Annotated in this window: 110 protein-coding genes and 1 tRNA gene (2 of these 111 running past the window's edge); 75 read left to right on the forward strand and 36 right to left on the reverse strand. The window is 67.2% G+C overall.

Annotated elements, in window-relative coordinates; all coding sequences use genetic code 11:
* The 5 genes in view from folK to T9R20_RS01435 are tightly spaced (each overlapping or abutting the next) and all read left to right on the forward strand, a layout consistent with a single transcriptional unit that may run on beyond the window.
* A protein-coding gene (folK, locus tag T9R20_RS01415) for a 2-amino-4-hydroxy-6-hydroxymethyldihydropteridine diphosphokinase (RefSeq protein WP_322410782.1) crosses the window boundary here: on the forward strand, window positions 1-59 show its final stretch. It extends 475 nt beyond the left edge of the window; the window shows 59 of its 534 coding nt (coding positions 476-534); the start codon falls outside the window, past its left edge; its stop codon occupies window positions 57-59.
* Window positions 56-544, forward strand: coding sequence for a DUF3180 domain-containing protein (locus T9R20_RS01420; RefSeq protein WP_322410783.1), 489 nt, complete (start codon window positions 56-58; stop codon window positions 542-544). The genes folK and T9R20_RS01420 overlap by 4 nt, the downstream gene beginning before the upstream one ends.
* Complete coding sequence (locus tag T9R20_RS01425; protein WP_416182925.1) at window positions 492-1,151, forward strand: PH domain-containing protein; 660 nt, start codon at window positions 492-494, stop codon at window positions 1,149-1,151. Before T9R20_RS01420 ends, T9R20_RS01425 begins: the two co-directional genes overlap by 53 nt.
* A complete protein-coding gene (locus T9R20_RS01430; RefSeq protein ID WP_322410784.1) occupies window positions 1,148-2,806 on the forward strand; it encodes a PH domain-containing protein in 1,659 nt (552 codons plus the stop codon). The genes T9R20_RS01425 and T9R20_RS01430 overlap by 4 nt, the downstream gene beginning before the upstream one ends.
* Window positions 2,803-3,504 carry a Rossmann-like and DUF2520 domain-containing protein gene (locus T9R20_RS01435; protein WP_322410785.1) on the forward strand — a complete coding sequence of 234 codons (702 nt, stop codon included), beginning with the start codon at window positions 2,803-2,805 and terminating at the stop codon, window positions 3,502-3,504. Before T9R20_RS01430 ends, T9R20_RS01435 begins: the two co-directional genes overlap by 4 nt.
* A gap of 59 nt (window positions 3,505-3,563) precedes the next feature.
* On the opposite strand, the gene T9R20_RS01440 is transcribed toward T9R20_RS01435, so the two are convergent.
* The 3 genes from T9R20_RS01440 to T9R20_RS01450 form a co-directional block, all read right to left on the reverse strand.
* Window positions 3,564-4,433 (reverse strand): aldo/keto reductase, encoded by an 870-nt coding sequence (locus tag T9R20_RS01440; protein ID WP_322410786.1) that lies wholly within the window; start codon window positions 4,431-4,433, stop codon window positions 3,564-3,566.
* Window positions 4,434-4,487: 54 nt separating this feature from the next.
* Window positions 4,488-4,844 carry a YciI family protein gene (locus T9R20_RS01445; protein WP_322410787.1) on the reverse strand — a complete coding sequence of 119 codons (357 nt, stop codon included), beginning with the start codon at window positions 4,842-4,844 and terminating at the stop codon, window positions 4,488-4,490.
* An 89-nt stretch (window positions 4,845-4,933) separates the two neighbouring features.
* Window positions 4,934-6,196 carry an RNA polymerase sigma factor gene (locus tag T9R20_RS01450; protein ID WP_322410788.1) on the reverse strand — a complete coding sequence of 421 codons (1,263 nt, stop codon included), beginning with the start codon at window positions 6,194-6,196 and terminating at the stop codon, window positions 4,934-4,936.
* A gap of 123 nt (window positions 6,197-6,319) precedes the next feature.
* On the opposite strand from T9R20_RS01450, the gene panC reads away from it, so the two are divergent.
* Entirely contained in the window at window positions 6,320-7,165 is an 846-nt protein-coding gene (gene panC, locus T9R20_RS01455) for a pantoate--beta-alanine ligase (protein ID WP_322410789.1), read from the forward strand.
* Window positions 7,166-7,268: 103 nt separating this feature from the next.
* Window positions 7,269-8,813: a lysine--tRNA ligase gene (gene lysS, locus T9R20_RS01460; protein WP_322410790.1), complete on the forward strand. Its 1,545-nt coding sequence runs from the start codon at window positions 7,269-7,271 to the stop codon at window positions 8,811-8,813.
* On the opposite strand, the gene T9R20_RS01465 is transcribed toward lysS, so the two are convergent.
* Window positions 8,806-9,960 (reverse strand): DUF4192 family protein, encoded by a 1,155-nt coding sequence (locus tag T9R20_RS01465; protein WP_322410791.1) that lies wholly within the window; start codon window positions 9,958-9,960, stop codon window positions 8,806-8,808. The two genes, lysS and T9R20_RS01465, sit on opposite strands and share 8 nt — an antisense overlap.
* Window positions 9,961-10,115: 155 nt before the next feature.
* Here T9R20_RS01465 and T9R20_RS01470 point away from each other — a divergent pair, with 155 nt between their 5' ends.
* The 9 genes from T9R20_RS01470 (at window position 10,116) to T9R20_RS01510 (ending at window position 19,567) form a co-directional block, all read left to right on the forward strand.
* Window positions 10,116-10,334 (forward strand): hypothetical protein, encoded by a 219-nt coding sequence (locus T9R20_RS01470; RefSeq protein ID WP_322410792.1) that lies wholly within the window; start codon window positions 10,116-10,118, stop codon window positions 10,332-10,334.
* A 51-nt stretch (window positions 10,335-10,385) separates the two neighbouring features.
* Window positions 10,386-11,852, forward strand: coding sequence for a cardiolipin synthase (cls, locus tag T9R20_RS01475; RefSeq protein WP_322410793.1), 1,467 nt, complete (start codon window positions 10,386-10,388; stop codon window positions 11,850-11,852).
* Between the two features lie 52 nt (window positions 11,853-11,904).
* Complete coding sequence (locus T9R20_RS01480) at window positions 11,905-12,654, forward strand: hypothetical protein (protein WP_322410794.1); 750 nt, start codon at window positions 11,905-11,907, stop codon at window positions 12,652-12,654.
* A gap of 404 nt (window positions 12,655-13,058) precedes the next feature.
* Entirely contained in the window at window positions 13,059-14,000 is a 942-nt protein-coding gene (locus T9R20_RS01485; RefSeq protein WP_322410795.1) for a hypothetical protein, read from the forward strand.
* A 126-nt stretch (window positions 14,001-14,126) separates the two neighbouring features.
* Window positions 14,127-16,652, forward strand: a complete 2,526-nt coding sequence (locus tag T9R20_RS01490) for an ATP-dependent Clp protease ATP-binding subunit (protein WP_124292217.1) — start codon at window positions 14,127-14,129, stop codon at window positions 16,650-16,652.
* An 88-nt stretch (window positions 16,653-16,740) separates the two neighbouring features.
* Window positions 16,741-17,244 (forward strand): amino-acid N-acetyltransferase, encoded by a 504-nt coding sequence (locus tag T9R20_RS01495; RefSeq protein ID WP_322410796.1) that lies wholly within the window; start codon window positions 16,741-16,743, stop codon window positions 17,242-17,244.
* Window positions 17,245-17,370: 126 nt separating this feature from the next.
* Entirely contained in the window at window positions 17,371-17,649 is a 279-nt protein-coding gene (locus tag T9R20_RS01500; RefSeq protein WP_179561403.1) for a GlsB/YeaQ/YmgE family stress response membrane protein, read from the forward strand.
* Between the two features lie 118 nt (window positions 17,650-17,767).
* Window positions 17,768-18,493: a hypothetical protein gene (locus T9R20_RS01505; protein ID WP_322410797.1), complete on the forward strand. Its 726-nt coding sequence runs from the start codon at window positions 17,768-17,770 to the stop codon at window positions 18,491-18,493.
* Window positions 18,494-19,159: 666 nt separating this feature from the next.
* Entirely contained in the window at window positions 19,160-19,567 is a 408-nt protein-coding gene (locus tag T9R20_RS01510) for a dehydrogenase (RefSeq protein WP_322410798.1), read from the forward strand.
* Between the two features lie 24 nt (window positions 19,568-19,591).
* On the opposite strand, the gene radA is transcribed toward T9R20_RS01510, so the two are convergent.
* Complete coding sequence (radA, locus tag T9R20_RS01515) at window positions 19,592-20,953, reverse strand: DNA repair protein RadA (protein ID WP_322410799.1); 1,362 nt, start codon at window positions 20,951-20,953, stop codon at window positions 19,592-19,594.
* Between the two features lie 96 nt (window positions 20,954-21,049).
* Window positions 21,050-22,594 carry an amino acid permease gene (locus tag T9R20_RS01520; RefSeq protein ID WP_322410800.1) on the reverse strand — a complete coding sequence of 515 codons (1,545 nt, stop codon included), beginning with the start codon at window positions 22,592-22,594 and terminating at the stop codon, window positions 21,050-21,052.
* A 244-nt stretch (window positions 22,595-22,838) separates the two neighbouring features.
* Here T9R20_RS01520 and T9R20_RS01525 point away from each other — a divergent pair, with 244 nt between their 5' ends.
* The 5 genes from T9R20_RS01525 to T9R20_RS01545 are packed head-to-tail and all read left to right on the forward strand — an operon-like array spanning window position 22,839 to window position 27,874.
* Window positions 22,839-24,194: a glutamine synthetase family protein gene (locus tag T9R20_RS01525; RefSeq protein ID WP_322410801.1), complete on the forward strand. Its 1,356-nt coding sequence runs from the start codon at window positions 22,839-22,841 to the stop codon at window positions 24,192-24,194.
* Window positions 24,175-24,978, forward strand: a complete 804-nt coding sequence (locus T9R20_RS01530; RefSeq protein WP_322410802.1) for a gamma-glutamyl-gamma-aminobutyrate hydrolase family protein — start codon at window positions 24,175-24,177, stop codon at window positions 24,976-24,978. Before T9R20_RS01525 ends, T9R20_RS01530 begins: the two co-directional genes overlap by 20 nt.
* Entirely contained in the window at window positions 24,975-26,333 is a 1,359-nt protein-coding gene (locus T9R20_RS01535; RefSeq protein ID WP_322410803.1) for an aldehyde dehydrogenase family protein, read from the forward strand. Before T9R20_RS01530 ends, T9R20_RS01535 begins: the two co-directional genes overlap by 4 nt.
* Before the next feature lie 27 nt (window positions 26,334-26,360).
* Window positions 26,361-27,134 (forward strand): 3-oxoacyl-ACP reductase, encoded by a 774-nt coding sequence (locus T9R20_RS01540; protein ID WP_322410804.1) that lies wholly within the window; start codon window positions 26,361-26,363, stop codon window positions 27,132-27,134.
* Between the two features lie 23 nt (window positions 27,135-27,157).
* Window positions 27,158-27,874 (forward strand): FadR/GntR family transcriptional regulator, encoded by a 717-nt coding sequence (locus T9R20_RS01545; protein WP_322410805.1) that lies wholly within the window; start codon window positions 27,158-27,160, stop codon window positions 27,872-27,874.
* 12 nt (window positions 27,875-27,886) lie between these two features.
* On the opposite strand, the gene T9R20_RS01550 is transcribed toward T9R20_RS01545, so the two are convergent.
* Window positions 27,887-28,837: an L-lactate dehydrogenase gene (locus T9R20_RS01550; RefSeq protein WP_322410806.1), complete on the reverse strand. Its 951-nt coding sequence runs from the start codon at window positions 28,835-28,837 to the stop codon at window positions 27,887-27,889.
* Between the two features lie 312 nt (window positions 28,838-29,149).
* On the opposite strand from T9R20_RS01550, the gene T9R20_RS01555 reads away from it, so the two are divergent.
* Window positions 29,150-29,240 (forward strand) — tRNA-Ser (locus T9R20_RS01555).
* 497 nt (window positions 29,241-29,737) lie between these two features.
* Window positions 29,738-30,352 carry a hypothetical protein gene (locus tag T9R20_RS01560; protein ID WP_322410807.1) on the forward strand — a complete coding sequence of 205 codons (615 nt, stop codon included), beginning with the start codon at window positions 29,738-29,740 and terminating at the stop codon, window positions 30,350-30,352.
* 168 nt (window positions 30,353-30,520) lie between these two features.
* Here the strand turns inward: T9R20_RS01560 and T9R20_RS01565 are convergent, their stop codons facing one another.
* Both T9R20_RS01565 and T9R20_RS01570 read right to left on the reverse strand, forming a co-directional pair.
* On the reverse strand, window positions 30,521-31,726 hold the full coding sequence (locus T9R20_RS01565) for a glycoside hydrolase 5 family protein (protein WP_322410808.1): 1,206 nt from the start codon (window positions 31,724-31,726) through the stop codon (window positions 30,521-30,523).
* Between the two features lie 19 nt (window positions 31,727-31,745).
* A complete protein-coding gene (locus T9R20_RS01570) occupies window positions 31,746-32,579 on the reverse strand; it encodes an SMP-30/gluconolactonase/LRE family protein (RefSeq protein ID WP_322410809.1) in 834 nt (277 codons plus the stop codon).
* Window positions 32,580-32,637: 58 nt separating this feature from the next.
* On the opposite strand from T9R20_RS01570, the gene T9R20_RS01575 reads away from it, so the two are divergent.
* From T9R20_RS01575 to T9R20_RS01670, 20 genes are all read left to right on the forward strand, one after another.
* Window positions 32,638-33,414, forward strand: a complete 777-nt coding sequence (locus T9R20_RS01575) for a FadR/GntR family transcriptional regulator (protein WP_322410810.1) — start codon at window positions 32,638-32,640, stop codon at window positions 33,412-33,414.
* Window positions 33,415-33,452: 38 nt separating this feature from the next.
* Window positions 33,453-34,490, forward strand: a complete 1,038-nt coding sequence (locus tag T9R20_RS01580; RefSeq protein WP_322412223.1) for a zinc-dependent alcohol dehydrogenase — start codon at window positions 33,453-33,455, stop codon at window positions 34,488-34,490.
* A gap of 108 nt (window positions 34,491-34,598) precedes the next feature.
* A complete protein-coding gene (locus T9R20_RS01585; protein WP_322410811.1) occupies window positions 34,599-35,711 on the forward strand; it encodes a cellulase-like family protein in 1,113 nt (370 codons plus the stop codon).
* Window positions 35,712-35,757: 46 nt separating this feature from the next.
* Entirely contained in the window at window positions 35,758-37,062 is a 1,305-nt protein-coding gene (locus T9R20_RS01590; RefSeq protein WP_322410812.1) for an ABC transporter substrate-binding protein, read from the forward strand.
* A 74-nt stretch (window positions 37,063-37,136) separates the two neighbouring features.
* Complete coding sequence (locus tag T9R20_RS01595; RefSeq protein WP_322410813.1) at window positions 37,137-38,015, forward strand: sugar ABC transporter permease; 879 nt, start codon at window positions 37,137-37,139, stop codon at window positions 38,013-38,015.
* A complete protein-coding gene (locus T9R20_RS01600) occupies window positions 38,012-38,908 on the forward strand; it encodes a carbohydrate ABC transporter permease (protein ID WP_322410814.1) in 897 nt (298 codons plus the stop codon). Before T9R20_RS01595 ends, T9R20_RS01600 begins: the two co-directional genes overlap by 4 nt.
* A gap of 77 nt (window positions 38,909-38,985) precedes the next feature.
* A complete protein-coding gene (locus T9R20_RS01605; RefSeq protein ID WP_322410815.1) occupies window positions 38,986-40,158 on the forward strand; it encodes a mandelate racemase/muconate lactonizing enzyme family protein in 1,173 nt (390 codons plus the stop codon).
* Window positions 40,159-40,375: 217 nt separating this feature from the next.
* Window positions 40,376-40,999, forward strand: a complete 624-nt coding sequence (locus T9R20_RS01610; protein WP_322410816.1) for a fumarylacetoacetate hydrolase family protein — start codon at window positions 40,376-40,378, stop codon at window positions 40,997-40,999.
* 17 nt (window positions 41,000-41,016) lie between these two features.
* A complete protein-coding gene (locus tag T9R20_RS01615) occupies window positions 41,017-42,546 on the forward strand; it encodes an aldehyde dehydrogenase (NADP(+)) (RefSeq protein ID WP_322410817.1) in 1,530 nt (509 codons plus the stop codon).
* 203 nt (window positions 42,547-42,749) lie between these two features.
* On the forward strand, window positions 42,750-44,609 hold the full coding sequence (locus T9R20_RS01620; protein WP_416182926.1) for a glycoside hydrolase 5 family protein: 1,860 nt from the start codon (window positions 42,750-42,752) through the stop codon (window positions 44,607-44,609).
* 1 nt (window position 44,610) lies between these two features.
* Window positions 44,611-45,633 carry an ROK family protein gene (locus tag T9R20_RS01625; RefSeq protein ID WP_322410819.1) on the forward strand — a complete coding sequence of 341 codons (1,023 nt, stop codon included), beginning with the start codon at window positions 44,611-44,613 and terminating at the stop codon, window positions 45,631-45,633.
* A gap of 104 nt (window positions 45,634-45,737) precedes the next feature.
* Window positions 45,738-46,664 (forward strand): sugar phosphate isomerase/epimerase, encoded by a 927-nt coding sequence (locus T9R20_RS01630; RefSeq protein WP_322410820.1) that lies wholly within the window; start codon window positions 45,738-45,740, stop codon window positions 46,662-46,664.
* On the forward strand, window positions 46,661-47,647 hold the full coding sequence (locus T9R20_RS01635) for a 3-hydroxyacyl-CoA dehydrogenase family protein (protein WP_416182927.1): 987 nt from the start codon (window positions 46,661-46,663) through the stop codon (window positions 47,645-47,647). The genes T9R20_RS01630 and T9R20_RS01635 overlap by 4 nt, the downstream gene beginning before the upstream one ends.
* Window positions 47,648-47,652: 5 nt before the next feature.
* On the forward strand, window positions 47,653-49,395 hold the full coding sequence (locus T9R20_RS01640; protein WP_322410822.1) for a dihydroxyacetone kinase family protein: 1,743 nt from the start codon (window positions 47,653-47,655) through the stop codon (window positions 49,393-49,395).
* A complete protein-coding gene (locus tag T9R20_RS01645; protein WP_322410823.1) occupies window positions 49,388-49,858 on the forward strand; it encodes a ribose-5-phosphate isomerase in 471 nt (156 codons plus the stop codon). The genes T9R20_RS01640 and T9R20_RS01645 overlap by 8 nt, the downstream gene beginning before the upstream one ends.
* Entirely contained in the window at window positions 49,858-50,664 is an 807-nt protein-coding gene (locus T9R20_RS01650) for a triose-phosphate isomerase family protein (RefSeq protein ID WP_322410824.1), read from the forward strand. The genes T9R20_RS01645 and T9R20_RS01650 overlap by 1 nt, the downstream gene beginning before the upstream one ends.
* Entirely contained in the window at window positions 50,664-51,383 is a 720-nt protein-coding gene (locus T9R20_RS01655) for an L-ribulose-5-phosphate 4-epimerase (protein ID WP_322410825.1), read from the forward strand. The genes T9R20_RS01650 and T9R20_RS01655 overlap by 1 nt, the downstream gene beginning before the upstream one ends.
* Window positions 51,380-53,005: a xylulokinase gene (locus T9R20_RS01660; RefSeq protein WP_322410826.1), complete on the forward strand. Its 1,626-nt coding sequence runs from the start codon at window positions 51,380-51,382 to the stop codon at window positions 53,003-53,005. The genes T9R20_RS01655 and T9R20_RS01660 overlap by 4 nt, the downstream gene beginning before the upstream one ends.
* On the forward strand, window positions 53,005-54,516 hold the full coding sequence (araA, locus tag T9R20_RS01665) for an L-arabinose isomerase (protein WP_322410827.1): 1,512 nt from the start codon (window positions 53,005-53,007) through the stop codon (window positions 54,514-54,516). The genes T9R20_RS01660 and araA overlap by 1 nt, the downstream gene beginning before the upstream one ends.
* A 30-nt stretch (window positions 54,517-54,546) precedes the next feature.
* Entirely contained in the window at window positions 54,547-54,765 is a 219-nt protein-coding gene (locus T9R20_RS01670; RefSeq protein WP_322410828.1) for a LacI family DNA-binding transcriptional regulator, read from the forward strand.
* A gap of 74 nt (window positions 54,766-54,839) precedes the next feature.
* Here T9R20_RS01670 and T9R20_RS01675 read toward each other — a convergent pair whose 3' ends face one another.
* The 4 genes from T9R20_RS01675 to T9R20_RS01690 all read right to left on the reverse strand — a co-directional run bounded on the left by T9R20_RS01675 (window position 54,840) and on the right by T9R20_RS01690 (window position 59,108).
* Complete coding sequence (locus T9R20_RS01675) at window positions 54,840-55,883, reverse strand: hydroxyacid dehydrogenase (RefSeq protein WP_322410829.1); 1,044 nt, start codon at window positions 55,881-55,883, stop codon at window positions 54,840-54,842.
* A gap of 3 nt (window positions 55,884-55,886) precedes the next feature.
* A complete protein-coding gene (locus tag T9R20_RS01680; RefSeq protein WP_322410830.1) occupies window positions 55,887-56,678 on the reverse strand; it encodes a carbohydrate ABC transporter permease in 792 nt (263 codons plus the stop codon).
* Window positions 56,679-56,796: 118 nt separating this feature from the next.
* Window positions 56,797-57,759, reverse strand: a complete 963-nt coding sequence (locus T9R20_RS01685) for a sugar ABC transporter permease (RefSeq protein ID WP_322410831.1) — start codon at window positions 57,757-57,759, stop codon at window positions 56,797-56,799.
* 35 nt (window positions 57,760-57,794) lie between these two features.
* The gene (locus T9R20_RS01690; RefSeq protein ID WP_322410832.1) at window positions 57,795-59,108 is read right to left on the reverse strand and encodes an ABC transporter substrate-binding protein; all 1,314 of its coding nucleotides are present in this window, start codon (window positions 59,106-59,108) and stop codon (window positions 57,795-57,797) included.
* A gap of 155 nt (window positions 59,109-59,263) precedes the next feature.
* Here T9R20_RS01690 and T9R20_RS01695 point away from each other — a divergent pair, with 155 nt between their 5' ends.
* Together T9R20_RS01695 and T9R20_RS01700 are read left to right on the forward strand one after the other, a co-directional pair.
* A complete protein-coding gene (locus tag T9R20_RS01695) occupies window positions 59,264-59,899 on the forward strand; it encodes a hypothetical protein (protein WP_322410833.1) in 636 nt (211 codons plus the stop codon).
* Window positions 59,889-60,926, forward strand: a complete 1,038-nt coding sequence (locus T9R20_RS01700; RefSeq protein ID WP_322410834.1) for a LacI family DNA-binding transcriptional regulator — start codon at window positions 59,889-59,891, stop codon at window positions 60,924-60,926. Before T9R20_RS01695 ends, T9R20_RS01700 begins: the two co-directional genes overlap by 11 nt.
* 48 nt (window positions 60,927-60,974) lie before the next feature.
* Here the strand turns inward: T9R20_RS01700 and T9R20_RS01705 are convergent, their stop codons facing one another.
* Window positions 60,975-62,027 carry a substrate-binding domain-containing protein gene (locus T9R20_RS01705; protein WP_322410835.1) on the reverse strand — a complete coding sequence of 351 codons (1,053 nt, stop codon included), beginning with the start codon at window positions 62,025-62,027 and terminating at the stop codon, window positions 60,975-60,977.
* 237 nt (window positions 62,028-62,264) lie between these two features.
* Between T9R20_RS01705 and T9R20_RS01710 the strand changes: the two genes are divergently transcribed.
* The 3 genes from T9R20_RS01710 (at window position 62,265) to T9R20_RS01720 (ending at window position 66,533) form a co-directional block, all read left to right on the forward strand.
* Window positions 62,265-65,546 (forward strand): DNRLRE domain-containing protein, encoded by a 3,282-nt coding sequence (locus tag T9R20_RS01710; protein ID WP_322410836.1) that lies wholly within the window; start codon window positions 62,265-62,267, stop codon window positions 65,544-65,546.
* A gap of 31 nt (window positions 65,547-65,577) precedes the next feature.
* Window positions 65,578-65,775 (forward strand): twin-arginine translocase TatA/TatE family subunit, encoded by a 198-nt coding sequence (tatA, locus tag T9R20_RS01715; RefSeq protein WP_322410837.1) that lies wholly within the window; start codon window positions 65,578-65,580, stop codon window positions 65,773-65,775.
* 98 nt (window positions 65,776-65,873) lie between these two features.
* The gene (locus T9R20_RS01720; RefSeq protein WP_322410838.1) at window positions 65,874-66,533 is read left to right on the forward strand and encodes a ThuA domain-containing protein; all 660 of its coding nucleotides are present in this window, start codon (window positions 65,874-65,876) and stop codon (window positions 66,531-66,533) included.
* 52 nt (window positions 66,534-66,585) lie between these two features.
* Here T9R20_RS01720 and T9R20_RS01725 read toward each other — a convergent pair whose 3' ends face one another.
* The gene (locus T9R20_RS01725; RefSeq protein WP_322410839.1) at window positions 66,586-67,470 is read right to left on the reverse strand and encodes an IclR family transcriptional regulator; all 885 of its coding nucleotides are present in this window, start codon (window positions 67,468-67,470) and stop codon (window positions 66,586-66,588) included.
* Window positions 67,471-67,529: 59 nt separating this feature from the next.
* Here T9R20_RS01725 and T9R20_RS01730 point away from each other — a divergent pair, with 59 nt between their 5' ends.
* The 4 genes from T9R20_RS01730 to T9R20_RS01745 all read left to right on the forward strand — a co-directional run bounded on the left by T9R20_RS01730 (window position 67,530) and on the right by T9R20_RS01745 (window position 72,140).
* On the forward strand, window positions 67,530-68,720 hold the full coding sequence (locus T9R20_RS01730; RefSeq protein WP_322410840.1) for a Gfo/Idh/MocA family oxidoreductase: 1,191 nt from the start codon (window positions 67,530-67,532) through the stop codon (window positions 68,718-68,720).
* 5 nt (window positions 68,721-68,725) lie between these two features.
* Window positions 68,726-69,940, forward strand: coding sequence for a dihydrodipicolinate synthase family protein (locus T9R20_RS01735; RefSeq protein ID WP_322410841.1), 1,215 nt, complete (start codon window positions 68,726-68,728; stop codon window positions 69,938-69,940).
* Between the two features lie 90 nt (window positions 69,941-70,030).
* Window positions 70,031-70,918 carry a sugar phosphate isomerase/epimerase family protein gene (locus T9R20_RS01740; RefSeq protein WP_322410842.1) on the forward strand — a complete coding sequence of 296 codons (888 nt, stop codon included), beginning with the start codon at window positions 70,031-70,033 and terminating at the stop codon, window positions 70,916-70,918.
* An 82-nt stretch (window positions 70,919-71,000) separates the two neighbouring features.
* A complete protein-coding gene (locus T9R20_RS01745; protein ID WP_322410843.1) occupies window positions 71,001-72,140 on the forward strand; it encodes a glycerate kinase in 1,140 nt (379 codons plus the stop codon).
* 152 nt (window positions 72,141-72,292) lie between these two features.
* Here T9R20_RS01745 and T9R20_RS01750 read toward each other — a convergent pair whose 3' ends face one another.
* Both T9R20_RS01750 and T9R20_RS01755 read right to left on the reverse strand, forming a co-directional pair.
* Window positions 72,293-73,099: a carbohydrate ABC transporter permease gene (locus T9R20_RS01750; RefSeq protein WP_322410844.1), complete on the reverse strand. Its 807-nt coding sequence runs from the start codon at window positions 73,097-73,099 to the stop codon at window positions 72,293-72,295.
* Window positions 73,099-73,641, reverse strand: a complete 543-nt coding sequence (locus T9R20_RS01755) for a sugar ABC transporter permease (RefSeq protein WP_322410845.1) — start codon at window positions 73,639-73,641, stop codon at window positions 73,099-73,101. Before T9R20_RS01755 ends, T9R20_RS01750 begins: the two co-directional genes overlap by 1 nt.
* Between T9R20_RS01755 and T9R20_RS01760 the strand changes: the two genes are divergently transcribed.
* Entirely contained in the window at window positions 73,549-73,878 is a 330-nt protein-coding gene (locus T9R20_RS01760) for a PfkB family carbohydrate kinase (protein WP_322412224.1), read from the forward strand. The two genes, T9R20_RS01755 and T9R20_RS01760, sit on opposite strands and share 93 nt — an antisense overlap.
* Window positions 73,879-74,374: 496 nt before the next feature.
* Here T9R20_RS01760 and T9R20_RS01765 read toward each other — a convergent pair whose 3' ends face one another.
* The 4 genes from T9R20_RS01765 to T9R20_RS01780 all read right to left on the reverse strand — a co-directional run bounded on the left by T9R20_RS01765 (window position 74,375) and on the right by T9R20_RS01780 (window position 79,589).
* Window positions 74,375-74,788 (reverse strand): tyrosine-type recombinase/integrase, encoded by a 414-nt coding sequence (locus tag T9R20_RS01765; RefSeq protein WP_416182928.1) that lies wholly within the window; start codon window positions 74,786-74,788, stop codon window positions 74,375-74,377.
* Window positions 74,789-74,987: 199 nt separating this feature from the next.
* Window positions 74,988-76,142, reverse strand: a complete 1,155-nt coding sequence (gene manA / locus T9R20_RS01770; RefSeq protein WP_322410846.1) for a mannose-6-phosphate isomerase, class I — start codon at window positions 76,140-76,142, stop codon at window positions 74,988-74,990.
* Between the two features lie 292 nt (window positions 76,143-76,434).
* Window positions 76,435-78,576 (reverse strand): alpha-galactosidase, encoded by a 2,142-nt coding sequence (locus T9R20_RS01775; RefSeq protein WP_322410847.1) that lies wholly within the window; start codon window positions 78,574-78,576, stop codon window positions 76,435-76,437.
* Complete coding sequence (locus T9R20_RS01780; RefSeq protein WP_322410848.1) at window positions 78,573-79,589, reverse strand: LacI family DNA-binding transcriptional regulator; 1,017 nt, start codon at window positions 79,587-79,589, stop codon at window positions 78,573-78,575. Before T9R20_RS01780 ends, T9R20_RS01775 begins: the two co-directional genes overlap by 4 nt.
* A 60-nt stretch (window positions 79,590-79,649) precedes the next feature.
* On the opposite strand from T9R20_RS01780, the gene T9R20_RS01785 reads away from it, so the two are divergent.
* From T9R20_RS01785 to T9R20_RS01820, 8 genes are all read left to right on the forward strand, one after another.
* A complete protein-coding gene (locus T9R20_RS01785) occupies window positions 79,650-81,200 on the forward strand; it encodes an ABC transporter substrate-binding protein (RefSeq protein ID WP_322410849.1) in 1,551 nt (516 codons plus the stop codon).
* A gap of 163 nt (window positions 81,201-81,363) precedes the next feature.
* A complete protein-coding gene (locus tag T9R20_RS01790) occupies window positions 81,364-82,287 on the forward strand; it encodes a sugar ABC transporter permease (protein WP_322412225.1) in 924 nt (307 codons plus the stop codon).
* Window positions 82,284-83,102, forward strand: a complete 819-nt coding sequence (locus T9R20_RS01795; protein WP_322410850.1) for a carbohydrate ABC transporter permease — start codon at window positions 82,284-82,286, stop codon at window positions 83,100-83,102. Before T9R20_RS01790 ends, T9R20_RS01795 begins: the two co-directional genes overlap by 4 nt.
* Entirely contained in the window at window positions 83,099-85,573 is a 2,475-nt protein-coding gene (locus T9R20_RS01800) for a glycoside hydrolase family 2 protein (RefSeq protein ID WP_322410851.1), read from the forward strand. Before T9R20_RS01795 ends, T9R20_RS01800 begins: the two co-directional genes overlap by 4 nt.
* Entirely contained in the window at window positions 85,570-86,532 is a 963-nt protein-coding gene (locus T9R20_RS01805) for a glycoside hydrolase family 113 (RefSeq protein ID WP_322410852.1), read from the forward strand. Before T9R20_RS01800 ends, T9R20_RS01805 begins: the two co-directional genes overlap by 4 nt.
* Window positions 86,508-87,482 carry an N-acetylglucosamine kinase gene (locus T9R20_RS01810; protein ID WP_322410853.1) on the forward strand — a complete coding sequence of 325 codons (975 nt, stop codon included), beginning with the start codon at window positions 86,508-86,510 and terminating at the stop codon, window positions 87,480-87,482. The genes T9R20_RS01805 and T9R20_RS01810 overlap by 25 nt, the downstream gene beginning before the upstream one ends.
* Before the next feature lie 77 nt (window positions 87,483-87,559).
* Window positions 87,560-89,611 (forward strand): cellulase family glycosylhydrolase, encoded by a 2,052-nt coding sequence (locus T9R20_RS01815; protein ID WP_322410854.1) that lies wholly within the window; start codon window positions 87,560-87,562, stop codon window positions 89,609-89,611.
* 120 nt (window positions 89,612-89,731) lie between these two features.
* Window positions 89,732-90,763, forward strand: coding sequence for a LacI family DNA-binding transcriptional regulator (locus tag T9R20_RS01820; protein WP_322410855.1), 1,032 nt, complete (start codon window positions 89,732-89,734; stop codon window positions 90,761-90,763).
* Window positions 90,764-90,863: 100 nt separating this feature from the next.
* Here T9R20_RS01820 and T9R20_RS01825 read toward each other — a convergent pair whose 3' ends face one another.
* The 3 genes from T9R20_RS01825 to T9R20_RS01835 all read right to left on the reverse strand — a co-directional run bounded on the left by T9R20_RS01825 (window position 90,864) and on the right by T9R20_RS01835 (window position 93,821).
* Window positions 90,864-92,654 (reverse strand): ABC transporter ATP-binding protein, encoded by a 1,791-nt coding sequence (locus T9R20_RS01825; protein WP_322410856.1) that lies wholly within the window; start codon window positions 92,652-92,654, stop codon window positions 90,864-90,866.
* Window positions 92,655-93,027: 373 nt separating this feature from the next.
* Complete coding sequence (locus tag T9R20_RS01830; RefSeq protein ID WP_322410857.1) at window positions 93,028-93,195, reverse strand: hypothetical protein; 168 nt, start codon at window positions 93,193-93,195, stop codon at window positions 93,028-93,030.
* 41 nt (window positions 93,196-93,236) lie between these two features.
* On the reverse strand, window positions 93,237-93,821 hold the full coding sequence (locus tag T9R20_RS01835) for a TetR/AcrR family transcriptional regulator (protein WP_322410858.1): 585 nt from the start codon (window positions 93,819-93,821) through the stop codon (window positions 93,237-93,239).
* Between the two features lie 268 nt (window positions 93,822-94,089).
* Here T9R20_RS01835 and T9R20_RS01840 point away from each other — a divergent pair, with 268 nt between their 5' ends.
* Together T9R20_RS01840 and T9R20_RS01845 are read left to right on the forward strand one after the other, a co-directional pair.
* Window positions 94,090-94,746, forward strand: a complete 657-nt coding sequence (locus T9R20_RS01840) for a GNAT family N-acetyltransferase (RefSeq protein WP_322410859.1) — start codon at window positions 94,090-94,092, stop codon at window positions 94,744-94,746.
* On the forward strand, window positions 94,743-95,498 hold the full coding sequence (locus tag T9R20_RS01845; RefSeq protein ID WP_322410860.1) for a DedA family protein: 756 nt from the start codon (window positions 94,743-94,745) through the stop codon (window positions 95,496-95,498). The genes T9R20_RS01840 and T9R20_RS01845 overlap by 4 nt, the downstream gene beginning before the upstream one ends.
* 530 nt (window positions 95,499-96,028) lie before the next feature.
* Here T9R20_RS01845 and T9R20_RS01850 read toward each other — a convergent pair.
* From T9R20_RS01850 to T9R20_RS01860, 3 genes are all read right to left on the reverse strand, one after another.
* Window positions 96,029-97,351: an LLM class flavin-dependent oxidoreductase gene (locus T9R20_RS01850; protein ID WP_322410861.1), complete on the reverse strand. Its 1,323-nt coding sequence runs from the start codon at window positions 97,349-97,351 to the stop codon at window positions 96,029-96,031.
* The gene (locus tag T9R20_RS01855) at window positions 97,348-98,670 is read right to left on the reverse strand and encodes an O-acetylhomoserine aminocarboxypropyltransferase/cysteine synthase family protein (RefSeq protein WP_322410862.1); all 1,323 of its coding nucleotides are present in this window, start codon (window positions 98,668-98,670) and stop codon (window positions 97,348-97,350) included. Before T9R20_RS01855 ends, T9R20_RS01850 begins: the two co-directional genes overlap by 4 nt.
* Window positions 98,671-98,872: 202 nt before the next feature.
* Window positions 98,873-99,373, reverse strand: coding sequence for an NAD(P)H-dependent oxidoreductase (locus tag T9R20_RS01860; protein WP_322410863.1), 501 nt, complete (start codon window positions 99,371-99,373; stop codon window positions 98,873-98,875).
* A 192-nt stretch (window positions 99,374-99,565) separates the two neighbouring features.
* On the opposite strand from T9R20_RS01860, the gene T9R20_RS01865 reads away from it, so the two are divergent.
* From T9R20_RS01865 to T9R20_RS01895, 7 genes are all read left to right on the forward strand, one after another.
* A complete protein-coding gene (locus T9R20_RS01865; protein ID WP_322410864.1) occupies window positions 99,566-100,420 on the forward strand; it encodes a sulfurtransferase in 855 nt (284 codons plus the stop codon).
* A 125-nt stretch (window positions 100,421-100,545) separates the two neighbouring features.
* Window positions 100,546-101,637 (forward strand): putative oxygenase MesX, encoded by a 1,092-nt coding sequence (locus tag T9R20_RS01870; RefSeq protein ID WP_322410865.1) that lies wholly within the window; start codon window positions 100,546-100,548, stop codon window positions 101,635-101,637.
* The gene (locus T9R20_RS01875) at window positions 101,634-102,725 is read left to right on the forward strand and encodes a methionine synthase (RefSeq protein ID WP_322410866.1); all 1,092 of its coding nucleotides are present in this window, start codon (window positions 101,634-101,636) and stop codon (window positions 102,723-102,725) included. The genes T9R20_RS01870 and T9R20_RS01875 overlap by 4 nt, the downstream gene beginning before the upstream one ends.
* A complete protein-coding gene (locus tag T9R20_RS01880; RefSeq protein ID WP_322410867.1) occupies window positions 102,722-103,912 on the forward strand; it encodes a MalY/PatB family protein in 1,191 nt (396 codons plus the stop codon). Before T9R20_RS01875 ends, T9R20_RS01880 begins: the two co-directional genes overlap by 4 nt.
* A gap of 180 nt (window positions 103,913-104,092) precedes the next feature.
* The gene (locus T9R20_RS01885; protein ID WP_322410868.1) at window positions 104,093-104,617 is read left to right on the forward strand and encodes a helix-turn-helix domain-containing protein; all 525 of its coding nucleotides are present in this window, start codon (window positions 104,093-104,095) and stop codon (window positions 104,615-104,617) included.
* Window positions 104,614-105,279, forward strand: a complete 666-nt coding sequence (locus tag T9R20_RS01890) for a GAP family protein (RefSeq protein WP_322410869.1) — start codon at window positions 104,614-104,616, stop codon at window positions 105,277-105,279. The genes T9R20_RS01885 and T9R20_RS01890 overlap by 4 nt, the downstream gene beginning before the upstream one ends.
* 133 nt (window positions 105,280-105,412) lie before the next feature.
* Window positions 105,413-105,811, forward strand: coding sequence for a DUF6855 family protein (locus T9R20_RS01895; RefSeq protein ID WP_322410870.1), 399 nt, complete (start codon window positions 105,413-105,415; stop codon window positions 105,809-105,811).
* Window positions 105,812-105,894: 83 nt separating this feature from the next.
* Here T9R20_RS01895 and T9R20_RS01900 read toward each other — a convergent pair whose 3' ends face one another.
* Entirely contained in the window at window positions 105,895-106,743 is an 849-nt protein-coding gene (locus T9R20_RS01900) for a helix-turn-helix transcriptional regulator (RefSeq protein ID WP_322410871.1), read from the reverse strand.
* Window positions 106,744-106,890: 147 nt separating this feature from the next.
* On the opposite strand from T9R20_RS01900, the gene T9R20_RS01905 reads away from it, so the two are divergent.
* The 3 genes from T9R20_RS01905 to T9R20_RS01915 all read left to right on the forward strand — a co-directional run bounded on the left by T9R20_RS01905 (window position 106,891) and on the right by T9R20_RS01915 (window position 107,900).
* Complete coding sequence (locus tag T9R20_RS01905) at window positions 106,891-107,247, forward strand: VOC family protein (protein WP_322410872.1); 357 nt, start codon at window positions 106,891-106,893, stop codon at window positions 107,245-107,247.
* Window positions 107,248-107,273: 26 nt separating this feature from the next.
* On the forward strand, window positions 107,274-107,465 hold the full coding sequence (locus tag T9R20_RS17060) for an NAD(P)-binding domain-containing protein (protein ID WP_416182984.1): 192 nt from the start codon (window positions 107,274-107,276) through the stop codon (window positions 107,463-107,465).
* 114 nt (window positions 107,466-107,579) lie between these two features.
* Window positions 107,580-107,900 (forward strand): hypothetical protein, encoded by a 321-nt coding sequence (locus T9R20_RS01915; protein WP_322410874.1) that lies wholly within the window; start codon window positions 107,580-107,582, stop codon window positions 107,898-107,900.
* A 31-nt stretch (window positions 107,901-107,931) separates the two neighbouring features.
* Here the strand turns inward: T9R20_RS01915 and T9R20_RS01920 are convergent, their stop codons facing one another.
* Window positions 107,932-108,645, reverse strand: a complete 714-nt coding sequence (locus T9R20_RS01920; RefSeq protein WP_322410875.1) for a TetR/AcrR family transcriptional regulator — start codon at window positions 108,643-108,645, stop codon at window positions 107,932-107,934.
* 95 nt (window positions 108,646-108,740) lie between these two features.
* Between T9R20_RS01920 and T9R20_RS01925 the strand changes: the two genes are divergently transcribed.
* Window positions 108,741-109,658 carry an NAD(P)H-binding protein gene (locus T9R20_RS01925; RefSeq protein WP_322410876.1) on the forward strand — a complete coding sequence of 306 codons (918 nt, stop codon included), beginning with the start codon at window positions 108,741-108,743 and terminating at the stop codon, window positions 109,656-109,658.
* Between the two features lie 11 nt (window positions 109,659-109,669).
* Here T9R20_RS01925 and pdxH read toward each other — a convergent pair whose 3' ends face one another.
* The 7 genes from pdxH to T9R20_RS01960 all read right to left on the reverse strand — a co-directional run bounded on the left by pdxH (window position 109,670) and on the right by T9R20_RS01960 (window position 113,162).
* Complete coding sequence (pdxH, locus tag T9R20_RS01930) at window positions 109,670-110,317, reverse strand: pyridoxamine 5'-phosphate oxidase (RefSeq protein ID WP_322410877.1); 648 nt, start codon at window positions 110,315-110,317, stop codon at window positions 109,670-109,672.
* Window positions 110,318-110,367: 50 nt separating this feature from the next.
* Entirely contained in the window at window positions 110,368-110,619 is a 252-nt protein-coding gene (locus tag T9R20_RS01935; protein WP_322410878.1) for a hypothetical protein, read from the reverse strand.
* Complete coding sequence (locus T9R20_RS01940; protein WP_248241655.1) at window positions 110,619-110,951, reverse strand: ATP-dependent DNA ligase; 333 nt, start codon at window positions 110,949-110,951, stop codon at window positions 110,619-110,621. The genes T9R20_RS01935 and T9R20_RS01940 overlap by 1 nt, the downstream gene beginning before the upstream one ends.
* 124 nt (window positions 110,952-111,075) lie before the next feature.
* On the reverse strand, window positions 111,076-111,411 hold the full coding sequence (locus tag T9R20_RS01945; protein ID WP_322410879.1) for a hypothetical protein: 336 nt from the start codon (window positions 111,409-111,411) through the stop codon (window positions 111,076-111,078).
* A gap of 71 nt (window positions 111,412-111,482) precedes the next feature.
* The gene (locus T9R20_RS01950; protein ID WP_322410880.1) at window positions 111,483-112,043 is read right to left on the reverse strand and encodes a DUF3618 domain-containing protein; all 561 of its coding nucleotides are present in this window, start codon (window positions 112,041-112,043) and stop codon (window positions 111,483-111,485) included.
* A complete protein-coding gene (locus T9R20_RS01955) occupies window positions 112,040-112,453 on the reverse strand; it encodes a phage holin family protein (protein WP_322410881.1) in 414 nt (137 codons plus the stop codon). Before T9R20_RS01955 ends, T9R20_RS01950 begins: the two co-directional genes overlap by 4 nt.
* Complete coding sequence (locus tag T9R20_RS01960; protein ID WP_322410882.1) at window positions 112,431-113,162, reverse strand: hypothetical protein; 732 nt, start codon at window positions 113,160-113,162, stop codon at window positions 112,431-112,433. The genes T9R20_RS01955 and T9R20_RS01960 overlap by 23 nt, the downstream gene beginning before the upstream one ends.
* 198 nt (window positions 113,163-113,360) lie before the next feature.
* Here T9R20_RS01960 and T9R20_RS01965 point away from each other — a divergent pair, with 198 nt between their 5' ends.
* Window positions 113,361-113,804, forward strand: the 5' portion of a protein-coding gene (locus T9R20_RS01965; RefSeq protein WP_322410883.1) for a hypothetical protein. Its footprint extends 216 nt past the window's final position; 444 of the gene's 660 nt are visible here — the first part of the coding sequence; the start codon lies at window positions 113,361-113,363; its stop codon lies beyond the right edge, outside the window.

Raw genomic sequence — 113,804 nt, forward strand, 5'->3', positions numbered from 1 at the left:
TCCTCCCGGGGGTCGGCCGCGTCGCCGACATCCTCTCCCGACTGCGGGAGCCCTCGTGAGGCGGACGCGCCCGCTCGTCCTCGTCGTCGTCGCGGTCCTCGGCGTGGCGATCGGTTTCGTGATCGACCAGGCGCTCACCTCGGCGGGGCGCGCGACCTTCACTCCCGCCGTCTCGCTCCCGATCCTCCTGGTGCTGCTGGCGGTGGTGATCGTGGCCCTCGCCGTGCCGATCCGCCGCGCGACGCGGGGAGCGGCCGCCCCGGTGGATCCGTTCCGGGCGCTGCGCATCGCGGTTCTGGCGAAGGCGTCGAGCCTCGTCGGAGCCATCGTCACGGGAATCGCCGGAGGGCTCGCCCTCTTCCTCCTCACCCGGCCGGTGCCGCCCTCGCTAGGCTCGTTGGGGGCCGTCATCGCGACGGCCCTGTGCGCAGTGCTGCTGGTGGTCGCGGGCCTGGTCGCCGAGCAGTTCTGCACGATCCGGAAGGATGACGATGACGAACAGCCCGGAGGCTCCGACCCCGGACTCCAGCCCGGCGCCCACTGAGCAGGCGTCGGCGGCGCCTGCCGCGCCTGCCGCTCCGCTGGACGCGGACGAGGTCCGGCACGCCGATCACGACCCGGCCGTCTTCACCGCCGGCGCGTTCGATCGCATCGTCGAGCCGCGCTCCGAGGCGCGGCTCCCGCTCGGCGACGGCACCTGGTACCAGCTGGCCAAGGCCTATGTGCGCGTACAGCTGATCACGACCGGCCTGTTCTTGCTGCTGGTGCTCGTCGGGGGTCTCGTGGCGGTCTTCGCGTTCGACTTCCGGTGGCTGGTGATCCCGGCCGCCATCCTGCTCGTCATCCTCGCCGCGGTCCTCGCGGTCACCCCGCGCCAGGCCCGCTCGTACGGCTATCAGCTCCGCCGCGACGACCTGGTGTTCCGCCGCGGCATCCTCTGGCAGCGCATCGTGGCCGTCCCCTACGGGCGCATGCAACTGGTCGACATCACCCATGGCCCCCTCGACCGCGGCTTCGGGATCGCGCAGCTGAAGATCGTCACCGCGGCCGCCGTGACCGGCGTCACCCTGCCGGGCCTCACCCAGCAGGCGGCGGAGCAGCTGCGCGACACCCTCATCGAGGTCGCCGAGACCCGTCGGACGGGACTGTGACCACGACGGCCGCGCCGACCCGATCGCCGCTCAGCGACGGCGAGTGGCACCGCCTGCATCCGCTCACCCCGCTCCTGCGGGGCGGGCTGACCCTTGTCATCATCGCCGGCATCCTCATCGCCAACTTCCGCGACCGGCTCATCCAGGGGGTCGTGCCGATCTTCGTGCCCGAGGTCGATCCCGGCGACTTCGAGACCGGTGATCCGCTCGACTTCATCTTCGAACGCGGGCTCCTCCTCGTCGCCCTCGGCGCGGTGATCGTCGTCGTCATCGTTCTCGTCGGCGTCTTCTACCTGTCGTGGCGGTTCCACACCCTCCGGATCACCGGCGACGACGTCGAGGTGCGCAGCGGCGTGCTGTTCCGCACCCAGCGCCGCGCCCCGCTCGACCGGGTGCAGGGAGTCAACCTCACCCGGCCGATGATCGCCCGGCTCATGGGGATGGCGAAGCTCGAGGTCGTCGGAGCCGGAACCGACGGCAACGTCAAGCTCGAGTACCTCTCCACGGCCAACGCCGAGGCGGTGCGCGCCGACATCCTGCGCCTGGCGTCGGGCCGGCGCCTCGCCGAGGCCCGTCAGGCGGCGGCGACGTCGGGCCGCGGTGTGTCGGCGGCCGCGTCGACCCTCGCCGCCGGACTCACCGAGATGATCGAGGGGGCCGAAGACCCCGCCGACGAGCCGGACTCGGTCGTGAACATCCCCGTCGGCCGCCTCATCGCCTCGCACCTCCTCGACGGCTCGCTGCTGTTCTTCGTGGTGCTCGTCGCGGCCATCATCGTCGCCTCGGTGCTCGGCACGCCCTGGCTGCTCCTGACCGCCATCCCCGCGCTTCTCGGTTTCGGCGCCTACTGGGTCCGCACGATCACCCGATCCCTCCGCTACTCGATCGCCCCCACCTCCAGCGGGGTGCGCATCACCTTCGGACTGTTCACCACCGTCACCGAGACGCTTCCGCCCGGTCGCATCCACGCCCTCGAGATCAGCCAGCCCATCCTGTGGCGCCCCGCGGGGTGGTGGGCCATCACGGTCAACCGACTGTCGGGGCGCGGCCTCGAGGCCGCCGGGTCGGATCAGTTCGCCACAGTCCTGCCGGTGGGCACCCGCGCCGACGTGGAGCGGGTGCTGGGACTGCTGCTGCCCCATCTTCCCCGCGAGGAGTGGCCGCTGGTCTTCCAGCACGGCGTGCTCGGGCCGGAGGCCGGCGACCCGTACGTGACGACCCCGCGCCGCGCGGCGTGGCTCCGGCCCACCAGTTGGCGGCGGAACGGCGCCTTCGCCACACGCGATGCGCTGTTCCTGCGCCGTGGATTCGTCTGGCGGAAGCTCGCGATCTTCCCGCTCGCGCGCATGCAGAGCGTCGCGATCGCCCAGGGACCGGTCGACCGGGCGCTGCGTGTGGCGAACGTGCAGGTGCACACGGTGATCGGTCGGGTGAGCGGGTCGCTCGGCATCATCGATCGGGATGACGCGGTGTCGCTGTTCGAGCGCACCGAGGCCGCCGCGATCGTGGCGGCCTCGACGGACCGCAGTCACCGCTGGGCGGGGGAGGAGCCCGTCGATCTCGCGGCGCGGGAGACGGATGCGGCGCCGACGATGGCCGAGCCCGCGCCCGCAGACCCCGCCGAGGCGGAGCGTCGCACGGAGGTGTCGCCGTGAGGCGCGACGGCCGCCTCGGCGTGGGCATCATCGGAGCGGGCCGGGTCGGACCCGTGGTGGGCGCCGCCCTGCGCGGCGCCGGGCACGCCATCGTCGGGATCACCGCCGGCTCCGATCGCGACCGCGTCGACGCGGTGCTGCCCGATGTGCCCGTGGTCGACCCGGTCGAGGTCGTCGCGGGGAGCGACCTCGTCGTGATCGCCGTTCCGCGCGCGGAACTCCCGGGCCTGGTAGCAGGCCTCGCCGCGGTGGACGCGTGGCAGCCCGGTCAGCTCGTGCTGCACACCGACGCCTCGTACGGGATCGAGGTGCTTCAGCCGGCGACGGCGCGCGGCGCCATCCCGCTGGCGATTCACCCCGCGATCGCCTTCACAGGGTCATCCATCGATCTGCGGCAGCTGACCCACGCCTACGCGGCGGTGACGGCGCCTGCGCCGGTGCTGCCCATCGCCCAGGCGCTCGCGGTCGAGCTTGGCTGCGAGCCCGTCGAGGTCGCCGAAGACCGGCGGCAGGCCTACGCCGAGGCCATCTCGATCGCGACGGAGTTCTCGCGGTCGATCATCGCGCAGGCAGCCGGGCTGCTCACCAGCGCCGGGGTGGAGGACCCGGGCCGGTATCTGTCGAGCCTCGTGCACACCACGATCGATCACGCCCTCACGCGCGCGGACTCCCCGGCGATCGATCCGCCCGGACCCTGATCCGCCCCCGCCCGCCACGCGAGGGTGCACTCCCCACCCGCGAGGGTGAGTTCCCGCGCTCAGCTGCGAAGCGCGGACAGCTCGGCGAACTCCTCGTCGGTCAGCTCGATGACCGCCCCCTGCATGTTGTCCTCGAGGTGGGCGACGCTCGACGTGCCCGGAATCGGCAGCATCACGGGAGAGCGCTTGAGCAGCCACGCGAGAGCGATCTGCGCGGGGGTCGCGCCCTTCCGCGCCGCGATGTCGGTAAGCGGAGAGTCATCGCCGGTGAGACCGCCCGTCGCGAGCGGGAACCACGGGATGAAGCCGATGCCCTGCTCCTCAGACCAGTCGAGCAGGTCTTCGGCGTCGCGGGTCTGCAGGTTGTAGAGGTTCTGGACGGTGACGATCTCGGCGATCTTCTGCGCTTCCTTCACCTCGTCGATCGTTACCTCCGACAGGCCGATGTGGCGGATCTTGCCCTCGTCCTGCAGCGCCTTCAGCTCGCCGACCTGATCTTCGAGCGGCACCTTCGGGTCGATCCGGTGCAGCTGGAAGAGGTCGATGCGCTCGAGGCCGAGGCGGCGAAGGCTCATCTCGGCGCCCTGACGCAGGAACTCGGGGCGCCCGAGCGGCGGCCAGACGTTCGGGGCGGTGCGGGTCAGGCCGGACTTCGTCGCGATGACGACGTCGTCGGCATAGGGGTGCAGCGCCTCCTTCAGCAGCTCTTCGGCGACGTAGGGGCCGTACGACTCAGCGGTGTCGAAGAAGTTCACACCGAGCTCGACCGCCCGCCGCAGAACGCGGATGGCCTCGTCGTGATCCTTCGGCGGGCCCCAGACCCCGGGCCCGGTGAGCTGCATCGTTCCGTAGCCGAGGCGGTTGACCTCGAGGTCGCCGCCGATGCGGAAGGTGCCGGATGACAGTGCAGGCTGCGTGATGTTCGTCATGGAGGAGTGAAGCGCCCCGCGGCGCCCGAGCATTCCCGGACGCCGCGGACGCATTCAGTTCTCGTCCCAGGGGAGCTTCACCAGCGGCAGCACGTACACCCGTCCGGCGATCGCGGTCGGGTGCTTGGTCATGAGGGCCGCGACATCGTCGATCGACTCCGCCGTGATGACGTCGTACCCGGCGAACCACTCGGTGAACTCGGGGAAAGGCCCGTCGGTGATGAGGGCGCGCCCGTCGCGGACCACCACGGACTTGGCCTCATCGGCCGGCGCCGTGGGAGCGCCGCTTTGCAGCATCCCGTTCTGTTCGCCCTCGGCGAGCCAGCCCTCGAGCATGCGCTGGTCGTCGTCCCGAGAGATGTCGGTGCCGGTGGGGTCGGTCATGTGGATGACCAGATACCTGTTGCTCATCTGTTCCTCTTCCGTGTGTGATGGGGGCGGAAAGCCCTCTCGAACAAGCGACGAACGGGAGGGGTCCGATACGACAGGCGGCCCGGAATTCATCTCGGGGCGAGGGGCGCGCCCGCGTCGCGGCGTGCGGTGAGCAGCTCCGCCATCCCCGGGGACGGCGCGAGCGCGATCGCCCGATCGTACGCACGGTGCGCCCCGGGGGCGTCGCCGCAGGCGGCGAGCAGGTGCGCGCGGACGGCGTGGAAGGCGTAGTGCCCGGCGAGGTCGTCCGCGCGCCGGGCGAGGACGACCAGGCCCGCCTCGGGCGAGTCCGCCTCAGCGACGGCGATCGCGTGGTTCACGCCCACGATCGGACTCGGGTCGACCCGTTCGAGCATCTCGTAGAGCGCGACGATCTGCGCCCAGTCGGTGCTCCCGGCATCGGGGGCGTGCGCGTGGACGAGATGGATGGCGGCGAGCAGCTCGTGGCGTCCGAGACGGATGCCGCCGGCGCGGCCCCTTCGCCGCCGCTCGCCCAGGAGCGCGTCGGCCTCCGCGATCAGGTCGCGGTCCCACGCGCCGCGGTCCTGCTCGGCGAGAGTGACGAGCGTGCCGTCGGCGGCGACGCGGGCGGGCACGCGCGCGGCCGAGGCGAGGAGGAGGGCGAGGAGTCCGGCGACGTCGACGTCGCCCGGGAGAAGCGCGTGGAGTTCGCGCGCGAGCCGGAGTGCTTCGTCGAGGAGGTCGCGGCGCAGTCGGTCGGGGGCGTCTCCGGTCCCAGCGTAGGCCTGGGTGTACATCAGCGACAGCACCGCGATCACGGCGGCGGTGCGCTCGGGGAGGTCGTCCCGCTCGGGCACACGGAACGGGACGCGCGCCGCCCCGATCTTCGCCTTCCCCCGCGTGATGCGCTGCGCGATCGTGGTCGGCGGCACGAGGAACAGGCGGGCGATCTGTTCGACGGTGAGCCCGACGACGACCCGGAGCGTGAGCGCCACCCGGGTCTCGAGGCCCAGGAGCGGATGACAGCATGCGAAGAGCAGCCGCAGGCGGTCGTCCGCGACCGCGCCCACCGGTTCAGCGGGGGAGTCGTCGGCGAGCAGCACGGCCTCGCGGTGCTTGTCGTCACGCCGGGCCTCGCGCCGAAGGCGGTCGATGGCCCTCCGATGCGCCGTCGTCGTGATCCAGGCGCCCGGGTTCGGGGGCACGCCGTCGGTGGCCCATCGTTCGACGGCGACGGCGAACGCCTCGGCCGTGACCTCCTCCGCAAGGTCGAGGTCGCCGAACCGGCGCGCGAGCCCCGCCACGATCCGCCCCCATTCCGCGCGGTGGACCTCGGCGAGCGCGACGTCGGCGTCCTGTCCCGGGGGCATGGTGTCCATTGGACACGACGATCCGCTCGCTGTCACGGCCTGCGACGGCGCGGCTCTCGACAGGAGGGATGCTGCGGTACGGCCGGCGACGGCCGAAGGCGCGCCCGCCGATACGATCGACCAATGATCCGCACCCCCGAGGCGCTGCGCAGCCGCCTGGCAGAGGCCCGTCGCGACGCCCCGGCGGCGAGAGTGGCGCTGGTTTCCACCATCGGCTCGCTGCACGACGGCCACATCGACCTCATCGACACCGCCCGTGAGCGCGCCGACATCGTCGTGGTGTCGACCTTCGTGAATCCCCTCCGCTTCCGCACGACGGCTGACTTCGAGGCATATCCCCGCACGCCCGACGCCGACCGTCTGCTGCTGGAGTCCCTCGGCGTGGACGTGGTGTTCGAGCCGGGGACCGCCGATCTCCTCCCGACAGGAGCGGCGACCACGAAGATCAGCGCAGGAGACCTCGGCCTGCGGTACGAGGGCCGCTTCCGCCCCTTCTACTTCGACGGCCTCCTCACCGTGGAGGCGAAGCTGTTCCAGCTCGTCGAGCCCGATGTCGCCGTCTACGGACTCCGCGACCGGCAGCGGATCTTCCTGGTCGAGCGGATGATCCGCGACCTGTTCTTCGAGATCGACGTCGCGACGGTCGAGACCGTCCGCGGCGACGACGGGCTGCCCGTCTCGACTCGCGCATCCCTGCTCGAAGACCGCGATCGGCAGGCGGCCGGCAAGCTCACGGTCGCCCTCGATGCTGCGGCCTCGAACGCCGACCGCGGGGTCGACGCCTGCATCGCCGCGGCCCAGTCCGCCCTGATGGGCGAGCCCCGGATCAACCTGGAGTACCTCACCGTGGTGGACCCCGCGACCTTCCTCCCCGTCGACGAGGGGCACCGCGGGCGCGCGCTCGCGCTCATCGCCGCGACCGTCGCCGGCCACCGATTCATCGACAACACCGAGATCTCCCTGCAGTGACCGCCGCCCGCCGGCGATGATGCGCCGGGGTGGGTCGACGGAGCCGGAGGGGTGCCCCGATGCCCGTCGATAGACTTGTCGGCGACCCCCGAGGAGCCCGTTCATGACCGATTCGCCCGCGCCCCCGTCCGGTGCTGCCGTCGCCGGAGACGTCTCCGAACCCAGCGAGGAAGAGGTCTTCGAGCAGAAGGCGGTGCGCCTGGCCAAGCGCGAGCGACTGATCGCCGAGCGCGAGGATGCCGCGGGTGGCGCCTACCCGGTGGCGGTGCCGGTGACCGACACGATCCCGGCGCTGCGGGCGCGGTTCGGCGACCTCGAGGCGGGCGCCGAGACCGGGGTGACCGCGGGTGTCGCGGGGCGGGTCGTCTTCAGCCGCAACACCGGCAAGCTGTGCTTCGCCACCCTGCAGTCGGGCGACGGCAGTCGCATCCAGGCGATGATCTCGCTCGCCGCCGTCGGCGAGGAGTCTCTGCAGCGCTGGAAGGAGCTCGTCGACCTCGGTGATCACGTCTTCGTCTCGGGCGAGGTGATCTCGAGCCGCCGGGGCGAGCTGTCGATCATGGCCACGTCGTGGCAGATCGCCGCCAAGGCCGTGCTGCCGCTTCCCAACGTCTACGGCGAACTGAGCGAAGAGGGTCGGGTACGCAGCCGCTTCCTCGACCTCATCGTCCGCGATCAGGCCCGCGCGACGGTCCGCGCCCGCGCCGCGGTGAACGCGAGCCTCCGCCAGACCTTCACCGCCCACGACTTCATCGAGGTCGAGACGCCGATGCTGCAGGTGCAGCACGGCGGTGCCTCGGCCCGGCCGTTCGTCACCCACTCGAACGCGTTCGACACCGAGCTGTACCTGCGCATCGCGCCCGAGCTCTTCCTCAAGCGCGCGGTGGTCGGGGGGCTGGACCGCGTGTTCGAGATCAACCGCAACTTCCGTAACGAGGGCGCCGACTCCACCCACAGCCCCGAGTTCGCGATGCTCGAGGCCTACCAGGCCTACACCGACTACCACGGCATCGCCGACCTCACGCAGGAGCTCATCCAGAACGCCGCCGTCGCGGTCGCCGGCTCGACCACCGTCACCTGGGCAGACGGAACCGTGTACGACCTGGGCGGGCAGTGGGAGAGGCTGTCGATGTACGACTCCCTCTCGGATGCGGCAGGCCGGGCGATCACCCCCGAGACATCGCTCGACGACCTGCTGGCCTTCGCCGCCGAGGTCGGCGTCGAGGCACCCCCGCACGCCACCCACGGCAAACTCGTCGAAGAGCTGTGGGAGCACTTCGTCAAGCCCGGTCTCACTCGTCCGACCTTCGTCATGGACTTCCCCGTCGACACCAGCCCCCTCGTGCGCGAGCACCGGTCGATTCCGGGCCTGGTGGAGAAGTGGGACCTGTACGTCCGCGGCTTCGAGCTCGCGACCGGGTACTCCGAGCTCGTCGACCCGGTCATCCAGCGGGAGCGGTTCGTCGAGCAGGCGAAGCTCGCCGCGCGCGGCGACGTCGAGGCCATGCGCATCGACGACGAGTTCCTCCGCGCCCTTGAGCACGGCATGCCCCCCACCGGGGGCATGGGCATGGGGATCGACCGGCTCCTCATGGCGATCACCGGGCTCGGCATCCGCGAGACCATCCTCTTCCCGCTCGTCAAGTAACCGGTCCCCTCGCGTCCTCGGGGTGCCAGAGCCCCGTGCGGGGGAACGCCCACTCAGGCAGATGGCCACCCCGCACCATTCCCAGGACGATCCCGGTGAGACCGTGCGACGGGTCGATCTCGGCGGACCGCGCCACGTACCACTCGGCGTGGGTCGATCGGCCGAGGGCCCACGACAGCCAGGCGCAGACGGCGAGAGGGCCGGGCCGGACGGCGCGGGGTGCCGCGGCAGCGACCCGGCGGGTCACCTCGAGCGCGCCACGCAGCCGCTCGGCGGACGGCTGCGCCCCCTCGCCCCACATGCGCTTGGCGATGTCGGCCGGGTAGGGCTCCCCCGCTTCCCAGCGCAGCTGCGCGGCCATCGCCTCATCTCCGCGATCGATGTCGTCGCACCACTGCACCAGGGCGACGTCGCGCGTCGCCGGGCGATCCAGGCACCACAGCAGCAGTGCCGCATCGAACGGGTCGAGCATCGCGGGGTTCCACTGCAGCGCCTCCTCGAACAGGGCGGGAAGGTCATCCAGCAGGCACACCGCCTCCAGGCCGCGCGGGTCCACGCGCACTCCCGGGCCCGGTGCCGCCGACCCGAACCCCTCGATGGCGACGCGGATCGACTGCAGGGCGTGGCCGACGCGCTCCTTCTCGGCCAGGTCGACCGCAGGCAGCTCGGCGCCCGACCACTGGTCTCCCGCCGCGACGGGAAGGTCGGCGAGCGCGGCCGGGAGGGCGTCGACGTCGACCTCGGACAGCGGCCTGCCCCCGGGCGGAGTGTCCGCGTCGAGGTAGGACGCCCAGCCGTCGGCGGCGTGGCAGAGCATGTCGACCACGCGCAGGCCGCTCGCATCCGCCCGGTTTGCGATGCCCTCCGCCAACGCGGTCGCCGGCGCCCTCCCGCCGTCGAAGCGCTCGCCGGTGAAGACCACCACGGCCACCGCGTCGGCGGCCTCGATCCGGCAGACGAGGCCGACGAAGGTGGCCGCCGCCGCGTCGAGGTCGGCGACCGTGGGCAGATCCACGCGCATCGCGCCCAGCGTGCGCTTCCCCTCGAAGGGGATCAGCACGACGCTGTCGGTCGGAAGGTAGCCCAGCATGCGCGGGACGAAGGACAGGAACTCGGCCGCGGTGGCGGCCCTCACGATCGTGGTCATGCCCCCGACCTTCGTCTGAGGCGCGTGCCCGTAGGGGCGCGCCGAGGCAGTCTGTGGTCAACTCGCGACTCGGGCCGGTTGTGCAGGAGAGGTCGCACCGCGGCATCCGTCGTCTCCCGGGCCGTGCCCGGGGCCGCCCGCGTATCCTGGAGGGTATGGACGGCTTCTGGATCGCGGCGGCGTGGACGCTCCTTCCCACCGTGGTGGTCAGTGCCCTGTTCTTCTGGATCCTCCGCAGCATCCTCCACGCCGACCGCAACGAGCGCCGCGCCTATTCGCGGATCGAGGCGCAGGAACGCGCCAAGCGCGGACTTCCGCCCGCCGCCGCGTCGCCCGACGCGCCCGCACCTCCGGCGCCTGCCGCCGGGCGCTGACGGCGCAGCCCGCTACGCTGACAGGGGCGGGCGGGGCGAACGGGGGGAGTCGTGATCGAGATCACACTGGATGCGTCGTGGTGGCTCATCCTGGTGTTCGTCTTCGACATCATCGTGCGCATCCTCGCGGTCATCTACGTGCCGCGCAATCGCCGCCCCACCGCCGCCATGGCATGGCTGCTGGCCATCTACTTCATCCCCCTGATCGGGGTGTTCCTCTTCCTGCTGATCGGCAACCCGCGCCTGCCGCGCAAGCGCCGCCGCCAGCAGGACGCCATCAACCAGTACATCCGCGACACCAGCGCGGGCCTCGACTTCGGCACGCTGCGTCCTCACGCCCCGCAGTGGTTCCAGTCCCTGGTGACGATGAACCGCACCCTCGGAGCGATGCCCCTCGCCGGAGACAACGACGCCCACCTGATATCCGATTACCAGGAGAGTCTCGACGAGATGGCCGAGGCCATCCGCGGCGCCGAGCGGTACGTGCACGTGGAGTTCTACATCCTCCAGACCGACGCCTCGACGGAGAAGTTCTTCGCCGCGTTGGAAGAGGTCGCCGCGCGGGGTGTGGTCGTGCGGGTCCTGCTGGATCACTGGGCGAACCGGGGGAAGCCGTTCTACAAGCAGACGCTCCGCCGGCTCGATGCGATGGGGGCGTACTGGAAGCTCATGCTCCCGGTGCAGCCCCTGAAGGGCAAGTACCAGCGCCCCGACCTGCGCAACCACCGCAAGCTCCTCGTCATCGACGGCAAGGTCGGCTACATGGGGTCGCAGAACGTCACCGACTCCACCTACAACCTGCGCAAGAACATCAAGCGCGGGCTGCACTGGGTCGACCTCATGGTGCGGCTGCACGGTCCCGTCGTGGCATCCATCAATGCGGTGTTCCTCAGCGACTGGTACAGCGAGACCGACGAGATCCTCACCGACGAGATCGACCTGTTCAAGGTCGAATCCAGCCACGGCGACCTCGACTGCCAGATCGTGCCGTCCGGGCCGGGGTTCGACTCCGAGAACAACCTGCGCCTGTTCGCCGCGCTGCTCTACTACGCCCAGCGCCGGATCATCATCGTCAGTCCCTACTTCGTGCCCGACGAGGCGCTGCTCCTGGCGATCACGACCGCCTGCCAGCGCGGCCTCGAGGTGGAGCTTTTCGTCTCCGAGGAGGGCGACCAGGCGATGGTCTATCACGCGCAGCGCAGCTACTACGAGGTGCTGCTGCGCGCGGGGGTGAAGATCTGGATGTACCGCAAGCCCTACATCCTGCACTCCAAGTGCATGACGATCGACGACGAGATCGCCGTCATCGGGTCGAGCAACATGGACATGCGCTCGTTCGGTCTCAACATGGAGATCTCGATGCTCGTGCGCGGCGAGGAGTTCGTGCGCGAGATGCGCGGGGTCGAGGACAAGTACCGCTCGCTCTCGCGGGAGCTCACCCTCGAGGAGTGGCAGAAGCAGCCGCTGCGCTCGACCGTGCTCGACAACATCGCGCGGCTCACGTCGGCGCTGCAGTAGGGCGTTTCAGAAGACGGATGACGCGGGTCGCTGTTCGCGGGATGATGTGGTCATGACACGCCCACGCCTCCTTCTCGGTCTCGCTTTTCTCGCGGCGGGGGCGGCGCTGCTCGCCGGGTGTGCAACCCCGTCGGGGAGCAGCGGCACGGCGACGGCGTCGCCGACGTCGTCTTCCTCGCAGTCGGCGTCGCCGGAGCCGTCGTCGGGTGGTGCGGTGGTGACGGATGACGTCGAAGCGGCGTGGCTCGACGGCGGCCGCGGCGTGGGACTGGTCACGTATGGGTCGTCGTCGTGCCTCCCGGTGGTCGGTGAGCCGACGTACGCCGACGGCGTGTTGACGGTCGACATCAGCGACCCCGAGGGCGAGGCCTGCACCCGCGACCTCGTGCCGCGCGGGTCGTACGTGGGAGTGCCCGAGGGCGTCGACCCGACCCGCGAGCTCGAGATCGTCGTCACGGGCACCTACGCCGACGACACCGACCTCGACGGGCTCGAGGGCGAGATCGCCGTGCCCGAGGAGTTCGCGCCGAGCGCGGGGTGGGCCGATGACGACATGATGCTGATCCTGAGCTGGGGCTCGTCGACGTGCGCTCCGGTGCTGGAGTCCGCCGAGGCCGCGGGCGCGGAGGTGCAGGTGCGCTTCGCCGAGCCGGTCGCCGACCAGGTGTGCACCGCCGACATGGCGCCGCGGGTCACCGTGGTCGCGGTGACCGGGGCGGTGGATGACGACGCGGCCGTCACGGCGGTGCTGTCGGGCGGCGAGTTCGCCGACATCCGGGTTCCGGTTCTCGGTCGCCCCTGAGCCGCGCGGCGCGCGCTCGCGCGCCCCCGCCCGCCCGCCCCCGCCCTGCCCGCTCGCGCGCCCGCCCGCCACGCGCTCCCGCCGCCCCGCGCGCCTCCGCCACGTGCGCCCGCGCGCCTGCGCGCCCCTGCCCCGCGCTCGCTGCCTCCCCCGTCTACTTCTGCCCTTCCCGACGCCGTCGAAGGGCAGAAGTAGACGGGGGAGCTCGACGCCCTTTGCTCCCCCGTCACGATTCGCCCCTGGGGTGGGGGAGATAGGGGCAGAAGGTGACGGGGGAAGCGAGGAAGCGAGGAAGCGAGGAGAGGGAGAGCTTCTCTCCTGCACAGCGACGGGTGAGCAGCGCGTTGTCCACGATCGCGCTCCGGGGAACCAGGAGATGCACACGTCGAGACGACGATGACGGGATGCCGAGTGAACTCCCGTCGATCCTGGATGCGTCTTTCTGCGTGCGCGACGCGCTGCGCGCAGGTGTCACCCCGAAACGCCTCCGCGGCCGCGACCTGGATACGCCCTTCTGGGGTGCGCGAAGCCTCGCGCGTTCAGAGGAACCCGGCTTCCCCGAAGAGGAGATCGTCATCGGCGCGATGCGTTATCGCCCGCTCATGCCCGAGAACCAGTTCTTCAGTCACGTCACCGCTGCGGTGCTGTGGGGTCTTCCGCTCCCTGCGCACGTCCTGTGGCCCGCCGTCCAGCAGGGGCTCGACGTCGCCGTGTTCACTCCCACCCGCCACACCCGCCGCAGCGGGATCCGCGGCCACGAGGTCCATCCGGCGTCGGCGCACGTCGTCGAGCACCCGACGCACGGAGTGCCGCTCACCTCGCCCGCCAGCACCTGGGCAGCGCTCGGGGCGATGCTGCGCGACCCGTACGATCTCGTCGCTGCCGGCGATGCGGCGGTGCGGGAGCGGATGTTCCGAGACGACCCGCCACCGCTCGCCACCCTCGCGCAGCTCTTCGCCGCAGCATCCGCCCGCCGGAGGGTGGGTGGGCCGGCGCTTCGCGCGGCGCTGCCACGCATCCGATCCCGATCCGCCTCTCCGCGTGAGACATGGTGCCGGCTGCTCCTCGTCGACGCAGGCCTGCCCGAACCGGAGCTGAACCACGAGGTCCGCGACGCTGCCGGACAGGTGATCGCCTGCGTCGATCTCGCTTACCCCGATGCGCGGGTCGCCGTGGAGTACGAGGGCGAGCACCACCGGACCGACCCCCAGCAGTGGGCCCGCGACCTCGTCCGGTGCGAGGCGCTCGCCGCCGCAGGCTGGTTCGTCGTCCGCGTCTCCGCGGCCCACCTCGCGGGGGGCGGCGCGGCGCTCGCCGCCCGCGTTCGGGCGGGGCTCGCACGGTGACCCCGAGCGCCGCCGCGACCGCTATGCCCACGGCGAACACGGGCATCCGGCAGGGGCCCGCTGGCTACCCTCGATGTAAGACGCAGGGGGAGAGTCGACCCGAGGCGTCCTAGAGGAGAGTGAACGATGTTCGAGAGATTCACCGACCGAGCCCGTCGTGTGGTTGTGCTCGCCCAAGAAGAGGCGAAGATGCTCAACCACAACTACATCGGCACCGAGCACATCCTGCTCGGGCTGATCCACGAGGGTGAGGGCGTCGCCGCGAAGGCGCTCGAGTCCCTCGGCATCTCGCTCGACGCCGTGCGCGAGCAGGTGCAGGACATCATCGGCCAGGGGCAGCAGCAGCCCACCGGCCACATCCCCTTCACGCCGCGCGCGAAGAAGGTGCTCGAGCTGTCCCTGCGCGAAGCGCTGCAGCTCGGCCACAACTACATCGGCACCGAGCACATCCTGCTCGGCCTCATCCGCGAGGGCGAGGGCGTCGCCGCCCAGGTGCTCGTCAAGCTCGGCGCCGACCTGAACAAGGTGCGCCAGCAGGTCATCCAGCTGCTCTCGGGCTACCAGGGCAAGGAGCCCGCGGGCGTGTCCACCGGCGCCGGCGAGCAGCAGACCTCCGGCCCCCAGGGTGGTTCGCAGGTGCTCGACCAGTTCGGTCGCAACCTCACCCAGGCCGCGCGCGACAACAAGCTCGACCCGGTGATCGGCCGCGAAAAGGAGATCGAGCGGGTCATGCAGATCCTCTCGCGCCGCTCCAAGAACAACCCCGTCCTCATCGGCGAGCCCGGCGTCGGAAAGACCGCGGTCGTCGAGGGCCTCGCCCAGGCGATCGTGAAGGGCGACGTGCCCGAGACGCTGAAGGACAAGCAGCTGTACTCCCTCGACCTCGGCTCGCTCATCGCCGGTTCCCGCTACCGCGGTGATTTCGAAGAGCGCCTGAAGAAGGTCACCAAGGAGATCCGTACCCGCGGCGACATCATCGTCTTCATCGACGAGATCCACACCCTCGTCGGCGCGGGCGCTGCCGAGGGCGCGATCGACGCGGCATCCATCCTGAAGCCCCTCCTCGCGCGAGGCGAGCTGCAGACGATCGGTGCCACGACGCTGGATGAGTACCGCAAGCACTTCGAGAAGGATGCTGCGCTGGAGCGTCGCTTCCAGCCGATCCAGGTCGCAGAGCCGAGCCTGCCCCACGCGATCAACATCCTGAAGGGCCTCCGCGACCGCTACGAGGCGCACCACAAGGTGCAGATCACGGATGGCGCGATCGTCGCCGCCGCGAACCTCGCCGACCGCTACATCAGCGACCGGTTCCTGCCCGACAAGGCCATCGACCTGATCGACGAGGCCGGCGCCCGCCTGCGTCTGTCGATCCTGTCGAGCCCTCCCGAGCTCCGCGAGTTCGACGACAAGATCGCCAAGGTCCGCGAGGACAAGGAGCGCGCCAGCGAGGAGCAGGACTTCGAGAAGGCCGCGTCGCTGCGCGACGAGGAGAAGTCGCTCCTCGCCGAGCGCCTTCGCCTGGAGAAGCAGTGGCGAAGCGGCGACGTCGCCTCGCACGCGGTCGTCGACGAGGGCCTGATCGCGGAGGTGCTCGCGCAGGCCACCGGCATCCCGGTGTTCAAGCTCACCGAGGAGGAGTCCAGCCGCCTCGTCTTCATGGAGAAGGCCCTGCACCAGCGGGTCATCGGCCAGGAGGAGGCCATCGCCGCGCTGTCGAAGACGATCCGTCGTCAGCGCGCGGGTCTGAAGGACCCCAAGCGCCCGTCGGGCTCGTTCATCTTCGCCGGCCCCACCGGTGTCGGAAAGACCGAGCTCGCCAAGGCGCTCGCGGAGTTCCTCTTCGACGATGAGTCGGCGCTGATCTCCCTCGACATGTCGGAGTTCGGCGAGAAGCACACCGTCTCGCGACTGTTCGGCGCCCCTCCCGGGTTCGTCGGCTTCGAAGAGGGCGGGCAGCTGACCGAGAAGGTGCGGCGCAAGCCCTTCAGCGTGGTGCTCTTCGATGAGATCGAGAAGGCCCACCCCGACATCTTCAACTCACTCCTGCAGATCCTCGAAGAGGGTCGGCTCACCGACGGTCAGGGTCGCGTGATCGACTTCAAGAACACCGTCATCATCATGACGACGAACCTCGGTTCGTCGGCGATCGCGGGCGGGCCCGTCGGCTTCCAGGTGGAGGGCGACCAGGGTACGACCTACGACCGGATGAAGGGCAAGGTCAACGAGGAGCTCAAGCGCAACTTCAAGCCCGAGTTCCTCAACCGCGTCGACGACATCATCGTCTTCCCGCAGCTGAACAAGGCCGAGCTGCGTCAGATCGTGGGGCTGTTCACCAAGCGTCTCGGCGAGCGTCTGCTCGATCGCGACATGACGGTGGAGTTGACGGATGCCGCGAAGGACAAGCTCATCGAGGTCGGCTTCGACCCCGCACTCGGTGCCCGGCCGCTCCGCCGCGCCATGCAGCGCGAGGTGGAGGACCGCCTGTCGGAGAAGATCCTGCACGGCGAGCTCGAGCCCGGTGACCACGTGAAGGTCGACGTCGAGAACGGCGAGTTCGCCTTCGAGCACGGCCCGCGCGGCGACAAGGTCGCCGTCGGTGTCGGCGCGGCCGGTGAGATCACCGCCACGCCGGACATCGTCGCGGGAGGCTGAGCGCGTCACAGCGATAGGGGCGGGTGCCGGTGATCCGGCACCCGCCCCTTCGTCTTCTGCCGGCGGATCGGGGCGTATCGTGGACGCGATGTCCGACTACACCGTCCGCCCCGCGCGCACCGCCGACATCCGCGGCATCCAGGGTCTTCTGGAGCCCTACGTGCAGAAGCGGATCCTCCTGGGCAAGGATCTCGTCGTGCTCTACGAGTCGACGCAGCAGTTCGTCGTCGCCGAGTCGGCGGACGGCGTCCTGATCGGATGCGGCGCACTGCACGTGATGTGGGAAGACCTCGGTGAGGTGCGCACCCTCATCGTCGCGGACGAGTGGTTGCACCACGGTGTCGGTCGCGCCCTCGTGGACCGCCTCGAAGAGAACGCGCGCACCCTGGGGCTCACGCGGCTGTTCTGCCTCACCTTCGAAGTCGACTTCTTCCGCAGTCGCGGGTTCGACGAGATCGGCGAGCAGATCGTCGACCCCGACGTGTACTCCCAATTGGTGCGGAGCCCCGACGAGGGCATCGCCGAGTTCCTTGATCTCGCGCACGTGAAGCCCAACACCCTCGGCAACACGCGGATGCTCAAGGCGCTCTGACCTGTTACACCCGATCTCTTCGTGGCGCAAGGGCGGGAGCGAATCGCCCAGCGTCTGCTCAGATAGGGTCAGCGTTTCACCCGGAGCGCGGACACGGCCCCATGGCCCGACCCACAAGGAGAGATCATGCTCTGGACCATCCTCGGCCTCATCGTCATCGGCCTCATCGCCGGCCTCATCGCTCGCGCCGTCATTCCCGGCAAGCAGAGCATGGGCATTCTGCTGACCATCGTGCTCGGCATCGTCGGCTCGTTCGTCGGCGGTTTCCTCGGATTCCTGATCTTCGGCGCAGACCCGATGGGTGGCTTCCTGCAGCCGGCCGGAATCATCGGCTCGATCATCGGCGCCATCATCGTGCTGGGGATCTACGTCCTCGTCACGCGCAACCGCAGCGTCACTCGCTGACCGACGTCTCGACGCCGGCGCGGCCGCCCTCGTGGCGGCGGCGCCGGCGTTCTCGTGTATGCGGGGTGGTAGGGCGTGCCGTCCCGGTCAAGCGGCGAGCGCGACTTAGCCTGGTTGCATGACCGGAACCGAAGCACGCCGGCGCCATTCCCCGGCGGTCTATCGCCGGAGGCGCTTCGTGGTGCTCCTCGGTCTGCTGGCCGTCATCGCCCTCGTGGTGTGGCTGGTCGTCGCACCACCCTGGCGCGGCTCGGCCGCCGACAATGCGTCCCCGGCCGCCTCGGCGACGCCCACGGGCGACCCGGTCGCCACCGACCTCCCCGCTCTGGAATCCGACGGTTCGGCGGCGACGCCCACACCGGGGCCGAGCGATGCTGCGGCAGCGCCGGATGCGGAGGGCGCGGCGAGCGCCGACGAGGCCGCGGCAGCGAGTGCCGCTGAGCCCTGCACGCCGGGTGACCTGCTCGTCGAGGCGGTCACCGACAAGACCGAGTACGCAGCAGGCGAGATCCCGCAGCTGTCGATTCGGCTGACGAACAACGGCGATGCCTGCACGCTCAACGTCGGGACGACCGGTCAGGTCTTCACCGTGATGAGCGGGAACGACACGTGGTGGAAGTCGACCGATTGCCAGGCGGAACCGACGGACATGATGGTCCTCCTCGAGGAAGGGCAGGTCGTCACCAGTGCCGCACCCATCAGCTGGGACCGCACCCGGTCGTCGGTGGAGACCTGCGGCGCCACCGAGCGGCAGGCGGCGCCTGCCGGGGGAGCCTCGTACCACCTATACGTGTCGATCGGTGGCGTGAACTCGACGAACACCGCGCAGTTCCTCCTGCTGTGACCGGCGGGCAGTGCACGCCGCCCCACGACCGATATATCGTCTGATCAGGCCGAAAAGAACCCGGCCGCGACGTGTGGGCGCCACGGCCGGGTTAGAGTGGGCTGGTCCTGGACTCAGGAGCACGTCCGGTGTCCCCAGCACCGGGCCGGTGTCCCCCGAGTAACCGGCCCGCCGAATCCCCAGTCGGTCAACGTGCTTCAGACGGGATTGCGGTCCCCTCGCATCGATGACCCGATGCGAGGGGACTCGCATGCTGTGAACGATCAGTCGGCCCCCATGCCCCCTCGGCTCCCAGCTTCCCCAGTTGGATCGAGCGGCTTGTGATAGCCCCAGCCCCGCTCGATCGCCGAACTTACCCTAGCCGCCGTCGAGCGAACTTGTCCACCGTTTGGGGGACAAGATTTTCTCGAGTTCCGCAGCCACGGAAAATCGCTCTTCGGTTGGCCGATCCCCGTCGGCGTGTCCCCCATTTGGGGGACAGCGGAAACCCGATGCAGCAACGTATCCTTGACATGTCCATCGGGTGAGCTGTCGTCGTTGTCCCCAGCAGCGAGTTCGTCCCCAGCGAGCGTCCAGACGTGCCCCGGGTGGGCATGGCCCTTCCGCCGATCCTCTCCTCGCAGAGGGTCCCCGGGAGGGCCATTGACGTTCCCCTAGGCTGAAGGGATGGCGGGAAAGAAGCGCGCTCGGCGAGAGCCTGAGCTGGAGTTCCGCAACACCGCGCTCAGCGATGCGCTGCAGACGCAGGACATGGCGGCTGTCGCGTTCGCGCTGAGGCACGGGCCGACGGTGGTACCGCTGCTGCGCGCGGGGGCGCGGGACGACCCGCGCGACGCCGGTGAGGTGTGGACGTACCGCGACCCCGAGTCCGGCGATCTGGCACTCCTGCTCTTCAGCGACGCCGCGCACAAGCCCGAGAGCCTGCCGCCCACCGTGGCGCTGCAGTCGCCCGCGTGGCTGCGCGCCTTCCTGGGTCGTCACCGCGAGGCCGTCACGACGGTGTTCTTCGACATCGCCGGCCCGCACCCGATGCAGGCGTCCCCCGACGACCTCATCGCCGCGCTCGACGCCTGACCTCGCCGCCGCGGCGCACGCGCCTCAGAATTCGGGAACGTCGTGCAGCCGCCCCGACGCATGCGGCACGAGGTCGCGGAGCGCCGCGGCGAGATGACCGGATGACGCGTCGACGACCGTCGCGTACCCGAGTCGTCCGGCCTCGGTGCGCCGCTGTGCGGCCTGTGTGACAGGGCGCACTTCGCCGGCGAGGGTGAGCTCGCCGATCGCCGCGACCCCGCGCGCGAGCGCGCGGTCGCGCATCGAGTTCACCACCGCCACGGCGATCGCGAGGTCGGCGGCCGGTTCGAGCAGGCGCACTCCGCCGACGGTCGACACGTAGACGTCGCAGGCCGAGACCTTCAGGTTCAGGCGCTTCTCGATGACGGCGAGGATCATCGCCACGCGAGCGCCGTCCACCCCGCTGACGATCCGGCGGGCGTTCGGCGAGGCGGTGGGGATCGTCAGAGCCTGGATCTCCACCGGCATCGCGCGCCGGCCCTCGAGCGCGATGGTGACGCACGTGCCGGGGACCGGTTCGCCGTGACCGAGGAACAGGGCACTGGGGTCGGGCACCTCGGCGATGCCCTCCCCGGTCATGTCGAAGCATCCGACCTCGTCGGTCGGGCCGAATCGGTTCTTCAGTGCCCGCACGAAGCGGAGCGAGGTCTGTCGATCGCCCTCGAACTGGCAGACGACGTCGACGAGATGCTCGAGGATGCGTGGGCCCGCGATGGTGCCGTCCTTCGTGACGTGTCCGACGAGGATCGTCGGCAGCGCGCGCTCCTTCGCGACACGGATGAGGGTCGAGGCGACCTCTCGCACCTGGCTGGGGTGCCCGGCCGCACCGTCGGACATCGCCGACGACACCGTCTGCACGGAATCGACGATCAGCAGGTCGGGTGCGACGTCATCGATGTGGCCAAGGATGGTGGCGAGGTCGGTCTCGCTCGCGAGGTACAGCTCGTCGTGGAGGGCGCCGGTCCGCTCGGCGCGCAGCCGCACCTGGGCGAGCGACTCCTCGGCGCTGGCGTACAGCACTCGCTGGCCGCTGCGCGCCGTGTGCACGGCGACCTCGAGCAGCAGCGTCGATTTGCCGACCCCCGGCTCGCCGGACAGCAGAATGGCGGCACCCGGGACGAGACCTCCGCCGAGGACCCGGTCGAACTCTCCGACTCCGGTCGTCCGTCGCGGGGTGTCGCGGGTGTCGACGGCGGTGATCGGTCGAGCCGCGCGATGGGTGGCCGGTGCCACCGGTGCGATCTGCGTGCCGATGCCGGTCTTGTCGGCCGCTTCGACGACCGTTCCCCACTGCTGACACTCGCCGCATCGGCCGACCCAGCGCAGCGTCGTCCAGCCGCACTCCGTGCACCGGTACGGAGCGGAGGTGGCGGTGTTACGGGGCATGCTGCGACACTAGCCGCGACCCCCGACATCCGATTCCTCTCCGTCGGCGAGGCGCTGCAACCCCCCAGTCGCAGCACCTCGCCCCGGTGAGAATGGTCAGGCGTCCTTGCCGAAGACCTGAGACTCCATGGCGTCGTATCCCTCTGCCTGAGGGTCGCCGTGGCGGCCCCCGGACAAAGCGTATTCCTCCTCGGGCGAAAGCACGAGACGGTGACGGAAGAACAGTCCGAATCCGAGCAGGATGACGACGTAGACGATGACGATCGCGATGATCGCGGGGAGGAACGTCGGGTTCAGCAGGAACCCGACGAACACGATCGCGGCGATCACGGCGGCCATCACCGCACCGGGCACGCCCCACGGGCTCTTGTAGGGACGGGCGACGTTCGGGAACTTCCGACGCAGCAGCACGAACGACACCATCTGCAGGAAGTAGGCGAGCACCGCTCCCCACACCGCGATGTTCAGCACGATGGCTCCGGCGACCGCGCCGGCTCCCTCGTTCACGGCGGCGAGGGTGTCGAGGATCGCCAGCGCCACGAAGCCGATCGCCGCGCCGACGGTCAGGGCCACCCACGGGGTCTTGCGCGAGCCGGTGAGGGAGAGGAAGCGCGGGTAGTAGCCCGCGCGCGAGAGGGAGTACATGTTGCGGCCGTAGGCGAACATGATCCCCTGGAGGGATGCGAGCAGCCCGACGAGCGCGAGGAGGGCGAGAACCGCGGCCGCCTGGTCTCCGACGATCGCCCGGAATCCGTCGAGCAGCGGCTCGGCGGCGACCCCGGTCGCCTCGGCCCCGATGACGCCGGTGTTCAGGAAGAGCACGAGGAGGCCCGTCACGATGAGGGTGCCGCGGGCCCAGAACCCGGCCTTGGGGATGTCGCGCACGGGGTTGTGGGATTCCTCCGCCGCCAGCGGCAGCTCCTCGATGCCGAGGAAGAACCACATCGCGAAGGGAAGGGCGAACAGGATCGGCAGCACGCCGTGGGGGAGGAACTCGGTCTGCCCGGGGTCAGGGGCGATGTCCCAGAGGTTCGCCCACTGGAACGCGCCTGAGAAGACCGCCATGAGGGAGAAGACCAGGATGATGCCGATCGAGATGATCGACACCACGATCGCGAAGCGGAACGAGATCGCCGCGCCCGCCGAGTTCAGCGCGATGAACAGTACGTAGAGCACCAGCCACCACACCCACGGCGGGAGCGAGAGGTTCAGCAGCTCGCTCGTGATCGCATCGGCGTAGGACGCCGAGAAGTAGACGATCACCGCGGTGGTGGCCACGTACTCGATCGTCTCCGCCAAGCCGGTGACGAGCCCTCCCCAGGGACCCATCGCCGAGCGCGCGAACGAGTACGCGCCACCGGTATGCGGCATCGCCGCCGCCATCTCGCCGATCGAGAAGATCAGGCCGTAGTACATCAGCACCAGGACGGCGAAGGCGATCAGCATTCCGCCGAAGCCCGCGAAGTCGATGCCGAAGTTCCAGCCCGAGAAGTCTCCCGAGATCACCGCGGCGACGGCGAGGCCCCAAAGGCCCCAGATCCCCGCGGCGCGCTTGAGCCCGCGCTTCTCGAAGTACTCCTGGCCGGCTCGCGTATAGGTCGCTCCCGCGACCTTCTGCGGCTCGCTACTCGACTGTGACATCCGTCCTCCGTGCGCTCGGGTGCGGCGAGGGTGTGCGCCTTGCGGATGATTGTGGACCCATTGGTGGGCTGTGTCTACCTTTATCTCGACCCGCCCGGTTACAGTGGTCGCGACCGGACCCCACCGATCGGGCGGTTCATCGTCGAAAGGCCATCGGTCGAAAGGCCATCGGTCGAAAGGCCATCGGTCGAAAGGCACCGCCGCCTGACAGTGCGGGAGCGCTGCACCACAGTGAGGAGCAAGGATGCCGGGAAACATGACCCCGCCCGAGCTGGCGGCCGCCATCGCGGCCGGCGAGATCGACACCGTCATCGTCGGTTTCGCCGACGCCCAGGGTCGCCTCGTCGGCAAGCGCGTGTCGGCGAGACTGTTCCAGGAGGAGGTGCTGCACCACGGCGCGGAAGCCTGCAACTACCTCCTCTCGGTCGATGTCGACATGAACACCGTCGACGGCTACAGCATGGCCAGCTGGGAGACCGGGTACGGCGACATGATGCTGCTCCCCGACGTCGAGACCCTCCGTCGCATCCCCTGGCAGCCGGGCACCGCGCTGGTCATGGCCGACCTCGGCTGGGAGGGCGGTGACCCCGTCGCGCAGTCGCCTCGCGCGATCCTGCAGGCGCAGCGCGCCCGCCTCGCCGAGCGCGGACTCGTCGGCTACAGCGGCACGGAGCTCGAATTCATGGTCTTCGACGAGAGTTACCGCTCCGCGTGGGCCAAGGGGTATCGCGACCTGAAGCCCTCGACCGACTACAACGTCGACTACGACATCCTCGCCTCGACCCGACTGGAGCCGCTACTGCGCGATATCCGGCTCGGAATGGACGGTGCGGGCATGTACTGCGAGGGCGTGAAGGGCGAGTGCAACCTCGGGCAGCAGGAGATCGCGTTCCGCTTCGCCGAGGTGCTCGAGACCGCCGACCAGCACACCATCTACAAGACCGGGGCCAAGCAGATCGCCGACCAGCACGGCAAGGCGATCACGTTCATGGCGAAGTTCAATGAGCGCGAGGGCAACAGCTGCCACATCCACCTCTCGGTGCGCTCGGAGTCGGGCGAGCCCGTGATGGCCGGCGACGGTCCCCACGGGTTCAGCCCGCTGATGCAGTCGTGGATCGCCGGAATCCTCGCGACGCTCCGCGAGTTCACCCTGCTCTACGCCCCGACCATCAACTCCTACAAGCGCTTCGCGTTGGGGAGCTTCGCCCCCACGGGCATCGCGTGGGGCGTCGACAACCGCACCTGCGCGCTGCGGGTCATCGGGCACGGCTCGTCGCTTCGGGTCGAGAACCGGGTGCCGGGCGGCGACGTCAACCCGTACCTGGCGATCTCGGCGATCATCGCCGGAGGTCTCCACGGCCTCGAGCACGAGCTGCCGCTTCCCGACCCGCTCCGCGGGAACGCGTACGCGGCCGGAGTCGACCACCTGCCCACGACCCTCCGCGAGGCGGCGCGGCTCTTCGACGAGTCGGCGATCGCCCGGGCCGCCTTCGGCGACGAGGTCGTCGAGCACTACCTCAATCAGGCGCGCATCGAGGTCGAGGCCTACGATGCCGCCGTGACCGACTGGGAGCGGGTGCGTGGTTTCGAGCGGCTCTGATCAGCGCGGCGGTGCCGTCGCGCAGACGAGGCGGCCCGTCATCGGCCTCACCACCTACCTCGAGCAGGCTGCCCAGGGCGTATGGAACGTCCGGGCCGCCTTCCTCCCGGAGGTGTACTTCGACGCCGTGACCGCCTCGGGCGGGATCGCGGTGCTCCTTCCCCCGCAGCCCGCGCCGGAGGACGCCGCGCCCGCCGTCCTCGACGGGCTCGACGGACTGATCCTCACCGGCGGGGTCGACGTGCAGCCCGAGCTCTACGGCGCGCCGCGGCATCCGCTCACCGACCCCGCCCGCGCCGATCGTGACGCGTGGGAGATGGCGCTGTTCGCGGGGGCGGAAGAGAGACGGATGCCGGTGCTGGCGATCTGCCGCGGGATGCAGGTCGTCAACGTCGCCCGTGGCGGCACCCTGCACCAGCACCTCCCCGACGTGCTCGGCACCGAGAAGTATCGCCTCGGCGGCGGGCTCTTCGCGACCAACTCGACCGAAGTCGAGGCGGGCTCGCGCCTGGCCGACCTCGTCGGAGCGGGCAGGCAGGAGGTGCACAGCTACCATCACCAGGGCGTCGACCGCCTCGGGGACGGGCTCGCCGTCACCGCGCGCACTGACGATGGGCTCGTCTATGCCGTGGAGGGCATGGGTGACGGGTACCTCCTCGGCGTGCAGTGGCATCCTGAACAGAACCTCGATGACCGCCGGCTCTTCGCCGGACTCGTGCGCGAGGCCGCCGACTATCGCGCGCGCTCGCGAACCGCACCGTCGAATCAGGAGGTGTCCGCGTGAGCGGCACGATCACCCTCGTCAACCCCGCGACCGGGCGCGCGTTCCGCGAGATTGCGCGGGCAGGCCTCGCGGAGGTCGACGACGCCATCGCGGCCGCCGTCACCGCGCAGCGGGCCTGGGCGGCGCTCGCCCCCGCCGCCCGCGCCGACGCCCTCCGCGCCTTCGCGCGCGTGGTCGAGGCCCACGTCGACGAGCTCGCCGCCCTCGAGGTGGAGAACTCCGGCCACCCGATCGGATCGGCCAGGTGGGAGGCCTCGCACGTCGCGCAGGTGCTGAACTACTACGCCGGAGCGCCCGAACGCCTCATCGGCCAGCAGATCCCCGTCGCCGGGGGACTGGACGTCACCTTCCACGAGCCGTACGGCGTGGTCGGGATCATCGTGCCGTGGAACTTCCCGATGACGATCGCGTCGTGGGGGTTCGCGCCCGCGCTCGCCGCCGGCAACGCCGTGGTGCTGAAGCCCGCCGAGCTGACGCCGCTCACCGCCATCCGCCTCGGTGAGCTCGCCCTCGATGCCGGCCTTCCCGAGGGGCTCTTCCAGGTCGTCACGGGGTCGGGCTCCGTCGTCGGGCAGCGCTTCGTCAGCCACCCCGACGTCCGCAAGGTCGTCTTCACGGGGTCAACCGAGGTGGGGACGGATGTCGCGGCGGGCTGTGCCCGCATGCTGAAACCGGTGACGCTGGAGCTCGGCGGAAAGTCGGCGAACATCGTCTTCGCCGACGCCGACCTCGAGCGCGCCGCCGCGAGCGCCCCGGGCTCGGTGTTCGACAACGCCGGGCAGGACTGCTGCGCCCGCAGCCGCATCCTCGTCGAGCGCTCGGTCTACGACCGGTTCCTCGCGCTGCTCGAACCGGCCGTGCGTGCGTGGCGGGTCGGCGACCCCGCATCGCCGGACACCGACATGGGGCCGCTCATCTCGGCCGCCCACCGCGACACGGTCGCCGGGTTCCTCGACGGCGCCGATGTCGCCTTCCGCGGAGCGGCTCCAGACGGCGAGGGGTTCTGGTTCGCGCCCACGGTGGTGCTCGCATCCCCCGATGACCGGATCGCGCGAGAGGAGGTCTTCGGACCCGTCGTCGCGGTGCTGCCGTTCGACGACGAGGCCGATGCGATCCGCCTCGCCAACGACACCATCTACGGGCTCGCCGGGTCGCTGTGGACCGAGAACCTCGGCCGCGCAGTGCGGGTCGCGCGCGGCGTGAAGAGCGGGGTGCTGTCGATCAACTCGCACTCCTCGGTGCGGTACGCCACCCCGTTCGGCGGGATGAAGGCCTCCGGCCTCGGGCGTGAGCTCGGGCCCGACGCCGCCGAGCACTTCACCGAGACCAAGAACGTCTTCTTCGCCACCGACTGACCCGCACGACCCGAACAGGAAACACCCATGGACCTCACCAAACGCCTCGCCGACCGGGTCGCCATCGTCACCGGTGGCGCGAGCGGCATCGGCCTCGCCACCGCTCGCCGCTTCGCCGCCGAGGGCGCCCGCGTCGTGATCGCCGACGTCGACCCCGCGTCGGGCGAGCGGGCGGCTGCCGAGGTGGACGGGCTCTTCCGTCCGGTCGACGTCGCCGACGAGGCATCCGTCAATCAGCTCTTCGACTCGGTCGCGGGCGATCTCGGGCGCCTCGACATCGCCTTCAACAACGCCGGCATCTCGCCCGCTGACGACGATTCGATCGAGACGACGGAGCTCCCCGCGTGGGATCGGGTGCAGGACGTCAACCTCAAGAGCGTGTACCTCTGCTCGCGCGCGGCTCTCCGCCACATGGTGCCCGCCGGGCACGGGTCGATCATCAACACCGCCTCGTTCGTGGCGCTGCTCGGGTCGGCGACCTCGCAGATCTCGTACACGGCGTCGAAGGGCGGGGTGCTTGCTCTCACCCGTGAGTTGGGGGTGCAGTTCGCCCGGCAGGGGATCCGGGTGAACGCGCTGTGCCCTGGGCCGGTGAACACACCGCTCCTGCGCGAGCTCTTCGCCAAAGACCCCGAGCGCGCCCAGCGTCGTCTCATCCACGTGCCGATGGGCCGGTTCGCCGAGCCCGAGGAGATGGCCGCGGCTGTGGCCTTCCTCGCCTCGGACGACGCCTCCTTCATCACCGCCACCGCGTTCGTCGTCGACGGCGGCATCACCAACGCGTACGTCACGCCCCTGTGAGCCCCGGGCTGTAGGTGAGTGCCGTGTCCGTCGAGGTACCCCTCCCCGCTGTGCGGCGCGCGGTCTACCGGCCGGTGCGCGGGGGGAACGCCCTCGAAGACACGATCGCGCGTCTCATCCAGACCGTGCGGCTCGGCGTCGTCGCGCCGGGGGAGTCGCTGCCGCCCGAGCGCGAGCTCGCCGGGCTCTACGGGGTCAGCCGCGACACCGTGCGCGAGGCGATCCGCGAGCTCGCCGACACCGGGTACCTCGTCAGGCGGCGCGGCCGGTACGGCGGCACGTTCGTCGCCGATCCGCTGCCGCAGCCTGCGGCGGTCGGAGTGAGCGCGACCGAACTCGAGGACGTGCTGGGCCTCCGCCGGGTGCTCGAGGCGGGCGCCGCCCGCGCCGCGGCGGGGCGCACCCTCGATTCCGACGCCCGGGCGGAGCTCTGGGCGCGGCATGAAGAGGCGGCCGTCGTCGGCATCGCCGACTACCGGAGGCTCGACACCCTGCTGCACCTGACGATCGCCGAGCTCGCCGCGGTCCCCTCGCTCGTGGCGCTCATCGCCGAGAACCGGGCGCAGGTCAACGTCTGGCTCGACGCGTTCCCGCTCCTTCCCCGCAACATCGAGCACTCCAACGCCCAGCACGAGGCGATCGTCTCCGCGATTCTGGCCGGGCGGACGGATGCCGCGGAGGCGGCGATCCTCGAACACCTCGCCGGGTCGGAGGCGCTGCTGCGCGGGTTCCTCGGCTGAGCGGTCGGCGTTCTACGGGAGCGTGCGTGCGACGTCGTGGATCGCGGCCGCCGAGCGCTGGAACAGCGCGAGCTCGTCGTCGGAGAAGGTCGTCTCGCGCACCGGGGTCGCCCCTGACGCGCTGACGATCGAGGGGACGGAGAGGGCGACCCCGTCGACCCCGTGGAAGTCGCGGAGAACCGTCGAGACCGGCATCACCGCGTGCTCGTCCCCGAGGATCGCCTCGATGATGCGGGCGCTCGAGAGGCCGATGGCGTAGTTCGTCGCCCCCTTCCCCTGAATGACCTTGTACGCGGCATCCCGCACATCGACCGCGATCTCGTCGAGCTCGGTCTGCGTCATCGGCGGATGACCCGCGGCCTGCCATTCCCGGATCGGCACGGTGCCGATCGTCGCGCGCGACCACAGCGGGAATTCGGTGTCGCCGTGCTCGCCGACGATGTAGGCGTGGACGCTCGAGGTCGACACCCCCGCGCGCTGCGCGAGCTTCCATCGCAGGCGCGAGGTGTCGAGCACGGTGCCCGACGCGAAGATGCGCTCGGGCGGAAGCCCGGTCTCGTGCTGGGCGCGCACGGTCAGCACGTCGCAGGGGTTCGTGACGATGACGTAGATGGCGTTCGGGGCGACCCCGAGGAGGTCGGGGAGCATGCGGTGGAGGATGCCGGCGTTCACGGCGGCGAGGTCGATGCGCGTCTGGCCGGGGTCCTGCTTGGCGCCGGCGGTGATGACGATGACGTGCGACCCCTCGGCGACCGAGATGTCGCTGCCGCCGGTGATGTCGCTCCGGCCGGTGAACTGGGTGCCGTGGGCGAGGTCGAGCACCTCTGCGTCGACCTTCGCGGTGGCGATGTCGTAGAGGGCCACGTGGCGGGCCGACCCGCGGATCAGTGCGGCGTAGGCGGTGCTCGCCCCGACGCTTCCCGCGCCGACGATGGTGACCTTGGAGTTCTCGATGACCGCCATGCGCTCAGTCTCCCAGTCGCGGGTGCGCGGATGTGGGCGGATGTCTCGGCGCCGAGCGAGTGGCGCGGCCGTGGCGGGGCGCCGGCCCGCGGCATCCGCTCTTCGGTTCGCGTCTTCCGCCGGGCGACGACTCACCGGGGTGGTTCGCCTGACACGACGTGCTGCGGACCGGCGCACATTGCGACCGGCGAACCCTGGCCGGCTCCGTTCGCCTGTCGCGATGTGCGGTGCGGGGTGACCGTTCGTGACAGGCGTGGGGGGATCGGATGCCGCGATTCGCGACCGATCGCGGCGTGTCGTAGACTCTTCGGCGGTGACGTGTCCGAGCGGCCGAAGGTGCAACTCTCGAAAAGTTGTGTAGGGTAACCCCCTACCGTGGGTTCAAATCCCACCGTCACCGCCATAAATCCCTGATCAGAGGCTACTTTCAGGTTCTGATCAATGGGATGAGCAAAAGCGCCGCGAGCGATGCGTGGCGCTTTTTGCATCTGACCGGGCATTTTGTCACCAGGTTCATGCTCAGTCCGTGAGAAAGTAGCGGTGTGCTCGATTCTTGCTCGCAGAGGCGCGAGGACCTGGACTCGAGTGAAGAAAACTCCCGGTTGAGCCGAATTCGAGCGTGAACCTGCGGTGGGATTCTGCCCCACGACAGGGGGCAGGGGTCAAGGACAATGAGTCGTGCCTCGTCCCGGATGGGACGTGGCGGGTTAGAACCGCTTCAGCGATCGGCGTCGCCGAGCTGGGAGTAGGCGTGGCGGTCTGGTCGACGGCGGCTTGGGCCGCGGCCGCTAGAGCGGTGTGCTCTCTTCGCGCAATCAGCCGACGTGTTCGACGACGTCGCGTGGGGTGAAGTCGACCTCGTGCACGGTCATGCTCGTAGGTCTGGCCTAGATTGATGCCGTGACGGATGAAAGCGACGCTCGTAACGGGGATCTGCTCGCAGTGCTCAACACCGAGTACTTCGTACTGCAAGGGGCGTCTGGGGCGTCGATCAGTGAGGCGAGCAGCAGGGCATCTCTGTACCTGCTGACCCTTTCCAGCAGTCTGGTGTCGCTGGGGTTCGTGCTCGGCTTATCCGCCGACGTGTTCGGGCCTTTCGCAGCCGCCGCATTGTCGACGGTGTTCCTGCTTGGCTGCTTCACCGTGGTCAGGCTCACCGAGACCAGCATCGAGAACCTCCGTGCGCTGCGGGGTATGGCTCGGATTCGCGCCTACTACGCGGATCTCAGCCCCCTTGCGAGGCCCTACTTTGTCAGCGCTGGTAGCGTCGCCGCGGACGCGCAGGCCATGCTGGGACGGCGAAGCAACCGATGGTGGTGGGTGGGCACCATGGCCACCATGATCGGAGCGGTCAACGCCGTCGTAGGAGGCAGCGGCATCGCGCTCCTCACGACCGCAGCAGGCGCATCCCTCAGCCTGTCCGTCGCGACGGGACTAGGCGCCGCGGTGGTCTTGGTGACGTTGGCCGTCCAATTCCAACGCCGCCGGTTCGCCACCGAGTTTGCTGGCTCCTGACTCGGCGACCGCCCTGACGCAGTCGGCGACGCTGACACAATCGGCCTTCCCGGGGAAAGGTCGACTCGACCTTCGGCAGCACCGAGAGGCAACACCGGTGGAGACACAGGACGCTGGTCGATACGGGTTCGAATCCTGCGCCGTTTCGTTGTGCTCCGCATTCCGCGGTCAGTGCTCGATCAGGCGTCTGATGCCGCGCTTTGAGAGGTATTCCTTGTCGTCCGCGCGTGAGGCGAGCACGATTGCAGGTGCAGAGCCGGCTTCGATCAGGCTGAAGAAGGCATCCGCGAAAGTCAGGTCGGGGGTGGTCTCGTCGGGAAGCACGAGCGCGACATCTCGCACCTTCACGGTCACGCCGCCCGACCGCACAAGGTTTGCTGCATCGCGAAAGGCGCGGCCGGCAGGTTTGACCTCGTTGTCGACGGTTAGCAGCCCTAGGTCGTACTCCAGTTCGATGAAACCGTCTAGCTCGCGGCTGATGTCGTGGGAGCACCACCACGTGATACCCCAGAGATTCTCGACAGAGGCAGCAGCGGCGGTGGCGACCTCGAGAAATGCGGCCGGGTCATCGAGCCACGTGGTCGACGCGCCGTACTCCTGCAACCAGACGGGACGGTTCGCGTCATTGCCGTAGGCCTTGGCGAGTTCGAGCATGAACTCAGCCAAGTGGACCGTGCCGGTGCCAGAGTGCCCGTAGCGATCCAGAGCGCCGGTGAAGTAGATCCACGCGTGAATGGGGGTGACGCTTCCGGTCGCGCCAAGGGCGCGTCGGCTGAAGGGCTCGTCATCGGTCAGCCATGGGCGGTGGTCCATCCCGACACTGTGGAGTTTGCTCGGCGCGACTTCTTCCGCATATCCCAGCAACTCAACGAGCCAGGCGTCACCCTGCTCGAGGGTCGTTTCGTTGTGGTTGCGCTCGCGGCCGGGGCCTCCGGCGATGACGCTCGGTTCGTTGGCGATGTCAAAACCCAAGAAGGCGGGATGGCCGCCGACCCGATCGGCCAGCGCGCGCACCAGCCGGAGTTCGGCGTCGATCACATCGCGATCGGCGAAGATGTTCTGGTCGTCCTGAAGCCAGGAGGGCCGGAAGTCGAAACCGCTGAGCCACCCATCGAAGATGGTCACGATGACATCGAGGTCATTCTCAGTCGCGATGTCCATGAGCCGCTCGAGCCGATCGAGCATGGTGCTGCTCACCACGCGCGCGTTCGGTTGGAACAGCGGCCACAGACAATGAATCCGGATGTGGTCTGCGCCGATCGCCCGAATGGCGGCCAGATCAGCGACGATGGCGTCGTCGCGCCAATCCACCCAGGAGTACCACCATCCCGATCCGGGGACATAGTTGACGCCGAAGCGCGGAGGAGTGTTCATCGATGTTCTCCCAGGAGTTTCAGCCGGCGAAGGGCAGAGGCGGATAGCCGCAGAAGTCGACGTCGGCGGCGAACAGCGCACCCGCCGGTCCTCCCCTGTCGTCCAGCCCGAGGCGTGATGTCGTGATGTAGAGCGTGGCCAGGTCGGGGCCCCCGAAGGTGCAAGCCGTCACCTGATCTGCGGGCACCTCGATCACGAGATCGAGTTCTCCGTCAGCGTCGTAGCGACGGACGTGGCCGCCGCCCCACATGGCTACCCAGGTCCCGCCCTCTGTGTCCATGCAAAGCCCGTCCGGCATGCCGAAATCTGCGGGGATGTGCACGAACGGCGTCCTTATGATCCTGCCCTGATCGATCTCGAGGCGTTCGATCGTTCCGGTAGGGGAGTCGATGTATCGTCCCCCGTGCGACCGCGTGAATTGCATTCCGTTCGAGATCGAGACCCCTGCGATGACCTTCTCCACCTCGGCCGCAGGCGTCATCCGGAAGACGTCGCCGCGACCCGTCGCCTGGTCGTATGCCATCGTGCCGCAGAGGAAGTTGCCGTCTAGGTCGCACGTGCCTTCGTTGAACCGCACTCCTGGCGCCTCAACCACTTTGCTGATCGCCTCGAGGTTGCCCGCAGTATCGTAGAGCGCGAAAGAATCCTCAAGCGCCGCGATGAAGCCGCCTCGGGAGCGTGGGCGGAGGCAAGCCACGACCTCTCCGAGATGCCGACGCGATACGGCCGCCGTATCGGCGTTGAGAATCAGGATGTCACCGGCGAGCATGTCCAGCCACGCGACACCGCCAAGCGCGGGGATCCACACTGGCCCTTCGCCGTGAACCGTGTGCGGATCGGTGACCTGCGCCAAAGGCATACGTTTTCCTCTCCTGTGGTCCGACTGGTCAGACCTTAGTATACTTTCCCGTATGGCCCCCGATCTCGCAGTCACGTCGAAGGAACTCGTCGACGAGCTGGAGCACAAAATCCTGTCCGGAAAGTACACGGTGGGGGAGATGCTTCCCTCCGAGCGACGGCTGTCCGAGGCATACTCGGTCAGTAGATCCGGGGTTCGTGAGGCGCTCAAGATCCTCGGCGAGCGAGGACTCGTCACGGTGCGTCATGGTCGCGGAACGTTCGTTACGGATCCGAACGCCGGGGCCGCGGGTGCCGCAATCGGGAACGCTCTGCGCCGCGAACGCATCACTGCCCGCGACGTCATCATCGGGCGCATGGCCGTCGAGAAAGAGTCGGCCGCCCTTGCGGCGGAGGCGCGGACGGATGCCGACCTCGAGCTCCTGGACCGGATCATCGAAGGAATGGAAACCTCCTCGGCCATCCTCGACCGCGTGCGCGCGGATCTCGCGTTCCATCTCGCATTGGTGAAGGCCTCGCATAATCCCGTCTTCGAGGCGATGTTCCGCGCGATCTCCGGGTTCACCGCGGAGATGATGCTGCGCAGCCTGTCGGACCGAGCCGTCGCCGAGGTCGGCGTGCCGCAGCACCGCGCGATCCTTGAAGCGGTCCGTCAGCGCGACGCCGGGGAAGCCCGGCGCCTTGTCGAGGAACATATGGCCGTAGCCATTGAGCGCTACGGACCTGACCTGGAGAGGTCGCTGGACACCGTTGCGGAACGCGAGCTGCAGCGCGTGCTCGGTCCGACCGGATCGCTCGAAGACATCTGGCGGGTGGCGGACCGAGAATGAGCGGCGACAGCAACTCGGGTCGAGGTATCCCCTCGATGATGAAGGCGGTGCGGTGGCACGGGCGCGGCGACCTGCGCGTGGACACCGTCCCCGTGCCTTCGCCCGCCGACGATGAGATCTTGTTGCGGGTCGGGTGGGCCGGCATTTGTGGGACCGATCTCGAAGAACTTCAACATGGCCCGCTCACCATCCCCATCGAGCCGCACGTCTCGAGTGGCCGCTCAGCGCCTCTGATCCTCGGTCACGAGGTCGTCGGGCAAGTGGCCCTCGCCGCGGAGAACGGAGAGGGTCCGCTTGCCGACGCCTGGGTTGTGCCCGATGTCGTTCAGGGCTGCGGAAAGTGCTGGTGGTGCGAGTCACACGACGAGGGACTCTGCCCTTCGCTGAACGTGCTTGGCCAGACGGACGATGGGGCGCTGGCGGAGTTCATGGTCGCCAAAGCATCCCGTTGCCTCCCGGTGCCCACTGGTGTCGACGCACGCACCGCTGCCCTCGCCGAGCCGCTCGCGGTCGCCGTCCGCGCCGTCGACAAGCTAGAACTGCGTGACGGTTCGACGGTCGCCGTCCTCGGCGGGGGAACTATCGGTCAGCTGGTTGCTCAAGTCCTCGCGGCGTCGAACGCGCGGGTGCTGCTCGTCGACCCCGTTTCCTCGCGACGCGACTTGGCTGCGAACCTCTCGGGTGCGGTCCCTCTGGCACCGGATGAGTTCGAGAGCCAGGTCCTTCGCCTGCCGCCCCCAGGGCTGGACGCCGTCGTCGAGTGCGGCGGTCGGGACGGATTGATCGATCAGGCCCTCAGGGCTGTTCGCCCCGGCGGGACTGTCGTCGCGGTCGGATTGCGAACCGGCTCCGAGCCGATCGATGTTCCCGGCCTCGTGCTGGGGGAGCGCAGACTCGTGGGCAGTGCTGCCCATATGTGGGACACCGACGTCGCGCGTGCGCTGGCATTGCTGGATGAGCTCGACATCGAGCCGCTGATCACGCATGAGGTGCCGCTCGCGGACAGTGCTGACGCGTTCTCGCTTCTCTCGTCGGGGGATCCCGGAGTGCTGAAAGTGCTCATCTCAGCCAGCTGACAGGCGAACGCTGGTTGCGGCGCGAGGGCGTGCGGCGACCGGAGTTGACAGCAGAGATCCGTCTGGTCATACTGGTCAGACCGGTAGGACAAGCAACAAGGATGTGAGATGCCCGCCCTCCTTTCCACCCCTCACTCGCTGGCGATAGCGATGTGGGACTTCTCGTGGCTCGAACGGCGCTGGGAAGGCGGCGGATACGAGGACTGGTCTGCCGCTCTGGACGGACTGGTGGCTCGGGGGTACGACGTCGTGCGTATCGACGCCTACCCCCACCTCATCTGGGACGGTGCGGAGCGATACACGCTCAAGCCCGTGTGGGATCAGCACCCCTGGGGAAGTCCGCACCCCATCGACGTCGACCCGTCGAGCGATCTCCTCGAGTTCATCGCGCTGGCCCGAGAGAAGGGTCTACTTGTGTCGCTGTCCAGCTGGTACCGAGAGGACTCGGCGGATGTCCGGCGGAGGCTGCGCACGCCGGAAGACCTGGCCTCGGTATGGCTCGCCACACTCGCACACATCGAGAGCGCCGGTCTGCTCGACGCCGTGTGGTTCGTCGACCTCGGCAACGAGTGGCCCCAGCCGATGTGGGCCCCCTTCTTGTATCAGCAGGGCGACGATGCTGCGTCTCTCGATCGCACCTCTGCCGAGTACCAGCGCTGGACCGACACAGCACTCGGTATCGTCGCGGCACGGTACCCGGCAATGCCGTTGTGCTTCTCCTTCATCGATCAGATGGACACGTGGGCGCGCCAGGACGTCAGCGCGTTCGGCCTGCTCGAGCTGCACATCTGGATGGTTCAGGGGGAGGATCCGAGCTTTTACGAATCGCTGGGGTACGACATCGTCGCCGCCAGCTTCGACCCCGATCAGTATCAGGTCCTGACGGCGGCCCCCGCGCTGTACCGGAGCGATCCCGAACTGTGGAGGAAGCAGCTCGACGCGGCAATAGACCGTGCGGCGCAGTGGTCGAAGGCTGCCTCACTTCCCCTGGTCACCACGGAGTCGTGGGCGACGATCTGCTGGAAAGACGGCGAAGGTCTCGACTGGGAATGGGTGAAGGAACTCTGCGAGCACGGCGTCAGGCGCGCCCTCGAGACCGGTCGGTGGGCAGCCCTGTCCACAAGCAACTTCTGCGGACCACAATTCCGCGGCATGTGGGATGACACGGAGTGGCACCAAGCGCTGACCCGCGCCATCCACTCGGTGACACCCGAAATCTGAGAACGCCCGCCGCATGGTCGCGGCGGGCTGGGAAAGGAACACAGCAATGAGAACGAGAAGCAAGTCGATCCTCATCGTCGGCGCCCTCTCTGCGGCCGGCATGTTGGCCGTTACGGGCTGCGCGCCCGGCGGCCAGACAACCGGCGCGGCGGCGGAGGCGGACAGCGACGGAAAGATCACCGTCTGGACGGCGATCGCAGGCGCGCAGCTCGAGGAGATGGAGTCGTTCGCGAGCGAGTTCGAGACCGAGCACGACGTCGAGGTCGAGATCGTCTCCGCCGATGACGCCGCGATCAAGCAGAAGGTCCAGGCCGCAACCGCTTCCGGTGACTTCCCGGACGTCGTCCAGTACTTCGGCGGAAGCTTTATGCAGCCCCTCGTGGACGCGAACGCGTTCCTCCCGCTCGACGACTACGTCGCCGAGGACGCGGAGTGGGAGGAGCAGATGGTCGACAACTGGGCGGAGAACTACACCTTCGACGGGAAAGTGTACGCCGTTCCCTTCGAGTCGCCGCTCGTCCAGCTGTTCTACAACACCGAGATCTTCGATGAGGTGGGCATCGATGTCCCCGAGACTTTCGACGACCTGCTCGCCGACGTCGCTACGCTCAAGGAAGCCGGCTATGTGCCGATCACGGTCGATGGGCAGAGCGGCTGGCCCATGCAGCAGTGGTTCGCGTATCTCGTGATGCGAAACGGCGGCACGCAAGCCGTGTTCGACGCGGTTGCCGGTGAGCTTCCGTGGGATGACGAAGTGTTCTTGAAGTCGGCCGAGCAGCTGAAGCAGCTCATCGACGCGGGTGCCTTCCAGGAGGGCTTCCTCGGGGAAGATGACCCGGCCGCACTGGCGCAGTACACCTCCGGCCGGGCAGCGATGAGGCTCAGCGGGTCGTGGATGATGAATCAGCTGGTCAGCGGCGACGACCCCACGCTCATCGACCGCACAGACTACACCGCATTCCCCACCGTCGCCGGTGGCGTCGGTGCGGCGACAGACGTGCAGGGCGGCCCGAACGGGAGCCTCGCGATCGCACGCCTCTCTCCCGACGCGGACCTCTCCTGGGAGTTCATCAAGGGCTTCACCAGCAACGAGGTCGCCACGCGCGTGGCTGAGAACTCGCTCAGCCTCGTGCCCAACGAGGTAGAGATCAGCGGGGATCAGCCTGCCGTGTTCTCCAAGATGGTTGCCGAGCTGCCGACCTACACCGGCTTCAACATCTTCTGGAATGAGATCCTCTCGCCGGAGCTGAACACGGAGTTCACGAACCTGCAGAACGCACTGGTCGCCGGTCAGATCACGCCGCAGGAAATGGTCACCCAACTCCAGGCCTACGCCGAGGACCAGCAGTAGGCAGTAGCCGCTCAACAGCGCGGGGAGGCGCGCGACCCCGATCGCGCCCTCCCCCCGCACAGAAAGCACTTCTCATGACCCGCAATCTCCGCCGATGGTCGCTGGTGTTCCTTATCCCGGGACTGGCCCTCTACCTGTACGTCGTCATCGTCCCTTCTGCACAGGTCGTCAACTACGGCTTCTACGAGTGGAGCCCCGGACAGGCCTCGACCTTCGTGGGACTCGGCAACTACGTCGCCATGTTCCAGGACCAGGCGTTTCTGGACGCACTCGGTCACACCTTCGTCCTGCTCATCGGCGCGCTGATCATCCAGATCCCCCTCGGGTTCTTCTTCGCCGTGCTGCTGCAGCGAAGCCTGTGGGGGCGCGGGTTCTTCCAGACCGTCTACTTCATCCCGGTCATTCTCTCCAGCGCCGTCATCGCGGTGCTGTGGCGACAGGTGTACGCGAATGACTTCGGCCTGCTCAACACCATTCTCCGGGCGGTCGGTCTCGACTCGCTCACGCGTGCCTGGCTCGGAGACACCGAGACGGCGCTCAACGCTGTCGTCGTTGTCGTGGGCTGGCAGTACGTCGGCCTGTACATGCTGATCTTCCTCTCAGCCATGCAGCGCATTCCGCCCATCATTTATGAGGCCGGCGCCCTGGACGGCGCGACCGGGTGGAAGCAGTTGCGCCATCTGACGATGCCGATGCTCTTCGACACCTTCAAACTGTCGCTCATTCTGGTCGCCACGGGCGCCGTGCAGTACTTCAACCTCATTCTCGCCATGACCGCGGGCGGCCCCGCGAACTCGTCCTCGGTGCTGGCGTCCTACATGTTCGAGAAGGCGTTCGATGAGTCGCGCCTCGGATTCGCATCCGCAGTGGCCACCGTCATGCTCGTCCTCAACCTCATCATCGCCGTCGGCCTCCAGCGAGCGTTCCGGCGTGAACCCTTGGAGCTGGGATGACCGACACCCAAGTACGGCTGCCGCAGGACGTCGACCTCGACAACACGGATCCGACCACCCGCCGCCGAGCCCGGCCGTCGCTGCTGAACATCGTCTTGTTCATCATCATGTGTTTCTGGGGTCTCCTGACCTTCGGGCCACTGCTGTGGATGCTGGCGAACAGCCTGCGCTCGTCCGAACAGATCGTCACGCAGCCCATCGGGCCGCCAGACCTCTCGAAGATCACGAACTACGCGGAGGCGTGGGAACAGGCCGATTTGGGCACCTCGCTGGTGAACTCGCTCATCGTCAGCGTCGGCGCGGTGATCCTCTCCGGGCTGTGCGCGCTGCTGATCGGGTTCGCCCTCAGCCGCGGTGGGCTCCCCTTCAGCAATGTGCTGCTGACGTTCTTCATGGTCGGACTCCTCATTCCTGCGCTCAGCTCGCTCCTCCCGCTGCTGCTGCAGCTGCAGGCGTCGGGCCTGACGAGCACGAGAACCGGCCTGATCATCGCGTACGCCGGGGGGCAGCTGTCGCTCGGTGTCTTCCTCTTCAAGATCGCTTTCGACGCCATCCCGAAGGAGTACATCGAGGCGGCTCTTCTCGATGGCGCCGGAGTTCCTCGCATCCTGTGGTCGATCATGATGCCGATGGTTCGCCCGACGATCGCGACCTTCGCGATCCTCGCGTTCATCGCTGTCTACAACGACTTCGTCTTCACCCTCGTGCTCAACAACGATCCGGCGCTCTACACCCTCCCGGTTTCGCTGCTGCAGTTCAGCTCTGTCTACGGCACGCGATATGACCTGATCTTCGCCTCCGTGGCGATCGCCACCATCCCGCCGCTCATCGGTTACATCCTGCTGCGCAAGCAGGTGCAGTCCAGCATGGCTGCGGGCGGAAGGACCGGCTGATGACAGCATCCGTTCGCGGCGTCGGCCGCATCATCGCTCTTGAGACGTTCCGTCCGGCGTTCCAGCCGAACCTGTGCGTGGTCAAGCTCCGCACGGAGGACGGACTGGAAGGCCTCGGCGAGGCGTTCTTCCACGCTGCCACCGTGGAGACGTACCTTCACAGCACCGTCGCTCCGCTGGTGCTCGCCCTGGATGATCCCAACCCGGAGAGTGTGGGCCGCGCCCTCACCCCGTACGTGGGATTCCAGGGCGGCGGGATCGAGAATCGCGCACGGGGCGCGGTCGATATCGCGCTGTGGGACCTGCTGGGCAAACGCACTGGTCAGCCGGTGGCGGCGCTGCTGGGTGGGCCTGTCCAGGATCGGATCCGGATCTACAACACCTGCGCCGGGAGCGGCTACGTCGGCGACACCTCACAGCAGAACTCCGCCAACTGGGGCCTCGAGAGATCAGGGAAGTTCGAGGATCTCCAGGCATTCCTGGAGCGCCCCCGCGCCCTGGCGAAGGACCTTCTCGCCGAAGGAATCACGGCGATGAAGATCTGGCCGTTCGACCGTGGCGCCGAGCGCCACGGCGGGAACGTCATCAGCCCCGAGGACCTCGCGCGCGGAATATGGGTGCTCGACGAGATTCGTTCCGAAGTCGGGGACGCGATGGACATCATGGTCGAGCTGCACGGAATGTGGAATGTCGCGTCCGCGGTCAAGATCGTCCAATCGATTGAGAAGTTCCATCCCTATTGGGTCGAGGACCCCGTACGCGCAGACATGCCGCAAGGCCTCCGTGCCGTGCGAGAGGCCACCTCAATTCCCATCGCCACTGGCGAGACGGTCGTGGGCGCGCGCGGCTTTCTTCCCCTGCTCCTGGCTGACGGCTTGGATGTCGCAACCGTCGACGTCCAATGGACGGGAGGTCTCACGGAAGCGCGCAAGGTGGCCACGCTGGCCGACGCCTTCGGCCGCGCATTCGCGCCCCACGACTGCACCGGTCCCATCACCCTGGCGGCGTGCGCGCACCTCGTCATGAGCCAGCCGAACGGACTCATCCAAGAGACTGTGCGGGCGTTCGTACGCGGATGGTACGCCGAGGTGGTAACACGCGGCCCCGCCATACATGGCGACCTGATGACCTTGACCGCCGACCCTGGTTTGGGCGTCGAGCTGGCCGAGTCATTCACTCGACGGGCCGACGTCGTCCATCGCTCCACCGAGACCACTTCGAGAGGACATCGTGCACTTCGTACGGTATGAAGTTCCCAGCGGCGAGACCTTTGTCGGCTGCCTGTACGACGATCGTCTGACGAGACTGCCGCTGCGATCGGCTGAGGGCCTGCTCACTGCGACCCTCGACGAGATCCGTCAGATCGTCGACGCCGCTGACGTGGTCGAAGACCGCCCATACTCCTTGCGGTCACCGGTCGACGGCCGGACCGAGGTTTGGGCGAGCGGCGTCACCTACCGCCGGTCTATGGACGCGCGCGTCGAGGAATCGGACGACCAGGACGTCTACCAGCGCGTCTACGAGGCGGACCGTCCCGAGCTCTTCTTCAAAGCCAACGCTTGGCGCACCGTCACGGACGGCCAGCTCGCGGGCATCAGAACCGACTCAGACTCCGACGTACCGGAACCGGAGTTGGCCATCGCGCTGAATCAGCACGGGGAGATCGTCGGCTACCTCGTGTGCAACGACATGACCGCGCGAGCAATCGAGTCGCAGAACCCCATCTACTTGCCGCAGGCGAAGATGTACGCCGGCTCATGCGTTCTCTCGGCGGGGATCCGTCCGGCCTGGGAAGTCGAGTCGAGCGCCCTGGTCATCGACATGCAGATCGCACGCGGCGACCAGCACGTGTTTGCCGGCAGCACGTCTACCGCGCAGATGCACCGTCGGTTCGACGACCTCATCCGCTGGCTCTTCGCGGCTGAGCATTTCCCGTACGGCGTCGTGCTGTCCACCGGCACGGGCATCGTTCCGCCGCTCGACTTCACCCTCCAGGAGGGAGACGTCATCACCATCGACATTCCCGGGGTCGGATCCTTGCGCAACACCGTCGCACGAGGACCAGCTCCTTTCCTCGCCCGCCAGCGATAGGAAAAGAACACTCAGCGATGAATTCTGCAACAGACCTCGTCCCGTCGATCGATCCGCGTTCCGGCGCGGTGCGCCAGCACTTCCCCGCCACCGATCCGCATGAGATCGCGGAGTATGTGCAGCGTGCTCAAGCGAGCGCGCGATGGCTCGTTGACCTCGGCCGCGTGGGCAGGGCGGACCTTCTCGACGATTTTGCGGCGGAACTTGAGAGGCGTGAATCCGCCATCCTCGAAATCGGCGATGCGGAGACGGCTCTCGGCGTGCCGCGTCTGCGAGGCGAGCTTGCCCGAACCTGCTTTCAGCTGCGCTTCCAAGGCGAAGTGGCGCGAGAAGGCAGCTACCTGGGGGCGTCGATCGAGCACGCGGGGGTGACAGCACTTGGACCGCGCCCGGACATCCGGCTCACTCGGGCGCCGGTCGGCCCCGTGGCGGTCTTCTCCGCAAGCAACTTCCCCCTCGCGTTCAGCGTCGCCGGTGGCGACACGGCCTCCGCGATCGCTGCCGGCTGCCCGGTGATCGTGAAGGGCCATTCCGCGCATCCGGCACTGTCCGTCGAGGTCGCGTCTGCGATGAAGGCGGTGCTCGATCGCCGGGGCGCCCCCGCCGGTGTGCTCCAGCTCGCCCTGGGACGCAGTGCGGGCCGAGCCCTGGTGACTGATCCCGGGATCGCGGCCGTAGGATTCACCGGCTCGGTGGAGGGTGGGCGAGCGCTGTTCGACCTGGCGGGCAGCCGAGAGCGGCCGATCCCGTTCTTCGGCGAGCTGGGCAGCGTCAACCCGTTCGTCGTGACCGCGAGAGCGGCGCAAGAGAAGGCGGATGAGATCGCGACTGGACTCTGCGCCTCCCTCACGGGATCAGTGGGCCAGCTCTGCACTCGCCCCGGAGTCGTATTCCTGCCCGATGACGACGGCGGCAGGGCCCTCTTCAGTCGACTGGTGCGACTTCTCGAGGAGGTGCCGCCCGCGTACATGCTCACCGAAGCGATGGCGTCGAGTTTCCGCACGCGCACCGTCGCGATGGCGGAGCTGGAGCCGCTGACTACTCTGCACGGTGAGATCGGGCCGGGGCCGACCGTACGTCCGGCGATCATCGAGACCGCGATCTCTGCATTGATGAGCGAGGACACCGCCCTTCTTCGAGAAGAGGTGTTCGGGCCATTCGCGCAGGTCTGCTTCTACTCCTCGACGGATGAGGTGCGGAGAGCATTGAGGACGCTCCCAGACGCGCTGACTGGGACCGTGTTCTCCGGCAGTTCCGACGATGGTCTGAAGCCGATCGTCGAGGCCATGGAGAGCCGCTCGGGCAGGGTCATATTCGACGGGTTCCCGACCGGCGTCGCCGTCACATGGGGCATGCACCACGGCGGTTCCTACCCCGCCAGCACCAGCGCATTCACTTCTGTCGGCGCGGCTGCCATCCAGCGTTGGCTGCGGCCGATCGCCTACCAGAACGCCCCGGAAGAGATCCTTCCCGAGGAACTGCGAGATCGCGGCGTCGTCGTCATTCCCACTCGCATCGACGGTGTGCTCGTGACACCCCCGCGCTGACGCCATGCCCCCACCTCCCTCCCTCGTCGCCGCGGCCCCGGCATCCCCGGCAACGTGAACGATTCCCCCTCCCACCATCTCAGACCACTTCGCACGCCAACAGGAGACTCACGATGAAGCGACAGTCCGCGACGATCACAGCCAACGGAGAGGCGGAGGTCTGGTTCGGGGCCAACTTCTGGTCCCGCGGAGGCGGACCGCGGATGTGGAGCGAGTACGACGCGGGACTGGTCGAGAGCGAGCTGATTGCGATGCGCGACCTGGGAATGACGATCACGCGCAGCTTCATGTACTGGCCGGACTTCATGCCCACCCCGCATTCGCTGGACACTCAGGCGCTGGCGAATTTCCGGCACTTCCTCGACCTTCACGAGAACCTCGGGATGGGAACGATTCCGACGTTCCTCGTCGGCCACATGTCGGGTGAGAACTGGGACCCCGAGTGGCGGCAGGGACGCAGTCTCTTCGGCGACGTCTGGTTCGTCGCCCGTCAAGCGTGGTACGTGCGAGAGGCGACGGCAGCGTTTGCCGACCATCCGGCGGTCAGGGGATGGCTGCTCACGAACGAAGTGCCTATCTATGCGGACTGGAAGACGCGCGGCGTCGGCACGGTGAACCACGAAGAGGTCACCAGCTGGGCCCAGATTCTGATCGATGCCATCCGTGCGGGGGGTGGTCGCCAGCCCGTATCCGTAGGTGACGGTGCGTGGGGGGTGGAGGTGCTCGGGGCCGACAGCGGTTTTCGAGTGCGGGAACTTGCGCCGTTGGTCGACTTCCACGGACCTCACGTCTACCGGATGGAGAATGACCCCGTGCGCCAGCACCTGGGGGCAGCGTTCATCTGCGAGCTCCTCGACATCGAGGGCCGCCCGGTGGTCATGGAGGAGTTCGGGGTCAGCAGCGACTACGTCAGTGGTGACAACGCCGCTCACTACTACCGCCAGGTCCTCCACAACACCTTTCTCGCCGGCGCACGCGGGTGGCTGGCGTGGAACAACACTGATTACGACGCGCTCTTCGAGCGAGCGCCGTACTCTCACCACCCATTCGAGATGCACTTCGGACTGACTGACGCGGGTGGCGCCGCCAAGCCGCAAGCGCTGGAGATGAAGCAGTTCGCCGACCTGATGCACCGGCTCGGTGTGGAGCACCTCACGCGCCCGGACACCGACGTCGCGCTTGTGATCCCCGCCTACCTGGAGAGCCTCTTCCCTTTCACCCAACCCGAGGACGCCGCTTCGGTCTTCGAAGTCAGCCGTCAGGCGTATGTCGCCTCGCGAGAGGCGGACCTACCGATCGGCGTGGCCCGGGAAGCCGACGGGTTACCGGACGACTGCGCGCTCTACCTGCTTCCTTCGGCGAAGCAGCTCACCGCCCCGTCCTGGAAGCGCCTCCACGAGCGGGTTGCGGACGGCGCGATCGTCTACGCGTCCGTGTTCCACGGGGAGCACGGCGTGCAGCGAGGTCCGTGGTGGCCGAATCTCGACCAGACGTTCGGTGTCGTCAAGCAGTCACGGTACGGCCTGGTGGAACCGGTCGATGAGAAGACAGTCACCCTCCGATTCGTTCAGGCATTCGGCCAGATCGCCGAGGGCGAGCAGCTCACCTTTCCGGTCGCCGGCACTCCGAACTCCCGAGCGTTTCTCCCGGTCGTTGCCGCATCTGCGGATGTGGTCGCGGTGGACGGGGCCGGTCGGCCGGCGTTGCTGCGAAATCGTGTCGGCCGAGGCGAGTTTGTGCTCTGCACCTACCCGCTGGAGCATTTCGCGGCTCGGACACCGGACGTCAATCCGGAGCCGACGTGGAGGCTGTACGCCGCCCTCGCGACCGAAGCCGGCGTCACCGTCCATGTGAGGAGCGACGACCCGCGCGTGCTCGTGGATCGCGTCGACCACGCCGACGGTCGCCACTTTGCATGGTTCGTCAGCCAGGCGTCGCAACCGCTCGTGATCGCTCCGCGCTACGAGGGTGAACTGAGAGACCTCTCCGGCGACGTGATCGAAGAGATCGCACTCGACGCCTTCGGCGTGGTGGTTGTCGAGCATGTCCCGGTGGCACGCTGACATGACAAGTCCAGCCCCCCGCAGAGGTGTCGACGACGCCGAGGTCGTGCTCGCCATTGACATCGGCGGCACGAAAGTGTCGGCCGCGCTCGTGGCACCTGAGGGTCGCATCATCGAGGGGTCCAAGGCGCGACGCGCGACGGGCCGCGACCTGAACTGCGAGGGCTTCACGGCAGTCATCGACGATCTCATCCGCGAAGCGCTGCAGTCCCTTCCGGTCGGCCGGTCCATACGCGCCGTCGGAATCGGGTCGGCCGGGCCGGTGGAGAGGTCTGCAGGGTGTGTCAGCCCCGTCAACCTGCCGGCGTTGAAGGCGTTCCCGATCCGCGACGTCGTGGCCACCCGAGTGCCTGGCGTGCCCGTGCGTCTGGCCCTGGACGGAACCTGCATCGCCTTGGCAGAACACCGCCTCGGGGCGGCGCGGGGAGCTCGCAACTCGCTATCCATGGTGGTCTCGACCGGCATCGGAGGCGGATTCGTCATCGAGGGCAGGGTGGCCCACGGATCCACCGGCAACGCCGGCCATATCGGGCAGACGAGAATCGAACCGTGGGAAGGCGGGGACCCGCACCACGGCACCCTCGAGGCGATCGCGTCCGGGCCGAACACGGTCGCCTGGGCACGCGCGCGCGGATGGCACGGTTCTTCCGGTGAGGATCTCGCCATCGCCTATTCGGCCGGGGATCGAATCGCGCGCGAGGCCGTCACCCGATCGGCCCGCGCAGTGGGCCAGGCCATCGCGAACGCGTGCACGCTGCTCGACCTCGACGTCGTCGTGCTCGCGGGCGGGTTCGTCGACGTTGCGGAGGATTACACCGCCATCGCACAGGACCACGCTCGGGAGGTCGCTCTGCTGCCGTACGCACGCGAGGCGCTGGTCATCGGCACGGGGCTCGACGGGGACGGACCCATCCTGGGGGCCGGATTGGTTGGCCTTCTCGACGAGGGTCAGTCGCACGACGAGTTCCGGCGACGACGAAGAGATCCGGCGTCCCCAAGCGATAAGGGGCGCGATCTTCCATGACACCGCTCAGCGAGTTGGCCTCCTTCGCCGCTGGTGCGCAACGACGACCTGCGGCTCCTGGACGTGCCTCGAGACCGATCGACCCGTGGCTCATCGGGATATGCATGCACCCGTTCCGCCCCGTCGACCGTCATGGTGTTGCGCTGCACGACGCACCTGCCGAGCGGTGGGACGAGCTCTTCCGCGACGTGAGTCGCGCCGGTTTCACGGCGCTCGAGATCGCGGACAGCCACATCCGACCAGCCGACCTGACCACCTCGCGGCGTAACGAGCTCCTTTCTATCGCCGCAGACAACGACGTGACGCTGCTGTCCGTCCACGTGCAGCGCCAGAGCGTCATCCAAGCCGGCGTTGGTGAAGCCAATCTGGCCTACGCCCACCGAACCATCGACGCGATCGCGGAAATGGGGATGCAGGTCCTCTCCACCGGACTGCATCAGCCGTTGACAGCCGCGCAACGAGACGCCGCATGGTTCTGGACTGTTCCTGGTCACGCGGATCCTCGGGACGAAGACATTCGAGCCCTCGCCGTGAAGCGGTTGCGCGGACTGGGACGCCATGCGGCCGAGGTGGGTATCCCAATCTCCCTCGAGATGTACGAGGACACCTACCTGGGAACCGCCGACAGTGCGGTCCGGCTGCTCGAGGAAATCGGCCTGGACAACGTCGGCCTGAACCCGGACATCGGCAATCTGATCCGCCTGCACCGACCGATTGAGGACTGGCGGGCAGCGTACGAAAAAACCCTGCCGTACGCGAACTACTGGCACATGAAGAACTACGCCCGCGACGAGATCGGCGGCGGTCAGGCATACAGCTGCGTGCCCACCACCCTCGAACTCGGTTTCATCAACTACCGCGACGTCGTACGCACCGCAGTCCAGGGCGGATACCGAGGCCCCTTCCTGATGGAGCACTACGGCGGCGACAGCCTCGGGGTCAGCGCGACCAACAGACGGTACCTCCAAGATCTGCTCGCGTCCGACGCCTCACCCCGCAAGCATGAACCACTCGCCCTACGAAGGAGATGACGATGACCAACCGAGAGACGCGGTCCGTGTATGCCGTGGTCGGCAGTGGATACATGGGCGGGGGAATTGCCCAGGCCCTCGCACTATCCGGAGCAGAGGTGCGGGTCGCCGACGTCGACCTAGAGGTGGCACGAAGCAACCGCGAACGGCTGATCACCGAAGCGCAGCAGTACAGTCGCGAGGGTCTCTTCCCGGATCATGCCGCGGACACCATCGCCGAACAGCTCACCGCGGCCACGGTCGAAGACGCCGTGGTTGGTGCGAGCTTCATCGAAGAGGCGGTCCCGGAGAAGATCCAGATCAAGCACACCACGCTGGCACGTATCTCCGCCGCTGCAGATCCCACCGCGATCATCGGAACCAACACCTCGACGATCCTCATCCGGGAACTTGCCGAGGCGGTGACGAACCCGGCCCGGTTCCTCGGCGTCCACTTCTCCAATCCGGCACCGTTCATCCCCGGCGTCGAGCTGATCCCGCACGACCATACGAAGCCGTCCGTTGTGGCGTCGGTAGAGAGGATCATCGAATCCACAGGCAAGCAGATCGCAGTGGTGAAGGATGCCGTCGGGTTCGTGCTGAACCGCCTGCAGTACGCGCTGTTCCACGAGGCCACACAACTCGTGGAGGAGGGCGTCGCAACGCCCGACGACATCGACACCATCGTGCGGACCACTTTCGGCTTCCGGCTTCCGTTCTTCGGGCCGTTCGCGATTGCCGACATGGCCGGCCTGGACGTCTACGCATTCTGTTATGCCTCGTTGCAGACCGCATTCCCTGAGAGGTTCGCCACTCCGCAGATCCTGAAGGAGCTGGTCGATGCGGGAGCGCTCGGAACGAAGTCCGGCGCCGGGTTCCTCGACATCCCAGCAGACCGCACCCATGAGCTGACCGCCTACCGCAATAAGGCATACGTCGCCATGGGTGAACTGCTGCGCGAACTCGGACCCGCTCCTGCGCGGGTGGCCGAGCGGGGGCGCTGATCTCCATGACGCGCCTGTGGAACGATCCGTCTGCGTTTGCGAACGAGATGATCGACGGCTTCGTGGCCGCGCACGGCCGCTACGTCCGGCGCGTAACCGGCGGAGTGGTGCGCAGCACCGTGAGCCCTGCCGGCCAGGTCGCGGTGGTCGTGGGCGGCGGGTCGGGCCACTATCCCTCGTTCGGCGGGCTCGTCGGACAGGGCCTCGCGCACGGTGCCACGATGGGAAACCTGTTCGCGTCGCCGTCGACGCAGCAGATCTATGCGGTGGCGAAGGCTTCGGAAAACGGCGGCGGCGTGTTCCTCAGTTACGGCAACTATGCCGGCGATGTGCTCAACTTCGACGCAGCTCAGACGCGCCTGCGCGCCGAGGGCATCCGGTGCGAGACCGTCACCGTGACCGACGACATCTCCAGCGCCCCCGCCGACGAGGCGCACACCCGTCGGGGTATCGCGGGCGGTCTCACCGTCTTCCGCACCGCCGCTGCGGCAGCCGAGGCGGGCTACAGCCTGCCCGACGTGACCCGCGCGGCGCGCCTTGCGAATGACCGCTGTCGGTCGTTCGGCGTCGCCTTCACCGGGTGCACGCTGCCCGGCGCAGATCAACCCCTCTTCAGGGTGCCGGAAGGTCGCATGGCCATCGGGCTCGGCATCCACGGTGAGGCGGGTCTCGATGAGACCGACGTCCCCACCGCGGACGAGCTCGCGGAACTTCTCGTGTCGAGGCTGCTCGCCGAGCGTCCGGCGAGTGCCGACGCGCGAGTCGTACCGATCCTGAACGGACTGGGCTCGGTCAAGTACGAGGAGATGTTCATCGTCTACCGGCGCATCGCTGAGCTTCTGGAGGCTGTCGGACTCGAGATCGTCGACCCGCACGTGGGCGAGTACTGCACGAGCTTCGACATGGCGGGCACCTCGCTCACTCTGTTCTGGCTCGACGATGAGCTCGCCGATCTCTGGGAGACCCCCGTGGATACTCCCGCGTACCGGCGCGGATCTGTCGTCCGCGCGCAGCAGCATGCGGACGCCCCTGTCGCCGTCGTTGCCAGGGACGAGGTCATCGCTCCCGGCGATGAGGGGTCGCGAGCCGTCGCCAAGACGGTGGTCGCCGCCGTGCAGGCGATCGTCGAGACGCTCGATGCGAATGTCGACGAACTCGGCCGGATGGACGCGATCGCGGGCGACGGAGACCACGGCATCGGCATGCAGCGGGGGTCGCACGCCGCACTGGCAGCGGCGCTCGCGGCGGCCGGCGCCGGTGCGGGCGCCGGGACGACTCTCTCCCACGCGGCGGATGCCTGGGCCGATCGCGCCGGTGGCAGTTCGGGCGCGCTCTGGGGAGTGATGCTGCGCGCCGTTGCCGCCCAGCTCGGAGATCAGGGCGGTCCCGATGCCGCCGCCGTCGCGACCGGTGTGGCTGCAGCATCGCGCGAGGTCACCGACTACGGCAAGGCCGAGGTCGGCGACAAGACTCTCGTCGACGCCCTCGTTCCGTTCAGCTCCACGCTTTGGCAAGAGGTTGCCGCTGGAGCATCCCTCACCGACGCATGGTGCGCGGCCGCGGCCGCCGCGACGCGAGCGGCTGCGGCGACGGCGGATCTGATCTCCCGCGTAGGCCGTGCTCGCACGCACGGACAGAGCAGCCTCGGAACCCCGGACCCGGGCGCGCACTCGCTCGCGCTCATTGTGACTGCCGTGGGCGACCTGCTCGCGGCCCGAACCTCAGTGGCGGGGAGCGCGCATGCCTGAACCCCTGCGAGTCGTGATCGGCTCCGACGACGCCGGCTTCGACTACAAGGAGATTTTCAAGAAGGATCTCGAGCAGAACGCCGGCGTTGTGTCCGTCGTCGACGTGGGTGTGGACGCCGAGGGGCATACGCCCTATCCGAGGGTGGCAATCGAGGCTGCTCAGCGCGTCGCGGCCGGTGATGCCGACCGCGCGCTGCTCATCTGCGGGACCGGGCTCGGGGTCGCGATCGCGGCCAACAAGGTTCCCGGGATCCGCGCTGTCACGGCGCACGACAGCTTCTCCGTCGAGCGTGGCGTGCTCTCCAACAACGCGCAGGTCCTCACACTGGGACAGCGCGTCGTCGGCATCGAACTCGCCCGCCGTCTGGTCCGCGAGTGGCTCACCTACCGATTCGATGCCTCTTCGGCCTCCGCCGACAAGGTCGCCGTCATCGACGAGTTCGAGGTCACGGGTACCTGTTGATGTCCGCGCAGATCACCGTGGCTGTGAGCCTCAAGACGTACTTCGGGCAGGCGCGAGCGCGCGCATGGTTCGCAGAAGTCGCTCCGCGCGCGTCCGCGCATCCTGCCGTTTTGGGCGGGGACGTCCGCCTCATCGTCATACCTACCTATCTGCAGATCGCCCCCGCACTCGACGCCTTCGCCGGCACCGCGGTGCTTGTCGGTGCTCAGGATGTGTCGGCTTTCGGCCCAGGCCCGTACACGGGCGAGGTGACTGCTTCCGAGTTGGCGGAGCTCGGCGTGACGGTCGCCGAGGTCGGCCACGCCGAGCGCAGACGACTCTTCGACGAGTCCGACGGCGTGACGGCCGCGAAAGCGAGCGCAGCTCTCGCCCACGGTGTGATTCCGGTGGTGTGCATCGGTGAGAGCGAGCGACTCGGCGGCCCTGCGGCCGCGCTCGCCAACGTCGAGCAGCTCACGGCCAACCTCAGGGGACTTGCTGCAGGACCAGTGATCGTGGCCTACGAGCCGACCTGGGCCATCGGGGCTGCGGAGCCGGCCCCCGAGGAGCACATCGCGGCCGTGACGCGTGCTCTTCGAGGAGCCCTGAACGCGGACGCCGCTCGCGTCGACAGCGTCGTCATCTACGGAGGCTCGGCGCGCCCCGGACTGCTCACCGGTCTCGGTGACAGCGTTGACGGGCTCTTCCTGGGTCGCTTCGCGCACGACCCCGGCGCCCTCATCGCAGTGCTGGACGAAGCAGCCGCTCTTGCCGATGAGCGCCGCATCCTCACGCCTTGCGCGTCCGACGGATGGCGGACGAGCTGATGACGAGCGCGGAACTGCAGGCAGCGATCGACGCGGTGCGCGCCGACACGGCGGCCCTCCACGCCCAGCTGGTGCGTTACAACCTGATCGTGTGGACCGGCGGAAACGTATCGGGCCGGGTGCCCGGTGCGGACCTGTTCGTGATCAAGCCGTCGGGGGTCTCGTATGACGACCTGGCGCCGGAGAACATGATCCTGTGCGACCTGAACGGCAACGTCGTGCCGGGGACGCCGGGCAGCGACCGCAGCCCGTCGAGCGACACCGCCGCGCACGCGTACGTGTACCGGAATATGCCCGGTGTCGGGGGAGTGGTGCACACCCACTCGACGTTCGCGGTGGCGTGGGCGGCGCGCGGCGAGGAGATCCCGTGCGTGATCACGGCGATGGCCGACGAGTTCGGCGGGCCGATCCCGATCGGTCCGTTCGCGATCATCGGCGACGACTCGATCGGCCGCGGAATCGTCGAGACGCTGACCGGCCACCGCTCGCGCGCGGTGCTGATGCAGAACCACGGGCCGTTCACCATCGGGGTCTCGGCCAAGGATGCGGTCAAGGCCGCGGTGATGGTCGAGGATGTCGCCCGCACGGTGCATTTCGCGCGTGAGGCCGGGCCGCTGATCCCGATTCCGCAGGAGGCGATCGACCGCCTCTACGACCGTTACCAAAACGTCTACGGCCAGTCCACGGACGCGCGCCGCGACGCGGAGGAGACCCCGTGACGGCGGGCATCGCGCAGGCGATCCGCGACGGTCGCGCGGTGCTGGGCATCGAGCTCGGCTCGACCCGCATCAAGGCGTGCCTCGTGCTGGCCGACGACCCGTCGACGGTGCTCGCGGTGGGGAACCACGCGTGGGAGAACCGGTTCGTCGACCGGCTGTGGACGTACGCGATCGACGATGTGTGGGCGGGGCTGCAGGCGGCCTACGCCGACCTGGTCGCCGACGTCGGCGACCGCTACGACGTCGCGCTCGAGTCGCTGGCCGCGATCGGCGTGTCGGCGATGATGCACGGGTACCTGGCCTTCGGCGAGGACGGTGAGATTCTCACGGGGTTCCGCACGTGGCGCAACACCAACACCGACCGCTCGGCCGCGGTGCTGTCCGAGCTCTTCGGTCTCAACATCCCGCTGCGCTGGTCCATCGCCCACCTGTACCAGGCGGTGCTCGACGAGGAGCCGCACGTCACCGACGTGCGCTTCTTCACGACCCTCGCCGGCTACGTCCACTGGAAGCTCACTGGGCGCAAAGTGCTCGGCGTGGGCGACGCGTCGGGCATGTTCCCCATCGACTCCGCCACACACGACTACGACGCCGGCCTGCTCGAGAAGTTCGACCGGCTCGTGTCCGGCTCCGGGTTGCGTCATCCGTTGATCGACCTCCTGCCCGAGGCCCTTCGAGCCGGTCAGACGGCGGGCGAGCTGACCGCTTCGGGCGCTCTCCTGCTCGACCCGACGGGAATGCTCCACGCCGGCGCGCGCCTCTGCCCGCCGGAGGGCGATGCCGGAACGGGAATGGTGGCTACCAACTCGGTGGCCACCCGCACAGGCAACGTCAGCGCCGGCACGAGCATCTTCGCGATGGTCGTGCTCGAGCGTCCCCTCAAGAACGTGCATCACGAGCTCGATCTCGTGACCACGCCCGCAGGTGACGCGGTGGCGATGGTCCACTGCAACAACGGCGCGAGCGAGCTGGCCGCGTGGGTCGGCCTGTTCATGAGGTTCTCCGCCGCCTCGGGCCAGCGTGTGACGGACGACGAAGTGTTCGACACGCTGTTTCGCGAGGCAATCGGGGGCGAGTCGGACGCGGGCGGCTTGCTTTCGTACAACCATCTCGCCGGTGAGCCGATCGCCGGCCTCGCCGAGGGCCGTCCGCTGTTCGTGCGCACGCCCGACAGTCGCTTCACCCTCGGCAACCTGATGCGGGCTCAGCTGTATGGCGTGTTCGGGACCCTGGCCCTCGGGATGCGCGTGCTAGCCGACGAAGGCGCAGAACTGGATCGCATGTTCGCTCACGGAGGTCTGTTCCGGACGGCGGACGTGGCCCAGCGGTTCCTCGCCGGCGCGCTCGACGTCCCGGTTTCGGTTGGAGCGACGGCTTCGGAGGGCGGGGCGTGGGGTATCGCCGTTCTCGCTGTGTTCCGTCACGTCGTTGCGCGAGGGGACACATCGGATCTCTCGTCGTTCCTCGATACCCGTGTGTTCGCGGGTGTCGACGTAAAGACCGTTATGCCCGATCCGGCGGACGTCAGCGGCTTCGCCGATTATCTCCACCGCTACCGCCTCGGCCTCGCGGTCGAAGCATCCGCCGTCGCCACCCTCCGATCCGAAGGACTCGCACTCTAATGACCCGTCAGCCCCTCGTCACCTCTCTCGATCAGTACGAGGTGTGGTTCGTCACCGGCAGCCAGAATCTCTACGGCGAGGAGACGCTGCGTCAGGTCGCCGAGCAGTCGCAGGCGGTCGCCGAGGGGCCCGCCGGTCTTCCCGTTAAGGTCGTATGGAAGCCGGTCCTGAAGGACTCCGACTCGATCCGCCGCCTCGCGCTGGAGGTCAACGGCCGTGACGACGTGGTCGGCGTGATCGCGTGGATGCACACCTTCAGCCCGGCGAAGATGTGGATCTCGGGGCTGGATGCGCTGCAGAAGCCGCTGCTGCACCTGCACACGCAGGCCAACGTGGAGCTGCCGTGGGCGGATATCGACTTCGACTTCATGAACCTCAACCAGGCCGCGCACGGCGACCGCGAGTTCGGCTACATCCAGACCCGCCTCGGCGTGGCCCGCAAGACCGTCGTCGGCCACGTGTCGAACCCGGTGGTCGTCCGGCAGGTCGAGGACTGGCAGCGCGCGGCGGCGGGCTGGGCGGCCGTGCGGACCCTGAAGCTCGCGCGGTTCGGCGACAACATGCGCTACGTCGCGGTCACCGAGGGTGACAAGACCGAGGCGGAGATCCGCTTCGGGGTGCAGGTCAACACGTGGGGTGTGAACGGGCTGATCGAGGCGGTCGAGGCCGCGACGGATGCCGACATCGACGTGCTCGTGCAGGTCTACCTCGACTCCTACGACGTCGCCGACGACCTCAAGCCCGGCGCGGAGCGGCACCAGTCGCTGCGCGACGGCGCCGCCATCGAGCTCGGGTTGCGTTCGTTCCTCGAAGAGGGCGGCTTCGGCGCGTTCACGACCTCGTTCGAGGACCTCGGCACCCTCAAGCAGCTCCCCGGTCTCGCGGTGCAGCGGCTCATGGCCGAGGGGTATGGATTCGGTGCCGAGGGCGACTGGAAGACCGCGATCCTGGTGCGGGTGGCCAACGTCATGGGTGCGGGCCTTCCCGGCGGCGCGTCGCTGATGGAGGACTACACCTACGACCTCGTCCCCGGCTCCGAGCGCATCCTCGGCGCCCACATGCTCGAGGTCTCCCCGTCGCTCACGTCGGCCAAACCGCGCCTCGAGGTGCACCCGCTCGGCATCGGCGGCAAGGACGACCCGGTGCGGCTGGTGTTCACCGCCGACCCCAGCCCCGCCCTCGTGGTCGCGATGAGCGACATGCGCGACCGCTTCCGCCTGGTCGCTAACGTCGTGCAGAACGTCGACGCCCCCGACCTGCCGAAGCTGCCCGTCGGCCGCGCCGTCTGGGAGCCGGCGCCCGACTTCCCCACGAGCGCCGCGTGCTGGCTCGCCGCCGGCGCCGCCCACCACACCGTGATGACCACCGCGGTGGGCATCGAGGTGTTCCGCGACTTCGCCGAGATCGCCAAGTCCGAACTCGTCGTGATCGACGAAGACACCACCGTGCGCTCGTTCCAGCGCGAGCTTCGGTGGAACCAGGCGTACTACCGACTCGCCCAGGGCATCTGAGCGAGCGCACAGCCGAGAGCACAGCGAATCATGGCCGTCGACAACGATCTCCCCGAAGTGGTCCCCACCATCTACGATGTTGCCCTTCTCGCCGGCGTCTCGCACATGACCGTGTCCCGAGTGATCAACGGTGCCGGCCACGTCCGCGAACGAACGAGAAACAACGTGATCGATGCGATGCGCACACTGAACTACGTCCCGAACGCGGCCGCTCAGGAGCTTGCGCGGCGACAGTCCAAGAAGGTGTAAGGCGCCCAGCGGCAGGTCGCAGTGCGATTCAAGATTCCTCGCGTTGGCCCCCGCACGGCCGGGAGAGGCCGCCCTCACCCAGCAGTCGGGGCCAAGCGAACCGCGATGGGCCGATCGTCGGCCCCGACGGACCTGACGAGCGCCCCGCGCCGATGCAGGTCGTATTGATCCATCACCGCGTGTGCGAGCGCGTGCAACTCCCGGCCGCTGCTGCCCGCGATATGCGGGGTGAGGATGACGTTCTCAAGGTCGTAGAGGGCAGAGTCCGGCGCGAGGGGCTCGGACTCCGTGACATCGAGCGCTGCGAAGAGGTCGGGACGAGCGCGCAGGGTCCGGACGAGTGCCGCCTCGTCGATGATCGCTCCGCGGGACGTGTTGATCAAGGTGGCGCCCTCCTTGAGGGAGCGCAGCTGCGCTTCGCCGACCAGGCCGACCGTCTCAGGAGTGATCGGCGTGTGCAGACTGACGACGTCTGACTCTTCGAACAGTCGGTTCAGGTCCACGAACTCCACGCCGGGGACCGCGTCGGAGTATGGGTCGAAAGCGAGAATCCGTATGCCGCCGATGCTCGCTAGACGGGCAGCCACTAGGCGTCCCACGCGTCCTAGAGAGACGAGCCCGACAGTAGACCCGACGATGCCGGAACTCGGCAGTGAGGCGTCCCAGTCCCGCGTTCTGCGCAGTCGCGCTGCGGCGTGCCACCCGCGCTTGAGGGCGTACACGATCTCCGCCGAAGCGAACTCGGCAGTCGGGCGGGTGTTCTCCTCGATCGCCGAAACAACAGGGATGCCGCGTCGCCAGAACTCCGGCGTGGCGAGCGATCGGACGGATCCCGCCGCGTGAAGCACGAGTTTGAGGTTCGGCATCGCCGGGAGCCCGTCGAGCGGCGGTGCTCCCCACCCCGTGATGAGGAACTGAGCCGAGGCGAGCTGCTCCGGGGTGTACCGTCCGAGGTCGGCCCCTGGTGTGCCGATCACGTCCAATCGCTTGGCCAGGCGCCGGCGTTCCGCGGGACCCCACACCCTTTCAAAAATGGTGGGGGACATCAGCACGATGGCCCCGGGTCGTGGTGCGTCGGAGTGCGCGACGCCGATAGCGCCGTCTGTCGTCGTCCTCATGCGCTATTTGACGCTCCCCGCCAGGCCCTCGACGAAATAGCGTTGCGCGACGAGGAAGAGCAGCACCATCGGCACGATCGCGATGGTCGCGCCCGCCATGAGCAGAGGCCACTGCACTCCCGCTTCACTCTGAAAGCTCGACAGGCCCACCTGGATGACACGGAGCCCTTCGCTACGGGTCACCAACAGCGGCCACAGGAAGCTGTTCCAGCTCCATTGCACCTGCATGACGGCGACGACGGCGATCGCGGGCTTGATCAACGGGGTCATGATGCGCAGATAGATTCCGAACTCGCCCACTCCATCGATCCGCGCAGCCTCGGCCAGCTCCTTGGGAAGCGCCAGGTAGAACTGACGGAACAGGAAGGTGAAGAACGGCGCGGCAAGCGGCGGGATGATCAATGCCCACCACGTGTCGAGCCAGCCCGATCCGCCTTGACCAAGGATGTCGTTCCCTCCGGCCAGCGGGATCATCTTCACGATGAGGAACTGCGGAATGACGACGACGTATGTCGGGATGGAGAGCATCGCGATCGTCAGGAGGAAGGTGATGCGCGCGCCCCGGAAGGGCAGGCTGGCCAGCGCGTAGCCCGCCATGCTGCACATGATGACCGTGCCGACGGTGTGAGCGACCGCCAAGATCACCGAGTTGAGGACATAGATGTCGAAGTTCGCTTCCCCCCACGCTTCGACGTAGTTCTGCCAGCGGAACCCGCTGGGAATGATGGATTCCTGCATCGCGGACGTGCTGGTCTGCAGCGAGGCCAGAAGCATCCAAATGAACGGGGTGATCATCACGAGCGCCCCGGCGGTGAGCGCGAGGTAGAGCAGCGTCTTCGTGACGGGACGGAGGTTGCGCGAAGAGCGCCTCCGCCTCGAGGAGGGTCGTACAGCGCGAAGAGCTGTCCTGGTGTCAATGGCCACGACGAGCCTCCAACAGTCGCTTGATCCCCACGCCGGCCAGCAGCACCCCGATGATGAGCAGGAACAGGACTACTGCCTCCGCGCACGCGTAACCGAACTTGAATCGCTGAAACGCATTCAAGTAGATCTCGTAGGTGATCACCGTGGAGGAATAGATCGGCCCACCCTCGGTCATCGCGTAAACCTGGTCGAACACCTGAAACGAGGCGATGACAGACGTGATCAGTACGAAGACGTGCGTCGGTCCGAGCATCGGAAGCGTGACGTGGAAGAACCTCTGCCAAGGGCTCGCGCCGTCGATCTCGGCTGCCTCGAGCACCTCGCCGGGCAGATTCTGCAGACCAGCCAGATAGAGGATGATCTTGAAGCCCAGCGCCTGCCAGATGCTCATGATGATGATCGCCAGGAGGGCTGTCTGCGGATCCTGCAACCACGCGATGCGGCCGAACCCGAAGAAGCTCAGAACGATGTTGAACAAGCCGGTGTCAGGGTTGTACAGCGAGGTCCAGACGATCGCGATCGCAAGAGTCGCGGTGACCTCCGGGAGATAGAACGCTGTCCGATACCAAGCGCGTGCTTTCAGCCGCTGGTTGAGCGCCACCGCCACGGCGATCGAGATCGCCATCGAAACCGGTACCACCGTGGCGGTGAAGATCAGCGTGTTGACGAGTGCTGTGCCGAATCGCGCGTCGCCGGCCAATGCGACGTAGTTGTCGAGACCGATGAATTCCGGAGCGCTCAGGAATCCGTAGTCGAAGAAACTCAGCACGAACGAAACGACCGCGGGGATCGCGAGGAATATCACCAGGTGGGAGGTCGCCGGGAACGACAGCCACCATCCCGTTCGACGTTGGTTGCGAAGGATGGTGCGTCGCGAGGGCGGAGCTGGGGGCACGCCGCCCTCGCGACGACGGTGTCCGACCGCGGAGGGGCGGATCACGGTCGCAGTCATGGTGGGAAGTATCTCTTTCGCTGCGTTGAGATGGATCACTCAGCGGCGGCGATGGCTGCGTCTGCCTTGGCCGCAAGGTCGTCGAGTGCCGACTGGGCATCGGCCCCGCCGACGATCACCGACTCCAAGGCAGGGCCGAAGTCGTTGCGCGTGTCGAGCCACGTGGTCGGTCCGCCCTCGAAGGCGGCGTCGTCAATCAAAGCGATGAACGCGGCGGATGCCGCGTTGTCGGCGACGCGAGGGTCCGTCCACGAAGACATCGTGGACGGGAACGTGTATGTACTCGCGGTCGTCGAGAAGGCGACCTCGGGGTTCTCGGTCATGTACTTCACGAGCGCGGCCGCCGCCTCGGGGTTCTTCGCACCCGTGGTGATCGAGGACAGCGTGCCCCCGAGAACGACAGAGCCGGGATCAGAAGTGGTCTCACCGGGGATCGCGAAATATCCCAGCTGCTCGCAGATCTCGGGGGTGATGATCTCGGGGTCGTCGCACGGCAGGTACGCCCCATAGAGCGCCATAGCTGCCTTACCGCTGACGATCGGATGCTGCGGCGCACCGCTCTCGAATCCGACGTCCACCACCTTGTCATCATTCACCAGTGAATCGAGGAACTCGAGGGCGTCGACACCCTCGGCCGAGTTGAACGTCGCCTTCGTCCCATCGTCATTGAACTGCGAGCCGCCCTGTGCCGCGAGGAACCCGGTGAAATTCTGTCGGAGGTTGTCGGTCACCGCGGTGAAGCCGGCCTGGGTGAGAGAGCCGCCGCCGTCACGCTCAGTCGTCATTACGGCCGCGTCGCGCAACTCGTCCCAGGTCGACGGCGGAGCCTCGGGATCGAGGCCGGCCGCCTCGAACGCCGCCTTGTTGTACACCCCGATCAAGCCTTGCGTGACGAAAGGTACCGCATATACGTTGCCGTCCCACTGCGAGGCCTGTACGGCCGCCTCGGGGAAGTCGGCCTCCAGCGCCTCGGGAGTGAACCCGAGCTCGTTCAGCGGTGCTAGCACGCCTTTGGACGCCAGCGGGGGGATCCATCCCACTCCGATCTGAACGATGTCGGGAAGAAGCCCGCCCGCAAGACCGGACGTGATCTTCTCGCCTAGCTTGCCGTAATCGGTGTAGTCGACCGTGAGAGTGACCTCGGGATACTGCTCGCGGAATCCGGCGAGCGACTCGTCGAACGCCTCCTTCGCGGAGTCGCTGGCGAATAGGGGGGTGAGCATGGTGAGCTCACCCGAAATGTCGGACGACGAGCCGGCGCCCCCGTCCGCCGTCTGGGATGAGCACCCCGACAGCACCAGGCCAGCCAGGCCGGTCAGTGCGACCACCCGGATCAGCTGCTTCTTCATGAGACCTCCACGTTGAGGGCCGCGAGACATGCCGCGGCATCGGGGAACGGATCTGCTGAAACGTTCTGGCACAATTATCGGCGGAGGTTGTCCCACTTTGTCAAGCCTGGTGCTGTAACCTTTCGGCGGGGCGGCAGCTCGAAGAGGAGGGCACCTTGACTGAACACCCTCCGGCAGGCTCGCAGATCGCGTCGCGACTCCTGCAATGGATGCGACTACCCGCCGAGTTGGCGATCCTCGGGGCGTGCTGGCTGGTGACCGCCTTGCCCATCGTGACGGTCGTGCTCGCGTCATCCGCACTTCATCACGTCCTGGCGGAGCGTGAACGGGACGACGAACTCCGCCTGGTCGCCGCCTATCTCGCTGGCATTCGTTCGACGTGGCGTCTCGCCGTCCGTCTGACGCTCGTCGTCCTTCCGTTCGGTCTCGGTGTCATCGCCCTCGGGTTGGTGATCGGTGCCTCTGCATCAACTCCCGCCGCCTTCCTCGCCCTTGGCGTGCTGATCGTTCTCACAACTGCCGGCGTTGCGCTGCTGTCGACCATTCTGACTGTCTGTGTCCACGCTGCAGACCAGCCGCGCGCGCGACTGATTCGCAGAGCGGTCGTACTGTGGGTCTTCTACCCCGGCGGCCCGCTTGTCGCGGTCGTCGTCGGGGCTACCGCCGTCGCGGCCGTGAGCCAATCGTTCTGGATAGCCGCCCTGTATGCCATCAGTCTGCCCGCCTGGCTCACCGAGCGGTGGAATCAGCGAGCGACGGCCCGCCTCGAGGAGCGCACCGATGCCCAATAGCCAGGGAACACCAACGCTTCGCGACATCGCGCAGTTGGTGGGGGTCTCGATCGCGACCGCGTCCGCCGCGCTCAACGGCTCCGGACGAGTGTCGGCCGATACCAGGGCGCGCGTCGCCCAAGCTGCGGAGGCGCTCAAGTATGTGCCGAACCTGGCGGCACGAAGTCTGCACAGGGTGCGCACCAACGTCATCGGTGTGCTCGTCGGGCACCTCTCGCCGGCGTCGTTCGAGATCGTCACGGGTATCAATGTGGAAGGCCGCGCACAGGGGCGGCAGTTGCTCATCAGCACCACGGAGATCGACGCACTGGATGAGGCGCGCCGCGTCCGCGACCTTGCGGGCGGCCTTGCCGACGGTCTTATCCTGATCGCGCCGGTCAGTCCGCCCGAGAGGCTGGCGGATTTCCGCGCCCTGGACGTCCCGATCGTCCTGGCAAACTATCGGCGTCAAGGGTCAATGCTGCCCATCGTCTACGGAGAGAACATCCAAGCATCCGCGGCCCTCACGGAACACCTCCTGGCGCTGGGGCACCGACGTATTGCCTTTGTGCGCGGAACAATCACGAGCGGTCAGAGCGATGAGCGCGAGCGAGGGTTCCGTCTCGCACTCGCAAAGGCAGGAATCTCTGTCGATGAGAGCCTCGTCTACTCTGGGGACTTCACAGCGAACGCCGGACTTGCCGCCGCGAAGGAGATCGTTGCGCTGGGAAGCGCGGGTCCCACGGCGGTCCTGGGGGCGAATGATCAGACGGCGAGAGGCCTCGTCCTGGGTTTCGTCGAAGCCGGGAGGTCGGTCCCCCGCGATTACTCCGTGACCGGATTCGACGGCGCGCCCATGGAACGCCTCCGTCCCGACCTCACCACCGTGCAGCATCCATTCCGTGAGATCGGCACCGAAGCAACGCGTCTCCTCGCGGGCCTGATCGAACTCGATCCTGTAGAACGCGGATCCCACACGCCGGAGATCGAGATACCCAGCCATCTCGAGATCCGCGACAGCACCACCGTGCCACGGCGCGCGCCATGACCCGCGCCAGGTTCGAGCTCGGCCTGGCCTAAACCCAGAACGGCCGCCTCAGGCTGGTTCGCCCCGCCCGCAGCACGACTCTCGTTCCTGGAGTCGCGGAAGCAGCGCGACGTGCTGCACCGCGCGCGGCGCGGCGGTGCCCTCCCTCAGTCTTCGGACGAGCAATTCTAGCGCGGCCGAGCCGACCTCGCGTCGCGGCGGTGTCACCGCGCTGAGGGACACTGGCGCCATGGCTGCGAGGACGTCGTCGTACGCAATGACCTTCACATCGTCCGGAATGCGCAGACCACGCTCGAGGACGATATCGACCAGACGCAGCGCCAGGAAGTCATTATGGACGAGGAATGCGGTCACACCTTGCGCGAGCGCGTCATCAAGTGCCGCTGCGAGCGCGACCCGCTCGACCCGCTCCTCGCCGCTTGGGATTGATCGAATCTGAACGGTCTCCAGACCGAGCTCCTCCGACGCCGATGCGATCCCGCGCTCCAGCCATGGTGAGGTCGGCGTCGACGCGAGGAGCAATGCGAGCGACCGGTGCCCATGAGAGGCGAAGTGGTGCGCCGCAAGCTTTGCGCCGTAGGTGTGGTCGGTCCGCACCTGATCGAAGGCCCGCGGAAGGTCCGCCGAGACATACGCCCGTTCGACGACGACCGTCGGGACATCCGCGTCCAGCATCCATTCCGCGGTGACGTCAGGCGCGGCACGCGTGGGCGGCGTGACGAGCAGCGCTTCGGCCCCCATCGCCAAGAGCCTGCGCACCGGGTCGCGACGGGCGCTCTCGACTGACGACACTCCCAGGAGCAGTCGCACGTTGAGACTGTCGGCCACCGATCGTATGCCGTCGATGATCTCAGCGAAGTAGTAGTCGGCAGCGGGAAGGACGACCCCGACGACAGACTTCCTTCGGGCGCCCGCGCCAGCCGTCACGCGGAGCGCTCCACCATGGACGCGCAGCAGATGACCCTCTTCGCTCAGCACGTTGAGATCGCGACGGATCGTGATCGCAGAGACGCCGAGCTCGCGCGCGGCCTCCCCGACGTCGACCCTGCCATGGCGGCGCAGACGCTCGACGAGAAGGTCACGGCGTTCGCTCACCAGCACGGACACACGCTATCCCACTACATCGATGATCGAAGTTGATCGAATCGTGGTCGGTTGGTGGCCCGACGTGAGCGCGGTGTCGAAACTGGGCGAATCGCTCCAGAAGTGATGAACGACTCGCCAGTCGAAGGAGACTCCGTGCACCGACGTACATTCCTTGCCGGCTCGATGGCCATGACCCTGCTCGGCCTGGTGGAGTGGAGCGCGGAGCGCGCTGCGGCAGCGATCCGCGCTGACGTGTCGCCCGACCTCGTCAGCCATCCGCGGCTTCTCATCACCGACCTCGCCGAACTACGTGATCGCGCGAGCGCGAACTCTGTCGCGGCCGCGCTCTACGCCAAGGTGAAGGCCGACGCCGACGCGATCCTGTCGCTTCCTGTCGCTAAATACTCGATCCCGGACGGGCTGCGTCTTCTCGAAACAAGTCGCGAAGTGGTTCGGCGGACATATTCACTCGCGTTCGCCTGGGCGGTCGAACAGGATCCGGTCTATTCGACCCGCCTGTGGAATGAGCTTCAGGCTGTCGCAAGCTTCCCGGACTGGAACCACGCCCGGCACTCCCTCGACGCGGGCGAGATGACCCATGCCGTCGCCATCGGTTACGACTGGCTCTACGAGACCTGGACAGAGTCCCAGCGTGCGACCTTGAGGGCGGCGATCCGGGAGCACGGGCTGAAGCCGGCGCTGACGGCCTATGACACCGTGTCGTCGTTCCCCCTTGATTGGCCTCGACTCAGCAACAACTGGAACATCGTCTGCAACTCCGGAATGACCCTCGGCGCCCTTGCGATCGCGGACCAGGAGCCTGCGTTGAGCGCGGGCATCATCGAGCGGGCAGCGGCATCCATACCGCTCGCCATCGAAGAATACGCGCCGGGCGGCGCGTACCCCGAGGGGATGACGTACTGGAACTACGCGACGAAGTACCTCGTCACGTATATCGCGAGCCTCGTCTCCGCTACGGGTGACGATCGGGGGTTCATCGAGTCGCCGGGTCTCGCCGAGACGGGATACTTCCCGATCTACCTCGGCGGCCCGTCGGGAGAAGCGTTCAACTATTACGACGGCTTCCTCCGGCTGACCAGACCATCCGAGATGCTTTGGCTCGCCACCACCTTCGGGCAGCCGGTGTTCGGGTGGTGGGGTCTGCAGGGCGCGCAGGCCGAGACCGTGAGCTGGAATCAGAGCCCGATGTCCGTCGCCTGGTACGAGCCAGACGCCGTTGCCTCGCCGATTGAGACGAGGCTCCCGCTCGACCGCCACTTCGTGCGCGCGGAGGTGGTGTCGATTCGGAGCGGCTGGGAGGATCCGTCAGCGATGTTCACCGGGTTCAAGGCCGGCGACAACGCCACCAGCCACGGCGACAATGACCTCGGCGACTTCGTTTTCGACTCCATGGGCGTCCGCTGGGCATCCGACCTCGGCGTTGACGATTACAACGTGCCGGGGTACTTCGATCGCGGCCCCGAAGGACAACGCTGGACCTACTACAGGAAGCGCGCTGAAGGCCAGAACACGGTCGTGGTGAATCCGAGCAAGTCGGCCGGTCAGCTCGTGCCGGCCGTCGGAGCGATCATCAAGAAGAAGTTCAGGGCGAAGGCCGCATTCGCGATCGCCGATCTGTCTCAGGCGAACGCCGGCCTTTCGTCCTGGCGGCGCGGGGTGCTCCAGTTCGACGACCGCCAGCAGCTCATCGTTCAAGACGAGTTCGAGCTGATCGAGCCCGGCGAGGCGTGGTGGTTCATGCACACCACCGCGACGATCAACGTCGCCGGAGACGGACGAAGTGCGGTGCTCCAGAAGGACGGACGGCAGGTTCTGGCTCGCATCGCGTCGCCAGACGGGGCGACGTTCCTGAACGCGGAGGCTAAGCCCCTGTGGACGTCGCCCGATCCCGTTGAGCAGCAAGATGTGCTCGGCATGCGCAAACTCGCAATCAGGCTAGAGAACACGTCCGGGGCGCGGCTCACGGTGCAGTTCACCCCGGTGCGTGAAGGCGTGAAGACCCCGAAGCTCAAGCGTGCCCGGGCGATGGATTCGTGGGATGCCGGGCCGGAGTCGACAGCTGAACTGGCCAGCCTCGCCGTCGATGGCGTCGAAGTCCCTGCGTTCTCTCCGGAGAACCGGTTCTATTCCGTCGAGCTCCCCGATAACGTCACGCGCCCGGCGGTTTCCGCGCGGCCTGCGAGCCGCTCGGGTTCTGTCACCGTCGGACGGTTCGGGAGCTTGCCGGGGGTCGTCGAGGTCACAGTCAGACAGGGCAACAGGGAACCTGGACGGTATCGCCTTCACCTCACGCGTCCCGCTGTGATCGACGGTCCTGTCGCCTTCCCATATCCCGTGATCGCGAGCGCCGACGACGGAAACGTGCCAGCCAACACCGTCGATGGCGATCTGGCGACCCGCTGGTCAGCTGAAGGCGATCAATGGATCGCCTACGACCTCGGGTCGGACGGGCCGGTCGCCGAGGTGGCCATCGCGTGGTTCAACGGCGACAAGCGCACCACGAAGTTCGAGATCGACGTCGCAACGTCCGGCGAGCACGAATGGCGGCGCGTGTTCGAAGGAACAAGCTCAGGGACCAGCGCGGATCTCGAAACCTACGCGTTCGCTGAGTTAACGGCACGGTACGTCCGCATCGTCGGCCACGGGAACAGCGTCAATCGCTTCAACAGCATCTCGGAAGTCGTCATCGCAGGGCGCACGGTGACGCTTCCCGAGTCGAACGTGTTCCTGGCCAGCGTCGCGAGTGGTGCGCCCGCCGCTTTGGCGATCGGCGCGTCAGTGCAGCTCGTCGCCACCGGCACTCTCAGTGATGGCAGCGCAGCAGAACTTGACGCGGCATCCGTTGCGTTTGCGACCGACGACCCTGCGATCGCCACCGTCACGCCCGAGGGCGAACTCACGGGGGTCGCGGCCGGCGACGTCTCCGTCTCGGCCATCGTGATCACCCCGAGCGACCACAGGCTCGTTTATGACCGGAGAATTGTCTCCGTCGCCGACGCGAGGACGGTGACGTTCTCCGCGGCCGGCGACGCGTGGGTCAATGACGGGGCGAATGCCAATGTCAACTACGGAACCTCCTCAACGCTTATCGTGAAGGCCGACCCCTCTGTTGGGAAGGGCTACAACAGGCAGTCTTTCGTCCGATTCGAGCCGTCCGATCTCACCGGTGAGATCCAATCGATCGCCCTGGTGTTCAGTGCGCGAACCAACGACTCGACCGGCACCGACATCGACATCGACGTCCGACGTGTCGAGGGCGAGTTCGACGAAGCCCTGGTGACCTGGAACACGAAGCCGGCTATCGGTGACTCGATCGCGACGTTCCCTGTCACATCGACCATCACCCAGGCCGTCGTCGATGTGACGGACGCGCTTCGAGACGCCGTGCGCGCCGGCGAACCAGTTTCGGTGGCTCTTGTTCAGACCCTCGGCCCAGGCCAGGCGGGTCTATCAACCGTGATCTGGAGCCGCGAGTCGGCGACGCCGCCGGTCATGCGCGTCACCCTCGCCTAGCCAGTCGGATCTCTCGAAAGGAGACGGTGGGATGCTCCACAATCTCACGGGGTGGCACATGCTGATCATCCTGGCCGTACTCTTGCTGCTGTTCGGCGCCGCACGGTTGCCCGCGCTCGCGCGCGGCGTCGGTCAGTCGCTTCGGATCTTCAAGTCGGAGGTTCGTATGAAGGACGCCGACCCCAAGCGAGCCGGAGAGCCCGTCGACGAGCGAGGCAGCAGCGGCTGACGTCCAGCACCACAACGACGGCGACCATGTGAAGCGCGCGGTGGCGTAGGCAAGTTGCCCCGCAACAGAACAACACGACCCACAAAGGAGCGGCCGACATGCGCGCGTTGATCATTAGCGGGTCGGGACGGTACGCCGACCCATGGCATCCGTTCCTCGCCACCAGTCAGAAGCTCGCCGAGGTGCTCATCGCGGCCGGGGCGGACTGCACCATCGACGATGATGTCGAGGGGGCGTTGGCGCGGGCGGCGGACTTCGACCTGGTCGTGGTGAACGCCGGAGACCCCTGGCGCGGTGAAAGTGAGCATGCCGGCGCCCGCCCAGAGCAGGTGTCGCTCGAGGGTTTCGCTCGCGCCCTGCACGGCGGAATCGGCGTGCTCGCCATTCATAGCGCGGTGTCGTCGTTGCGCGACTACCCGGAGTGGGCTCTCGCCGTCGGGCGCGTCTGGCTCCCTGGCATCTCTTCGCACCCGCCGGCCGACGTCGCCCGGATCACCGGCGGAGTCTTTCCCGACGGCGAGCCGGTGCAGAGTTTCGAGGTGTTCGACGAACGGTACTGCCGACTGCAGCCCGTCGGCCGAATTCACGCGGTGGCGACCCACCTGGGCCCCTGGGGCCAGGAGCCCACGGCATGGGTCACCGAGCATGGGCGAGCCCGCATCGCTGCAGACCTCCTCGGGCATGATGAGCGGTCCTACGACTCGCCCGACCACCGCCTTCTGGTGACGCAGCTCGCTGCGTGGGCGTCGCGACAGTGATCCCCCGCTTGGTATCTCGAAGGGTTCAGGTCGCTCGCCGAACCCGGAGAACTCAAGGGAGGCTGCGAGAAATGCCCTGCGCGGTCACTTGCATGGCTGGGAGAAGCCTCGACAAGTCCTTGCGCACGTGGGAACTGACGAGTCCGAGCGCGGCGATGGCTGACCCCGCAGAGTTCTGAATCGGAACGGCGATCGAGGCGCTTCCCAGCCCCAGCTCTTCGCGGGTGCGTGCAAATCCCCGAGTCCGCACGGCTTCGAGTTCACGTCTGAGAGCGAGTTCATCGCGCACGGTGAAAGGTGTGTATCGCGCCATCGCGCGTGCAACGTGTGCGACGACATCGTCTGGCGCGTACGCGAGCAGCACCTTTCCTACGCCGGTCGCATGCAATGGCAGTCGATCGCCCACTTGGGCGTGAAGCGGGGGACTGGAGACTCCGGCGATCCGCTCGATGTAGAGCGCACTGGCTTCCTGCCGGACCGCGAGGAACACGACTTCGCGCGTGGTCCCGTACAGATCCTGCAAGAAAGGGGCGGAGATCTTTCGGATGTCCTGCTGCACGTCCGCCAGCAGTCCCAATCGCCAGATACGACGACCCACGGAGTAGCGCCGATCTTCTTCTCGATGCAGAGCACCCCACTCGGCGAGCACCTTCACGAAGCGGTGCGTCGTCGAAAGCGCGAGTCCCGATCGCGCCGCGATCTCGGTGAGCGTCTGTCTGCGATGCCGTGCGTCGAATGTGCCGAGGATGCGAAGCGCGCGAGAGGAGACGGCGTCCGACAAGACTCCTCCTTTGCTCAGTGCGCCGAGCCACGCGTGCGAAAGGTCTGAGATCAGTATTCCATCCAGTGGAAGAACCGGCATGACGACGTCACCGCTATCGGCGAAGCTGACACCCGCGGCGTCGCCCGGCCGGACCGGACGGAAGAGCACCGACATTGCGGACACCCGGGCCGTCCCGTGAGCGGAGACGCCTTGAGAACCAGAAAGCAGAACGCATGACTGACGCAACCCTTCTCCACGTAGCCGCCCGCCCCGCTGTCCGCGAGGTAGGGATCATCATGAACGGCGTCTCGGGCCGCATGGGGTACCGCCAGCATCTTGTGCGCTCGATTCTGGCGATCCGTGATCAGGGTGGCATCGAGTTGCCCGACGGCACCAAAGTCACGGTGAAGCCGTTGCTGGTCGGCCGTAGCGAGGGCAAGCTGGCCGACCTGGCCGCCAAGCACGGCATCGACGACTACACCACCGACCTCGACGCGGCGCTGGCCGACCCGCGTTGGGAGATCTACGCGGACTTCCTCGTCACTAAGGCCCGTGCGGCGTCGCTGCGCAAGGCCATCGCCGCCCGCAAGACGATCTACACCGAGAAGCCGACGGCTGAGACGGTGGCCGAGGCGCTCGAGCTCGCCCGGCTCGCAAAGGCGGCCGGGGTCAAAACCGGTGTCGTGCATGACAAGCTCTACCTGCCGGGCCTGCAGAAGCTGAGGCGGCTCATCGACTCCGGCTTCTTCGGCCGCATCCTGTCGGTGCGCGGCGAGTTCGGCTACTGGGTGTTCGAGGGGGACTGGCAGCCCGCTCAGCGCCCCTCGTGGAACTACCGCGCCGAGGACGGCGGCGGCATCATCGTCGACATGTTCCCGCACTGGAACTACGTTCTCGAGAACCTGTTCGGAGAGGTCCAGTCGGTGTACGCGCAGGCCGCCGTGCACATCGTCGACCGTTGGGACGAGAACGGCGAGCACTACACCGCTACCGCCGAGGACGCCGCGTACGGCATCTTCGAGCTGGAGGGCGGCGTCGTCGCGCAGATCAACTCGTCGTGGACCGTGCGTGTGAACCGTGACGAGCTCGTCGAGTTCCACGTCGACGGCACGCTTGGTTCGGCCGTCGTCGGCCTCTTCGGCGCGAAGATCCAGCACCGCAACGCCACCCCGAAGCCGGTGTGGAACCCCGACCTCGCCGACGACCACGACTACGAGGCTGACTGGGCCGAGGTTCCGGCGAACGAGATCTTCCAGAACGGCTTCCGCCAGCAGTGGGAAGAGTTCCTCGTCTCCTACGTGACGGGCACGGACTACGAGTACGACCTCTTGTCGGGCGCGCGCGGCGTGCTGCTCGCCGAGGCGGGCCTGCAGTCCAGCCGCGAGGGCCGCAAGGTCGAGCTGCCGACGCTCACACTGGAGTGATCCGCATGCTGACGACCACCGCGAGCCTCACCCTGCTCGCCGCCGATGGCACGGTGTCTGCCACCGCGCTCAATGCGGCTCCCTCGTTCGCCAAGCCGGCTGGCCCGCTACAGAGTCGGGTCGCCTACGCCGCGGCCCATGTGGTACCTCGCACCAGCGCGGACAACACGCCCGGGCGTCCCGCCGAGATCGACTGGGATGCGACTCTGGACGCCCGACGTCACGTCTACTCGTGGGGCCTCGGCGTCGCCGACGCCATGGACACAGCCCAGCGCAATATGGGCCTCGACCCCGCCGCGACCCGCGAACTCATCGCCCGCTCCGCGCGCGTCGCGCGCGAAGAGGGCGGTGCGGTGGTCGTCGGCGTCAACACCGACCACGTCGAGGCTGCGATGATCTCGCTTGTCGAGATCATCGACGCTTACAAGGAGCAACTGCACTTCACCGAGGAGCAGGGAGCCGGGCCAGTTCTCATGGCCTCTCGCCACCTCGCGCGAGCGGCAACGAGCCGCGCTGACTATCTCCACGTGTACAGCTCAGTGCTGCAGTCCGCGACGACGCCCGTCGTCTTGCACTGGCTCGGGACCGCGTTCGACCCCGCCCTCGCGGGGTACTTCGGTTCGGGCGACTGGAGCCAGGCGGCCGACGTCCTCGTCCGGATCATCGCAGAAAACCCTGGCAAGGTTGCGGGCGTCAAGATGAGCCTCCTCGATGATGCGGCGGAAGTCTCGGTACGCGAGCGGCTCCCCGACCGCGTGCGCATGTTCACGGGCGATGACTTCAACTACGTCGGGCTCATCGGTGGCGCAGACGTTCCCGAGGCCAGCCAGCCGACGCGGAACCCGACATCAACGAGGCAACACTCAGATGCGCTACTCGGCGCGTTCGCGGCGATCACCCCGGTCGCCTCGGCCGCGATCCAGGCGCTGGATGCCGGCGACTCCGCTCGTTATCTCGCGATCCTCGGCCCGACTGAGGCACTGAGCCGCCACGTGTTCGCCGCGCCTACGTTCTACTACAAGACCGGCGTCGCCTTCCTGTCGTGGCTCAACGGCCACCAGGCGGCGTTCCAGATGGTCGGTGGCTTGCACTCCGCGCGCAGCCTGCCGCACCTGTCACGAATCATCGAACTCGCAAACGCGTCGCAAGCACTTGAGAAGCCAGAACTCGCCGCCGAGCGGTGGCACGGGATGCTTCGACTGAACGGCGTGGACATCTGAATTGCTCCGATGTCACGCACTTCTCCATCGCCTGGGGCGGCCGCCGTTGGCGCGTCCGGCCCGTTCCGAGCACAGCGCAGAGGATCACGAATGAGCCGTCCCGACAGACGACTGTCCATCAATCAGGCCACCATCAAGCACGCCGATCTCGCGACCGCGCTCCGTGTGACTGCCGAGGCGGGAGTGCAGGCCATCGGTTTGTGGCGTGAGTCGGTGCATGCGGTTGGTCTCGCTACTGCGGCAACGATGCTGAGCGACTCTGGACTGCGGCTCACCACGCATTGCCGATCAGGGTTCTTCACGATGCCTGAAGGGCCCGCTCGACGCGAGGCTCTGGCCGATAATCGAGCCGCGATCGAAGAGGCGGCAATCCTCGCTGCCGCGGGCGCAGAGGGATCCACTGCGATCCTCGTGCTCGTAGCCGGCGGGCTGCCCGACGGATCACGCGACATCATGGGCGCGCGCGAGCGGGTACGTGATGCCGTCGGTGAGCTGGCGCCTCATGCCGCCGCGGCCGGGGTCACCCTCGCGATCGAGCCGTTGCATCCGATGTACGCCTCGGACCGGTGCGTCGTCGCGACCCTCGGTCAGGCCCTAGACATCGCCTCCGATTTCGACCCCTCCGTCGTGGGCGTCGCCGTCGATTCCTTCCACGTCTGGTGGGATCCCGACGTGTTGCATCAGATCGAACGCGCGGGGCGAGAGGCTCGGCTCGCCACCTACCAGGTGTGCGACTGGAGGACGCCCCTCCCCGCAGACGTCTTGCTGAGCCGACATTATCCAGGCGACGGCGTGATCGACCTCGCGAGGCTGACCTCTGCTGTCGAGGCAACGGGATACGACCGCGACATTGAGGTCGAAATCTTCAATGAGGCGGTCTGGGCGACCGATCCGATTGAGACGATTGAGCGGAGTGCTGCCGGATTTGCGTCGTCCGTGTCCCCGCACCTGCGCACGCTCGGCGGTGTCCTCCCTTGACAGCAGCCACTCGTTCACGTGATGAAGCGCGCTCATCCACGTTGATGATGTCACTCAGCCAGGGAGCGCCTTGAGTCGAGTCGTGTTCGTGCCCGACAGCTACAAGGGCAGTCTCCCCGCCGCCGATGCGGCGCGTGCGCTCGCCCACGGTTGGGGAATCGTCGATGCGAATTTGCGTCCGGTGCTCATGCCGATGGCCGACGGGGGAGAGGGGACGATCGCCGCGATCGAAGCTGCTGTTTCAGGCGCACTTCGCGTGCCCGTCCAAGTGACCCACCCCACGAATCAGGGCGCATCGAGCGTCGGGACATCCTGGTTGCTGCTTCCCGCTGACCCGGATGCGGAGCGGGGCACCGCTGTCGTAGAACTCGCCTCGACCGCGGGCCTGGAACTCCTCGGCGACAAGCTCGACCCGTGGAACGCCAGTACCTATGGCTTCGGACAGGCGATCGCGGCAGCGCTCGACTTCGGTATTTCGAAGCTCGTACTGGCGATCGGTTCAAGTGCTTCGACCGACGGTGGAGTCGGAATGCTTGCCGCGCTCGGTGCGACGGTGGGGGGAGTCGACCCACACCGGGTTCGCGGCGCGGCCTCGCTCGGCGCGATAACTTCGATCGACATATCCACCATGCGTCCTCTGCCCTCTGGTGGTGCAACGGTGATCACCGATGTCACCTCGCCTCTGATCGGCGCGGCCGGAGCTGCAAGTCTGTTCGGCCGCCAGAAGGGGTTCGAGCCTGCCGAGCTCTTAGCTGTGGACGAATTGCTTGCAACGCTGCCACGGATGCTCGCAGTCGATCCCGCCTCACCGGGTGCGGGAGCGGCGGGCGGGACGGGATACGCGGCGCTCGCGTGGGGTGCCAATCTCACCCGGGGGGCAGACACCGTTGCAGAGATCATCGGATTGCGGTCAGCGATCGCTCAGGCTGACTTCGTCGTCACCGGCGAAGGAAGTTACGACAACCAGTCGACTCTGGGAAAGGTGCCTGGTTTCGTTCTCGAGCTGGCGCGCGATCTTCACCGTCCAGCGGCGATCGTTGCCGGACGGCTCGCGCACGACGCTCTCGGCGACGGGTTCTCCGCGGCGGTCTCGCTGACAGAGCTTGCCGGCAACACCGACCTCGCGGTTGACCAACCCGAGAGATGGCTGCGCCAAGCCGGAGCATCGTTGGCGTCGTGGGCATCGGTCAACGGTGGAGAACACGCTTCGCGACAACGATGACATCAGGCTGTCCAGAGGCGGGTGCGATTGCAGATTCATGAGCTGACGACGCAGGAAGCAACTGGGACCGACTTGATGTCCGAGAATCCGCACTACCGGATCGCCAGCGCCGTTCCGTGACCTGCTGAGGACCTACTTCACGCTGCCCTGCGTCAGTCCTTCCGTGAAGCGGCGCTGGAAGATGAGGAACAGAACGCAGATGGGAAGGATCGCCAGAACCGCCACCGCGCTGGTGAGCGACCAATCTTGCCCGAAGCTCTCGGAGAATCGGTAAAGCTGGTGGTCACCGGCAGCTTGCCTTGGTCCTGCAGCATCACGAAGGCGATCTGGAACTCGCCCCAGACGGCGACGGCGACGACGAGCCCTACGGTGAGGAAGCCGGTCCAGGAGATGGGAAGGATGATGCGCACCAGTACCTGGAGCTTGGTGGCGCCGTCTACATAAGCCGCCTCTTCGATCTCGCGAGGGATGCGGACGAGGTAGCTGCGCAGCAGGAAGATGGCGAGGGGTGAGTTGATGGCGGTGTAGATGATGATCAGGCCCACGAAGTTGTTGAGCAGCCCGAGTGTTCGCCAGGTGAAGAAGAGCGGCACCAGGTAGAGCCAGATGGGGAACGCGGTGACGGCGAGCATATAGAACAGCACGGCCCCGCTGCCGCGCGGCTCGAGGCGGGCGAGATTGTACGCTGCAAGCCCGGCGAGGACGAGCACGCACGCCACCGTTGAGAAGACCAGCAGGAGGCTGTTGGCGGCGTGGAGTGCGAAGTCGCTGTCTTGCCAGGCGGTCACGAAGTTGCCGAACTGCGGGTTCTGCGGAAGCCCGATGGGATTGAGCGCGAGTTCGGTGCGGCTCTTGAGGGAGTTCGTGACGAGCACGAACAGCGGGAAGGCGGCGAAGACCGCGAGGATGATCAGGGGGATGTGGCGGCCCACGCGGGCTGCCGTCGTCGTCGGCGCCATCAGATCTCCCACCCGCGCTTGCGCATCAGGATGAACAGGCCGAGGAGGAAGCTGGCGAAGATCGCCATGCTGACGCCCTGGGCCGCGGCATAGCCGGCGTCAAACTCGGTGAAGGCCGTCTTATAGACCAGTGTGCCGAGAACCTCGGATGACCCGGCGGGTCCGCCCTGGGTGAGAACCCAGACGTAGTCGAAGACGAGGAAGGACCAGATGCCGGTCATCAGGAACATGAAGATGAGGGTCGGCCGGATGGCGGGAATCGTGACGTGCATCAGCTGGTGCCACAGATTGGCGCCGTCGAGCCGCGCTGCTTCGTAGAGCTCGGTGGGCACGCCCTGCATCGCGACGAGCAGGAGCGTGGCGAGGAAGCCCCAGTAGTGCCAGTTGTCGATGAAGGCGATCGTCCAGAGCGCCGTCGACTCCTGCCCGAGAAGGGCCTTGTCGAACCCCTGGATGCCGAACGAGGAGAGGAAGGACGGCAGTCCTTTGTCGGGGTTGAGGATGAACTTCCAGATGCTCGCCACGACGACGCTGGGGAGCACGTAGGGGATGAAGTAGACCAGCCGGTAGAACGGGTTGTCGACACGACGGGGGCGGGGGACGCGTTCCTTGCGGGGTATCTCGCGGCCTACGCGCGCGGACTGACCGACGGCAGCGCCGGCCTGCGAACCGGAGCGCAGTGGGCTGCGGTAATGGTAGGCACCGAAGCGTCCATCCCTCCCGCCTGGGGGTCTGTACCCGAACTGTCGCGAACTCTCCTCGCGGAACCGGTGCACTGAGCGACCAGACACTGCTCGAGCGGAACATCGCAAACGCTGGGTAAGCCCGTGAGAAAATCGTGTCGCGATCGACCACTTCCGACACACCCGAGAAAGGCCGACTTACGCGCAAGCACTGGCGAGCGTGCCCTCGCACACCGCTGAAAGACGGGACGACATGAGTTCGAATCCCACCGTTACCGCCATATGTCCCTGATCAGAGCAAGTTTTTAGGTTCCGTTCAATGGGATTGAGCAAGAGCGTCGCGCATCTGGTGCGACGCTTTTCTGGTCTGATCGGGTCTTTTGTGAACCAACTTGTGTCCATTCCGTGGGAAACCTTCGGGAGAGGTCGAGTGCCCCGTTCTTGCTCGCTAAGGCACGAGGGTCGTCGCTTGATTGGAGAAAAGTCCGGTCGGGCGGAATGTGAGGGCGGACCCGCGGTGGGATTTTGCCCCATCGTCGCCCTGGTGATCCCGGGCAATCTCGGCGTTCGCGCTGACTTCAGAAGGGCCAGATCAGCGGCACATAGAGCACCGCGACGGCGATGAAGAGCAGAGCCAGAGGGAGGCCAACCTTCCAGTAGTCGCCGAACTCGTGCGTTGGCTGTCGCGGGCTCGGCTGAGCGCTTGTGCGACGTAGTCGAGGTCGTCGTCGAAGGGGTCGGCGTACGCGTCAAGTGTCATTGCCGCGCTGGCGTGCGCGAGTATCCGTTGCACTGCTTTGACGTTCGCACCTGCGCTGACGGCGAGGCTCGCGGCGGTATGTCGAAGGTCGTGTGGCCAGACGTAAGGGAAGTCAGAGTCGATGTTTCGTGCTCGGCGGACGGCGGCGGCGAACCAGCCGTCTTGGGAGCTGGGGAGCCGGAGGTGCTCGTCGCCGTCGCCGAAGAGGAGATGCTCGGCGGTCCTGGTGATGGTGAACGCACCCACCGCCGGCGTCGACTATCACGTGCCGTTCGGTGGGGCGAAGGGCTCGAGCTACGGCCCAGAGGAGCAGGGCACGTACGCACGGTAATTTCTCGCGCGGGTGAAAACGGCGTACGTGAACCCTGGCCTGATCCCATGACCTCGCGGAAACGAGACGCTCGGTCCATGGCGAGGCGCAGTGCTCCGGGATTCGCCCCATCTCTCAGCTCACAGCAAGATAGAGATCGCCTTCGCCCTGAACGTCGATAGCCTTCGTGCCGGCGACTATGAAGGCCGAGCCGCGTATGAACGTTCCGGCGACTGCACCTGCCGACACAAAGAATTCACCTCTGGTAACCAGGCCGACGGCTGGGCCCTCGGTGGGGACGACGACGTCGCCGTCGACCTTCACGAGCGCGAATCTGACGTTCTGTCCGGTTGGGACGGATGCGGGCCTGTACTCGACAGCGTGGTCGGACCGCCGCTCCGGGACCAGCTTCGACGAGGGCCCTGTCGAGAAGTCGAGCACCCTCAATAGTTCGGGCAGATCCACGTGCTTTGAGGTCATCCCTCCACGGAGCACGTTGTCAGATGGGCCCATCAGCTCCATTCCCGTCCCACTCAGGTAGGCGTGGATGTTTCCCGCGGGCAGCCAAAGCGCCTCGCCCGCCGCAAGGACGACGTGGTTGAGCATGAGGCAGATGGCGATCCCGACGTCGCCGGGGTACTGATGTGCGATGCGATTGGGAAGCTCGAAGCGGAGTGGATCGGCGGCGGCCGCGAGGGTTAGCGTGGTGAGCAGTCGGTCGATCGCTCGCCCGCCTCCAAGCAGCCAGCTGAAGGCGGAGCGGACCGCGTCGTTCCCGCGAAGTATGTGCTCCCACTCCCGTATCGGTGCGGGATCAGGCGAGACTTCGGCGAGGTGGCGGACGGTTGCAAGCGTCTCCGCGGCCTCACGGAATCCGCAGAGTGCCTCGAACCCGTCCTCGAGAGCGACGATCAGCTCCGGCTTCGCGAACGGATCCTTATAGTTTCGCTCTCTCGCGGAGCGCGTGATGCCGGCGGCTTCTTCGGCCGCATATCCTGCCGCCGCCTGCTCAGTTGTGGGATGAGCCTGGAGTGACAGCGGGGACCGCGCTGACAGTAGCTTGAGGAGAAACGGAATTGACTGGCCTGTCTGGCGTTCCCATTCGGCGAGATCGGATGGGCCTACGCTCGCGGGGATGATCCGTGCGGGAGCGGACGGATGCGCACCAAGCCACAGTTCGGCTTCGACCGCGTCGGTTGCGTCGTCGCCGAGAGCACGGGAGATTCCGCCGCGCGACCCCCAGTCATATCCGCGGATGACTCCCTCTAGCCTGAGCAGCTGCGAACTCACGTCGTGTCCGCGGCCGTTCGCGCTGAAAGGGTGCGGTCGACAACTAGGGAGAGGGATCTGAGCTCTTCGGTCGCCCATGGTGGGCTCGCGACCGACCATCGGAACTGGCCTCGACGCCGTGTGAGTACTTTTGCGCACATCCGAGAATCTCGGTCAGCGCCGCCCTGTTCGGCGATGTGGTCGCCCACCACCGCGGCACCGACATTGTGCGACTCCGCACGCCCATCACGGTTCGCGGTGCATTGGCACCGGCAGATGATCCCTGCCCGCCGCCCTGCTCGATCCATCGTGTTCACTCCTCAGGTGTCAGATGAAGGACGATCGCTTGCATAGGCCACATCACAGGCAATTGCAGACCTGCAGTCGCCAGGGCGCGCCCCGTCAGGTGCACCGCGTGTGCATTCAGCCATGAGGGGATGTTCCAACCCGCCACGAGCTCGCCGAATTCAGTCCGCACAGAGACGCGAAACCGGCGACGCGCGTCCAGGCCGGCGATCCGGAGGCGCTCGGCCCTCGCATCCTGCAGGCCTGACACCGTTGCCACCACGACCACCGCCTCCTCGCCGTCGGGGCGGATGAAGGAGGTCACTCGCCAGGCGGGGTCTCGCATTGTCGGATGCCGGACCACACTGGAGTGGATCAGCGGTCGCAGCTCCTTGTAGACGGCTGCGAATCGGGTGATGGCCTCGCGCTCGTCCGGGGTGCAGGCGAGGATGTTCCACTCCAGCCCGGCCGAACCCATCAGGCTGGTCGCCATGCGTAAGCCCAACGAGGTCACCCTGCCCGAACTGTGCGATTCAGCCGGGCCCACGTGGGCACCGATGAGTTCAGGAGGCACGAGCAAGCCCGTCCAACGCTGGATGTCTTGCCGTTCGACCGGATCATTCGAATCGCTCGCCCAGATGCGATCGCAGACATCCAGAATTCCGAGATCGGTGCGCGCTCCTCCGCTCGAGCATGATTCGATCTCGAGAGCGGGATGCCGCTGCTTGAGCTCGCGGATGAGCCGGTAAACGGCATCGGTCTGGGCGTGCGTTCCGGGGCGACCATCGTGCACGGATTCGATGAGATCGCGGTTGTGATCCCACTTGATGTAATCGATGCCGATCTCGTCGATGAGTGCGTCGACCCGGTTCCTTATATGTGCGAACGCACGCTCATCGGCCAGGTCGAGGACGTATTGCGAGCGCCAGGACAGTGATGCGTCGTGCTCGAGATGGCGAGGATCGTGAAGAAGCCAGTCGGGATGGTCGCGTGCGAGGTCCGAGTCCAGGCTGATCATCTCAGGCTCGAACCACAGACCGAATTGCATGCCGAGGGCGTGCACTCGATCGGCGAGCGGCCGCAATCCGTCGGGCCACACCCCTGAGTCCACCACCCAGTCGCCAAGGCTGGTGGTGTCATCACGTCGACCTACGAACCATCCGTCGTCGAGGACGAATCGCTCGACGCCGACCTCGGCCGCAGTATCCGCGAGCCTCTCGAGCTCGCGAGGATCGTGATCGAAGTAGACCGCTTCCCAGGTGTTCAATGTGAAAGGACGGGGAGAGCGCGGATGATGCGGGCGGTGGCGGAGCCACGTGTGGACGCGATGAGCGATTCCGTCCAAACCGGTCTCGGAAAAGATGAAGGCGACGGCGGGCGATCGGTACTCGTCTCCCCGGCGCAAGATGATCTCACCTGGTCGTAGCAGCTCCCCGCTTCCCAGGAGAGTGAGCGACTCCGTGAGGCGATCCACGCGATAGCTCGTGTCGGCGGACCACGCCGCGTGGGTGGCCCAGACTCGTCCCTGATCCCATCTCGGCGGCCCCTCGGACAGCGCGAAGATCGTCGCCGCGTCATGGCCCGGCCGCCCGCGTCGCGACTGGCGGACGGTCGATCCCGGCGGGAGTTCGCCTACCGCCGGACGCTTTTCTCTCGACCAACGACCGTCCAGGCTCGTCAAATGGGTTGCTGGCGTAGGAACAGGAAGAGTCGGCTCCAACCACTCGACTTCGATCGACGTGGCGGCCACCCCGTCGTGTCGGACGGAGGCGTTGCTCCACACCACGCCACCATCGGCAACGTGCACGGACACGCAAATGATCAGGCCGGACGCCGCGTCTCGAGCGCTCGCCTCGAACTTCGTGTCGTCGCTTCGATGGCTCATCAGCTCCCATCGGGGCCGTAGATGATCGTTGTCCCATCGAGCCTGGAAGCCCGGACGACCGCTCCAGCCATCGCCTTCCAGGGGGAACATCGTCGTCTCCCACGCCGAGTCGAGCGTCGCCGGCGGCGTCTGCCGCGCGAGGGCTCTCGCGACATCCAGAACGCCGTCGCCACTGAGGTCACCGAGCGACGCTCCCCAGTACAGAACCCGCGGGAGCCCGCTGGCACCGGTGTCGATCAGAAGTGAGATCCCCTCGGCGTCCAGGTGAACAACCTGCGGGGTCATTGCGTCACCGCCGGCATGCGCTCCCCGGTGCCACGTTCGATCACCCAGGTGGGGAGAGTGATCGACTGCGCGGCTCCTGTGGGGTCGGCGATCCTCTCGAGTGCGACGCGCGCCGCCTGTCGCCCGAGTTCTGTCGGGTCATAACTGATCACACTCACACCGATGACATCTGCGGTGTCGAAGTCGTCGAACCCGATCAAGGCCGTTTGCTGATCCCCGAGGCTCTTCATCGCCCTGAGGGCGCCAATCGTCATCCGGTTGTTGCCGCATATGACGGCCGTCGGAGGATCGGAAAGACTGAGCAGGTCGCGCATCAATCTCTCGGGCTCGACTCCTCGATCATCGATCAGGCGCTCCCATCCACGGGCGTCCGCGCCGCCAGCGTCCGCAATCGCCTTCCGGTACCCTGCGACCCGCTCGGATTGGGAGTAGATGGACGCCGGGTTGCACGCGTAAGCGATGCGCCGATGGCCGCGCGCGATCAGGCGCGACGTGGCATCGTACGCTCCGAAGCGGTTGTCGAGGAGAACCGAGTCAGCGACCAGATTGCGGGCAGGCCGATCGACCGCGACGACGGGAGTTCCGAGGTGGCGTTCGCCCTCGAGATAGGACTGGTCGTCGGAAACCGGGATCATGACGAGGGCGGCGATGCGCTGGGCGAGGAGCGCGTCAGCGACCCGCTCCTCGCCCTCGACGGTGTCGTCAGATGTCGCAAGTACGAGGCCGTAACCATGCGCGGCGAGCTCGCTCTCGAGGGCGGCCGCGACCTTGTAGTAGAAGGGGTTCCCGAGCTCGCCGACCATCAGTCCGATGGTGTTGGTCCCACCTCCCCGTCGGAGGCCCCGCGCCAAGGTGTTGGGGCGGAATCGAAGGCGCTTGGCAGCCATCATGACTCGCTCCACCGTCGCAGGGTTCACGAGTTCCCGCTGGTTGAACACACGCGACACCGTTTTTGCGCTCACTCCCGCCAGGCGAGCGACGTCCTCAAGCGTTGCGCGTTGCTGAACGGTCACCGCCGCCCCCCGGAAGCAATCCGATTCATTGGCGACGCGGGTCGGCGAGCGGGTCTGCAGATGACCACGATGGACATTCTCGAGACATTCACGATTCCCTTCGTCCCCGAACGCCTGAGTTTGCTTCTGAACGGCGGCGATTCGAGTGAGTTGGCTACCCGACAGTGTAGGACAGAAATCGCTAAAGCGCTTTACTATTTGCTGGGGCTGTCTTACGCTGACATCCGCATCCCAACGGTGAGGGCATTCTCACCGGAACCCGGAGGATGCCATACCAACGAGGGAGACGATCACATGGCAACACGCAAGGCAATGGTTGGCCTTGTCGCAGTCGCGGCGACGACGCTGCTGCTGACCTCGTGCTCGAGCGGCAGCGGCGAGGAGTCCGAGAGTGGCGAAGTCGCGGGGGACATCACATTCCTGACCAATCGGACCGATCTGGAAACCGACGGCACGTGGGAGGCATACGTCGAGGAGTTTCAGCAGGTCTACCCCGACGTCAACGTGACGGTAGAGGCGATCACCAATTACGCAGACGACGTGCGCACTCGCATGAGCAGTCCCAACGGGTACGGTGACGTGCTTCTCATCCCACAGGTGCCGGCGGACCAGTTCGCGGACTTCTTCGAGCCGCTCGGTGACGTCGGAGAGCTCGAGGAGACATACCGATTCCTCCCACCCGCGAGCTATGACGGCGTCGCCTACGGGATCGCACTGGGCGGAAACGCGAATGGTGTGCTGTACAACACCGAAGTCTTCGAGGCTGCTGGTGTTACCGAGCTCCCGACGACCGAAGAGGAATACCTCGACGCTCTTCGCGCCGTGAGTGAGAACACCGACGCCATTCCGTACTACACCAACTACAAGGATGGCTGGCCTCTGGGGGGCCAGTGGACCGCGAACGTCGGTGCACTGACCGGTAACCCGGATGCGCAGAACGAGATGGCGAACGACCCCGAGCCGTGGGTCGAGGGTACCGACATCTACGCAATCGACTCGCTTCTCTACGACATCGTCGCAGAGGGGCTCAGCGAGCCCGATCCGCTCACGACGAACTGGGAGCAGTCGAAGACGGACCTCGCATCGGGCGAGATCGCGTCGATGGTGCTGGGATCGTGGGCGATCTCGCAGTTCCAGACCGCAGCTGCGGATGCCGGGGCTTCAGAGGACGCCATCGGATTCATGGCTTTCCCAGCGACTGCGGAGAACGGGACGCAATACGCCACGATCGGCGGCGACTACAACCTGGCGATCAACAAGAACTCGCCCAATAAGGCCGCCGCTCGCGCATGGCTCGATTGGTTGGTGGAGGAGTCCGGGTTCACGGACAGTCAGGGCATGATCTCCGCGGTCATCGAAGACCCGCTGCCCTCCAACCTCAGTGCGCTAGCCGACGGTGGCGTGGAGCTCATCGAAGCGGCGCCCGCTCCCGCGGGCCAGGAGGGCCTGCTGAGCAACGTCGCGGACACCTCGCAAGTGGACATCTGGGGCAACCTCTACCGCCAGCAGCTGGTCGATGTCGCACGCGGTCAAGCCGAAGGCGACAAGGAGAGCTTCTTCGCAGACCTTAACGCGCGCTGGGGTGAAGCGGTCGAAGAGCTCGCAGGCTGACGACCCCCCCGGGTGGTCCGACTCCCCACCGGGGGAGTCGGACCACCCGTCATCCGGCCCCGTTGGCGGCGCCGAGAGCTCGGAGGAGAGGAACACTGTGTCGGTTACAACAAACGGACCCGTCCCGGCAGGAGTTACGGGGCCGCTCCAGGGAACGGCGAGCCTGCAACAACAGCGACGACCCCGCCGCACATCGAAGGGGGCCGCTGGTCCCGCCGGCAAGGGGTGGCTGGCCGGCCTGACCCCATACCTCTTCATCGCGGCGGCCGTAGGGCTCCTGCTGCTCCTGACGTACGTGCCGGCTGTGAACATGATCTGGTACAGCGTCAACGAGTGGACCGGGTTCGGACCTGTCGATGAGTTCGTAGGTGTCGACAACTACGTGCGTGTGTTCACGGAGCCTGAGATCTTCGCGGTGTTCGGCGTGAGCCTGTACTACTTCATCGCGTCTTTCGTGCAGATGGCGATCGCGCTGTACTTCGCCACACTGCTGAGTTTCAGCACCCGCTTCTCCAACTTCTTCCGCGGCGTGTTGTTCTTCCCTTATCTCATCAACGGAGTCGCCATCGGCTTCGTCTTCCTCTACCTGTTCCAGCCGGGCGGAACACTCGACACGGTGCTTTCGTGGGTTGGCGTCGCGGATCCGCCGCAGTGGCTCGGCGACGCGTCGATAGCGAACTACTCCCTCGCGGCGACGTCCGTGTGGCGCTACACCGGCCTGAACTTCGTCCTCTTCCTCGGCGCCATCCAGTCGATTCCTGCAGAGCTCTACGAGGCGGCCGAACTCGATGGCGCGAATCGTTGGCAGCAGTTCCGGTACATCATCTTCCCCGGAATACGACGGATCATCGGGCTGTCCTTCATCCTGGCTGTCGCGGGAAGCCTGTCGGTGTTCGAGATCCCGTTCATCATGACCGGAGGGGCGAACGGTACGGCCACGTTCGTCATCCAAACCATCCAGACGGCGTTCAATTTCCGTCAGGTCGGACTGGCGTCGGCGATGGCTGTCGTACTGCTGATCATCGTCCTCGTCGTCACGTTCATGCAGCGGAGAATCTTCCCCGACGAGAAGGTGGACCTGACATGATCGCTGCCATCCCGCGGATCGCGAAGTACGCGTCGCTGATCATCGCTTCCATCGTCGTCCTGTTGCCGCTTTCCGTCATCGTCTTCGCGAGCTTCAAGACCGGCGAGGAATACGCGACCACCGGGCCACTCGCTCCACCGTCGAACTGGTTCAACTTCGAGAACTTCCAGATCGCCGCTGAGCAAGGCGACATGATCGCCGGGTTCGTCAATACGACCATCGTGCTCGCCATCACGCTGGTCGGAACCGTCCTGATCGGAACGATGGCGGCGTACGCGATCGATCGGTTCGCATTCCGCGGCCGGCGCGTCATTCTGAGCCTGTTCCTGATTGCCACGCTGATCCCTAGCGTGACCAGTCAGGTGGCCACCTTCCAGATCATCAGCGGCCTCGGTCTGTACAACACGAAAGCGGCTCTGATCCTGCTCTTCATGGGCACCGACATCATCGCGATCTACATCTTCATCCAGTTCATGCAATCCATTCCGATGTCACTGGACGAAGCGGCCATGATCGACGGCGCCAATCGGTGGACGATTTATTGGCGCGTCATCCTCCCGCTCCTCAAACCGGCGATCGCAACCGTCGTCATCATCAAGGGCATCGCCGTCTACAACGAGTTCTACCTGCCATTCCTCTATCTGCAATCAGAGCCGCTCATCTCCACCGCACTGTTCCGGTTCAAAGGACCGTTCGGTGCGCAATGGGAGATCATTGCGGCCGGAACCCTGCTCGTCATCATTCCCACCGTCATCGCCTTTGTGTTCCTGCAGCGCTGGATCTACAAGGGTCTCGTCTCAGGAGCCGTGAAGTGACCATCGCCAACCCCCTCCTCGCGCCCGTGTCGCGCACCCCGATCACTGAGGGATGGACCGTGCGCGCGGCATCGGGACCGGCCGAAGTGGGCCGCCAGCCCCTGCCGGCGACCGTTCCCGGAGTCGTGCACCTAGATCTCATGGCGGCAGGCCTCATCCCCGACCCCTACCTCGACGACAACGAGTCGAAGCTTGCCTGGATCGGCCTCGTCGATTGGACCTTCGAGACTGAGGTAACGGTGACCGCGGAGACTCTCGCGGCCGGCGAGCGGCACGAGCTGGTGTTCGACGGACTGGACACCGTTGCCACCGTCTTGCTGAACGGCGAGCGCATCCTCGAGGTCGCCAACCAGCATCGGAAGCACCGAGTCGACATCACTGACCGTCTTCACGCCGGCGACAACCGACTCACTGTTGAGTTCCGCAGCCCGGTGCGATACGCGAATGCTCAGAGTGTCGCGCTCGGCGCACGCCCGCGACCCTATCCCTTCCCCTACGACGCGATCAGGAAGTCCGCGTGCAGCTTCGGCTGGGACTGGGGGATCGCGACCTACTCGAGCGGGATCTGGCGCCCGGTTCGGCTGGAGACCTGGTCCGGCGCCCGCCTCGGCGACGTGCTCATGGCGGCGGAACCGCACGGAGCCGGCGGCACCGTGCGGGTGAGAGCAGACGTGGTCCGCACCGGCGGCGAGCTTCCCCTCACCGTGACGGTGTCCGTCGCCGGTGAGTCGGCGACCGTCGAAGTCGACGACGAGAGCGGCGTGGACATCGAGGTGCGAATCCCGCAGGTCGAAAGGTGGTGGCCCGCCGGGCACGGCGCGCAACCTCTGTACGACGTCTCGGTAAGGCTCTCGGCCGATGCGTCCCTCCTCGACGAGACGACACGACGGGTCGGATTCCGCACCGTCCGGTGGAACACGGCTCCGGATGAGGCTGGCACGCCGTTCGAGCTGATCGTGAACGATCGAAGCATCTTCGTCAAAGGGGTCAATTGGATCCCGGACGACGCGTTCCCCAGCCGGGTCGACCGCGCCCGGTACCGGCGCCGGCTCGAGCAGGCAACGCAGGCCCACATAAATCTCATCCGAGTGTGGGGCGGAGGCATCTACGAGGCCGACGACTTCTACGACCTCTGCGATGAGCTCGGTCTTCTCACCTGGCAGGACTTCCTGTTCGCGTGCGCAGCGTACTCAGAGGATGAGCCCCTTCGATCGGAGGTGCAGGCCGAAGCGCGCGACAACGTCACGCGCATCGCTCACCACGCGTCCCTCGTCCTGCTCACCGGGAACAACGAGAACCTCTGGGGCTACGAGGACTGGGGGTGGAAGGCACGGCTTGACGGCAAGTCCTGGGGGGAGCACTACTACTACGAGCTGCTGCCGGCCATCGTCGCCGAGATCGCGCCGCATGTTTCGTACGCCCCCGGGAGCCCGTTCAGCCCAGGGGGTGAGCACCCCAACGCCGAGCGACACGGCACCATGCACCTCTGGGAACAGTGGAACCGACTGGACTGGACGACGTATCGAGCGCAGACGCCGCGATTCGTCGCGGAGTTCGGTTGGCAGGGTCCTCCGACCTGGTCCACTCTTACCCAGGCCATCCACGATCAGCCGCTCACGCCGGAGTCTCCGGGGATGATCGTGCACCAGAAGGCGATCGACGGCAACGCCAAGCTCAGTTCCGGGCTCGTGCCGCATTATCGAGTGCCCGAAGAGATGGAGATGTGGCATTGGGCGATGCAGCTCAACCAGGCGAACGCCGTGTCTGCGGCGCTCGAGTGGTTCCGCTCGCACGCCCCACATACATCAGGAGCGGTGGTCTGGCAGCTCAACGACTGCTGGCCGGTGACCTCATGGGCCGCCATCGACGGCGGCGGCCGAGAGAAGCCTCTCTTCTACGCCCTTCGGAATGCCTTCGCCCCGCGCGTCGTCACCGTGCTCCCGGTCGCTGGCGAACTCACGGTCACGCTGGTGAACGACACCGATGAATCCTGGTCGGGTGATCTGGAACTGCGTCGCCGCGATTTCTCCGGCCGCATCATGGCCGGTGACTCGCGTCACGTCGTCGTGGGACCCCGCGCCACTGTGCGCGTCGCAGTCGATGGCGCGGTCGCCGAACCCCGCGACGCTGCGCGCGAGCTCCTCACCGCCGAGGCGCTGGGCCAACGTGGATTCTGGTGGTTCTCAGAGCCGCGCGACAGCGCGCTTCCCTCCCCCGAGTTCTCGCTCGCGGTCTCGCACACAGACGAGGAAACGTTCGATGTCGAGGTGACGGCGGGCACCATTCTGCGTGACCTCGCAATCCTGGTCGACAAGATCGCCCCCTCCGCCACGGTCGACGAAGGACTGCGCACCCTCCTCCCTGGCGAGGTGGCCACCTTCCGGATCAGCGGCGTTGCGGCGATCGCAGAGAACGAACTTCGAGAGCCGGGAATCTTGCGCTCTGCTAATGAACTGGTGGCAGGCGCATGAGTCACGCAAGTGAGATCGCTCCCGTGTGCGGCATGACCTGGGGATGGGTCGGCGTCCCCGGCACATGGGCGACTCCCGAAGGCGAGGCATCCATCACGTTGATGTCCGAGCACGAGGTGAACTGGACTGCCCTCGCCTACACCGGAATCCAGGACACCGCCTTCTCCACCCGCGTCCGATACGGGGCCCCGACGGGCGTCGGGGAAGGGGAGATCACCTGGGCGATCCGGAAGGCGCACGAACTGGGAATGAAGGTCTGCCTCAAGCCCGTCGTCAATGTGGCGGATGGCACGTGGCGTGCACACATCGGATTCTTCGACTGGGACGTTCCCGGGGAGCCGTCGTGGACGGACTGGTTCGACTCCTACAGCGACTTCATCCTCGACGCGGCTCGGATCGCCGAGCAGGAGAGCTGCGAGATGCTCTGCGTGGGTTGCGAGATGGTGCGATCGGACGGCCAGGAGCAGCACTGGAGGCGGCTGATAGCCCGCGTACGCCAGGTGTACAGCGGCCTCATCACCTACAACTGTGACAAGTACCAGGAAGACAGAGTTTCGTGGTGGGACGCCGTGGATCTCATCTCGTCGAGCGGCTACTACCCCCTGAACGCGTGGGAGCGCGAACTCGACCGGATCGAGGAGGTCGTTCGTGCCTCCGGCAAGCCCTTCTTCTTCATGGAAGCGGGCTGCCCCTCTCGAGTCGGGTCACCTGACCTCCCCAACGACTGGTCGCTCGTCGGCGGACCATCCGGACAAGCGCAGCTCGAGTATTACCAGGAGATGTTCCGCGCATGCCGCAGCCGCGATTGGGTGGGCGGGCTCATGCTCTGGGACTGGCCGGCTCGGCTGTACGACGCGGACGAGGCATCCACCAACGACGACTACTGTCCGTATGGCAAACCCGCGGGGGCCTTCATGGCTGCGCAGTATGCGGAGTGGAAGTCGGTGACATCCCCGTGACGATCGTCCACCCCGGCAGCGGGACGACCGTCGCCATCGATGCCGGGCAAACGGGCATAAAGGTCCGCACACGGTCGGGTGTCGAGCCCCATGTCGAGGCGGTGTACCCGGGTGTGCGAACCCACGAGCCTCTGCTGCCCCAGCTGGCCGAGGTGGTGCGCGCGCAGCAGCGTGAGCTGGGCCGGCCCGTGGAGTCGGTCGCGTTCGGCGTCTCGGGGCTGACTCGCAGCCAGTCCGACGCTGGCGCGCTTCTCGCAGCGCTTGGTGACGTGGGTGCCCGGCACGTGCTGCTCGCCCATGACTCCGTCACGTCGTTCCTCGGCTCTCTTGGCGACGCTCAGGGAGCCGTCATCGCCGCGGGGACCGGTGTGGTGACGCTCGGAGTCGGACCGGACCGAATCGCGCGTGTCGACGGCTGGGGCAACATCATGGGTGACGCTGGCAGCGCCTACTGGATCGGTCGCGAGGCGCTCGAGGCTGCGATGCGCGCACACGACGGCAGGGAATCCCCGACAGCGCTGACCGAGGCGGTACGGGAGCGCTGGGATGACATCGAGGACGCCTATGTTCAGCTGCAGTCGGACCCGGACCGCGTCCGCATCGTGGCGTCGTTCGCCTCGTCGGTAACCACGCTTGCCGACGTCGACGCAGCGAGTGCCCAGATCGCCCTGCGCGCGGCTCGCGAGCTCGCGCGGTCGGTCGTGACTGCGCTCCGGCGCGTCGAGGACCCGACCGACCCCGACGCCGAAGAAGCGGTGAGCGCCATCGGAGGAGTGTTCACCTCGCCGCTCATCCTGGGACGTTTCAGCGAACTGGTCACCGAAGCTCGCCCGACCGCACGGATCGTGAGCCCGCGCGGCACAGGACTAGACGGCGCGACGATGCTCTTCGACGTGCCACCCCAGCATCCGCTCACCGAATTCATCCGCGTCGCGAAGGTGGATCGGTAGCGCGAGAAGGATCCGGGATCGGGCGCCCGGGTCACGCCACTGGTGGCACCCCGCCACCGCAAACAGGAAGGTCGAAGATGACACACATTCCGCCCGACAGGAGGCGCCGCGCAGTCGCGGCCCTCACGACCGCCGCGCTTGCCGCTGGGCTGCTGATCTCGGCGACGCCGGCGAGCGCCGCACCGCCGCCTTCGCCGTCCGCCTCTCAGTTTGTGAAGGCGCAAGGAAACAGGCTGACGCTCGGCGGCAAACCCTACGAGTTCGCTGGCACGAACAACTACTACCTCGGATACAAATCGACGGGGATGGTGGACGCCGTCCTGGACGACGCGGCCCAAGCAGGGTTCGATGTGATGCGCACCTGGGGGTTCCAGGACTTTCAGTCGCCCGACGGCTCCGGATCCGTCCACCAGAACTTCGAAGGCGTCTGGTACCAGGCGTGGGACGAATCGACCGGCAAGCCGGTCGTCAACGAAGGGGCCGACGGCCTGCAGAAGCTCGACTATGTCATCGCCGCCGCACGCGAGCGCGGCATCCGGCTCATCATCCCTTTCACCAACAATTGGAACGCCTTCGGCGGAATGGACCAGTACGTCCGCTGGGCTGGCCTCGACGAGCACGCCGATTTCTACACCGACGGCAGAATTCGCGGGTGGTTCAAAGACTGGATCGCCACATTGCTCAATCGGACCAACTCGCTGACCGGGGTCAAATACAAGGATGATCCGACCATCTTGGCCTGGGAGCTGGCCAACGAGCCGCGCTGCACCAGCGCCGGTGTCTACCCGGATGGCACCTGCGATGCGACGACCATCACGACGTGGGCTGACGAGATGAGCCGGCACGTCAAATCCATCGACGGCAAGCACCTGCTCGCGGCCGGCGACGAGGGCTTCTTCTGCCGGCCGGAGAGCAAGTGGTCTCTCACGCAGAAGTATGGGGCTTCCGGATACGGACCGGGATTCGGGGAGGACTGCGCCGAGGGAGTCGACACTGTCGCCCTCGCATCACTGAAGCACATCGACATGATGTCGATGCATCTGTACCCGGATCACTGGAAAACCAGCACCGCGTGGGGGACGGGCTGGATCGCCGAGCACGGCGCGGCGGCCGCGAAGATCGGAAAGCCCGTCTATCTCGGGGAGTTCGGGCTCGTCGACAAGGCGACCCGTATGCCGGTGTACGACGAATGGCTGCGAACGATCCGCCATTCCGGTGTGGACGGTGCGCTCTACTGGATTCTGTCGGCTGAGCAGGATGACGGCACGCTGTACGCGGACTACGACGGCTTCACCGTCTACTGTCCAAGCCCCGTCTGCACGCTCATGAGCGCGCACGCGAAGCTCGCTCCCGCGTCGCTTGCGGGCGCGAAGACGCTGCTCCAAACGATCGCCGACAACGATGCGATCACCGTGGAGCGCGATACGACAGCGGTGGTCGACGTGCTGGCCAACGACGTATCCCTCACGCTGCCGCTTCGGAAGAGCACGCTGGACCTCGACCCCGCAGCTCGAGGACGACAAACCTCTGTCGCGCTGCCCGGCGGATCGCTTGCAATCACCGCTCCGGGCGTGGTCACCTATACCCCTGAAGGCGGCTTTGTCGGCAGGGTCGACTTCCCGTACACGGTCGGAAACGGCGTGACCACGGCGGAGGCGATCGTGACCGTCACCGTTCGTCCTGCGCCGGGGGATCCGGTCGTGCTCGCGTCGTGGGAGACCGGACTGGAGGGGTGGGCTCCAGCGGACTGGCAGACCGATCCCGGTGCGCTCGATGTCGGTCCTACTGGAGCGACGGACGGGAGCGTTGCGCTCCAGGTGACGTCGAACGGCGCTTGGTTCGGGTCACCCGCCGACAGTCCCGTTCTCGACCTATCGACGCGCGCGGCGCTCGAGTTCGACGTCTCGACAGCGGCTGCCGGCACATCCGTCTCGGTGGCCGTCCGCTACGGCGACGCCTGGGCCTGGTGCCAGTCCCCCTGGGAGTGGGTGCCGGAGAACACGACCCAGTCGGTCACCGTTCCGCTCGACGAGTTCGGCTGCGATACCTCCAGCCTCACGGCGGTGCATGACGTGCTGATCTTCTTCAACGCGGGTCAGTTCGCGATCGATCGCCTCACCGTGAAGTAGACCGGGGCGGATGCCGGGGGTCGCCCGAGTCCCGGCATCCGCCTCTTTCTCACCGCACAAGAGCGCACACGCGGGCATAGGGTTTCAAAGGTGTCTACCTCTCGTCTGCCCAACAGTCGCGTGACGATCAGCGACATTGCTTTGCGGGCCGGCGTCTCCATTGGAGCAGTGTCGTTCGCGCTGAACGGGCGCAAGGGCGTGTCGGAGGAGACACGCGAGCGCGTCTTGAAGATCGCGAACGAACTCGGCTGGGCACCAGCCAGCGCTGCGAGGTCCCTCGCCGAGGCGCGTACCGAGACCTTCGGGATGGTGCTCGCCCGAGATCCACGCAATCTCGGTGTCGAGTCCTTCTACATGCAGTTCCTCGCAGGGCTCGAGGTCGAGCTGGCGCGCCGCTCATACGGCCTGTTGCTGCAGGTCGTACCTTCGCGCGCGGACGAGCTCGCCGCGATGGAGAAGTGGCGCCGCTCTCGACGCGTGGACGGCGTGCTGTTGGTGGATGTCGCGATGAATGATCCCCGCATCGCGCTGTCAGCCGAGCCCGGCGCGCTTCCCGCGCTCGTGGTGGCGGATCCGTCGGTTGCGGGGGGCCTGCCATGCGTGTGGACCGACGACGCGACTTCTCTTCGCGAGGCTGTGCGTTATCTCGCCGGGCTCGGCCATAGCGAGATCGTCCGAGTCGCCGGCCTCGATTCGCTTGCGCATACCCGCATTCGGGACGATGCCTTCCTCGACGAGGCGAGGCACCTCGGACTAGACGTCGCGATCCTTCGGACCGACTATTCACCTGAGTCCGGCGCGAGCGCGACGCGACGGGCGCTGACTTCGGCGACCCGGCCCACGGCTTTCGTCTACGACAACGACGTCATGGCGGTTGCCGGGCTGACGACAGCGATGGAGCTGGGTCTTCGAGTTCCCGACGACGTCTCGATCGTCGCATGGGACGATTCCGTCTTGTGCGAGCACACATTCCCGAAGCTGACCGCTCTCAGCCATGATGTCGTCGCTTTCGGCTCCCATGTCGCGCGCCGGCTCTTCGACGTCGTCGATGGGACCGGATCCGGCGCCTTCCTCGACTCCACGCCCAAGCTGACCGTCCGCGGGTCAACGGGCCCACCGCCGCGCGCTGACGCACGCGCGTCCGCGCGTTGAGACTCGCGGGGCAGACGGATCCGGGTAGCCGTCCCACGGCTCGTCGTTGATGGAGCTCGGACAACGCGAGCAGTCCGACGTGACATCGGACACGGAACCTCTAGACGGATGCGGCGAGTCGAGCGTAGAGTCCCTCGCGTGCGATGAGGGAGTCGTGATTCCCGACCTCGGCGAGGCGGCCCTTTTGCAAGACGACGATCGTGTCGGCTCTGCGTATCGTCGACATGCGGTGCGCCACGATGAGAGTCGTCCTTCCGTGGCGTGCTCGATCGAGTGCAGCTGTGACACGCGATTCTGAGATCGGGTCGAGCGCGCTCGTTGCCTCGTCAAGTACGAGGATGCGTGGTCGGCGCACCAACGCGCGGGCAATGGCCAGTCGCTGACGCTGACCGCCCGACAGAGACGACCCCCGTTCACCGACGATAGTGTCCAGGCCTCCGCCGCCCTGCAGGATGTCGAGGGCATCGGCTTCTTCGAGGGCAGCGAAGATGTCCTCGTCGCTGAGGTGAGGCGTCCCGTAGGCGACGTTGTCGCGCACCGTCCCCGCGAGGAGCGCGACCTCCTGTGGCACGATCGAGATGTGTGACCGGAAGGATCGTCGGTTCAGTGACTGCATATCGCGGTCATCTATGAGAACGGACCCGGACTCGGGGTTGACGAAACCTAACGCAGCGTTCAGCAGTGTGGACTTGCCTGATCCGGAAGAGCCGACGAACGCAACCGTCTCACCAGGGGCGATGCGGAGATTGATCCTGTCCAGTGCGGCAGGCTCCGCCGGCGAATACCGCACGACGACGTCCTTGAACTCGACAGAGCCCTCGACGCGGTCCACCGGCAATTTCCCCTCATCATCCTCGACGTCCAGTTCCTCTGCGACGTCAGAGAGCGACCTGACGGCATCGAGCCCTCTCGCGAAGATCGGTGTGACATTGAGCAACATCACAATCGAGCTTGTGAGCAGCCCGAAGTAGGTGCTGAGCAGGACGACCTGGCCGGCGGAGATGGGGAAGATCTGCGATACCGCAAGCAGTGCGGCCGTGACCAGGCACAGCAGACCCAGTACTTGGTAGGACAGCCACGACAGCGCACTGAATCGCCCATTAAGGAGGTCAAGGTCGCGACCGACCTGACGCACCGAATCTGCATGCCGGGCCACTCGCTCGGTCGCAACGTCTTCGAGACCGTGCCCTCTCGTGATCGGCATCAGGGCTGCCATTTCACTGACTTGGGCAGAGAGGCGTTCGACTTCGGAGCGGAAGGCCTCGTTCCGGGTGGAGGCGCGCCGCCTGATGAAGGCTACGAGCGCTGCGGCGACCGGTATCGCGAGGAGGAAGACCACAACAAAAGGAGGGACGGAGATGGCCGTTATGACGATCGCGCCCACCACCGTCGCGCAGGCGGAGACCACTGTGGGCAGCACCTGAGCGAGCATGAGTTCAAGGCTTTCCACGTCTCTCACGATCTTCGTCTGGACAAGCGAGGCGCTTTGTCGATTGTGGAAGCCGAGCGACAGTCGCTGGAGTCTCGAGGCCAGTCCTGTTCGCACGGCGTAGGCCAGCGTTCGAGTCGAACTACTGCTGAGGCGAACAAAAATCATCGTGAACGGGTAGTTCAAGGCCAGTACTGACAGGGCCACTGCGCCCCACGCTGCGATACGCCACGCTGGGCCGCCCGCGACAACGATGTCGATGATGGCCGCCGTGACCGGTGGGAGAACCCACACAGGGCTGTCCTTGATGACGAACGCCACCACCGCGAACGCCATCTTCTTTCGATGTGGGTGGAGTAGGCGGAGGAGTGACCTCAGCGGTTGGTCGCGGCGGACGCTACTCGCGAACGCAGACTCGCTGTCGCGGTGCGCGCGGTCTGTCGCTCTATGTCGATCCATCATAGATTCGATGCTAAAGCGCTTTATGCCCCAGGAGGATGTGTTGGTGCGTCCACGCGCGGAAACAACATCGCACGTCAGCGACCACGGCGCGCTTCCTCCATCCAGGCCGGGTGCGTCGCGGCAGCCATTCTGATCGGAACGGTCTCGAGCACCGCCGAACCTCGGGCCGCACGATGCGGATCACCGCGCAATGCCGCAGTACAGCTCCGACTTCTACAGTCTTCGCCGTGAGGGCGAGGAGGTCAGATCTGCTCGCGGCTCCTGATTCGGGCCCCCGTAGCCGATGAGGCACCGATAACCGTCGGATCGATTTCGATCCGCGATTGCGCCGACCGCCATCTGCGGCTGCAGCTCGTCGTCGCGAGTGACCGATTCAGCCGTAGTGGAGTGGCGCAACATCGGTCACCCCTGTTGAGACATCCTCGACGGCGACCGCCGACCAGGTTTCCGAGCGCGCGATCGCGCTCCCGGCCGGGTCGAACGTGCCTCTTACGATATGGAAGGGCGACTGCACCTCGATCGACGCGAACGTCTGGCTCACCGCCGAAGTCGGCGGATGAGCGCCGTGTCTCCCGAAGGTGCTCAGCGTGCGTCGAGCACGGACAGCACTGTGTCGATGATCCGTTCCGGCGCGTCCGCGGGATCGAGTCTGCCGCTGGCGACCTCCCCGCCGGCGCCGTGCAGGATCTGGTGCAGCACTGCGACAAGCCAGGATGTGGGCATGTCCTTCCTAAATTGGCCATCGGCGCGGCCGCGTTCCACCAGCGCCTCGACCCGGGCCGCCGGGCCATCGTGAAGCTGCCTGATCCGCGCTGGTGAGAGCTCCGCCTCAGCGGCGCTGATGATCGAACGGGACTGATCGACCAGCTGCCAGCTGTTCCGAATCAGCTGCGCAAGCGCCGTGCGCGGATCTCCCTTGAGGTCCACCGCCGCCAGCATCTCCTCACCCTGCGCGAGTACTCGGGACACGACCGCGTCGATCAGCGCTGGACGCGACGCGAAGTGCCCGTACAACGTCACCCTGCCAAGGCCCGCTTCTTCCGCGATCTCCGCCATCGTCGCGCTCGGCCGCCGCTGCAGGCACACGATCGAGGCGTCAAGGATGCGCTCGACGTTGCGCACAGCGTCCGCACGCCTCGCCACCGGCTTCGAGAGCGCTGTCGGCATCGGTCTGCCTTCCCATACACATGTGTATGGGTTATGTTAGCAACACAACTTGTACACGCATGTACGATTTCGGAGATGTGATGGCGACCACAACAACGCAACCATCAGCGGGCCAGCTTCACCATCGACGGGGGCGGCCAAGGCTTCCCGCACGCCTTCACGGCGGCCGCGATCGCCGCCGCGATCTCCGCGATCGCGATTCCGGCGAGACCGCGAATCCACGCCTAACGGGGCGGCATCACTTATCCGAGAGAGACGTAGGTCGAACATGAATATGCAAGACGACGCGGGCGCGCCCTACGTCGCCGCTGCGCCGGCGCGACCATGGACGAGGATTGAAGCCACCCACGACACGGTTCTACGCCGGCCGACCGTCGCCGATGTGCCCGGTATCTTCGTCGTCCACAGCGACCCAGAGGTGTACCGGTTCGACCCCCGCGAAACCCATCCTGATCCGGCGCACACGGCCCAGTTCCTCAACCCCATGCTCACGCACTGGGACGAGTACGGATTCGGGTACTGGTCGGTGCTCGTCCCTCGAACGGTGTTCCCGGGGGGCGTGGCAGCGGTCGGCGATGCTGATGACGGTCGAGTCCTCGCCGGCCTCGGCGGTGTCCAGCACCACACGATGACCGGCCAGCCGGTGCTCAACGTCTACTTTCGCTTCGCGCCCGCCGCGCAGGGACACGGGTTAGCACGAATCGTTCTCGAGCATGTCGTGTCGATCGGCCCTCTCGTCGCACCCGGTGCCGATGTGGTGGTGCGAACTCGGCCCGCGAACGTGATCGCGCGTCATGTCGCTGAACGAGCCGGATTCGTCGACGAGGGCCTAGAACCCGGCACCACCGACATGCAGCTACTGCGCTACCAAGTTCCACGACGGCACCGTGAAACAGTGTCCCATCCGCCAGTTTCGGGACCATGACTGTCAACGCGCGGCGGCGGGAGTTGACCCAGCGCAAGGCGTTGCAACGCTTCGCTCCCTGGAAGGGACCTGCCACACGCATCGACCGGGCGTTGATAGCCGCAATTCTGGCGGTCGTCATCTATGGGATGGTCCTGCGGCCCGTCACACCGTTCCTGGTCGCTCATCATCCGGTGCTGCTGGAGTTTCTTTCCGGCGACCTGGCCGTGGTGGGAATCGCTGCCGCATTCGCCCGAATCGGTGAGGCGCCGCTGTGGCTCGTGGTCATCGTCGGCGCGCTCGGCATGGTCAAGTTCGATTGGATCGCCTGGTGGGCCGGCCATCGGTGGGGACACGGCATCATCTCGATCTTCACTCCCAGCGAGCGGGTCAGGCAGTGGGCGGCGCGTGCCCGGAACCTGCCCCCAGCCTTCGTCGCGGCCGCGGTCGTGCTGGCAATGGTTCCCGGCGTTCCGACCGCGGTTGTGTTCGCGCTCGCCGGCTGGGCGGGGATGCGGCTGACCACATTCCTGCTCCTCGACTTCGTCGGAGCCCTCGCCATGAGCGGACTCGTCGGCGGCCTCGGCTTCGGGGTCGGACAGTACGCAGTCGACATCCTATTTCTGATCGACCGGTATGCCTCGGTCGTCAGCCTGAGCTTGATCGCGTTAGCGCTCCTGTTACCACTACTCAAACGAGCCGTGCGCGCCGCACACCGACACCGGTCGGAAAGAGGCAAAGAATCGCACTTGGGGCTCTTCGAGGAGAGATGAAACGCCGAGAGGGCGCAAGGCCCGGATCCGGAAGTCGCGCATGAGCACCTGCCGAGCCGTTACATCGTGCGTCGGCTGGCCGGTCGGTGTGCGAGAGGGGGATGGAAGCGGTCACAGTTTCTTCCCTGTTATTCGGCCCGTCGGGACGAGGGCGCTTCGCAGAGGCGGTCGAAAAGACACTCGGAAAGTCCTCACACGTAGTCCGCTCCACCGCGTGCATCGTCCGAGATCGAACGGCGGGGCCTGCTTTGGCCACACGGTGTGGCCAGACGAGGGCGGGTACGACGCAGCCAGCGCGGACGGAAGCATTGCCAAACTGACTGCCATTGCCGTTCTGTCACGGGTAACGCTGTGAGAAAGAACGGGTCGCGTCTCTAGACTCGGCCCATCGCCGACACTTCGAGTTCCGCGTAACCAGAGGTGTCGACATCCCGGCATACCTCTGGAATGCCTCGGGACGTGGGTGCAAATGGAATGCCCCGGGACTTGAGTTCAAATCCCACCGTCTTCCGATTCTCACCGCTGAGGACTCAGGACGACGACAAATTGGCGTGCAGCCCGCCTCCCGCGAACTCGGTGCGCAGGATGCCGCGGCGTCGGAGAATCGGCACGATCTCGTCGAGCGCGCGGTGCAGCGTGACGGGGTGCAGGTCGCCCGAGAAGATGAGCCCGTCGTTGTCGGCGTCGTCACCGAGGGCCTGGATGACGTCGGCGAGCTCTTCGGCCGTCCCGACGGTGCCGCTGATGCCGTCGCCGATGCGGCCGAGCCGTGCCTTGCCGGCGAGGATCTCGCGGAACGGCACGTCGGCGAAGGAGTCGAAGCGACCGCGAAGGCCCTTGATGGTTCCCTGCGATACGTGTTCGCCGAAGATCGCCGGGTCCAGAGGCCGGTCCAGATCAAGGGTGGTGAGATCGGTTTCGAGGTCACTGGACCATGCCTCGGCGACCGCGAGGAGTGCCGCGTCGTCGGGGTTCGCGGATGCGGCGACGATACGGTCGGCTTCTTCCGTGGAGGACGCGACGATGGGCTTGAACACGAACATCGTCTTGATGGCGCCGGGATCGCGGCCGTGTTCGACCGCGTCGGCGCGAACGCGCTCGCGGTAGCCGCGCACGGCCTCGACGTCCAGGTTCGACAGGGCGAGCTGGATGTCGGAGTTCTCACCGGCGAATCGGATGCCGCGCGGCGAGCCTCCCGGTGAGGCGATGACCGGCTCGGAGGGGAGCGGCTCGGCGTTCAGTGGACCGTCGAACGACCAGTACTTGCCGCGGTGCTCGACAGCGCGGATCTTCGTGCCGTCGGCGTAGATCTGCGTCTCGGGATCGGCGATCAGTGCTCCGTCACCCCAGCTGCGCCACAGCAGTCGCAGCGCATCGAGCCACTCCTGAGCGCGGTCGTAGGCCGCATCGTGCGGCAGGCGATCCTGGCCGAAGTGGTGGGCAGACCCGACATCGGTGACCACGTTCAGTCCGAGGCGGCCGCCGGACAGGTGCTGCAGGGAGGCGAATTGGCGGGCGGCGGTGTACGGATGCCAGGCGGCGGGGTTGGCGGTCGGGATGACGCCGAGGTGCTCGGTGGCGGCGAAGAGGTACGGGGCGAGCGTCCACGGATCGTGCTTCGGGCCCCCGTAAGCCTTGCGCACCCGGAGGTCGAGCGTGGCTGGGCTGATACCGACGGAGAGGGCGTCCTCGATGAGCACGAAGTCGAAACCGGCCTGCTCGAGTGTGCGGGCGCCCTCCTGGTAGAGCCCGGGTGTGCGCCAGTCGTAGTTCCACTCGTAATACGGGCGCGCCCATCCGTGAGGGCCGAAGCCGCGCGAGAGGAACCAGCCGAAGTGCTGCTGCTTGGTCATGCGATCCCCGCGCGCTCGAGGAGGTCGGCAGCCTGAACCGCGGCCAGTGCGCGGTCGAGATCCGCGATCAGATCCTCGACATCCTCCAGGCCGATCGAGACGCGCAGAAGTCCCTGCCCGATGCCCGCGGCGACGCGCTCGTCTTCGGTGCGGTTGACGTGCGTGGTCGAGGCGGGATGCAGGACGAGCGAGCGGACGTCGCCGAGGTGGGTCATCCGGGTGAACAGCCGCACGGAATTCGTGAACGTCTTGGCGGCATCCCTCCCGCCCCGCAGCGTGAAGGCGAACACCGAGCCCTGCCCCCGCGGAAGGTACTGCTTCGCCAATGGCCGGAAGGGGTTGGATGCGAGTCCGCTGTAGTCGACGGACTCGACAGCGGGATGCGCCTCGAGCCACTCGGCGATGCGCTGGGCGGACTCGGAGTGCCGCTGCACGCGCAGCGACAGCGTCTCGATGCCCTGGAGAAGCAGGAACGCGGTGAAGGGCGACGGCGAAGGCCCCTGCCGCAGCGCGACGACCGACCTCGCGTACGCCGAGAACGCGGCGCGGCCGAAGCGGTCGGCGAACGTGCGCCCGTCGGGGCCGACGTCGTCCGAGAGGTGCGGGTAGCGGCCGTCGGTCGCGGTCCAGTCGATCCTGCCCGCGTCGACGATGACACCTCCGAGAACCGTGCCGTGGCCGGCGAGGAACTTGCTCGCAGAGTGCACCACGATGTCCGCACCATGCTCGATCGGTCGCAGAAGGTAGGGCGTGGCGAGTGTGTTGTCGATGATCAACGGGATGCCGTGGCGCTGGGCGACGGTGGCGACGGCACGGATGTCGAGGATGTCGTTCTTGGGGTTCGGGATCGACTCGGCGAAGAGCACTCGTGTCTCCGGCCGGATGACCGCCTCCCACGCCTCCGGGTCGTTCGCGTCACCGACGAAGGAGGTCGTGATGCCCAGTCGGGCGAAGTTGTCGCGGAAGAGCTCGCGAGATCCTTCGTAGATGCTGTTCGCCGACGCGATGTGGTCGCCTGCGCCGACCAGGGCGAGCACCGCGGTGGAGACGGCGGCTTGGCCGCTCCCGACGAGAAGCGCATCCGCGCCGCCCTCGAGGTCGGCGATGCGCCGCTCGACCGCCGCGCTCGTCGGGTTGCCCGCCCGTGAATAGCTGTAGCCGTCATCGGCCTGGGCGAACCGTTCGTTCGCCTGATCGAAGTCGTCGAACACGAATCCGGCGGTCAGATAGATCGGTGTCGCGCGCGGGCGGTGAGACTGGTCCGGTTCCACGCCGGCGTGGATCTGCCGGGTCGCGAACCCGAGCCCCTCAGCGGGCATCGACGTTCGCTCCCTCGTTGGCGGGCGAGTCTTCCTCAGCCTGCGAGTTCAGGACGGCGAGGTGCATCGCGTGCCATATCTGAAGAGGGGGGATCGAACGCCGGGCAACCATGAAGGGAGAATAGAGCCGCCCTCGGGGCCCCTCCGATCGGTGCGTCACCCGAGGAAACACAGCTCGTCATCTCGCGTCACAGAGAACTCTTCACTCACGGGGTCGGATGCGAGAGCCCTCCGTCTCGAGCCATTCGGCGACGATGACCCGTCGATCGTCGATGGCGGATGCCGGGAAGGCGAGTCCGCGGCTCGGTACCGAGGCCCCGAGTTCGACCAGCAACGGTCGCAGCGTGTGCTCCACAGCGAGGGCGTGCGTCGGCGCGCCGATCGTCATCACCGGGATCGCGGTCACCGCGGCCAGTCCGGAAGTCGGATAGCGGTCGAGGAACGCCTTGAGCAGGCCGGTGTACGCCGCCTTGTACGTCGGGCTGGCGACGATGAGGATGTCCGCCGCCGCGACGCGTGAGAGTAGTGCGTCGACGTCCTCGTCGGGGAATCGGAACAGCATCTGCGCGACATCAGCGAGATCGATGGTGGGCTCGGCATGAGCACCTGTCCGCTCGGCCAGCTGGCCGGCGAGCTCCTCCGCGACGAGCCGGGTGCGCGAACCGGGTTGCGGGTTGCCGACGAGAACGACGATGGACGACATGGGTTCCTCACTGGCGGGGTCGGGAAGACCTGGTTCTTCCGCGCCAGGCTAGGGTCCTCGCTGCCGAGGGGCACCGCTGTGCGACGAACTGTGACGTCCGGTCCTGGCCGCTTTGTTTCGTCGATGGTCGGCGGATTGCGCTCTGTTTCACGACGCCGCCACATGCCGCGTGACGATTCGGACACTCGATACATGCCGCTCCTGATCACCGCGCTCGAGCTGGCCTCCGAGCTCAAGGCGGGGCGCAGCGTGCGGCTGCTGGACGTGCGGTGGCGTCTGAACCTGCCGGAGGGGCGACCGGGGTATGTGTCGGGTCATCTTCCCGCCGCCGTCTACGTCGACCTGGAGCGAGAACTGGCAGACCGCGGCCATCCGGAGGTCGGACGATACCCGCTGCCGCGACATTCCGCCCTTCAGGACTCCACGAGACGCTGGGGGATCCGCGAGGGCGACCTCGTCGTCGCGTACGACGACAACGATGCGGTGCCGGCCGCGCGTGCGTGGTGGCTCCTCCGCGACAGAGGCGTGGATGTGCGGGTTCTCGACGGGGGCATCCGCGCCTGGGTGGCGGCCGGTCTTCCTATCGAACGGGGTGACGTGCTGCCGCCGCGGGGCGACATCATCCTTCCCGAGCGCGATCCAGGGGTCGCGACCATCGATGATGCGGCACGAGCACCCGCCTCGGGGTACCTCATTGACGTCCGGTCCCCCGAGCACTACCGGGGTCAGTCGACCCGACTCGACGACGTGGCCGGCCATGTCCCGGGCGCCGTCAACATACCGACCGTCTCGCACATCGCGCCCGATGGGACACTCCGGCCGGCCGAGGACATCCGCGCGACGATCGCCGCGGCGTCCGTCGATCCGAGTGCGCAGATCACGCTCTACTGCGGCACCGGGATCGCTTCTGCGCACTCGGCGCTCGCGTTCGCCCGCGCGGGGATCGATACGCGCATCTACGTCGGATCCTGGAGCCAGTGGACCCTCTCCTCCACCCGGCCGATCGCGCTCGGCCCCACGCCGTCCGCCGCGCTGCTCGGATGGTGACGACTCGTACGCCTCGCGCCCCTCTCGGGTGGTGTGGGTACCTGTGTTACGCCGCACTTGCATGCCCGTGGTGAAGGGTTCATCGTCAGGACGACTGCATGCCACCCGAACCCGATGGATCTTCGATGAGTGTTATCTCCCCGGTCTCTCACCGGCCCGCTGCCGCATCGGAGTCGGCCGAGTCCGATGCGGACTGTCCCGTCGGCCTGACATTCCGTGTCGAGCGCACGCCGTTCGACGAGACGTACGTGCCGCCCCGCAGTACCCGGCTGACCACCAACTACGCCAATCTCGCCCGAGGTGAGCGCCGCCAGGAGAACCTGCGCAACGTCCTCACGATGATCGACGCGCGCTTCAACGATCTCGCCGATTGGGACAATCCCGACCGCGACCGCTACCGCGTCGAACTCCAGATCGTCTCGGTGGGTCTTCAGATCGACAGCACCGACGAAGCCGATCTGGAAAACCCCGCCTTCCCGCTCATCGAGATGCTTCAGACGACGATCGTGGACCGGCGGCTCGGCCGGCGCATCCCCGGGATCGTCGGCAACAACCTGTCGTCGTATGTGCGCGACTACGACTTCAGCATCCTTCTGCCCCGTCTCGCCGGAGAGGGCCCGAGCGGGAGCATCCCCGAGACCTTCGGACAGCTGCATGGAAACCTGTTCCGCGCCTTTCTCTCCTCCGACGCGTACACCCGCGCTTTCGACACGTCGCCCGTTGTGTGCCTCAGCGCGTCGAGCACGAAGACCTACCACCGGACGGACAACCGTCACCCCCTCCTGGGTGTGGAGTACGTGCAGGACGAGTACTCGTTCACCGACACCTACTTCGCCAAGATGGGACTGGGCGTCCGCTACTTCATGCCGCCCGGCAGCGTCGCGCCCCTGGCGTTCTACTTCCGCGGCGACCTTCTGAGCGACTACGGGATCCTTCCGCTCATCGCGACGATCAGCACCATGGAGACGTTCCAGAAGATCTATCGACCCGAGATCTACAACGCCAACGCCGCCGCGGGTGCGCGATATCGTCCGAGTCTGGAGCACACAGACTTCTCCACGACGCAGGTCACCTATGACCGGGACGAGCGCGCGCGTCTCGCCGTCGAGCAGGGAAGATTCGCCGAAGAGGTGCTCATCGCCCCCCACGGGGAGAGGTTGCAGCGGTGGTCCGACCTGCAGACCGCTCAGACCGGCGATCCGGGAGAGAAACGGTGACACGAGACATCCCGACCAGGCTCCTTCCCACCTCGACGGCGGGCAGCCTGCCGAAGCCATCGTGGCTCGCACAGTCGGAGACCCTGTGGTCGCCCTGGAAACTGACCGGCGAGGAACTTGCCGACGGCAAGCGGGACGCGCTGCGACTCTCCCTCGCCGATCAGCTCGACGCGGGCCTGGACATCGTCGGTGACGGGGAGCAGACACGGCAGCACTTCGTCACCACCTTCATCGAGAATCTCGTCGGGGTGGATTTCAAGAACCGGGCCACGGTGAGAATCCGGGATCGATACGACGCGGCTGTGCCGCGGGTCGTCGGAGATGTCTCGCGGGGCGCGCCGGTGTTCGTCGATGATGCCCGGTTCCTGCGCGCGCACACCGACCAGCCCATCAAGTGGGCTCTTCCCGGTCCGATGACCATGGTCGACACCCTCTTCGACGCGCACTACCGCAGCCGGGAGAAACTCGCGTCGGAGTTCGCCGGAATCCTCAATCAGGAGGCCAAGGACCTCGCCGCCGTCGGTGTCGACATCGTGCAGTTCGACGAGCCCGCCTTCACGGTGTTCCACGACGAGGCGAACGACTGGGGGATCGCCGCGCTGGAGCGCGCCGCATCCGGGTTGTCCTGTGAGACCGCGGTGCACATCTGCTACGGGTACGGCATCGAGGCCAACACCACGTGGAAGAAGACGCTCGGATCCGAGTGGCGCCAGTACGAGGAGACCCTTCCCACCCTGCAGCGGTCGAGTCTCGACATCCTTTCTCTCGAGCGTCACAACTCCCGCGTGCCGATCGAGCTTCTCGACCTCGCCCGGGGGAAGAAGCTCATGGTCGGCGCGATCGACGTTGCGACGAACACCGTCGAGACGCCGGAGGAGGTCGCCGACACGCTGCGCAGCGCGTTGCGTTTCGTCGATGCCGACAAGCTCTACCCGTCCACCAACTGCGGCATGGCACCGCTGGCGTCGAGCGTCGCGCGCGGGAAGCTGGCCGCGCTGTGCGCCGGGGCGAAGATCGTCCGGTCCGAGATCTCGGATGCTGTGGGCACGCCCTTCGCGTCGCTCGCCGCGCTGCGCACCGACGGATGACAGCTCATCGCTCAGCCGATGCCCACCCGTTCGATCGGATGGGGCGGCCTGAGCTCGATCGTCCGGAAAGCCGGAAGTGGAGCCTGCGTCCCGGCGCCATAGGCGCGTGGGTCGCCGAGATGGACTTCGGTGTCGCTGCGCCCGTCACGAACGCCCTTCACCGCGCCATCGACGAGGGCACGCTGGGCTATCTCTCACCGCCCCTCGCCGCACAGCTCGGCGAGGCGACGGCGGAATGGATGCGCACGGAGTACGGGTGGGACATCGATCCGCAGCAGGTCCATGCCGTCTCCGATGTGATGGCGGCGTTGGGTGTCGCGGTCACCGAGTACGCCCCGGCAGGCTCGCCGGTGATCGTTCCGACGCCCGCCTACATGCCCTTCCTGACGTACCTGCCGACCATCGGTCACCCGGTGGTGGAGGTGCCGGGCGTCGTCGTCGACGGGCGGTGGCGGCACGACCTCGACCGGATCGACGCGGCCTTCGCCGCGGGCGCGCGAACGCTCATCCTGTGCAATCCTCATAATCCGACCGGAACCGTCCTGACCCGTGCAGAGCTGAGCGAGCTCGCTCAGATCGTCGAGCGGCACGGTGGGCGCGTGTTCGCCGACGAGATCCACGCCCCCCTGCGGTACGACGGCGTTGCGCACGTTCCCTACGCGTCGCTGTCCGACGCGACGGCGGCGCACACCATCACCGGCACGAGCGCATCGAAAGCGTGGAATCTCGCGGGGCTCAAGACCGCGCAGCTGATCACCTCCAACGACGCCGATCAGGCCGCCTATCGCCGCTTCGGATTCGCGGTGCAGCATGGGGCGGCGACGCTCGGAGTGGTGGCGGCGATCGCCGCCTACCGCGACGGGCGAGGGTGGCTCGAGGACGTCATCCATTACCTCGATCAGGAACGGCACGACCTGCAGAGCCTGCTCGCTGAGCACCTTCCGGGCGCTCGATACCGGGTACCCGAGGCGACCTACATCGCGTGGATCGACACCGCCGCACTCGATCTTCCCGGACCGCCCGCGGAGTTCTTCCGCGATCATGCAGGTGTCGTGCTGACCGAGGGAGCGCTGCTCGGCCAGGGGTACGAAGACTTCGTCCGGATCGTCTTCGCCACACCGCGGCCGATCCTCGCCGACGCGGTCCGCGCGATGGGAGATGCGGTGCGGAGGGGAGCGAGGGGATGACCGGCGGCGGAAGCGGTGGGCTGAGGAACGTCGCCAGAACCGCCGCCGTCCAGCCGGTGCCGTCGACGGTGGTCTGTGACGTGACGAGGGCGTACGCCACGAGCTTCGCGCCCGCCGTGGTCCGCGAGACCTGACCGTACCGACCGACCGGGTGGTCGGTCGGTACGGTAGAGTGTCTGTATGCGCGACGTCATTCTCGATGCTGCTCGGCGGTTGCTGTTGGCGCGGGGGGTCATGCCGTCGTTGAACGCGGTGGCTGAGGCCGCGGGGGTGTCGAAGGGTGGGCTGATCCACCACTTTCCGTCCCGCGCTGCGCTTATCGCAGGGCTGGCCACCGTGGCGATCGATGACGTCGACACGGCGATGAGCGCGGCGGCCGCATCCCATTCCGCTGCGGAGACCTGGTTGCGGCTCTCTCTTCCGGGGGTGGAGGAGCGGGAGCTGCTGCAGGGCTTGGCGGCCGCGTTTCGGCCCTCCGACCCTGCGATGCAGGGGATGCTCGATGACGCGCGGGCCGCGATCGCCCGGTGGGAGTCGCTGATCGCAGCGGAGGTGGGTGATCCGATGCGTGCGCGGGTGATCCGGCTGGTCGGCGACGCGCTCGTGGCCAATGCCGTCGCCGGACTGGATGCGGGAACGGACCACATCGACGAACTGGCAGCCTTCCTCATCGGTGACGGCCCGGGGACGGATGCCGGCCGGTGAGTGCCGCACTTCTCCTCGGCATCGCGGGACTTGCGCTGCTGGACTCGCTTAATCCGGCCACGATCGTCGCCGTGACGCTCATTCTCATCGCTGCACCACGGCGGCCAGGGCTCGTCGCGGGCGCGGCGGTGCTGGGCGCCGCGCTGACGGTGTTCACCGTGGGGTCAGCGCTGTTCTTGACAGCGGGGGCAGCCGCCGGAGCGGTGAACGGGATCGTGACAGGCCTCCGGTTCGTCGCCTTCGGTGCGGCGGGCATCGCTCTCATCGTGGCCGGGGTTCGCCGATTCCGTGACCGCGAGCGTCGCCCGATCGTCCTGCCGACGTGGTTCAGCCCGTGGACGGCACTTCCGTTCGGGGTGGTGTTGACCGCCGCCGATCTGCCGAACGCCTTCCCGTACTTCATCGCGATCGAGCGTCTGGTCGCCACCGGGACGGGCGTGGGGGCAGGGCTTCTGGTGATCGCCGGCTACACCGTCATCTACTGCCTTCCCTGTCTTGTTCTGCTGGCGGTGGGGCTCCTCGCCCGGCGGCGCGTGCAGGAGCGACTGCAGGCCCTGGTGCGAAAGCTCGGGACAGGCACCGTCAAGAGATCGGCGGCCATCGGCGTCATCCTCATGCTGTGCGGGGCAGCGGTCATCTCCGTTCCCTTCTGGATCTCGTGAGTCGCCGGCGGACGAAGGCTCCGGTGTGCGTGGTCCAGGTCCGTCGTCAGCGGTCGCCCGGGACCGATGGATGATGCCCTTTCCCTCGGTCCGAACAGGGTTCACACTTATGGCGAAGGACGCGAGGAGGGCCATGGCCGAGGGCACGCAAGCGGATCCGTGGGTGCTGAAGACGCCACCGGGCAGCTCGGAGTACACCATGTACCGGGACGGCGACCAGCTCGTCTGCCAGGTGGGCAGCACTCGGCTCACCTATCGGGCGCGCGCGATCGAGGATCTTCACGAATGGCTCCTCGCGCAGCAGGACTGGGTGCTGCTCGGCGCCGCGGACGAGAACAAGCCTGCGGCGCCGGGAACCGTCGAGGCCTGGGGGCGGAGCGAGAGCAATCCGGTCGGTGGCTGGTACGGCACTCGGAAGGGATACCGGGGGCGGTTCGGCATGTACCTGCCGCCGCTCCTCGAGGCCCTGGGGATGGTCGAGCTCGAGCACGGGGCGCGGAACAACAGAGTCCGAGCCATCCCGGCGCCATGAAGGAGAGCGCCGCGTCGAGACTGACTAATCCTCTCTGTGGCGCCTCCGGATGCGGAGCCGCGCGCGGCCGTGAAGCCGATGGATCACCCAGTTGACTCGACTGCCCGCAACCGCCGGGTGTCGTGAGGCTTGTCGCACAGCGTTCTGCAGACCATCGCGCTCGCGGCATCCGCGGGCACATAGACCATGAACAGCAGTCCTTCCCCGACGAGTTCCATCGATTCGTTCGTGAAGGAGATCTCGCCGTGGGTCGGGTGGGCGAAGCGCTTTCGCGGTGACCTGCGGACGACCACGTCGTTCTGGTTCCACCAGTCCACGAACTCTGTGCTCTCCGCTCGCAACTCGGCCAACAGCGACATCAACCGGCGGTCGTCCGGGTAGCGCACGGCGGCCGCCCGCAGGTAGGCCACCGTCTCCCTCGCGATCGATTCCCAGTCGATCCAGAGCTCGCGCATCCGCGGGTCCATCAGGGTCATCCACGCGAGATTCCGATGCTCGGGCGGCAAAGTGGCGGGGTCGATCCACAGGATGCTCGTCGCGTCGTTCCACGCGACGAAGTCGCCCGGCGGCGTGACGACGTACGCAGGATCCGGCATCAGGGTGTCGAGCAGCGACCTCACGGATTCCCGGGTCTCGGAGGTGTAGCTCTGCGGTTCGGTGAGACCGGCCAGCAGGAAGAGGTGGGACCGCTCGGCCGGGGTGAGCCTGAGGGCGACAGCCAGGGCGCGGACGATGGATGGCGACGGGTGCTGGTCGCGGCCCTGCTCGAGCCGGGTGTAGTAGTCGACACTCACCCCTGCCAGGACGGCGACCTCTTCGCGACGCAGGCCTTCGGTGCGGCGCTTCGCATGAACGGGAAGCCCCACGTCGGCCGGCCCGACCCGCTGACGGCATGCGCGAAGATAGGCCCCCAGCGAGTCATCCTCTGCCATCGCACCATTATCGATCCGCCCGACCGCGCTCGGGGTGGCCCTGCCAGGGCCACCCGCGCGCGGCAGCCGAACCGCGACCTGGGCGGCGCCGAAACGCTCGGCCACGCTCGAAGTCAGAGCCCGCAGCCCGCGGGTGGAGGAGGAATCATGAAGACCATCTGGATCGAGCTGGCCGCCCTCGACATCGATCGCGCCAACCGCTTCTACGCCGCCGTGTTCGGCCACGACCCGATCGATGTCGCCCGTGGCGACGGGAGAGCCATCGTCATCATTCCCGGCGATCCCGTCGTCTCGCTCAACGAGACCACCGGTTTCCTCCCCGACGGTCACGGGACGCTGCCGTACTTCGACGTCGATGCGTCCGCGAGCGAGGCGGTGGCGACCGTCATCGAGGCGGGTGGATCCGTCGTCGAGTCGATCAGCGAACGGCCGGGATACGGCTTCTTCGCCCTCGTCGCCGACACCGAAGGCAACCACTTTTACGTGCATTCGAGCACGCGATGAGGATCGCGGTCCTCGGAACCGGTCGGATGGGGCGCGCCCTCGTCGGTCATCTGCTGGCGGCCCGACACGACATCCGGCTCTACAACCGCACTCCGGGTCACGCCGCCGAGCTGGTCGCCTCCGGTGCCGCCCTCGCGACGACGCCGGAGCGGATGCCGTCCGAGATGCCGACGTCGTGCTCTCGGTGCTGTTCGGGCCCGCCGTCGTACGCGAGGTGATCGTGGATGCCGGCCTGACGATCCCGGCGGGATGCCTGTAGATCGACGTCACCACCGTCGGGCCCGCCGATGCGGACGACTTCGCGGCTTGGGGGAGCGCGCGGCATCCGACACGTGCACACGCCCGTGATCGGGTCGGGGCTCTGCCTCGAGACCGTCCTGCGCGTGCTCGAGCAGACCCCGCTGGCGGGTGTGGTGGCGGCGAAAGGTCCGACGATCAGGGAAGCGGGCTTCGCCGACGCGCAGTTCACCGTCGACGCCCTCGCGAAGGACGCGGCCCTCGCGATCGCGGCATCGGATGTCCCGCTGCCCGCTCTGCGGGCTGCCGAGGCCAACCTCGCTCAGCACCAGGCCGTGGGGCAGGGTGGCTGGGACCTCTCGGTGATGGCATCACGGCGGGAAGAAGAAGGGGATGTCACTGCCTGCATCCGCTGATCAGTCATGACGACATCCGCCCCCTCGAGGCTCACCCCTGCGCGGCTCGGATCGACTTCTCGAGCCACTCGCTCATCAAGGACCGCTCAGCGGTGCTCAGCCCGGGGAGCTCGGGGACGAGTGTGGCGAATCGGACGATGATCGAGGTGGCGGGCTCCGCGTCGTCGGCGACGCGGTCTTGCCGGCAGATCTGTGCGAGCACCGCGTCGAGGAGGGCGTCGGAGAGTCCGACGTCCCTGTGCTGCGGCGGCATCTCCCGCAGTGCCTGCACAGCGCCGACGCCGGCGGCGTGGACCATGTCCAGGGCCCGCTGCTCGCTGACCCGGAGCAGTCCGGCACCCGCGAGGCGGTGGATGCGACCGCGCAAGACCTCGATCCCGGCCGCGATGGCGGGGGATGTCTCACCGCGGGCGCCCATCAGCCGGATGAGTTCGGGGTTCGACAGGCCGAAGTCGATCTGACTGCGCCATCCTGCGACCAGTGCGCGGACGGGGTCGTCCTCGTCGGCATCGTGCGATGCCTTCGCTGCGACGTGCAAGGCCATCGCATGCTCGGCGACGGCGTCGAGGAGGCCGTCCTTGTCGCCGAACAGCCGATAGATCGTGGGCGCCTGCACTCCGGCAGCCTCCGCGACCCGACGGGTCGTGACCGCGGCGACGCCTTCGTCCCGGAGAAGCCGATGGGCCGCCTCGATGATCTGCGTGCGCAGCTCGGCGCGAGGGGACGTCTTCGAATCGACCGGCATTTATCAACGTTATCAAGTTCCACGTTTCGTTGGAAACGCGCTGTGGTACGGTCGACGTTATCAAGGAAAACAACGAAGGAGTAACAGTGATAATCGTGACGGGTGCTACGGGAAATCTCGGCGGACGGATCGTGCAGCAACTCCTCGCGCGGGTGCCCGCGGAGGAGATAGGGGTGAGCGTCCGAGATGCGAGCAGAGCGTCGGCTCTGGCGCAGAGGGGCGTCCGTGTTCGGACGGGCGACTTCACCAGACCGGCGACGTTGGAGCACGCCTTCCAGGATGCTGACCAGGTCTGCGTCGTCTCCGCTGCCATCCGCGGTGGCGGCGCGTTCGAGGCGAACAGATCGGCCATCGACGCAGCGATCGCCGTCGGCGCGGCGCGCATCCTGTATACGAGCCACCAGGCGGCCTCCGCTGACTCGCTCTTCCCGCCTCAGCACGCTCACGCCGCCACCCAGACCTATCTTGCGCAGCAGGCCGTGCCGTTCGTCGCGCTGCGGAACGGGTTCTATGCCAACGCGCTGGGGATCCATCTGCCAAGCGCGTTGTCCACCGGGCAGATCATCGTCCCCGAAGACGGGCCCGTTTCCTGGACCGCGCACGATGACCTCGCCGAGGCTACTGCGCTCGCTCTGACCCGTGCCGACACTGTCGACGGGATCTCGCCTCCCCTCACCGGCTCCGCGTCCCTCGACCTCGGCGCCGTCGCGGGCCTCCTCAGCACCCTCACGGGACGCACGATCACGCGCGTCACCGTCTCCGACGAGGAATGGCGGGCGATGGCGATCGCCCGGGGGCTCTCGCCTCTGGTGGCCGACTTCTCCCTCGGCATGTTCCGTGCCGCCCGCAGGGGCGAATTCGATGCGGTCGATCCCACCCTCGAGCGGATGCTCGGACGCCCGACGCTGCCTGTCGAGCACACTCTGAGAGAACTTCTCGAGTCGCACGCCTCGACGTCGGCCGGAAACCGTCGCGAGACGATGCGGCTCGATCCTCCTCGTGCCACGGCGTGACGCCAGCCGCCTCAGGGCTGCAGCCGCTCGACCTTCCAGGCGCCCTCATCGGCCGCCCGCGTGAAGACGAGCCGGTCGTGCAGCCGCGACGTGCGGCCCTGCCAGAACTCGATGCGGCGGGGTCGCAGGCGATATCCGCCCCAGCGCGACGGGCGCGGGACCTCGCGTCCCTCGGGGTAGGCCGTTTCGACCTCGGCGACCCACGCCTCGAGCTCCCCGCGCGACCCGATCGGCTGCGACTGCGCGCTCGCCGTCGCCGCCACACGCGACCCGTGCGGACGCGACGCCCAGTAGGCGTCGGACTCGGCGTCATCCACGAACGCCACCTCGCCGGTGACGTTCACCTGCCGGTGCAGCGCGTACCAGGGGAAGAGCAGCGTCGCCACGGGGTGGGCGGCGAGCGCGCGACCCTTCCGTGACGATCTGTCGGTGTAGAACACGAACCCGTCGGCGTCGACGGCCCGCAGCAGCACGGTCCTGCTCGAAGGCGTGCCGTCGGCGTCGACGGTGCCGAGCACCATCGCGTTCGGTTCGTAGACGCCGCGCGCGGCGGCGTCCTCGAGCCACGCCGCGAACTGCGCGATCGGATCGTCGGCGACATCCGATTCGACCAGGCTCTCGTTGCCATAGTCGGTGTGTCGGGCGAGGGGGTCGGTCACAGCACCGACCCTAAGCGATGGTACGACTGCAGCAGCCGTCGACTGACCTGTTATGACCCCGGACTCGTCACTGTCGCATCGTTCTCCGGCTGAGCCGGTGGATCCGGAATCGGCACGACCGCGATCGGCACGCCGGGGCCGATGAACAGCAGCGCCTCGCGCCGTTCACCCTCCCCGTCGTTGACGGTCAGCCACCCCCCGTGGTCGGCAACCGCCTGAGTGATCTCTCGGGTGAGGTCCTCGGGCGTCCGACCGCCGACACTGAAGAGCTGACCACCGTAGATGATGTCGATGCGTTTCATCAGATGACCCCCACCTCGTCGAGGCGGAGCTGGTCGCTCTGCGGTTCGGGGACGATGTATAGCCCGGTCGGCGAGTTGGCCGTATAGGCCAACGCCTCGATCCACGCCCGGTTCACCGCCGGACGGCGGCTGCCGTAGAACTTGTAGACGATGGAGCACCGCGGGTGCACCCACACGGTCGTCCGGCCGTCGCCGATGCTGCTGTCGTCTTTCCAGGTGAAGTTGAACGCCTCGCCACGCCGCAGTTTCGCGGCGATCACCATCTGCAGGTGGAGCAGCAGACGGTCTTCGAAATCGACCTTCACGAGGCCGTCATAGATGAACTTTCCCACCGGTCACCTCCTGGGTTTCGGTGTTCGTCAGGTAGGGGGATACCTTCTACGCTGAACGCCGGCCACCCCGGTGACAACGTGGTTGACCCCCGAGCATCCTTGGTGATAGCACGATGCCCCCGGGTCAGAAGTCGTCCTCGCCGTACACCTCGTCGCCGTGCATCAGGTCCGGCCACTCGGCCACCGACGGCTGCAGCCTGTTAGCGCGTCGCTGCAGCTCGTCGACGAGGTCGGGGTCGTTGATCTCGTCGATCGATTCCGCAACAGGGGTCGTGTACAGCTGACTCGCCGGTCCGAGCAGGAAGTGAGCCAGCCCGGGCGCCCCGCCCTGCTCGAGGACGGGGATGGTCACGACATCCGAGGTATGGGTGTCGGCCAGCGCCCGTGCGTAGCGCAAGACGGCCTTGCTCACCTCGTCCGACGTGAGCACGTAACTGCCCGAGTAGTGAAGTCGTCGCATTGTCCTCATCTCCTCGATGACGGGTGGTGCCGGGTCGACCGTCCCCGGCACCACCTGAGCGGTGATCGACCTCAGCCTGCCAAGTGCTGCCGAGACGTGTCGGCCTGGCCCTTGACCTCTGCCGCGGCGGTGGTCGCCTCGTCTTTGACCGTGCCCGCCGAATCGATCGCGGACTCCTTCACCGCGGCCGCCGCCTCCTTCACAGGCTCGCGCAGGTGTGACCCCGCCTCCTTGGCGACCTCGGTCACCTCGTCGACGAGCGGCTGTGCCTTGTCTTTCACGGTGTCGGCGAGTTCCTTCTCCTTGGCCGATGCCGGAACGAGGGAGGCGACGAGCAGGCCTGCCGCGAAGGCCATCAGACCCACGGCCAGGGGGTTGCCCTCGGCCTTCGTCGCGACCCGGTGGGTCGCAGAGCCGACCGCGTCACCGGCGCCGGCGAGTGTGGAGCCTGCGTCATCCGCGGCCCCCATCAATCGGTCACGGACCGATCCCACGACACCCTTCACTTTGTTCGTCTGGCGCTCCATGATCTTCGACGGCGAGACCTTATCAGCCAGAGCATCGACGTCGCCGCCGAGCTCGCGCCGGGTCCGCTCGATATCGGCGCGGATGGCTTCCGGTGAATCACTCATCGGTTCTCCTCATTCCTTCTCAACGTTTCGGGGATTTCCTTGAGGGTCTCCACGGTCTGCGGAGCTCCCTGCACCTTCTTCATCTCGCCGCGTCCGACGGCGAAGAGGACCAGGGCGATGGCCGCCCAGATCACGGCCACGATGACGGCGGCCCATCCTCCGCCGATCAGGAGGGACAGCGCCCACCACAGTGCGACCGACAGGAAGAAGATCGCCATCATCGCGGCGTATGCCGCGCCGCCCAACTCACCGACGCCCTTGGCGGTCTTGCCCGCCGACTCCTTCAGCTCGGCCTTGGCGAGGGCCACCTCCTGACGCATCAGGGTGGAAACGTCTCGCGTCACCTCGCCCAGGAGGTCGCCGAGCGAGGTTGTCGCGGCCTTGTGCTCAGAGGGAGTCGCGTCGGACATCGCCGTCCTCCGTGACGGGGTGGGTGGGCCCTGCGGCGCCCGCGGTCGACTGCGCGTAAATCGGAGTCGGCTCGGCGACAGACAGCTCATCCGCCGCACCACCGACCGTCGGCTCGATGAGGCTCGCATCCGACACCGGTGATGCCGTTCGCTGCGGGGCGGCTCCCGCGGCATCCGACTTCTTGGCATCCGCCGCATTGGTGGCGAGGGCACGGGTGAGGCGGCCCACCACGACCCCCGCGATCGCGGCGCTGAGGATGAACACACCGGGGCGGCGTCGGGCGAAGCGCTTGACCTCGTCGAGCACGTCCGCCGGCTCACGGTCGCTGAGCCAGGCCGACGCCGATGAAACCCGACTGGACACCTGGCGGACGAGATCGGCTGCGAAGGAATCGGATTCTGCGCGGTCCGCCATGCTCTGAAGATCGCCGCCGACGGTTCGCAAGCCGCTTGCCACCCGCTGCTGCTGGGTCCGTGCCTGGTCCTTCAGTTCCTGCTGCGACTGTGCGAACAGGTCCTTCGCCTGAGACTTCGCCTCGTGGGCGACCGACGCGGCTTCGGTCTTGGCAACGTCGACGACAGCCTTCGCCTCGCCGCCAGCGGTGTGCGCGAGATCGGACGCTTCGCTCTTGGCCGTGTCGAGGGTGCCCGATGAACCCGGAGCCCCGCCAGTCGTCCCCGACACGCTCGTGTCGCTGTAGTTGGACATCGCTCTTCCTTTCTTCACCTGATCGTTGCGATCGGGTGACGGCCAGTTCTACGCAAACCCGTGCGAAGAGAAAGCCCCCTTGCCAAATGCGGTTGCGCTCGCTATCTCCCGCGCGCGCAGGGTGCGGGAGACTACGGCGACCACCCTGACGGCGCAACCCCGAAGACGGCCACTGGTTCCCCTGGTTAGCGTCCCCGCATGACCTCCCACCCGTATGACGACCGCGACGGCGCTACTGGCCGCCGATCCGAGCCTGCTGAGGCGCAGGGCACCCCGTCGAACCTGCGCGACGACGTCCTGGCCAGAGAGCGCGAACGCTTCGGCGGCATGAGATTCGGTGTCGCATTCTTCGGCTGGCTCACCGCCACCGGAACCGCGGTCCTTCTGACCGCTCTCGTCGCGTCTGTCGGGGCTGCAGTCGGGGTGCAGACACGACCCGTCGACGACGCCGCGGAGGCCGTTGGATCCGCGCCCGTGCTGACGACTGTCATCGGCGCCGTGCTCATCGCACTTGTGCTCTTGATCGCCTACTTCGCCGGCGGTTACGTCGCCGGACGGATGGCGCGCTTCAGCGGAGCGAAGCAGGGGATCGCCGTGTGGATCTGGGCGATCGTCGTCGCCCTCGTCGTCGCGATCATCACT

The sequence above is a fragment of the Microbacterium invictum genome (genome assembly GCF_034421375.1).
Lineage (GTDB): Bacteria > Actinomycetota > Actinomycetes > Actinomycetales > Microbacteriaceae > Microbacterium > Microbacterium invictum_A.

Excerpts from the sequence above, each read along its gene's own strand:
- T9R20_RS01850 (WP_322410861.1), bottom strand. The coding sequence starts at position 97,351 with ATGACCAAGCAGCAGCACTTCGGCTGGTTCCTCTCGCGCGGCTTCGGC.
- T9R20_RS01730 (WP_322410840.1), top strand. The coding sequence starts at position 67,530 with ATGACTGACGCAACCCTTCTCCACGTAGCCGCCCGCCCCGCTGTCCGC.
- T9R20_RS01835 (WP_322410858.1), bottom strand. The coding sequence starts at position 93,821 with ATGCCGACAGCGCTCTCGAAGCCGGTGGCGAGGCGTGCGGACGCTGTG.
- T9R20_RS01480 (WP_322410794.1), top strand. The coding sequence starts at position 11,905 with ATGACACGCCCACGCCTCCTTCTCGGTCTCGCTTTTCTCGCGGCGGGG.
- T9R20_RS01700 (WP_322410834.1), top strand. The coding sequence starts at position 59,889 with ATGCCCAATAGCCAGGGAACACCAACGCTTCGCGACATCGCGCAGTTG.
- T9R20_RS01655 (WP_322410825.1), top strand. The coding sequence starts at position 50,664 with ATGACGAGCGCGGAACTGCAGGCAGCGATCGACGCGGTGCGCGCCGAC.
- T9R20_RS01610 (WP_322410816.1), top strand. The coding sequence starts at position 40,376 with ATGGACGCGCGCGTCGAGGAATCGGACGACCAGGACGTCTACCAGCGC.
- T9R20_RS01775 (WP_322410847.1), bottom strand. The coding sequence starts at position 78,576 with ATGACCCCGCAGGTTGTTCACCTGGACGCCGAGGGGATCTCACTTCTG.
- T9R20_RS01860 (WP_322410863.1), bottom strand. The coding sequence starts at position 99,373 with ATGTCGTCCATCGTCGTTCTCGTCGGCAACCCGCAACCCGGTTCGCGC.
- T9R20_RS01920 (WP_322410875.1), bottom strand. The coding sequence starts at position 108,645 with ATGCCGGTCGATTCGAAGACGTCCCCTCGCGCCGAGCTGCGCACGCAG.
- T9R20_RS01640 (WP_322410822.1), top strand. The coding sequence starts at position 47,653 with ATGACGCGCCTGTGGAACGATCCGTCTGCGTTTGCGAACGAGATGATC.
- T9R20_RS01625 (WP_322410819.1), top strand. The coding sequence starts at position 44,611 with ATGACAAGTCCAGCCCCCCGCAGAGGTGTCGACGACGCCGAGGTCGTG.
- T9R20_RS01685 (WP_322410831.1), bottom strand. The coding sequence starts at position 57,759 with ATGACTGCGACCGTGATCCGCCCCTCCGCGGTCGGACACCGTCGTCGC.
- T9R20_RS01635 (WP_416182927.1), top strand. The coding sequence starts at position 46,661 with ATGACGATGACCAACCGAGAGACGCGGTCCGTGTATGCCGTGGTCGGC.
- araA (WP_322410827.1), top strand. The coding sequence starts at position 53,005 with ATGACCCGTCAGCCCCTCGTCACCTCTCTCGATCAGTACGAGGTGTGG.
- T9R20_RS01440 (WP_322410786.1), bottom strand. The coding sequence starts at position 4,433 with ATGACGAACATCACGCAGCCTGCACTGTCATCCGGCACCTTCCGCATC.
- T9R20_RS01575 (WP_322410810.1), top strand. The coding sequence starts at position 32,638 with ATGGCCCCCGATCTCGCAGTCACGTCGAAGGAACTCGTCGACGAGCTG.
- T9R20_RS01785 (WP_322410849.1), top strand. The coding sequence starts at position 79,650 with ATGACCACGATGGACATTCTCGAGACATTCACGATTCCCTTCGTCCCC.
- T9R20_RS01865 (WP_322410864.1), top strand. The coding sequence starts at position 99,566 with ATGCCGCTCCTGATCACCGCGCTCGAGCTGGCCTCCGAGCTCAAGGCG.
- T9R20_RS01650 (WP_322410824.1), top strand. The coding sequence starts at position 49,858 with ATGTCCGCGCAGATCACCGTGGCTGTGAGCCTCAAGACGTACTTCGGG.
- T9R20_RS01445 (WP_322410787.1), bottom strand. The coding sequence starts at position 4,844 with ATGAGCAACAGGTATCTGGTCATCCACATGACCGACCCCACCGGCACC.
- radA (WP_322410799.1), bottom strand. The coding sequence starts at position 20,953 with ATGCCCCGTAACACCGCCACCTCCGCTCCGTACCGGTGCACGGAGTGC.
- T9R20_RS01585 (WP_322410811.1), top strand. The coding sequence starts at position 34,599 with ATGCCCGCCCTCCTTTCCACCCCTCACTCGCTGGCGATAGCGATGTGG.
- T9R20_RS01670 (WP_322410828.1), top strand. The coding sequence starts at position 54,547 with ATGGCCGTCGACAACGATCTCCCCGAAGTGGTCCCCACCATCTACGAT.
- T9R20_RS01735 (WP_322410841.1), top strand. The coding sequence starts at position 68,726 with ATGCTGACGACCACCGCGAGCCTCACCCTGCTCGCCGCCGATGGCACG.
- T9R20_RS01895 (WP_322410870.1), top strand. The coding sequence starts at position 105,413 with ATGGCCGAGGGCACGCAAGCGGATCCGTGGGTGCTGAAGACGCCACCG.
- T9R20_RS01950 (WP_322410880.1), bottom strand. The coding sequence starts at position 112,043 with ATGAGTGATTCACCGGAAGCCATCCGCGCCGATATCGAGCGGACCCGG.
- T9R20_RS01450 (WP_322410788.1), bottom strand. The coding sequence starts at position 6,196 with ATGCCCCCGGGACAGGACGCCGACGTCGCGCTCGCCGAGGTCCACCGC.
- T9R20_RS01935 (WP_322410878.1), bottom strand. The coding sequence starts at position 110,619 with ATGAAACGCATCGACATCATCTACGGTGGTCAGCTCTTCAGTGTCGGC.
- T9R20_RS01630 (WP_322410820.1), top strand. The coding sequence starts at position 45,738 with ATGCACCCGTTCCGCCCCGTCGACCGTCATGGTGTTGCGCTGCACGAC.
- T9R20_RS01525 (WP_322410801.1), top strand. The coding sequence starts at position 22,839 with ATGCCGGGAAACATGACCCCGCCCGAGCTGGCGGCCGCCATCGCGGCC.
- tatA (WP_322410837.1), top strand. The coding sequence starts at position 65,578 with ATGCTCCACAATCTCACGGGGTGGCACATGCTGATCATCCTGGCCGTA.
- T9R20_RS01565 (WP_322410808.1), bottom strand. The coding sequence starts at position 31,726 with ATGAACACTCCTCCGCGCTTCGGCGTCAACTATGTCCCCGGATCGGGA.
- T9R20_RS01680 (WP_322410830.1), bottom strand. The coding sequence starts at position 56,678 with ATGATCACCCCGTTCATTTGGATGCTTCTGGCCTCGCTGCAGACCAGC.
- T9R20_RS01465 (WP_322410791.1), bottom strand. The coding sequence starts at position 9,960 with ATGACCACGATCGTGAGGGCCGCCACCGCGGCCGAGTTCCTGTCCTTC.
- T9R20_RS01590 (WP_322410812.1), top strand. The coding sequence starts at position 35,758 with ATGAGAACGAGAAGCAAGTCGATCCTCATCGTCGGCGCCCTCTCTGCG.
- T9R20_RS01425 (WP_416182925.1), top strand. The coding sequence starts at position 492 with ATGACGAACAGCCCGGAGGCTCCGACCCCGGACTCCAGCCCGGCGCCC.
- T9R20_RS01845 (WP_322410860.1), top strand. The coding sequence starts at position 94,743 with ATGACTGTCAACGCGCGGCGGCGGGAGTTGACCCAGCGCAAGGCGTTG.
- T9R20_RS01620 (WP_416182926.1), top strand. The coding sequence starts at position 42,750 with ATGTGGAGCGAGTACGACGCGGGACTGGTCGAGAGCGAGCTGATTGCG.
- T9R20_RS01615 (WP_322410817.1), top strand. The coding sequence starts at position 41,017 with ATGAATTCTGCAACAGACCTCGTCCCGTCGATCGATCCGCGTTCCGGC.
- T9R20_RS01690 (WP_322410832.1), bottom strand. The coding sequence starts at position 59,108 with ATGAAGAAGCAGCTGATCCGGGTGGTCGCACTGACCGGCCTGGCTGGC.
- T9R20_RS01905 (WP_322410872.1), top strand. The coding sequence starts at position 106,891 with ATGAAGACCATCTGGATCGAGCTGGCCGCCCTCGACATCGATCGCGCC.
- T9R20_RS01900 (WP_322410871.1), bottom strand. The coding sequence starts at position 106,743 with ATGGCAGAGGATGACTCGCTGGGGGCCTATCTTCGCGCATGCCGTCAG.
- T9R20_RS01510 (WP_322410798.1), top strand. The coding sequence starts at position 19,160 with ATGGCGGGAAAGAAGCGCGCTCGGCGAGAGCCTGAGCTGGAGTTCCGC.
- T9R20_RS01490 (WP_124292217.1), top strand. The coding sequence starts at position 14,127 with ATGTTCGAGAGATTCACCGACCGAGCCCGTCGTGTGGTTGTGCTCGCC.
- T9R20_RS01815 (WP_322410854.1), top strand. The coding sequence starts at position 87,560 with ATGACACACATTCCGCCCGACAGGAGGCGCCGCGCAGTCGCGGCCCTC.
- T9R20_RS01495 (WP_322410796.1), top strand. The coding sequence starts at position 16,741 with ATGTCCGACTACACCGTCCGCCCCGCGCGCACCGCCGACATCCGCGGC.
- T9R20_RS01795 (WP_322410850.1), top strand. The coding sequence starts at position 82,284 with ATGATCGCTGCCATCCCGCGGATCGCGAAGTACGCGTCGCTGATCATC.
- lysS (WP_322410790.1), top strand. The coding sequence starts at position 7,269 with ATGACCGATTCGCCCGCGCCCCCGTCCGGTGCTGCCGTCGCCGGAGAC.
- T9R20_RS01520 (WP_322410800.1), bottom strand. The coding sequence starts at position 22,594 with ATGTCACAGTCGAGTAGCGAGCCGCAGAAGGTCGCGGGAGCGACCTAT.
- T9R20_RS01580 (WP_322412223.1), top strand. The coding sequence starts at position 33,453 with ATGAAGGCGGTGCGGTGGCACGGGCGCGGCGACCTGCGCGTGGACACC.
- T9R20_RS01955 (WP_322410881.1), bottom strand. The coding sequence starts at position 112,453 with ATGTCCGACGCGACTCCCTCTGAGCACAAGGCCGCGACAACCTCGCTC.
- T9R20_RS01870 (WP_322410865.1), top strand. The coding sequence starts at position 100,546 with ATGAGTGTTATCTCCCCGGTCTCTCACCGGCCCGCTGCCGCATCGGAG.
- T9R20_RS01675 (WP_322410829.1), bottom strand. The coding sequence starts at position 55,883 with ATGAGGACGACGACAGACGGCGCTATCGGCGTCGCGCACTCCGACGCA.
- T9R20_RS01485 (WP_322410795.1), top strand. The coding sequence starts at position 13,059 with ATGCCGAGTGAACTCCCGTCGATCCTGGATGCGTCTTTCTGCGTGCGC.
- T9R20_RS01825 (WP_322410856.1), bottom strand. The coding sequence starts at position 92,654 with ATGATGGATCGACATAGAGCGACAGACCGCGCGCACCGCGACAGCGAG.
- T9R20_RS01600 (WP_322410814.1), top strand. The coding sequence starts at position 38,012 with ATGACCGACACCCAAGTACGGCTGCCGCAGGACGTCGACCTCGACAAC.
- T9R20_RS01945 (WP_322410879.1), bottom strand. The coding sequence starts at position 111,411 with ATGCGACGACTTCACTACTCGGGCAGTTACGTGCTCACGTCGGACGAG.
- T9R20_RS01740 (WP_322410842.1), top strand. The coding sequence starts at position 70,031 with ATGAGCCGTCCCGACAGACGACTGTCCATCAATCAGGCCACCATCAAG.
- T9R20_RS01550 (WP_322410806.1), bottom strand. The coding sequence starts at position 28,837 with ATGGCGGTCATCGAGAACTCCAAGGTCACCATCGTCGGCGCGGGAAGC.
- T9R20_RS01750 (WP_322410844.1), bottom strand. The coding sequence starts at position 73,099 with ATGGCGCCGACGACGACGGCAGCCCGCGTGGGCCGCCACATCCCCCTG.
- T9R20_RS01960 (WP_322410882.1), bottom strand. The coding sequence starts at position 113,162 with ATGTCCAACTACAGCGACACGAGCGTGTCGGGGACGACTGGCGGGGCT.
- T9R20_RS01805 (WP_322410852.1), top strand. The coding sequence starts at position 85,570 with ATGAGTCACGCAAGTGAGATCGCTCCCGTGTGCGGCATGACCTGGGGA.
- T9R20_RS01470 (WP_322410792.1), top strand. The coding sequence starts at position 10,116 with ATGGACGGCTTCTGGATCGCGGCGGCGTGGACGCTCCTTCCCACCGTG.
- T9R20_RS01645 (WP_322410823.1), top strand. The coding sequence starts at position 49,388 with ATGCCTGAACCCCTGCGAGTCGTGATCGGCTCCGACGACGCCGGCTTC.
- T9R20_RS01505 (WP_322410797.1), top strand. The coding sequence starts at position 17,768 with ATGACCGGAACCGAAGCACGCCGGCGCCATTCCCCGGCGGTCTATCGC.
- T9R20_RS01500 (WP_179561403.1), top strand. The coding sequence starts at position 17,371 with ATGCTCTGGACCATCCTCGGCCTCATCGTCATCGGCCTCATCGCCGGC.
- T9R20_RS01840 (WP_322410859.1), top strand. The coding sequence starts at position 94,090 with ATGAATATGCAAGACGACGCGGGCGCGCCCTACGTCGCCGCTGCGCCG.
- T9R20_RS01720 (WP_322410838.1), top strand. The coding sequence starts at position 65,874 with ATGCGCGCGTTGATCATTAGCGGGTCGGGACGGTACGCCGACCCATGG.
- T9R20_RS01855 (WP_322410862.1), bottom strand. The coding sequence starts at position 98,670 with ATGCCCGCTGAGGGGCTCGGGTTCGCGACCCGGCAGATCCACGCCGGC.
- panC (WP_322410789.1), top strand. The coding sequence starts at position 6,320 with ATGATCCGCACCCCCGAGGCGCTGCGCAGCCGCCTGGCAGAGGCCCGT.
- T9R20_RS01595 (WP_322410813.1), top strand. The coding sequence starts at position 37,137 with ATGACCCGCAATCTCCGCCGATGGTCGCTGGTGTTCCTTATCCCGGGA.
- T9R20_RS01540 (WP_322410804.1), top strand. The coding sequence starts at position 26,361 with ATGGACCTCACCAAACGCCTCGCCGACCGGGTCGCCATCGTCACCGGT.
- T9R20_RS01725 (WP_322410839.1), bottom strand. The coding sequence starts at position 67,470 with ATGTCGGTGCTCTTCCGTCCGGTCCGGCCGGGCGACGCCGCGGGTGTC.
- T9R20_RS17060 (WP_416182984.1), top strand. The coding sequence starts at position 107,274 with ATGGGGCGCGCCCTCGTCGGTCATCTGCTGGCGGCCCGACACGACATC.
- T9R20_RS01880 (WP_322410867.1), top strand. The coding sequence starts at position 102,722 with ATGACAGCTCATCGCTCAGCCGATGCCCACCCGTTCGATCGGATGGGG.
- T9R20_RS01885 (WP_322410868.1), top strand. The coding sequence starts at position 104,093 with ATGCGCGACGTCATTCTCGATGCTGCTCGGCGGTTGCTGTTGGCGCGG.